108 protein-coding genes and 1 tRNA gene (2 of these 109 only partly in view) are annotated in these 115,343 nt (G+C 64.9%); 56 read left to right on the top strand and 53 right to left on the bottom strand.

The features are described 5' to 3' along the window. On the top strand, positions 1-245 hold the 3' end of the coding sequence (locus LG299_RS12835; RefSeq protein WP_404430827.1) for a LysR family transcriptional regulator. Its footprint begins 685 nt before the window's first position; only the last 245 of its 930 coding nucleotides appear in the window; its start codon lies off the left edge, out of view; it ends in the stop codon at positions 243-245. 23 nt (positions 246-268) lie between these two features. On the opposite strand, the gene LG299_RS12830 is transcribed toward LG299_RS12835, so the two are convergent. Then, on the bottom strand, positions 269-2,218 hold the full coding sequence (locus LG299_RS12830) for a primary-amine oxidase (RefSeq protein WP_404430825.1): 1,950 nt from the start codon (positions 2,216-2,218) through the stop codon (positions 269-271). A 301-nt stretch (positions 2,219-2,519) separates the two neighbouring features. Here LG299_RS12830 and LG299_RS12825 point away from each other — a divergent pair, with 301 nt between their 5' ends. Next, positions 2,520-3,935: a purine-cytosine permease family protein gene (locus LG299_RS12825; RefSeq protein WP_404430823.1), complete on the top strand. Its 1,416-nt coding sequence runs from the start codon at positions 2,520-2,522 to the stop codon at positions 3,933-3,935. Between the two features lie 366 nt (positions 3,936-4,301). Here LG299_RS12825 and LG299_RS12820 read toward each other — a convergent pair whose 3' ends face one another. Next, entirely contained in the window at positions 4,302-4,874 is a 573-nt protein-coding gene (locus LG299_RS12820; RefSeq protein WP_404430821.1) for a TetR/AcrR family transcriptional regulator, read from the bottom strand. Positions 4,875-5,040: 166 nt separating this feature from the next. On the opposite strand from LG299_RS12820, the gene LG299_RS12815 reads away from it, so the two are divergent. The 8 genes from LG299_RS12815 (at position 5,041) to LG299_RS12780 (ending at position 14,584) form a co-directional block, all read left to right on the top strand. After that, positions 5,041-6,708 (top strand): CocE/NonD family hydrolase, encoded by a 1,668-nt coding sequence (locus LG299_RS12815; RefSeq protein ID WP_404430819.1) that lies wholly within the window; start codon positions 5,041-5,043, stop codon positions 6,706-6,708. Continuing rightward, the gene (locus tag LG299_RS12810; RefSeq protein WP_404434883.1) at positions 6,708-7,166 is read left to right on the top strand and encodes a DUF3237 domain-containing protein; all 459 of its coding nucleotides are present in this window, start codon (positions 6,708-6,710) and stop codon (positions 7,164-7,166) included. The genes LG299_RS12815 and LG299_RS12810 overlap by 1 nt, the downstream gene beginning before the upstream one ends. Positions 7,167-7,222: 56 nt before the next feature. Then, positions 7,223-8,878, top strand: coding sequence for an ABC transporter substrate-binding protein (locus tag LG299_RS12805; protein WP_404430817.1), 1,656 nt, complete (start codon positions 7,223-7,225; stop codon positions 8,876-8,878). A gap of 100 nt (positions 8,879-8,978) precedes the next feature. Beyond that, positions 8,979-9,923: an ABC transporter permease gene (locus LG299_RS12800; protein WP_404434882.1), complete on the top strand. Its 945-nt coding sequence runs from the start codon at positions 8,979-8,981 to the stop codon at positions 9,921-9,923. Further along, entirely contained in the window at positions 9,920-10,783 is an 864-nt protein-coding gene (locus tag LG299_RS12795; protein WP_404430815.1) for an ABC transporter permease, read from the top strand. The genes LG299_RS12800 and LG299_RS12795 overlap by 4 nt, the downstream gene beginning before the upstream one ends. Continuing rightward, the gene (gene nikE, locus LG299_RS12790) at positions 10,780-12,444 is read left to right on the top strand and encodes a nickel ABC transporter ATP-binding protein NikE (RefSeq protein WP_404430813.1); all 1,665 of its coding nucleotides are present in this window, start codon (positions 10,780-10,782) and stop codon (positions 12,442-12,444) included. Before LG299_RS12795 ends, nikE begins: the two co-directional genes overlap by 4 nt. A 9-nt stretch (positions 12,445-12,453) precedes the next feature. Further along, on the top strand, positions 12,454-12,918 hold the full coding sequence (locus LG299_RS12785) for a DUF3237 domain-containing protein (RefSeq protein ID WP_404430811.1): 465 nt from the start codon (positions 12,454-12,456) through the stop codon (positions 12,916-12,918). Between the two features lie 25 nt (positions 12,919-12,943). Then, entirely contained in the window at positions 12,944-14,584 is a 1,641-nt protein-coding gene (locus LG299_RS12780; RefSeq protein ID WP_404430809.1) for an amidohydrolase, read from the top strand. Positions 14,585-14,621: 37 nt separating this feature from the next. Here LG299_RS12780 and LG299_RS12775 read toward each other — a convergent pair whose 3' ends face one another. Continuing rightward, positions 14,622-16,253: an amidohydrolase gene (locus LG299_RS12775; protein WP_404430807.1), complete on the bottom strand. Its 1,632-nt coding sequence runs from the start codon at positions 16,251-16,253 to the stop codon at positions 14,622-14,624. Then, positions 16,250-17,722 (bottom strand): APC family permease, encoded by a 1,473-nt coding sequence (locus tag LG299_RS12770; protein ID WP_404430805.1) that lies wholly within the window; start codon positions 17,720-17,722, stop codon positions 16,250-16,252. Before LG299_RS12770 ends, LG299_RS12775 begins: the two co-directional genes overlap by 4 nt. Positions 17,723-17,870: 148 nt before the next feature. Between LG299_RS12770 and LG299_RS12765 the strand changes: the two genes are divergently transcribed. Both LG299_RS12765 and LG299_RS12760 read left to right on the top strand, forming a co-directional pair. Continuing rightward, positions 17,871-18,890: a LacI family DNA-binding transcriptional regulator gene (locus LG299_RS12765; protein WP_404430803.1), complete on the top strand. Its 1,020-nt coding sequence runs from the start codon at positions 17,871-17,873 to the stop codon at positions 18,888-18,890. 8 nt (positions 18,891-18,898) lie between these two features. Beyond that, complete coding sequence (locus tag LG299_RS12760; RefSeq protein ID WP_404430801.1) at positions 18,899-19,360, top strand: DUF3237 domain-containing protein; 462 nt, start codon at positions 18,899-18,901, stop codon at positions 19,358-19,360. Positions 19,361-19,395: 35 nt separating this feature from the next. Here LG299_RS12760 and LG299_RS12755 read toward each other — a convergent pair whose 3' ends face one another. Further along, positions 19,396-19,770, bottom strand: coding sequence for a MarR family winged helix-turn-helix transcriptional regulator (locus LG299_RS12755; RefSeq protein ID WP_404430799.1), 375 nt, complete (start codon positions 19,768-19,770; stop codon positions 19,396-19,398). A 268-nt stretch (positions 19,771-20,038) separates the two neighbouring features. Here LG299_RS12755 and LG299_RS12750 point away from each other — a divergent pair, with 268 nt between their 5' ends. Continuing rightward, positions 20,039-20,209 carry a helix-turn-helix domain-containing protein gene (locus LG299_RS12750; protein WP_404430797.1) on the top strand — a complete coding sequence of 57 codons (171 nt, stop codon included), beginning with the start codon at positions 20,039-20,041 and terminating at the stop codon, positions 20,207-20,209. Positions 20,210-20,267: 58 nt separating this feature from the next. On the opposite strand, the gene LG299_RS12745 is transcribed toward LG299_RS12750, so the two are convergent. After that, entirely contained in the window at positions 20,268-22,049 is a 1,782-nt protein-coding gene (locus LG299_RS12745) for a sigma-70 family RNA polymerase sigma factor (protein WP_404430795.1), read from the bottom strand. 497 nt (positions 22,050-22,546) lie between these two features. Here LG299_RS12745 and LG299_RS12740 point away from each other — a divergent pair, with 497 nt between their 5' ends. Both LG299_RS12740 and LG299_RS12735 read left to right on the top strand, forming a co-directional pair. Further along, positions 22,547-23,149, top strand: a complete 603-nt coding sequence (locus LG299_RS12740; protein WP_404430793.1) for a hypothetical protein — start codon at positions 22,547-22,549, stop codon at positions 23,147-23,149. Then, the gene (locus tag LG299_RS12735; protein ID WP_404430791.1) at positions 23,146-23,688 is read left to right on the top strand and encodes an OmpA family protein; all 543 of its coding nucleotides are present in this window, start codon (positions 23,146-23,148) and stop codon (positions 23,686-23,688) included. Before LG299_RS12740 ends, LG299_RS12735 begins: the two co-directional genes overlap by 4 nt. Positions 23,689-24,585: 897 nt before the next feature. Here LG299_RS12735 and LG299_RS12730 read toward each other — a convergent pair. Further along, positions 24,586-24,867 (bottom strand): hypothetical protein, encoded by a 282-nt coding sequence (locus tag LG299_RS12730; protein WP_404430789.1) that lies wholly within the window; start codon positions 24,865-24,867, stop codon positions 24,586-24,588. Positions 24,868-25,426: 559 nt separating this feature from the next. Between LG299_RS12730 and LG299_RS12725 the strand changes: the two genes are divergently transcribed. Together LG299_RS12725 and LG299_RS12720 are read left to right on the top strand one after the other, a co-directional pair. Next, positions 25,427-26,125 (top strand): hypothetical protein, encoded by a 699-nt coding sequence (locus LG299_RS12725; RefSeq protein WP_404430787.1) that lies wholly within the window; start codon positions 25,427-25,429, stop codon positions 26,123-26,125. Between the two features lie 104 nt (positions 26,126-26,229). Beyond that, on the top strand, positions 26,230-26,679 hold the full coding sequence (locus tag LG299_RS12720; protein WP_404430785.1) for a GNAT family N-acetyltransferase: 450 nt from the start codon (positions 26,230-26,232) through the stop codon (positions 26,677-26,679). A 64-nt stretch (positions 26,680-26,743) separates the two neighbouring features. Here LG299_RS12720 and LG299_RS12715 read toward each other — a convergent pair whose 3' ends face one another. Next, a complete protein-coding gene (locus LG299_RS12715; RefSeq protein ID WP_404430783.1) occupies positions 26,744-28,858 on the bottom strand; it encodes a hypothetical protein in 2,115 nt (704 codons plus the stop codon). A 302-nt stretch (positions 28,859-29,160) separates the two neighbouring features. Between LG299_RS12715 and LG299_RS12710 the strand changes: the two genes are divergently transcribed. Then, entirely contained in the window at positions 29,161-29,580 is a 420-nt protein-coding gene (locus LG299_RS12710) for a hypothetical protein (protein ID WP_404430781.1), read from the top strand. A 66-nt stretch (positions 29,581-29,646) separates the two neighbouring features. Here the strand turns inward: LG299_RS12710 and LG299_RS12705 are convergent, their stop codons facing one another. From LG299_RS12705 to LG299_RS12675, 7 genes are all read right to left on the bottom strand, one after another. Continuing rightward, on the bottom strand, positions 29,647-29,778 hold the full coding sequence (locus LG299_RS12705) for a hypothetical protein (protein ID WP_404430779.1): 132 nt from the start codon (positions 29,776-29,778) through the stop codon (positions 29,647-29,649). Continuing rightward, on the bottom strand, positions 29,775-31,676 hold the full coding sequence (locus LG299_RS12700) for a sigma-70 family RNA polymerase sigma factor (RefSeq protein ID WP_404430777.1): 1,902 nt from the start codon (positions 31,674-31,676) through the stop codon (positions 29,775-29,777). Before LG299_RS12700 ends, LG299_RS12705 begins: the two co-directional genes overlap by 4 nt. A gap of 520 nt (positions 31,677-32,196) precedes the next feature. After that, positions 32,197-32,688 (bottom strand): hypothetical protein, encoded by a 492-nt coding sequence (locus tag LG299_RS12695; RefSeq protein ID WP_404430775.1) that lies wholly within the window; start codon positions 32,686-32,688, stop codon positions 32,197-32,199. A 99-nt stretch (positions 32,689-32,787) separates the two neighbouring features. After that, positions 32,788-33,768, bottom strand: coding sequence for a class C sortase (locus tag LG299_RS12690; protein WP_404430773.1), 981 nt, complete (start codon positions 33,766-33,768; stop codon positions 32,788-32,790). A 122-nt stretch (positions 33,769-33,890) separates the two neighbouring features. After that, a complete protein-coding gene (locus tag LG299_RS12685; RefSeq protein ID WP_404430771.1) occupies positions 33,891-35,405 on the bottom strand; it encodes a SpaH/EbpB family LPXTG-anchored major pilin in 1,515 nt (504 codons plus the stop codon). Positions 35,406-35,491: 86 nt separating this feature from the next. Then, a complete protein-coding gene (locus tag LG299_RS12680; RefSeq protein WP_404430769.1) occupies positions 35,492-38,143 on the bottom strand; it encodes a SpaA isopeptide-forming pilin-related protein in 2,652 nt (883 codons plus the stop codon). Positions 38,144-38,442: 299 nt separating this feature from the next. Further along, a complete protein-coding gene (locus LG299_RS12675) occupies positions 38,443-38,727 on the bottom strand; it encodes a hypothetical protein (protein ID WP_404430767.1) in 285 nt (94 codons plus the stop codon). A gap of 307 nt (positions 38,728-39,034) precedes the next feature. On the opposite strand from LG299_RS12675, the gene LG299_RS12670 reads away from it, so the two are divergent. The 4 genes from LG299_RS12670 (at position 39,035) to LG299_RS12655 (ending at position 41,805) form a co-directional block, all read left to right on the top strand. After that, a complete protein-coding gene (locus LG299_RS12670) occupies positions 39,035-40,138 on the top strand; it encodes a helix-turn-helix domain-containing protein (RefSeq protein ID WP_404430765.1) in 1,104 nt (367 codons plus the stop codon). Positions 40,139-40,602: 464 nt separating this feature from the next. Then, a complete protein-coding gene (locus LG299_RS12665) occupies positions 40,603-40,860 on the top strand; it encodes a hypothetical protein (RefSeq protein ID WP_404430763.1) in 258 nt (85 codons plus the stop codon). A gap of 320 nt (positions 40,861-41,180) precedes the next feature. Continuing rightward, positions 41,181-41,363 (top strand): hypothetical protein, encoded by a 183-nt coding sequence (locus tag LG299_RS12660; RefSeq protein ID WP_404430761.1) that lies wholly within the window; start codon positions 41,181-41,183, stop codon positions 41,361-41,363. Positions 41,364-41,664: 301 nt separating this feature from the next. Then, complete coding sequence (locus tag LG299_RS12655) at positions 41,665-41,805, top strand: hypothetical protein (protein ID WP_404430759.1); 141 nt, start codon at positions 41,665-41,667, stop codon at positions 41,803-41,805. Between the two features lie 500 nt (positions 41,806-42,305). Here LG299_RS12655 and LG299_RS12650 read toward each other — a convergent pair whose 3' ends face one another. Together LG299_RS12650 and LG299_RS12645 are read right to left on the bottom strand one after the other, a co-directional pair. Then, entirely contained in the window at positions 42,306-42,527 is a 222-nt protein-coding gene (locus tag LG299_RS12650) for an amphi-Trp domain-containing protein (RefSeq protein WP_404430757.1), read from the bottom strand. 690 nt (positions 42,528-43,217) lie between these two features. Beyond that, positions 43,218-44,624: a tyrosine-type recombinase/integrase gene (locus LG299_RS12645; RefSeq protein WP_404430755.1), complete on the bottom strand. Its 1,407-nt coding sequence runs from the start codon at positions 44,622-44,624 to the stop codon at positions 43,218-43,220. 90 nt (positions 44,625-44,714) lie between these two features. On the opposite strand from LG299_RS12645, the gene LG299_RS12640 reads away from it, so the two are divergent. Next, on the top strand, positions 44,715-45,464 hold the full coding sequence (locus tag LG299_RS12640; protein ID WP_404430753.1) for a restriction endonuclease: 750 nt from the start codon (positions 44,715-44,717) through the stop codon (positions 45,462-45,464). 19 nt (positions 45,465-45,483) lie between these two features. Here LG299_RS12640 and LG299_RS12635 read toward each other — a convergent pair whose 3' ends face one another. Further along, positions 45,484-45,750 carry a hypothetical protein gene (locus LG299_RS12635; RefSeq protein WP_404430751.1) on the bottom strand — a complete coding sequence of 89 codons (267 nt, stop codon included), beginning with the start codon at positions 45,748-45,750 and terminating at the stop codon, positions 45,484-45,486. 135 nt (positions 45,751-45,885) lie between these two features. Here LG299_RS12635 and LG299_RS12630 point away from each other — a divergent pair, with 135 nt between their 5' ends. Further along, positions 45,886-46,227 (top strand): hypothetical protein, encoded by a 342-nt coding sequence (locus LG299_RS12630; RefSeq protein WP_404430749.1) that lies wholly within the window; start codon positions 45,886-45,888, stop codon positions 46,225-46,227. 107 nt (positions 46,228-46,334) lie between these two features. On the opposite strand, the gene LG299_RS12625 is transcribed toward LG299_RS12630, so the two are convergent. The 4 genes from LG299_RS12625 to LG299_RS12610 all read right to left on the bottom strand — a co-directional run bounded on the left by LG299_RS12625 (position 46,335) and on the right by LG299_RS12610 (position 51,393). After that, complete coding sequence (locus LG299_RS12625; RefSeq protein WP_404430747.1) at positions 46,335-48,668, bottom strand: hypothetical protein; 2,334 nt, start codon at positions 48,666-48,668, stop codon at positions 46,335-46,337. A gap of 261 nt (positions 48,669-48,929) precedes the next feature. After that, entirely contained in the window at positions 48,930-49,565 is a 636-nt protein-coding gene (locus LG299_RS12620) for a hypothetical protein (protein WP_404430745.1), read from the bottom strand. Between the two features lie 56 nt (positions 49,566-49,621). Continuing rightward, positions 49,622-50,311 carry a hypothetical protein gene (locus tag LG299_RS12615; protein ID WP_404430743.1) on the bottom strand — a complete coding sequence of 230 codons (690 nt, stop codon included), beginning with the start codon at positions 50,309-50,311 and terminating at the stop codon, positions 49,622-49,624. A gap of 2 nt (positions 50,312-50,313) precedes the next feature. After that, positions 50,314-51,393 (bottom strand): hypothetical protein, encoded by a 1,080-nt coding sequence (locus tag LG299_RS12610; protein ID WP_404430741.1) that lies wholly within the window; start codon positions 51,391-51,393, stop codon positions 50,314-50,316. Positions 51,394-51,638: 245 nt separating this feature from the next. Between LG299_RS12610 and LG299_RS12605 the strand changes: the two genes are divergently transcribed. After that, on the top strand, positions 51,639-51,872 hold the full coding sequence (locus tag LG299_RS12605; protein WP_404430739.1) for a hypothetical protein: 234 nt from the start codon (positions 51,639-51,641) through the stop codon (positions 51,870-51,872). A gap of 732 nt (positions 51,873-52,604) precedes the next feature. Here LG299_RS12605 and LG299_RS12600 read toward each other — a convergent pair. From LG299_RS12600 to LG299_RS12560, 9 genes are all read right to left on the bottom strand, one after another. Beyond that, positions 52,605-52,922, bottom strand: a complete 318-nt coding sequence (locus tag LG299_RS12600) for a hypothetical protein (RefSeq protein ID WP_404430737.1) — start codon at positions 52,920-52,922, stop codon at positions 52,605-52,607. A 35-nt stretch (positions 52,923-52,957) separates the two neighbouring features. Next, entirely contained in the window at positions 52,958-53,818 is an 861-nt protein-coding gene (locus LG299_RS12595) for a hypothetical protein (RefSeq protein WP_404430735.1), read from the bottom strand. A 23-nt stretch (positions 53,819-53,841) separates the two neighbouring features. Next, positions 53,842-54,360: a hypothetical protein gene (locus tag LG299_RS12590; RefSeq protein ID WP_404430733.1), complete on the bottom strand. Its 519-nt coding sequence runs from the start codon at positions 54,358-54,360 to the stop codon at positions 53,842-53,844. Continuing rightward, positions 54,357-54,785 carry a hypothetical protein gene (locus LG299_RS12585; RefSeq protein WP_404430731.1) on the bottom strand — a complete coding sequence of 143 codons (429 nt, stop codon included), beginning with the start codon at positions 54,783-54,785 and terminating at the stop codon, positions 54,357-54,359. Before LG299_RS12585 ends, LG299_RS12590 begins: the two co-directional genes overlap by 4 nt. Next, positions 54,782-55,519, bottom strand: a complete 738-nt coding sequence (locus LG299_RS12580) for a hypothetical protein (protein WP_404430729.1) — start codon at positions 55,517-55,519, stop codon at positions 54,782-54,784. Before LG299_RS12580 ends, LG299_RS12585 begins: the two co-directional genes overlap by 4 nt. 23 nt (positions 55,520-55,542) lie before the next feature. Continuing rightward, the gene (locus LG299_RS12575; protein ID WP_404430727.1) at positions 55,543-56,757 is read right to left on the bottom strand and encodes a hypothetical protein; all 1,215 of its coding nucleotides are present in this window, start codon (positions 56,755-56,757) and stop codon (positions 55,543-55,545) included. Between the two features lie 216 nt (positions 56,758-56,973). Next, complete coding sequence (locus tag LG299_RS12570) at positions 56,974-57,306, bottom strand: hypothetical protein (protein ID WP_404430725.1); 333 nt, start codon at positions 57,304-57,306, stop codon at positions 56,974-56,976. Next, positions 57,303-57,605: a hypothetical protein gene (locus LG299_RS12565; RefSeq protein WP_404430723.1), complete on the bottom strand. Its 303-nt coding sequence runs from the start codon at positions 57,603-57,605 to the stop codon at positions 57,303-57,305. The genes LG299_RS12570 and LG299_RS12565 overlap by 4 nt, the downstream gene beginning before the upstream one ends. 208 nt (positions 57,606-57,813) lie before the next feature. Continuing rightward, positions 57,814-58,329: a hypothetical protein gene (locus LG299_RS12560; protein WP_404430721.1), complete on the bottom strand. Its 516-nt coding sequence runs from the start codon at positions 58,327-58,329 to the stop codon at positions 57,814-57,816. Between the two features lie 1,179 nt (positions 58,330-59,508). Here LG299_RS12560 and LG299_RS12555 point away from each other — a divergent pair. From LG299_RS12555 to LG299_RS12510, 10 genes are all read left to right on the top strand, one after another. Further along, the gene (locus tag LG299_RS12555; RefSeq protein WP_404430719.1) at positions 59,509-62,892 is read left to right on the top strand and encodes a DUF3854 domain-containing protein; all 3,384 of its coding nucleotides are present in this window, start codon (positions 59,509-59,511) and stop codon (positions 62,890-62,892) included. Between the two features lie 112 nt (positions 62,893-63,004). After that, positions 63,005-63,760, top strand: coding sequence for a hypothetical protein (locus LG299_RS12550; protein ID WP_404430717.1), 756 nt, complete (start codon positions 63,005-63,007; stop codon positions 63,758-63,760). Positions 63,761-64,797: 1,037 nt separating this feature from the next. Continuing rightward, positions 64,798-65,559 carry an SH3 domain-containing protein gene (locus LG299_RS12545; protein ID WP_404430715.1) on the top strand — a complete coding sequence of 254 codons (762 nt, stop codon included), beginning with the start codon at positions 64,798-64,800 and terminating at the stop codon, positions 65,557-65,559. Between the two features lie 198 nt (positions 65,560-65,757). Next, a complete protein-coding gene (locus LG299_RS12540; RefSeq protein WP_404430713.1) occupies positions 65,758-66,261 on the top strand; it encodes a hypothetical protein in 504 nt (167 codons plus the stop codon). Positions 66,262-66,287: 26 nt separating this feature from the next. Beyond that, positions 66,288-67,082 carry a hypothetical protein gene (locus tag LG299_RS12535; protein WP_404430711.1) on the top strand — a complete coding sequence of 265 codons (795 nt, stop codon included), beginning with the start codon at positions 66,288-66,290 and terminating at the stop codon, positions 67,080-67,082. Continuing rightward, positions 67,079-67,552 carry a hypothetical protein gene (locus tag LG299_RS12530; protein WP_404430709.1) on the top strand — a complete coding sequence of 158 codons (474 nt, stop codon included), beginning with the start codon at positions 67,079-67,081 and terminating at the stop codon, positions 67,550-67,552. The genes LG299_RS12535 and LG299_RS12530 overlap by 4 nt, the downstream gene beginning before the upstream one ends. Then, positions 67,549-68,022 (top strand): hypothetical protein, encoded by a 474-nt coding sequence (locus LG299_RS12525; protein ID WP_404430707.1) that lies wholly within the window; start codon positions 67,549-67,551, stop codon positions 68,020-68,022. Before LG299_RS12530 ends, LG299_RS12525 begins: the two co-directional genes overlap by 4 nt. Then, complete coding sequence (locus LG299_RS12520) at positions 68,019-70,328, top strand: type IV secretory system conjugative DNA transfer family protein (RefSeq protein WP_404430705.1); 2,310 nt, start codon at positions 68,019-68,021, stop codon at positions 70,326-70,328. Before LG299_RS12525 ends, LG299_RS12520 begins: the two co-directional genes overlap by 4 nt. 100 nt (positions 70,329-70,428) lie before the next feature. Next, a complete protein-coding gene (locus LG299_RS12515) occupies positions 70,429-71,448 on the top strand; it encodes a type IV secretory system conjugative DNA transfer family protein (RefSeq protein WP_404430703.1) in 1,020 nt (339 codons plus the stop codon). A gap of 210 nt (positions 71,449-71,658) precedes the next feature. After that, positions 71,659-73,029 (top strand): hypothetical protein, encoded by a 1,371-nt coding sequence (locus LG299_RS12510; protein ID WP_404430701.1) that lies wholly within the window; start codon positions 71,659-71,661, stop codon positions 73,027-73,029. Positions 73,030-73,151: 122 nt separating this feature from the next. On the opposite strand, the gene LG299_RS12505 is transcribed toward LG299_RS12510, so the two are convergent. Further along, the gene (locus tag LG299_RS12505) at positions 73,152-73,571 is read right to left on the bottom strand and encodes a hypothetical protein (protein WP_404430699.1); all 420 of its coding nucleotides are present in this window, start codon (positions 73,569-73,571) and stop codon (positions 73,152-73,154) included. Positions 73,572-73,744: 173 nt separating this feature from the next. Then, complete coding sequence (locus LG299_RS12500) at positions 73,745-75,325, bottom strand: RNA-directed DNA polymerase (RefSeq protein ID WP_404430697.1); 1,581 nt, start codon at positions 75,323-75,325, stop codon at positions 73,745-73,747. Positions 75,326-75,420: 95 nt separating this feature from the next. Between LG299_RS12500 and LG299_RS12495 the strand changes: the two genes are divergently transcribed. The 3 genes from LG299_RS12495 to LG299_RS12485 all read left to right on the top strand — a co-directional run bounded on the left by LG299_RS12495 (position 75,421) and on the right by LG299_RS12485 (position 77,426). Next, the gene (locus LG299_RS12495; protein ID WP_404430695.1) at positions 75,421-75,597 is read left to right on the top strand and encodes a hypothetical protein; all 177 of its coding nucleotides are present in this window, start codon (positions 75,421-75,423) and stop codon (positions 75,595-75,597) included. 58 nt (positions 75,598-75,655) lie between these two features. Then, a complete protein-coding gene (locus tag LG299_RS12490; RefSeq protein ID WP_404430693.1) occupies positions 75,656-75,964 on the top strand; it encodes a hypothetical protein in 309 nt (102 codons plus the stop codon). A gap of 388 nt (positions 75,965-76,352) precedes the next feature. Beyond that, the gene (locus LG299_RS12485; RefSeq protein WP_404430691.1) at positions 76,353-77,426 is read left to right on the top strand and encodes a hypothetical protein; all 1,074 of its coding nucleotides are present in this window, start codon (positions 76,353-76,355) and stop codon (positions 77,424-77,426) included. Positions 77,427-77,660: 234 nt separating this feature from the next. On the opposite strand, the gene LG299_RS12480 is transcribed toward LG299_RS12485, so the two are convergent. Both LG299_RS12480 and LG299_RS12475 read right to left on the bottom strand, forming a co-directional pair. After that, entirely contained in the window at positions 77,661-77,981 is a 321-nt protein-coding gene (locus LG299_RS12480) for a hypothetical protein (RefSeq protein WP_404430689.1), read from the bottom strand. Positions 77,982-78,423: 442 nt separating this feature from the next. Further along, positions 78,424-78,930 carry a hypothetical protein gene (locus LG299_RS12475; RefSeq protein ID WP_404430687.1) on the bottom strand — a complete coding sequence of 169 codons (507 nt, stop codon included), beginning with the start codon at positions 78,928-78,930 and terminating at the stop codon, positions 78,424-78,426. 145 nt (positions 78,931-79,075) lie between these two features. Here LG299_RS12475 and LG299_RS12470 point away from each other — a divergent pair, with 145 nt between their 5' ends. Further along, positions 79,076-80,488, top strand: coding sequence for a hypothetical protein (locus tag LG299_RS12470; protein WP_404430685.1), 1,413 nt, complete (start codon positions 79,076-79,078; stop codon positions 80,486-80,488). A 75-nt stretch (positions 80,489-80,563) separates the two neighbouring features. After that, entirely contained in the window at positions 80,564-81,277 is a 714-nt protein-coding gene (locus LG299_RS12465; protein WP_404430683.1) for a hypothetical protein, read from the top strand. 462 nt (positions 81,278-81,739) lie between these two features. Here the strand turns inward: LG299_RS12465 and LG299_RS12460 are convergent, their stop codons facing one another. The 7 genes from LG299_RS12460 to LG299_RS12430 form a co-directional block, all read right to left on the bottom strand. Continuing rightward, on the bottom strand, positions 81,740-82,306 hold the full coding sequence (locus LG299_RS12460) for a recombinase family protein (RefSeq protein ID WP_404430681.1): 567 nt from the start codon (positions 82,304-82,306) through the stop codon (positions 81,740-81,742). 273 nt (positions 82,307-82,579) lie between these two features. Beyond that, the gene (locus LG299_RS12455) at positions 82,580-83,728 is read right to left on the bottom strand and encodes a pentapeptide repeat-containing protein (protein ID WP_404430679.1); all 1,149 of its coding nucleotides are present in this window, start codon (positions 83,726-83,728) and stop codon (positions 82,580-82,582) included. 277 nt (positions 83,729-84,005) lie between these two features. Next, on the bottom strand, positions 84,006-84,566 hold the full coding sequence (locus LG299_RS12450; RefSeq protein ID WP_404430677.1) for an HAD domain-containing protein: 561 nt from the start codon (positions 84,564-84,566) through the stop codon (positions 84,006-84,008). A 49-nt stretch (positions 84,567-84,615) separates the two neighbouring features. After that, complete coding sequence (locus LG299_RS12445; protein WP_404430675.1) at positions 84,616-87,177, bottom strand: DEAD/DEAH box helicase; 2,562 nt, start codon at positions 87,175-87,177, stop codon at positions 84,616-84,618. Between the two features lies 1 nt (position 87,178). Beyond that, positions 87,179-89,242, bottom strand: coding sequence for a site-specific DNA-methyltransferase (locus tag LG299_RS12440; protein ID WP_404430673.1), 2,064 nt, complete (start codon positions 89,240-89,242; stop codon positions 87,179-87,181). Positions 89,243-89,369: 127 nt separating this feature from the next. Next, entirely contained in the window at positions 89,370-89,978 is a 609-nt protein-coding gene (locus LG299_RS12435) for a hypothetical protein (protein ID WP_404430671.1), read from the bottom strand. A 120-nt stretch (positions 89,979-90,098) separates the two neighbouring features. Beyond that, positions 90,099-90,185: transfer RNA gene (locus LG299_RS12430), tRNA-Ser, on the bottom strand. 181 nt (positions 90,186-90,366) lie between these two features. On the opposite strand from LG299_RS12430, the gene LG299_RS12425 reads away from it, so the two are divergent. The 5 genes from LG299_RS12425 to LG299_RS12405 all read left to right on the top strand — a co-directional run bounded on the left by LG299_RS12425 (position 90,367) and on the right by LG299_RS12405 (position 94,881). After that, positions 90,367-91,731 (top strand): MFS transporter, encoded by a 1,365-nt coding sequence (locus LG299_RS12425; RefSeq protein WP_404430669.1) that lies wholly within the window; start codon positions 90,367-90,369, stop codon positions 91,729-91,731. Positions 91,732-91,792: 61 nt separating this feature from the next. Then, positions 91,793-92,743, top strand: a complete 951-nt coding sequence (locus LG299_RS12420) for an L-lactate dehydrogenase (RefSeq protein ID WP_404430667.1) — start codon at positions 91,793-91,795, stop codon at positions 92,741-92,743. Positions 92,744-92,807: 64 nt separating this feature from the next. Continuing rightward, positions 92,808-94,175 (top strand): DNA repair protein RadA, encoded by a 1,368-nt coding sequence (radA, locus tag LG299_RS12415; protein WP_404430665.1) that lies wholly within the window; start codon positions 92,808-92,810, stop codon positions 94,173-94,175. 44 nt (positions 94,176-94,219) lie between these two features. After that, positions 94,220-94,486 carry a type II toxin-antitoxin system VapB family antitoxin gene (locus LG299_RS12410; protein ID WP_404430663.1) on the top strand — a complete coding sequence of 89 codons (267 nt, stop codon included), beginning with the start codon at positions 94,220-94,222 and terminating at the stop codon, positions 94,484-94,486. Next, positions 94,483-94,881 (top strand): type II toxin-antitoxin system VapC family toxin, encoded by a 399-nt coding sequence (locus tag LG299_RS12405; protein ID WP_404430661.1) that lies wholly within the window; start codon positions 94,483-94,485, stop codon positions 94,879-94,881. Before LG299_RS12410 ends, LG299_RS12405 begins: the two co-directional genes overlap by 4 nt. Positions 94,882-95,074: 193 nt before the next feature. On the opposite strand, the gene LG299_RS12400 is transcribed toward LG299_RS12405, so the two are convergent. The 6 genes from LG299_RS12400 to LG299_RS12375 are packed head-to-tail and all read right to left on the bottom strand — an operon-like array spanning position 95,075 to position 100,516. After that, the gene (locus LG299_RS12400) at positions 95,075-95,479 is read right to left on the bottom strand and encodes a dehydrogenase (RefSeq protein ID WP_404430659.1); all 405 of its coding nucleotides are present in this window, start codon (positions 95,477-95,479) and stop codon (positions 95,075-95,077) included. A 20-nt stretch (positions 95,480-95,499) separates the two neighbouring features. Further along, a complete protein-coding gene (locus LG299_RS12395; RefSeq protein WP_404430657.1) occupies positions 95,500-96,213 on the bottom strand; it encodes a FadR/GntR family transcriptional regulator in 714 nt (237 codons plus the stop codon). Positions 96,214-96,229: 16 nt separating this feature from the next. Continuing rightward, positions 96,230-97,003: a 3-oxoacyl-ACP reductase gene (locus LG299_RS12390; RefSeq protein ID WP_404430655.1), complete on the bottom strand. Its 774-nt coding sequence runs from the start codon at positions 97,001-97,003 to the stop codon at positions 96,230-96,232. Between the two features lie 33 nt (positions 97,004-97,036). Further along, on the bottom strand, positions 97,037-98,413 hold the full coding sequence (locus LG299_RS12385; protein WP_404430653.1) for an aldehyde dehydrogenase family protein: 1,377 nt from the start codon (positions 98,411-98,413) through the stop codon (positions 97,037-97,039). Beyond that, on the bottom strand, positions 98,410-99,180 hold the full coding sequence (locus tag LG299_RS12380; protein WP_404430651.1) for a gamma-glutamyl-gamma-aminobutyrate hydrolase family protein: 771 nt from the start codon (positions 99,178-99,180) through the stop codon (positions 98,410-98,412). The genes LG299_RS12385 and LG299_RS12380 overlap by 4 nt, the downstream gene beginning before the upstream one ends. After that, entirely contained in the window at positions 99,161-100,516 is a 1,356-nt protein-coding gene (locus LG299_RS12375) for a glutamine synthetase family protein (protein ID WP_404430649.1), read from the bottom strand. The genes LG299_RS12380 and LG299_RS12375 overlap by 20 nt, the downstream gene beginning before the upstream one ends. A 161-nt stretch (positions 100,517-100,677) precedes the next feature. On the opposite strand from LG299_RS12375, the gene LG299_RS12370 reads away from it, so the two are divergent. Next, the gene (locus tag LG299_RS12370; protein WP_404430647.1) at positions 100,678-102,222 is read left to right on the top strand and encodes an amino acid permease; all 1,545 of its coding nucleotides are present in this window, start codon (positions 100,678-100,680) and stop codon (positions 102,220-102,222) included. Between the two features lie 91 nt (positions 102,223-102,313). Here LG299_RS12370 and LG299_RS12365 read toward each other — a convergent pair whose 3' ends face one another. Beyond that, complete coding sequence (locus LG299_RS12365; RefSeq protein WP_404430645.1) at positions 102,314-103,021, bottom strand: hypothetical protein; 708 nt, start codon at positions 103,019-103,021, stop codon at positions 102,314-102,316. Between the two features lie 55 nt (positions 103,022-103,076). Then, positions 103,077-103,706 carry a TetR/AcrR family transcriptional regulator gene (locus tag LG299_RS12360; RefSeq protein ID WP_404430643.1) on the bottom strand — a complete coding sequence of 210 codons (630 nt, stop codon included), beginning with the start codon at positions 103,704-103,706 and terminating at the stop codon, positions 103,077-103,079. 66 nt (positions 103,707-103,772) lie between these two features. Here LG299_RS12360 and LG299_RS12355 point away from each other — a divergent pair, with 66 nt between their 5' ends. Further along, entirely contained in the window at positions 103,773-104,504 is a 732-nt protein-coding gene (locus LG299_RS12355; RefSeq protein WP_404430641.1) for an enoyl-CoA hydratase/isomerase family protein, read from the top strand. After that, positions 104,501-106,567, top strand: a complete 2,067-nt coding sequence (gene paaZ / locus LG299_RS12350; RefSeq protein ID WP_404430639.1) for a phenylacetic acid degradation bifunctional protein PaaZ — start codon at positions 104,501-104,503, stop codon at positions 106,565-106,567. The genes LG299_RS12355 and paaZ overlap by 4 nt, the downstream gene beginning before the upstream one ends. Here paaZ and paaI read toward each other — a convergent pair. Beyond that, the gene (gene paaI, locus LG299_RS12345) at positions 106,559-106,966 is read right to left on the bottom strand and encodes a hydroxyphenylacetyl-CoA thioesterase PaaI (protein ID WP_404430637.1); all 408 of its coding nucleotides are present in this window, start codon (positions 106,964-106,966) and stop codon (positions 106,559-106,561) included. The two genes, paaZ and paaI, sit on opposite strands and share 9 nt — an antisense overlap. Positions 106,967-107,023: 57 nt before the next feature. Here paaI and paaA point away from each other — a divergent pair, with 57 nt between their 5' ends. The 7 genes from paaA (at position 107,024) to LG299_RS12310 (ending at position 112,151) form a co-directional block, all read left to right on the top strand. After that, positions 107,024-108,007 (top strand): 1,2-phenylacetyl-CoA epoxidase subunit PaaA, encoded by a 984-nt coding sequence (paaA, locus tag LG299_RS12340; protein WP_404430635.1) that lies wholly within the window; start codon positions 107,024-107,026, stop codon positions 108,005-108,007. Further along, a complete protein-coding gene (gene paaB / locus LG299_RS12335; protein ID WP_404430633.1) occupies positions 108,007-108,312 on the top strand; it encodes a 1,2-phenylacetyl-CoA epoxidase subunit PaaB in 306 nt (101 codons plus the stop codon). The genes paaA and paaB overlap by 1 nt, the downstream gene beginning before the upstream one ends. Further along, positions 108,309-109,127: a 1,2-phenylacetyl-CoA epoxidase subunit PaaC gene (paaC, locus tag LG299_RS12330; RefSeq protein ID WP_404430631.1), complete on the top strand. Its 819-nt coding sequence runs from the start codon at positions 108,309-108,311 to the stop codon at positions 109,125-109,127. Before paaB ends, paaC begins: the two co-directional genes overlap by 4 nt. Then, positions 109,121-109,621, top strand: a complete 501-nt coding sequence (gene paaD, locus LG299_RS12325; protein WP_404430629.1) for a 1,2-phenylacetyl-CoA epoxidase subunit PaaD — start codon at positions 109,121-109,123, stop codon at positions 109,619-109,621. Before paaC ends, paaD begins: the two co-directional genes overlap by 7 nt. Then, positions 109,618-110,730, top strand: coding sequence for a 1,2-phenylacetyl-CoA epoxidase subunit PaaE (gene paaE / locus LG299_RS12320; RefSeq protein WP_404430627.1), 1,113 nt, complete (start codon positions 109,618-109,620; stop codon positions 110,728-110,730). The genes paaD and paaE overlap by 4 nt, the downstream gene beginning before the upstream one ends. Positions 110,731-111,160: 430 nt before the next feature. After that, entirely contained in the window at positions 111,161-111,349 is a 189-nt protein-coding gene (locus LG299_RS12315) for a hypothetical protein (protein WP_404430625.1), read from the top strand. A gap of 19 nt (positions 111,350-111,368) precedes the next feature. Further along, entirely contained in the window at positions 111,369-112,151 is a 783-nt protein-coding gene (locus LG299_RS12310) for an enoyl-CoA hydratase/isomerase family protein (protein WP_404430623.1), read from the top strand. A gap of 6 nt (positions 112,152-112,157) precedes the next feature. On the opposite strand, the gene LG299_RS12305 is transcribed toward LG299_RS12310, so the two are convergent. Continuing rightward, positions 112,158-113,132: a phosphotransferase enzyme family protein gene (locus LG299_RS12305; protein ID WP_404430621.1), complete on the bottom strand. Its 975-nt coding sequence runs from the start codon at positions 113,130-113,132 to the stop codon at positions 112,158-112,160. 54 nt (positions 113,133-113,186) lie between these two features. Continuing rightward, complete coding sequence (locus LG299_RS12300) at positions 113,187-113,633, bottom strand: amino-acid N-acetyltransferase (RefSeq protein ID WP_404434880.1); 447 nt, start codon at positions 113,631-113,633, stop codon at positions 113,187-113,189. A 139-nt stretch (positions 113,634-113,772) separates the two neighbouring features. Here LG299_RS12300 and LG299_RS12295 point away from each other — a divergent pair, with 139 nt between their 5' ends. Continuing rightward, positions 113,773-115,343, top strand: the start of a protein-coding gene (locus tag LG299_RS12295; protein ID WP_404430619.1) for a DUF2126 domain-containing protein. Its footprint extends 1,765 nt past the window's final position; 1,571 of the gene's 3,336 nt are visible here — the first part of the coding sequence; its start codon is at positions 113,773-113,775; its stop codon lies off the right edge, out of view.

The raw sequence follows: 115,343 nt of genomic DNA, 5'->3' as shown, positions 1-115,343 counted from the left end.
CGCGCAGCTACGAAACGGTGCGCTCGCTTGTTGCGCGCGGGCAGGGGTATTCGATCCTGAACCAGGTGCCTCAGTCGCCGCTGACCTACGACGGCGGCGAGCTCCACGCGATTCCGATCGCGGGTGACGTGCCCTCTCTCGACGTGTGCTTCATGCGCGTTTCGGACGTTCGCCCCACAGCGCGGGCGAGAGTGATCGGCACCCTCGCCCGTGAACTGTTCGGTACGGACCCCTCGACACTCTGACGGACGCCGCACCTTTCAGGTGCTCAGCAGTGGCACCCTGGGCCGTCCCCGTGCCCTACCGCATGCGCGGACGCCGGCGGTGGTACGTCCAGCGCCGGGTTCTGGTCAAAGAATCCGGTCGGCTTGAGCGTGAAGCCGGTGTAGTCGACCGGCATGATCGGCCAGTCCTCAACCCGAGGGAAGTGGGTGAGTCCGAAGCTGTGCCACAAGACGACGTTCTCGCCATCGATGTTGCGGTCGGCCTTGATGTACTCAGGAAGCCCCGGCGTCCCAACGCTCTGGTTCACGTAGTCACCGGCCGGGAAACGCTCGTCCTCAGCGAACCGGGTAACCCACAGGTGCTCTGTAGCGAATGCCGCCCGCTTGCTGATCGACGATCCGTCGGCGGCAGCGAGAGTGGGCAGCCCCTCCGGGATCAGCGTGTAGGCCACCGGCTCACCGACACGATTCGTCTTCTCAGTGTTGACGATCTCCCACACACGCCCAAGCGAGCTGTCCGCCTTGCGACGCGCCTCGGTCTCGGTGGAAAGCACGTGCCGCGATCGCGAGAACGCGTTTCCGTGCGGGTTGCCCACGCCCTGCGGCACTCGCTTTAGGTCGAGCTCATGGACCGCGTTGCGTTCGCCGTCGACCGCCATGTCGAGCCGGGCGCAGAAGATGTGCTGGTGGTACGGCGCTGCGAGCCCGGGCGCGATCTGTGATGCGTAGGGATAGCCCTCACCCGGGTACCGGGCGGTGAAGACAATGCCGGTCGCCTTCGCCTCAAACTGAATCGTGCCGTCGAGGTAGAAGTACCAGTAGAAGCCGTAGTCGTAATTGCCGACGGTGGTGAAGAAGCTCACCACCAATCGGCGCTGACGTCTGGTCGAGCGGTGGCCGGCCCATTCGTCGGTGTGCTTCCACAACAGCCCGAAGTCCTCTTCGTGAATGCAGATAGCCTGCGAGATTTCGCGCGGGTTGCCGAAGTCATCCGCGACGACTGGCGAAAGGTAGGTGATCTCGCCGAGGCAGTCACACCCGAGTTCGAGAGAGTTCGCGTCGCGCCCGACCAGGTACTCGCCGGTGTCGAAGTAGTTCTGCCACGACCGGTACGGTGCCGGATCACCGTAGGGCACGACCATCTCGGCGATCGACGCGCGGTCGATGATCGAGCGTCGCACGCCCTGGTCCTGGATTCCGATCTGGCTGAGAACGAGCCCCTCGCGAGCGTCGAACCCCACGTGCAGGTCCCACTTCTGCCAGCGCAGCACGTTGCCGTCCAGGCTGAAACTCGGCCCCTCCGGCTGGGTGATGTGCAGCGGCTTGAGATCTGTGCGCAGCTCGCCGGTGAGCTCAGGCGATTCGAAGTTGCCGTTCGCGAGCGGGTCATCCGACGGCCCGTCGTCGATGATCCGCACAACGCGACGCTCGATCATGTCGACGAACGCAACGAGTTGATCGATGGGGTGGCCCCAGGCATAGTCGCCGGGCTCACGCTGCACGAACGCGAGTCCACGCAACAAGCGCCGCCCCTCCTCGCCCTCATAGTCGAAGATACCGGCCGACAAGGGCGCGACACGAACCTGCTGCGGCTCAAGGCCGCGAGAGGCGAGCGCGGCGCGCCAACCATCGTCTGCGGCCAGAATCTGCTCGATCGCCTCAAACTCTTCGATCAACACGGGAGCGTGCCCGTCGACCGCAGGATCGATCTCGACCTCCGAGACGATCGCGTCGGCCTCGAGGTCGACAACGAGGTCGGTCGTGGCGCCCGTCGCCGTGTCGAGCAAGATAGCCCGTGCGAGTCGAGGCGGGTGCGTCTCTCCGCCTCGCAGAAACTCCTTGGCCGGCTCTTTGAGCGAGAGGTAGGCGACACGCACGGTGTTTCCCAGCTTGCCCGCCGCAACAAGGTGGTCGCGCGCCGCCGTGATCTCATCCGCGCCCAGCGGGTCGAGGGGGTGGATGCGTCGTTCTGTGCCAACGGTCGTCGTGTTCACGATGCCCTTCCTAACTGCAGTGTCAGATCACGGCCATGATCGCGCCGATCTACCGGATCTCACGAGTACACCCCACATACCGACCACACCGCCAATACCCGATCGCGTTGCATTGAATCACTTCTCTTGATCCAAATGCACGAACGGCATCACCGGATCGGATCCGATCAGTCGGCATCAGCTGAATAGATGCAGTGCGTCGGGATTGTGAAGTTTACAGATGAAGCGCCGGGGCGGACGATGGGGGTCATCCATTCCAGGATTTCATCCCGCCCGGCAACGGTGCCGAGAAAGGCCCGCCATGACCAGTCAAGCAACGACTACTCAGACTCTCGTTCAGTTCGAGAAGCGGCACATCATGCCGATTCCCGAGAATGAACGCACCGGATCCGTCCGATCGCTCTTCGCGATCTGGGTGGGCATCAACATGCTGCCGCTCACGGTGGTCACCGGCGCGATCGCGACGGGCAGCTTCGGCCTCTCCATCGGTTGGAGCATCGTGGCCATCCTCACCGGAAATGTCATCGGTGCGTTTGGTGCTGCACTCCACGCCTCGCAAGGCCCTCACCTCGGCATCCCTCAGATGCTGCAAGCGCGCGCCCAGTTCGGCTTCTACGGTGGCAGCCTTCTCGCCGTCATTGCCTTGCTCATGTTCCTGGGCTTCTTCGCCAGCATCCTGATCGTGGCCAAAGACAGCCTGCTCGCCGTGTTCCCCGACCTGAACCCGGTCGCGGTCATCGTCGTCTTCGCTGCGATCGGCATCACGATCGCCGTCTACGGATACGATCTGCTGCGCAAAGCGATGGTCGTCCTGTCGATCGTCATCGCCGCCGTCGTCGTCGTCGCGATGATCATGCTGTGGTTCCAACCTGCCGTCACCACCGCCAATCCCGAGGCGGGCTTCACCGTCGCCGGCTTCTTCGGGATGCTCGCAATCGGTGTCGTCTGGCAGCTGGCCTACGCCCCCTACGTCTCGGACTACTCGCGCTACCTCCCGAAGGACACCGGCCCGAAGCAGGCCTTCTGGGCGACCTACCTCGGTCTCGTGCTCAGCTCGGTATTCGTCATGGTCTTGGGTGTAATGCTCGGGGCGGCCGACCCGAACAACCCGCTCGGTGCGATGGGTTCGCTTCTCGGACCGTTTGGAATCGTGGGACTGCTCGTCTTCGCATTCAGCGCAGCCATGATCAACGCCGCCGAGCTCTACTCAGGCGTGATGTGCGCTCTCACGGCGGTCAACTCGACCTTCCGCCGCGTCATCACCTCGCGCACTCGCGTCATCACGACTCTTGTCTGCGGCGTCATCGCCACGGCAGCAGCTCTCGCTGGCGAGAGCGACTTCGTCACCACCTTCCAGAACTTCGTGACAATCCTGCTGTACGTCCTCATCCCCTGGTCAGCCATCAACCTGGTGGACTACTTCGTCATTCGCAAAGGCGAGTACGCCGTCGACGAGCTGTTCCAACGGGATGGCGGACGCTATGGCCGCTGGAACGCGATTGGCCTCTCGACCTATGCCATCGGAATCGTGGTACAGATCCCGTTCATGGTCACACCGATGTTCACGGGCCCGCTCGCTGAACCCCTCGGATTCATCGATGTCGCATGGATCCTCGGCTTCGTCGTCAGCGGTCTCGTGTACCTGATCCTTACCCGACTGTTCGGCAAGCCCGAAGTTGCGGTAGTAGCCCAATCAGCGGTCACAGCTCAGCGCTGAACCGCGTCACGCGGGGGTCGGCCGCTTCGGCGGCTGACCCCCGCACGTGTTGCGCGAGTCCTTGCGATGGCGGCCGGGTGGGCACCGACGTTCCCTCCGGTGCGCCGTGCCGCCTCCGTAACCACTATGGCGGCGACGGTGGGATTTGAACTCACATCCAGTGTCATTTCGCGGCTTTCCTCGCCCGGAATTTTGCGGAGATTGACCTTTGGTCGATGTGCCGGCCGGTGCTGGATGCGACACGTTCTTTCTCACGCGTTTACTCACTGACGCCCGCGTAAAAGGGCATCGTCAGGTCGGCGAAATACGTCGTCGATCGCCTCGTGCGTTAGGTGAACGCGATGCGGTGCTGGGGCCTTGTCGTGGTCACAGCGTGCCGAGCAACGCCTCTACGGCAGCACGCGAGTGCTCCATCCGTGAGGGATCGGCGTCGAAGTCGCCGAGGAAGACCGAGCCGAGCGCACTCGTGAGGATGCCGTAGGCGACGGTCGCGCACGCGTTGGTGGAAGCATCCGGATGCTTCATCGACACCAGTTGCGCCAACTGCAAGCGCGTCGCGGTGTAGGCCGTTTTGAGGACCTCGGCGATCGCGGGGCTGCTGCGCGAGAGCTCGACGAGCCCCAGAACCACGGCGTTCTCGCGGTCCGGCGAGTTGAACTCGGGCCCGAACAGATAGTCCAGTGCCCCCGCGAGGTCGGCGACATCGCCCGGAATTATCGACCCGACCTCGCCGCTGTCGTCAGCGAAGACGCTTACCGCGGTGTCGAGCAAAAGCCGATCTCGGTTGCCGACGAAGTGCCTCACATGCCCGCGTGACATGCCGACGGCGTCTGCGATGCGATCGAGGGTAGCTCCGCGGATTCCGTGCTCGGCGATCGTCGTCATTGTCGCTTCGATGATCTGCTCGCGTCGCTCTAGGGCGACCGACGGTCGTGCCACGGGATCTCCTGATGTCGTGTGAGCACCGGGCTGCAGACCCGGACTCAGGTCGAGTGTAACGGTGCGATAAATTCTAGTCTAGTCAGACTTGACTAACTTCACGGTCCGCCGTAACGTGATCGTCACCCAGCCGAAAATCGGTGTCTCGATGCCGAGAAGGAGTGACATGTTCGAGGTTTCGCGCATACCGCCAGCACCCGAGAGCCCGCTCTCGTTCGCGGCGCGGATCCGCATGAGAGACGGCATCCTTCTCGCCGGCGATGTGTACCTCCCCGGCGCTCCGGAAGCCTCCGACGAAGCCCCGGGCGACACGATCCTCATCCGACTGCCGTACGACAAGTCGGGCGTCTACACCTTCATCCCGCAGGTCGCCGAGTACTTCATGCAACGCGGCTACCGCGTGGTCGCTCAGGATGTGCGCGGCAAGTTCCGCTCCGAGGGCGATGCCCTCCTCTTCGTCAACGAGGTGGATGACGGCTACGACACGATCGAGTGGATCACTCAGCAGTCGTGGTCGAACGGTCGCGTCGCGATGTGGGGGGATAGCTACTACGGCTACACCCAGTGGGCGGCCGCGGCAAGCGGTCACCCCGCTCTCAAGGCGATCTCGCCGCGCCTAACCGGCACCGCGCTGGGCGAACCGGTACGCCGTGACCCCGATTCCCGCACCGCTGGAGTCGAGTGGGGTGTCACCTACCTGTATCCGCTCACGCAGTTTTTCGATCGCGATATGGTCCTCTGGGAGCCGGATTGGGCACGGCGCGATTTCGCGGCGCAGGCCGAAGAATTCATGGCGCAGGTCGGATGCCGCAGCCTGTCGTATGACCAGTGGTATCCGCATCCCGTGTCCCTTCCCCGCTTCCCCTCCGGTGATCCCTTTGCCGGGCGTTCCGTGCCGACGCTCCACACGATCGGCTGGTGGGACAACTGCTCGCCCCTCTCGTGGGCCGATGTCGAGCGCATCGAGAGCCACCCGCACTGGGACGCCCACCATCACCTGCGCATCGAGTCGATCGACCACGAGAGCTTCCAACTCCTCGACTCCGACGAAGATCGGGTCATGGACCGCAGCGTCGAGCAGATCGCCGACCTCCTCCCCCGCACTCTCGATCCCGCCCTGGATTTCTTCGAAATCTTTGTGCGCGGCAACGGTTCAGCGGCTGATGTGCCGCGGGTGACCTGGGATCTCGCGCACGGGGACGGTATGCGGGATGCTGCGACCTGGCCCCCGACCGGCGTGCGCACTGTGACCCGCTACGCGACTGACGGCGGCGAACTCACCGCCGAGCGGCCTGCGGTCCCGACGACGCGTAGCTGGACGCACGACCCAGACGACCTCGTACCGTCCACCGTGCCGGACGCGTTCGCCTACCTCTTGACGATGCCCGATGAGGCTCCGCTCGGCGAGCGCGGCGATGTGCTGACGTTCACCACCGCCGCCGCAATGGCCGACGTGAATCTTGCCGGTCCTGTCAGCGCGCGGGTGACCATCTCTTCGGACGGACCGATCATGGACTGCTTTGTGCGCGTGCTCGACGTGGCGCCAGATGGCACCGCGCTGCGGATCGCGCGGGGCCAACGACAGCTGCGGGATGCAACCGAACCCGGCACGCTGGAAATCGACCTCGGGCACATCGGCTACCGCCTACGTGCCGGTCACCGTCTGCGGGTTCACGTCGCCAGCAGCGACTACCCGGAGTTCCTCCCCCAGACAGGCACGGGCGCCGACCCGTGGGCGTGGGGCCCGACCCGGCTGAACATTCAATCCCTCGTCGTCGGTGGACCCGACGCGTTCGCCCTGGAATTCACCGTCCTCGAAGGAGACCTGCCGTGATGGAACCCACCCTGGAGTACGTCTTCGAGATCCGTGCGCGGATCGACCCCGACTTCCACATCGGCCGCGGACCCGATGAGACGCTCTCGTTCACCCCCATTTCGGGCGGCAGTGTCTCGGGCCCGCGCCTGAACGGCGAAGTGCTCCCGGGCGGCGGGGACTGGGCGGTAGAGCGGTCCGGCACCGCGCAGCTCGAGGCCCGGTACCTCCTGCGTGCCGAGGACGGCGCGGTGATCGACATCCTCAACCGCGGGTACTTCCGCGCGACACCCGAAGTGATCGCACGGATGGAAACGGGCGAGGACGTGCCCGAGGACGAACCGGGCTTGTACTTTCGCACCGCACCTGTCTTTCAAACCGACGCACCCCCACACCGCTGGCTCGCCGAGAACCAATTCGTCGGCCTGGCGCGCGACGAAGACGGCCACGTCTGCATCCGCGTCTTCCTTCTCACCTGATCACGCGCACCTCACTGCTCCACCGATTTGTCCCACCCGATTCGAACGGAAAGCTCATGAAAAGAACTGGAATGGCCATCGGAGCGCTCGCCTGTGTGGCCGCGCTCACGCTCACCGCGTGCGCACCGCGTGATGGCGGTGGCACCACCGACTCCGGCGAAGAAGCCGAGATCACCATCGTCGACTCGCTACCCGCAGGTACGACACCGGTCGATGAGGTCACCTGGGCGATCGTCGAGGGAGAGCCGGCGACGCTCAACCCCGCAGCATCCGCCAACCTCATCATTCCCAACCTCTGCGACAACCTGCTGACGCTGCAACCGGACTTCTCGATCGAGCCCGGCATCGCCACGAGCGCCGAGTTCGTCGACCCCGTGACCTTCGTGATCACGCTGCGCGACGATGTGACGTTCTGGAACGGCAACCCCGTGACCGCGGAAGATGTGGTGTACAGCCTGCAGCTGGGCGCCAACCCGGCATCGCAGTGGTTCGGCGCCTTCGCCCTCGTCGTTCCCGACCCGGCCGTCGGCATCGTCGCGACGGGACCTAACGAGGTCACCGTTCGCTTCGTCGCACCCGACTCGACCTTCCGCGACGCACTCGCAGGTCAGGGCGGGGCCGTCATGGAGAAGGCCTTCGGCGAGACGGTGGGCGAGGCTCTCGGCACGCCCGACGGTGGGCTGATGTGCACGGGTCCGTACGAGCTGGCCGAGGGAGGCTGGACGCCCGGCAGTGACATCGTCACGACCGCGAACGAGAACTACTGGAATGGCACTCCCCTCGTCGAGACGATGACCTACACGTTCGTCTCAGACGGGTCGACACTCGCCACCGCTCTCACGCAGGGCGACATCGACGGTGCGATCAACGTTCCGCCCAGCTCGCGCGCAGCGTTTGAAGGCGATGGTGCGGGCACTCTCACGGTCGGGCCCTCAACTGCGTCATATAGCTTCGGTCCGGCCACATCGACGGGGGCTGCGGCGAACCCGATGATCCGCCAGGCGCTGAGCCTCGCGATCGACCGCGAGCAGTACCTCGACACCGTCGTGGCGGGGCTCGGCTACACGCAGAAGACGATCGTGCCGGAGTTCTCGTTCCAGTCGATGGAAGCAGCCGCCATCTACCAGGCTGGCTACGACGCGCTCGCGCCCCTGGAGGTCGACCTTGATGCCGCAAAGAAGCTCGTCGAGGAAAGCGGCGAGGACGTCACCGAACCGCTGGTGCTCGCGGTACCGGCCGGCGCGAAAGAGCTGCAGCAAACGGCGGCGATCATCCAGAGCGCCGGAGAGTCGATCGGTCTCGAGATCACGATCGACGCGATGCAAGCATCAGACTTCGGTGCGTTGTTCTACGACCCGACCCAGCGCGAAGGTATCGACTTCGTCGCGACGCAGGGATACCTTGAGACGCCCGGCGTGCTGGGCTACCCGTCTCTGTTCCTGTTGCCCGCCGAGGTCGGAGGCATCTTCAACTGGAGCGGCTACGACAACCCCGAGGTGACGTCGCGCATGATGGCCGCCCGCAGCGCAACCGACCCCGAGACCGCGGCGAACGAGTTCGTTGCCGCTCAAGAGATCTTCGCGCCCGACATGCTGCAGATCACCCTCGCCGGCACGTACCACCTGACGTACCTCAGCAATGAACTGACCGGCGTCACGACGTCGATCGCGGCGTACGGCAGCCCCTGGGCGTTGCACCTCGGCGGCAAATGATGTGTGACGGAGTCGCGGTGAGTTCGGTCATCGCGACTCCGTCACGCTCTTTACACAACGCAGACACGACACCGGAAGGGGGGTCGAACCCGTGAACACGATGACCGGCACGCTGCTGAGCCGGCTCGGCGGGCTCTTTCTCACCCTGGTCCTTGCCAGCATTGCGATCTTCTCGGCGGTGCTGCTGACCGGTGACCCGATTGCGGCTCTTGCGGGGGGCGCAAAGCCGACGCCCGAGCTCATCGCCCAGATACGCGAGGAGTACCACCTCGATGAGCCGGTGTGGACGCGCTATTGGCTGTGGCTCACAAGCGCTCTTCAGGGTGACTTCGGGCAGTCGTTCGTCTACAAGACGGATGTCATGAACCTCATCGCTCCGCGCTTCGGTATCACTCTGCAGCTCGTCCTCTACACGCTTGCGATCATCCTCGTCTTCGGCGTCGGCTCCGGAATCCTCGCTGCCACGCGAGGCCCAGCTGTCGACCGCACCGTAGCGATCCTTACCTCGCTCGGGATGGCCCTGCCGACCTTTGTCGTGGCGATCCTGCTGATTTGGATCTTCGCAAAGACTCTCGGGTGGTTCCCCGTCTACGGCGAGGGAGAGGGATTTTTGGATCGCCTGTGGCACCTGACCCTCCCCGCGATTTCGCTCGCGGTGCTCTTCATCGCCTACATCAGCCGCGTGACGCGGAGTTCGCTCATTGCCCAGCTTCACTCTGAGCACGTCGATACGGCACGGGTGCGAGGCATCCCGTCGCATCGCATCTTCAGCGTGCACGTCTTCCGCAACGCGTCACCGCAACTGCTCGCGATCACCGGCACGACCATCGCGGGACTGTTCGCCGCCTCGGCAATCGCCGAAGTTGCCTTCGGGCTCGGGGGCATCGGATCGCTGCTCGTGCAAGCGGCGGCCCGCGCAGATCTGCCGGTCGTGCAGATCGTTTCGCTGCTGCTCGTGACGATCTTCGTCGTCGTCAACGCGGTGGCCGACCTGATCAGCGCACTCATCGATCCATCGAGCATTTCCGGAGGGAGGGCAGCATGAGCGTCGCACAACTCGCTGGCGGGACCGTGCCGAAGGCCGCCAAGACCGCCGCTCAGAAAGACTGGCTGTTCTTCGTCGCCCTCGCCGCCCTGGGGATCATCGTCGTCGCGGCGCTGATCGGACCTTGGGTTGCGCCCTACGACGCGAACGAGCTTTACGTCGGGCCTATCAACGGCGCACCGAGCGTGGATCACCCCTTCGGCACCGACGACCTTGGTCGCGACATCCTCTCGCGCGTCCTGGTCGGCGCGATGGCCAGCGTCTTCGCCCCCATCATCGTGGTCCTGCTCTCGACCGTCATGGGCGTGACTCTCGCCGTGGTCGCCGCCTGGTTCGGCGGATGGGTTCGCGGAGGCATCGGACGCGTCATCGATGTGATCTTCGCGATCCCGGGACTCGTCATCGCTGTACTTGCAGTCGCCATCTTCGGCAAAGGCCTCGCGGCGCCCATCATCGCACTCTCGATCGCCTACATCCCGGTCGTCGCACGGCTGACACAGACCGCCGCATCGCGCGAACTCGGTCAGCCGTACATCGCAGCATTGCGTGTGCAGGGGCTGCCGAGCCTAGCTATCTGCTTCCGCCATCTGATTCCCGCACTCGTCCCGCTCGTCGCCGCGCAGATGGCGGTCGGCTTCGGGTACGCGATGCTCGACCTCGCCGCGATCTCGTTTCTCGGTCTCGGCCAGCAACCGCCGACGCCCGACTGGGGCTCGATGATCGCCAACGGCCAGGCGGGCATCCTCGCCGGAGCACCCGAGCAGTCCGTCTTTCCCGCGGCCCTCGTCGTGATCACGGTGCTTGCGGTCGGGATCATCGGCGGCCGCGTCACCCTCTGGGCTGAGGAGAAGGACAAGTGAACGTTCTCGACATCGCAGGACTCGACATCTTCACCCCGAGCGGCAACCAACTCGTCTTCGGCACGAACCTCACGGTCGCCAAGGGCGAGGCGGTGGGCCTGGTCGGCGAGTCCGGTTCGGGCAAGACGCTCACCGTGCGGGCGGTCGCCGGCCTGCTGCCCGTGGGCTTCACGACCTCAGGCTCGGTCGCGGTGAACGGCACCGACCTCAGCACTCTGAGCCCGCGCGCGCTCCGCGAACTGCGCGCCCGCCGCCTCGGGATGATCTTTCAGACGCCGCGAGCGCACCTGAATCCCCTGCTGACGATCGGCGGTTTCTTGACCGAGGCGCTCGTCCACGTGGCGGGGGTCACGCCCGCGATCGCCGAGCAGCGCGCGAAAGATCTGCTCGATGAGGTCGGCATCACTGATCCGGCGCGGCGGATGCGGCAGCATCCTGCCGAACTGTCCGGAGGGCTTCTGCAGCGCGTGATGATCGCGGCGACCCTTGCGATGGACCCCGAGATTCTCCTCGCCGACGAGATCACGACCGCGCTCGATGTCACGACGCAGGAGGAAGTGATGGCGGTCATCGCCGACCTGCGCGCACACCGCGACCTGTCCTTGCTGTTCATCACGCACGACCTCGCCCTCGCGGGCGCCGTGTGCGACCGGGTCAACGTTATGCAGCACGGCCGCATCGTCGAGACACTGCGGGCGGCGACCATGCGGCAGACGGCGCAGCACGAGTACACCCGCATCCTGATGTCGGCCGCGCTCGACGAGGCCCCACCGATCTCTGCGGAACCTCTCGAGGCGACGCCGATTCTCGAGATCCGCGATCTCCGCAAGACCTATCGCGTGCGTGGCGGGTCGGGTGGCAAAGAGACGCTTGTCGCCGTCGACGGTGTGTCGATGGCGATCGAGGCCGGGGGCTCGCTCGGCATCGTCGGCGAGTCTGGGTCGGGCAAGTCGACGACGGCGAGGATTCTGATGGGTCTCGAGCGGGCGGATGCTGGCACCATCGCCGTCGACGGACAGGACTGGAGTGCGCCCGCGCGCCGCAGCGCCGATCGCCGACAGCGCGCGAAGATCGCGCAGATGGTGTTCCAAGACCCGTACCAATCGCTCGACCGTCGGCAGACCGTGCAGCAGTGTCTCAGCGAGGCCGTGCGCGTGCACCGGCCGACCGACTCGAAAGAGGCTGTGCAGAGTCGCGTACGAGAGCTGATGTCTGAGGTGCGGCTCGGCGCGGAGTTTCTCGGGGTTCGGCCCCGGGCGTTGTCGGGCGGCCAGCGCCAGCGCGTCGCGATCGCGCGGGCACTGGCGGCTGATCCGGTCCTCCTTGTGCTCGACGAGGCCGTCTCGGCGCTCGACGTCACCACGCAGGTCGAGATCCTCACCCTGCTCGACGGCATTCGCCGCGACACCGGAGTCGCTCTCCTGATGATCACGCACGACCTCACGGTGGTCAGGCGGCTGTGCGATCACGTCGTCGTCATGCGGCACGGCCGTATCGAAGAGCGCGGCACGGCCACAGACATCCTCGATAGCCCGCAGGCCGAGTACACCCGGATGTTGCTCGATTCGATCCCGCGCGAGGGGTGGCAGCCACGCCGGCGCCGCCTGGGGCGCACGCAGTCACTCCCGACCATCACGCGCAGCACGGCCATTCCCGAGTAGAGGACCCTCATGAAACCCGACTTCGAGTATTGCTTCGAACTGCGCTGCCAGGTCGATGAAGCGCTGCCCCTCGGCGGGCAGACTCCGGGTGAGGGGTTGCACTTCGCCCGGGTCTCGGGGGGCACCTTCGACGGTCCGCGACTCAGCGGCACGGTGCTGAACAGCGGCGGCGACTGGTGGCGCGGGAAGGGGCTGATGGTCCAGCTCGATGCTCGCTACGTCATTGAAGCCGCGGTCTCCGACGGAACCGCGGGCATCGAGGTTGTCAACCGCGGTATCTGGCGCACCGACCCTACGACCTTCGAACGAATGCTGGCCGGCGAAGAAGTCAGCGAACAAGACCTCTACTACCGCACGGCCTTTCAGTTCCGCACCGAGCACCCGGAGCTGCAGTGGCTCACCGAATCCCAGTTCATCGGATATGCGCGTTCCGATCCTGGCCACGTGATCATCCGCGTCTTCCGAATTGTCTGACTCGCTTCGCCCGAAAGGCACACCCATGACCGCAGACCTCGTGATCGTGAACGGCCGCGTCTTCGATGGCACGATCCGCACCGAGAGCACCGCCGTCGCGGTCATCGGCGACCGCATCGTGCGGGTCGGATCCGATGCGCGCGTGCTCGAGTTGGCGGGCGATACGACAAGGGTGGTGGATGCCTCGGGCGGCATCATCCACCCCGGTTTCGTCGACGCCCACGCTCACGCCGTGTTCGCCGGCGTCGAGCGCCTGAGTATCGACCTCACTTCCGCGCAGAGCGTCGAAGAGACGCTCGCGCTGATCCGCGTCGGGGTCGAAAGCACGGCGACCGAATGGATCACCGGCGGAGGGTGGAGTCACGAGCTCTTCCCGATGCCCACGCGTCACCAGCTGGACGAGATCGTTCCCGACCGACCGGTCGCCCTCAGCGACGCCGGCCACCACACACTCTGGGTCAACTCCAAGGCCCTCCAGCTAGCCGGCATCACCCGCGATACTCCGCAACCGCACAACGGCCACATTTTTCTCGATGACGCGGGCGATCCCCTCGGCTACCTCAACGAGAGCGCCGCCGAACTGGTGGGCAGGCTCATCCCACCCGCGACCGACGACGAGATCTACGCGGGCCTCCTCAATGCACAGGAGTACCTGTGGACGCTCGGCGTCACGGGCTGGCACGAGGCGATCCTCGGCGAGTACAACGGCAAGGCCGATTGCACTCCCGGCTACCTTCGCGCCCTCGCCGAGGGAACTCTCAAGAGCGAAGCATCCGGCGCCCTTTGGATCGCACCGGGGCTCCACCGTGACGACGTCTCTGCACTCGTGGATCGCTTCGTCGAGCTCCGCGCACGCAACGCGGATGCCGGGTTCAGCACCTCGACCGTCAAGGCGATGATCGACGGCGTGCCGCACGGCGAAACGGCGGCGCTGCTCGAGCCGTACTGCAACCACGACGGGTTCACGGGCGAGATGCACTTCGACGAAGAGACGATCTTCGCGTTCGTGTCTGAGATGGATGCCGCGGGCTTCGCTCTGCATCTCCACATCATGGGCGACCGTGGCATTCGCGTCGCGCTCGACGCGATCGAAGCCGCACGCGCCGCCAACGGCGCCGGACCCCGACACCACATCGCGCACCTGTCGATGGTGCAACCTGACGATGCGAAGCGGTTCGGCCCGCTCGGCATCACGGCGAACATCCAAGGCCTGTGGGCCGCGCCCGATCCGTTTCTCGAGACGATGATCGGGCCTGAACGAGTGCTCGAGGGCTACCCGTTCCGCACGATGCTCGAGGGCGGGGCCGAGCTCGCGATGGGTTCGGATTGGCCGGTCTCACCCGCTGACCCATGGCTCGCGATACACGTCACCGTGAACCGGTGGGCACCGCCGCCTCCTGGCCTCGCGCTGCCGCCGATCCCCGAGGGTAGCGTTCCTCAGACACTGGACGCCGAGCACCAGTCCCTCACCCTCGCTCAGGCGCTCGGCGCCTACACGAGTGGGTCGAGCGCACTCGTGCTCGGCCGGCCCGGTCGTGTGCGCATCGGCGAGCGCGCCGACCTCGCCGTCGCGACAGCCGATCCATTTGAGTTCGCACCCGAGCAGATCATGTCGGTCCGGACCGCCGTGACCGTCGTCGCCGGCGAGGTCGTCTTCCAGGCATGAGCTCGTTCAGGTCCTATGGCCGACCGCGGACGCGGTGTCACGAAACAGGCTCGCCAGAGTCAACGACGATGCGTCCCCCAACGATCGTCAGCAGGACGACAGCATCACCGAGGATTTCGGGCGTCACCGTCCGAGGATCGCGATCGAGCACTGTGATGTCGGCCGTGGCACCGACGGTGAGCACACCGCCCGTTTTGCCGATCGAACGATAGGGCTCGACGGTCAGCCCGCGCAACGCCTCCACCGCGTCGAGGGCCTGACTCGGATTGATCGGTACCGCGTCGGGCTCGTCGTGCCGACGGCGCAGTTGGGCATCCGCCAGGATCCCTACGGCATCGCTCGGAGCGACCGGCCAATCCGAGCCCAGGGCGAGGGGAACCCCCGCGCGCACGAGGTCTCGATTGCGGAAGCCCCTGCTCGCACGTTCCTCGCCCAGTCGTCGCGACCAGTTGTCGCTGCCGTCTGCCCGGGTGAAGAGCGTGCAGTGGGTGGGCTGCACGCTGGCGGTGGCGCCTGAAGAAATGAACACCTCAAGCGCAGCATCCGTCATCGTCTCGATGTGTTCTATCCGGTGCGTGGCCCCACGCTCGATCAGCCCGTCGATTGCGCGCACGACGAAGTCGATTCCTGCGTCTCCGATCGCGTGGGTGGTGGTGGGGATCCCGCGGCGGTCAAGTTCGGTGAGCGCGGCGCGGTACTTCTCGGGTTCGAGCCACAGCGAGCTCGTGGACTCGCCGAGGCAGTCGGGTTCGTGCAACCAGGCCGTTCCGTTGTCGACCGTGCCGTCGATCATGAGCTTGACGCCCTCGACGACCCAGCGGCGTCCATGCACACCCTGCAGGTGAGCGAGTCGCTCGACCTCTTCGCTCGGAGCTCCGGGCACGTACCAGGGGGACATCCGGAGTCGAATCGGAAGGTCGCGTGTCGCCTCGATCGCCTGCAGCAACTCGATTGCGTCGGGGGCGAGGTCTTGCACCTGCCCCGACGTGAACCCCGCACGCGCCATGTGCATCAGCACCTCGTAGAGCGCCTCGACGCGCAGATCGAAGCTGAGCGGAGGCAGTACCGACTCGACGAGATGAATGGCTTGAAGCTCCAGCAGGTAGCCCGTTGGACGACCGGACGGGTCGGTTACGACCCGTGATCCGTCAGTGAACTCTTCATCGCCCGTGACACCGGCGAGCGCCAGCGCTTCAGAGGAAGCCAGTGCGGCATGCGCGTCGAAGAACCGAAGGAATGCCGGATGCTTCCCCGCGACGGTGTTCAGGACCTCGTTTGAGACGGCGTCTTCGCCGAACACGTTCGGGTCAAGACCCCAGCCGAGAAGCCAGTCGTCGTCGGCCAGCCCGGCCGCCTCGGCCGACAGCGCTGCCCCGACGTCGGCGAGGGTACGGCACCGGCTGAGATCGGCTCCTTGAGTGAGTTCGATGCCGAACACCGGGTGGATGTGACTGTCGACGAACCCGGGCAGGATGGCCGCGCCGGGGAGCTCGATCACTCGGGTGCCGTCGCCGATGTGCGGCTGCAGAGCGCTGCGACTACCGAGCGCCACCACCTCGCCGTCGCGGATCGCGAGGCCCTCAGCATCCGACGTCGTGTCTGCGTCAGACGCCATCGTCACCACCACACCACCGAACATCACCAGGTCTGCAGGACGTTCCGCGCTCATCGGGCGTCAACCATTTCGCCGCGCACCGACTCGGGGTCTGCGCCGCCGATTCGGGCGAAGACTTCGGGCTTCCGCGCACGAAGGAACAGCGCGTATACCGCTCCGAGGATCAGCACTACGGGAACAACGGCGAGGATGACCGCGTTGATGGCGGGGCCGGCGGCGGTCAGGTAGTCGATCGTAATCACCAGGACGGTGAGCAGCACGGCCATCGCCACGAGCGAGAAGATCGCCGCGGGCAGCACGTACCAGCGCCGCGCGAGCTGGGGGTTGCGAACGATGAAGATGACGACAGAGATCGACGCGAGCAGTTGCAGGGTGATGATGCCGTAGACGCCTGGCGAGTTGACCAGAATCACAAGCTGCGTGAGCGGGTCGAGCGCGGCGACTCCGAAGGCGATGACGACGGCGATCGCGACGATGCTCTGAATCAGGCCGGCGACCCACGGCGCACCCATCCGGTTGGTCCTGTTGAAGAATGCGGGGAGGATGCCGTCACGCGAGAGCGCGAAGCTGTAGCGGTTGATCGCGTTGTGGAAGGCGAGCTGTCCGGCGAAGATGCTCGAGACGATCAGGACGAACATCACCGATACGCCCCATTCGCCGACGTAGGCACCCATCGCCGTGAAGAAGAAGGCAGCCGGGTCTTCGGCGATGACACCCTGCACTTCGCTGTCGCCGAAAGCCTGAATGACGAGCCAGAGCGTGCCGGTGTAGAAGATCGCGAGGAACGCCACGGCGATGTACGTCGCCCGCGGAATCGACCGGTCGGCGTCGCGCGTCTCACTGCGATACAGCACCGTCGATTCGAAGCCCATGAATGCGGCGAAGCCGAAGCCGAGGATCGCGAACATGCTGGGCGTGAAGATGTTCTCGGGCGCGAAGGTTCCGAACTCGAGCTCACCGGCACGCTGGGTGAGGATGGATGCTGCGAGCACCACGAGCAGCGCCGTTTCGAGCACCAGCAGCACGCCGAGCACCTTGGCGCCGACGTCGACACCGACGGCCGCGAGGCCGAAGACGAGGATCGCGCCGATCACCGCGAGGATCCACCACTGCACGTCCATGCCGAACACGACGGCGAACATTCCCTGCGCCATGACGCCGAACAGGCCCCACAGCCCGATCTGCAGCAGGTTGTACGACACCCACGCCAGGAATCCCGCTGCGAGGCCGATGACCCGGCCGAGCCCGACCGAGATGTACGTGTAGAAGCCGCCCATGGGCTTCAAGTTGCGCGCCATGAAGAGAAACCCGACGGCGAAGACGGCAAGCACGATGCCGGCGACGGCGTAGACGATCGGCGCCGAGACCCCACCGATGAGGACGGCAAGGGGGCCGATGCCCGCGAGCACGCTGAGCGGTGCGGCCGCCGAGACCACGAGGAAGACGACTCCCCAGGTGCCGAGCGCGGCCTTCTTGAGCTTTCCGGATGGCTCCTCGGCGAGGAGTGACGAGTCGAGGGTCATGGCGAATCCTTCAGTCGGGTTGCTAGTCCCACGGCGACACTGCTGCGGGTCTTGGAGGACAGTGTGCCCGAGGAATCACAGATGCGCAATCGATTGTGCAATATTGGTTCCTGATCGCACATAGGATCACCTGCAGGGGGTTAGCCACATGCCATCGACACCGCCGTCGACGCTGCAGGACGTCGCCGATCTCTCTGGGGTCTCGCGCGGAACCGCTTCGCGCGCACTGACCGGCAGCGGGCGAGTCTCGGCCGAGACGAGAGCCCGCGTGTTCGAGGCGGCGAGAAGCCTCCGGTACTCGACCAACAGTGGCGCACGTAATCTTCGCCGCGCTCGCGCCGGTTCGATCGGTCTCTGGCTGCCCGGCGGCATGAACTTCATGGAGTACTACATGAACTTCGCGGTCGGCGTGGTCGAGAGTACGAAAGACCGAGAGCTGACCGTCTCGCTCATTCCGGCTGACTTCCCCGCGAGCAAGGCCCAGAGCCTGCACGTCGACGGGTTCGTCATGACCGACGTGGTCAGCGGCGACGAGCTCGCACGCGCGATCCTCGAATCCGGTCGGCCCGTCGTCACCTCCGAGCTGGTGCCGCTCGACATGCCTGACCCCACCGCGGTCGTGGCCGGCGATCACCGGGGCGCGATGAGCATTCTGCTCAAGCGGTTGCGCAGCGGAGGCGCGACATCGATCGCGGTCATCAGACCTCCGGTCAACCAGATGTGGGTGCGGATGGCGGCGCAGGCGGCCGCGGACTGGGCCGCTGCGAGCGGCATTCCAGTGTCATTCGTCGATCTCGCGGGCGTGCCGTCCGCCGAGGAGCTTCATCAGATAATCCAGCAGCTCGGAGCGCAGCATCCGGACGTCGATGCGATCGTGTGCATGCCCGAAGGCCTCGGCGTCGGCATCCTCTCTACGCTGCGCGAGCTCGGGCACACCGTCCCCGATGACATCCAGCTCGTGTCGTACACCGACAGCCTGACGTTGCCGATCGTGCAGCCTCCGATCTCGGCCATGGATCTGCGGGCGAAGGATGCGGGGGTGCGAGCCGGTGAGATGCTGATCGCTTTGATCGAGGGCGGGGATGCTTACGCCCTCGCCGCGGAGACCGTCGAGTTTTTCGATCTGATCTACCGCGAGCGCTCCTCTACACGTCCTCTTCGGAAGTAGGTACGTCAATGGCACTCGATCCACCGGTTCCTTCGCTCGACTTCGCCTTCGAGGTCACGGCTGAGCTCGGCGGCCTCGAAGATCACGGGATCACGCGCGTCGGTCATCGCCGCATCATCCCGGTGACCGGCGGCACCATCACCGGGATCTTCTCGGGGACGATCCTCGCAGGTGGTGCCGATTGGCAGACAGTGCGCCCCGACGGATCGATCGAGATCGACGGGCGCTATAGCGCACGCGCAGCCGATGGCGAGCTCCTTTACATCCACGCAAGAGGAGTTCGAAGCGGCGACCCCGCCGTACTCGAGGCGCTCCTCCGTGGCGACGACGTCAACCCCGACAGCTACTACTTCCGTGCGGCACTCACACTCGAGTCAGCGACCCGACCCGAGTTCGAGCGGTCCGTCTACATTGCGTCGTACGTTCGGGAAAAATGCCGCGTGCGCTACGTCGCGTACCGCGTTACCTGAGGACAGAGCCACGCACTTTGAGCACTGCGCCGGCATCACGACGGAAACGCCATCCGCCGCAACAGGTCGGTCAGCACACTTCGGTCGGTCTCGGAGAGTTCGTCGTGGAGTTCTCGCTCCGCCGCCCGCGCTGAGGTAGACGCCTGAGCGTGCAACGCGCGACCCTTCTCGGTCGCGACGACGACATTGGCGCGACGATCTCGCGGATCCGGTTCGCGGGTTACAAGTCCACGCGACTGGAGTTCATCGACGAGCGTAACGACCTGACTCGGATCAAGACGCAGGTACTCCGCCAGCTCTCGTTGCGACACGCGTGCGGCGCCCGAGACAAGGGCGAGGACGGAGTAGGAACGCACGCGCAGACCGTGCGCTGACAGGGCGGCGTTACCCGCGGTCGGCCGGCTAACCACCCCGTGAGTCAGAAGTGGGGCAAATGAGCTTCCTCGAGCTTTGCTCTGGAGCGAGTGCCCACAATCCGCGGAATCACGCGGCAAACGGACAATAGCGCGACCCCCGCCGGAGATGGCTCTACTCACTTCCGTTCAACGGAACCGAAAAGACACTCTAATCAGGGCTTCATGGCGGTGACGGTGGATTCGAACTCACATCCAGTGTCAGTTCGGGGATGTCGGGCCCTGTCAAGCTGCCTGGAGTTCCTATCTGGACTGTAACGGGAGCGTGCGCGAGTCGGCAACCCGCCTGCACGTTCATCAGAACACAGTGAGATATCGGCTCGACGTCGTCGCAACGAACTTGGCGTGGCGCTCGATCAGCCTGCTACCCGCCTCTGGCTGTGGCTGCGGCTATCCACGGACCCTCCGCCATCGAGGTGACTCGTCGGGTCGGTGAACTGCAACTCCGAACGCCGTGACCGCAGCTTCTCTAGAGCCCCTCAGCCGCAGGTTCTCTAGAGCCCCTCAGCCGCAGCGACGACGATGCGTTCCTCGGTCGCAATGCCTTGGCGGCCGTCAGCATCGACGTATCGGAGCAGCGCCGTGTGGGAACCGAGCTTCGCATCGATGATGTAGCCGACGATCGGGTCTTCACTCGGCGCGAGCACCAGGGGCTCACCGCCGTCGATAGACACAGAGACCCCGGTCCGTGCACTTGCCGAGGCGTTGGCGAACCTCAACTCGGCGTCATCGAGAACCCCATCGCCATCGGCGTCGACCATCGGCACCGGTTTCGCCTGACGGACCTGAACGAGTTCAGGAGCGGCGAACGAAAGCGGCGGCGTGGGATCGCTCTGTGTTGTGACACCCGCACCAGCTACCTGCACGAGAGACACCGACATCCCCTGGCGGAGCAGATCGCCGGAGATGTCCACGAGAAACGTGCCGCCTGCGTCGACGAGTGTGCTCGCCAACGTTGTGCCTAGTTCATCGACGACGCTGACCGTGGCGCCCGGATCGCCTGTGCCACTCAGGAGCGGCGGCACCAGCGTCTCAGGGCTCACGGCCCACGAGAAGCTAAAGGTCTGCGTTCGAGGCAGCACAGGTGGTGGAGTGCTTGGCGGGGGAACCGGCGGGGCAGCCGGAACTGCCAAGGGAGTATCTGCTTCCGGGTTGACGATAACTGTCTCTTGTGGCGTCAGGGGAAACTCAAGCGGCGGAGTCGGCCCAGGAATGGGCACAGGTGCTAGCGTCTCAACGTGCTCAGGCACCCCGGCCACCACAGTCTCCGGCGCAGAAACAGGCTGCGCGGGGTCGATAATCTTTACGGACTCTGCGGCCACAGGAGGGGACTGCTCCAGCTCGCCGGTTCCGGCGCTGAATGCCGCTGCCGCAATCAGTGCGGTGCCCAGGCCTGCACCGATCGCCCAGGGCGCCCAGCGGGTGGGTGACGTGACAGCCAGTGCCACCGCGGCGGGCGCGGGAGCCGCAGCAGAGTACACAGCCGCGGCTGGTCCGCCGAGGTACAACGGAAGCAGCACGGCGCGAAGTTTTGCGGAGGCGACTGCGATATCTCCCGCCGCGAGCTGGCAGCGTGAGCAGTCGTCAAGATGCTGGTCGTACCGCGGCTTGTCTGTTCTCGTGATTGGTTTCTTGGCGTTCGTGAGCAGCCGCTCGCACACCCACTTGCACTCGGCAGGGCGGTTGGGATCGGCGATGTGTGCGCCTAGCCATGCGTGACGGAAAGCTTCCCGCGCCCGCATCGCAGCAGCGGACACCGCGTTCGGCTTGAGCCCCATCAGCGGTGCGATCTCGCGGGGCTTCATGCCTTCGACCTCGAGGTACCACAGCAGGGTCCGGGTGCGTTCGGGGAGCTGCTTGAACGCTGCGATCAGTAGAGATCGCTCATCCAGGGTTGCTACCGCGTCTTCAGCGCCAGCATCCGGCATCTCTTCGATGTGGTCGAGAGTGACGTCCTGACTCGCAGCGTTACTGCCCCAGGTTGTGCTCGCGTTGCGCATCGCCGTGAACAGATAGGCCCTGAAGCCCTCACGCGGACCGTTGCCGTTCCGGATAGCCACGAGCACCTTGGTGAAGGCCTCGCTAACGAGGTCGTCCGGGTCGATCTTGTGCGTGATCGATCTCGCAGCGCGTCTGGCCGCCCCAGCGTGCCGCTGCCACAGCACCGCGTACGCGCTGTTGTCGCCAGAACGCGCCGCATCGACGAGCTCCTCGTCAGAGAGGTCCGTGAGCGGCGTCTCATGGAGACGAGTTCTTGTCAAGACAGAAGCGCTCATCAGCGGGCTCCTCAGGGTCGCAGGCACAGCACGGCACCCGCCAGTGACCAGAGACGAGCCGCGTGGCACGCGGCGCAACCAGAGATCCCCCAGGCGGGGTTCGGGAGACGCTGGTGTCGTCTGGGAGCCCCCACCCAGGTACATACACCAACGACGCCAAAATACCGGGATCATCTGGGAGATCCCTGCGCACAATGTGACGAAATCTACAAAACTCAGCCACCGAAACGCGCTCGTTCGTGTGACAGTTCTCCCGCCCCGACACCCGAGGCTCTCAGTCTTCGCCACCCAGAGAAGACGCGAGCCCGTCGGTTCGCTGGAACGAGCTGGCTGGAATGTACCGACGCTCAACGAACTACTCGGCACATCTAAGGCGGCACCGCATGCGTGAATTGTGCCATCGGGCGAGCGACGTGTGTCATCCCGGGGTTACCCGCCTGTGCACTCTCTAGCCACGAGCTAGGGTGAAAAACTCGCGAAGGAATCGGGGGATCCCCATGAAGTCACCAGTCAAGATGCAGGTCGCGGCGGTAGCTCTTGTTCTGGCTGTCGGGCTCGTGGGATGCGCAGCATCCAGCGACAGCGATGAGCCGACACCCGACTCGACTGCCACGTCGACCGCAGACTCCGAGACCAGCAACGATGTGATCGAAGTGGACCCGGATGCTTCGGGAGCGACCGATGCCGGCATCGACCTGGACAACCCGCCGGAAGCGATCGCCGCGGTAGAAGTGCCGATCCAGGCGGACCTCTATGACCGCAACGTGGAGTCAAGCCTGCTCGAGGTTGTGAAAATGCGACACGTCGAGGATGCCCTTGTCATCACTTTCCGAGTCACGATCACTGGAGAAGGTGCGGGTGTCGAACCTCTAAGACTCTGGGACGCTCTCGGTGGACAGTTCAGCCCGGCTTTGATCGACTACAAGAATCTGGTTCGGTACGACGACGTGCATGATCTGAGCACGAGCACCGAGATTCGAGCACTTGCCGGGCAGCCCCTGTACGCGGTGGCAACGTTCGCGTACCCCGAGGACGCGGACGAGGTCGATGTCATTGTCAACCCGGATCTGCCCGCTATCGCCGCCGTGCCCGTCCCATGATCAAGACCGCCTTAGGGATGCTGGCGGCCGTGGTGTTCGCAGCGTCCGGCATGGTGTTCGCATCGCCGGAAGATGCGCCTGACGTGACTAGTGCGGAACTCGCATCGACGATGTCAGACATTGTTCTGCCGCGGCAAGACATCGTGTTTCCGCAGTCGGTTGATGTGATCACCGAGACCGTCGATGAGGGTCAGCGTGTGATCGGCCTCAACACCGACATCCTCTTCGGCTTCGCGGAGTCCGTCGTCGCCGAGGCCGGCGCGGCCCGAATCGCCGAGGTGTTGGTCGACGTCTCCCAGGGATCGCCGATCCTGATCGGCGGACACACTGACTCGATCGGCGACGACACATCGAACCAGGTGTTGTCGCATCAGCGAGCAGAAGCGATCGCTGCGATCGTCCGCAGTGCGCGCCCGGACCTCGTGCTCACCGTCACCGGTTACGGCGAATCGCAGCCGATCGCCTCGAACACCAAAGCCGGCGAGGACGATCCTGAGGGTCGCGCACTTAATCGTCGCGTCGAACTGCGGGTCGGATAGCATCAGCGGCTCAATCTTCAGATCTTCGCGGAAGCACTGGGTTAGAAAGCTACTCGGCGTCGCACACCGAGTCGGTGTCCCCGACGCCGCGTCATATCAAGCTCCACTTTGCGTCTCTTGAGTGAGGGCCTCGGCGAACCGGCGGGGGCTTGCACACCCAGGAGTAGTGAATGAAGGTCCCCTGCCCCGGCTGCGCCGCGCGCCGTACACGTGTGACCCACCGCCATAGCGATGACTGCGGCAAGAACCGACGCACGGGACTTCGCACCTGGGGCGTAATCCAGCGACGGGTCGCCGCCGAGTGAGCGCCCGATCTGAAGAACGCCGCCTCGAGGACTGTTTCTGGGAGGTACGGGGCCGTGGTGGGACTGCCCACTGGTTTGCTGGCGCCAACCGCATGAGTGGATGCGGGAACCACTTCGCCGTCAGGAGCAACGCAGTTGGCCTGACGAGCCCGCAATCTCGGGTGTGCATCGTCTGCGAGAGACGCGCACGAGAAGCGACGTTGCTGGGCTACTCGCCTCGAAAAGGTCGCATTCGGCTCTAGTCGCTGCGAGCCACAGAGCGGCGGCGCCCTCACATGGGGGAGAGTCACGCGAGCTGGAGCCTCGATCGAACACACCGGCATTGGCCACCATGCCGTGCTCTGTGTGCTCCGACGCATTGCGGTTTCGAGGGGACGGGCTGTGAACCCGCCCCCTCGCGCGCTGATTGAACAGAGCGCGTTGCATCCCGCAGTTGCGTCGACCCTGAGATATCCGACGCCGGTCGCAAGCGACCTCACTACTTAAGACGCAGTTCGCAGCGTTTCATGACGGCGGCGCGACGTGAGGCGGTGTGCGACGCCGGGGGTCGACTCAACGCACCGCGGCTCACATGAACACCCACACTCGCCAGCTAGCTGCCGGCTCGGTGCGCTCGCTCGATTGCAAGAGCGAGAGACGTTCCGATAGCGCATTGCAACAGGCCTGCGGCCAACACGATGATCGCCTGCGTGGGATCGACGTCATCGCCCGGAAACGCGACATCGCCGAATGAACCGAAGATGAGAGCGAAGACGAGGCCCGGGACGACCAGGCCGAACCCGAAGGCAGTGAACGCGGTGGTCGCGGCGGCAAGGACGCGCGATATGACGGGAGCCGGCGGGGCGGTTGTCCGCCTACCTTGCAGTTCCGTCACCGGGCATCACCTGTTTCGTTCCGCGCTATCGACGCACATCGACTTCGTCGCAGCGCCAGGGTGGGGCGGGACACTGGGGATATCCCGCCCCTTGAGGCGAACCAGATGACGTCACACTGAAATCTTGTCCGAAGACATGGACGCCTCATTAACTGGGAGCATCGATTCTGACTTTCATGACGCGGGGCGGAGATTTTCGTCGGGGCGTGGGTGGATTCGCGGTTCTGCAGCTGCAGCTCACCGGGGTAGACCATCCGATCGTGGTTGACGTCTGGCATGGGTGCCGATGGAGGCTGTTCCGTCGAGATGCCGTCATAGTTTGACCTCCTACGCGTCTCATCTAGGGGGCACCGTGCACCCGGATCAGGGACATCGTGGCGAAAATACCGAAACATGAGCAGCCGCCCGTCGTTGCTTACAAAAGTGGCTCGCCCGCTCTTCGGCGGGAACTGACCATCGCCCGCAGAAAAGACAGGATCCGCTTGCTCGCCGTCGCGCTTAGTGCGGCCGTGGTCGTCGCGCTCGTTGCGGTCTCGCTCATCATGTTTGTCGTAGAACTGTGAACGAAACGCTGCGCTTGGATACAGACGCACTGCACCTCATCTTCACCTTCGACGCGGCACGGTCCGACGCCGCGCCCCGAAGGTCGAGTACGCGCGCGCGACTCAGGCACATTTTCACACCGAAGCGAGAAAGGCTCGCCGGGGTCGCGGCGGTGCTCATCGCAGTCAGCCTGTTCAACACAGCGGGTGGAGAGGTGCAAGCCAACAGCGATCAGCCGGAGGTGCCCGCGCAGACAGCGCCGCTTGCTGAGCCGCTCGCGAGCGCGCCTCTTGAGGTCGGCGCCGAGGTGGCGTCGGAAGGTTGGCATGTTCAACTGGGCGCCGTGGAATGGGGCGCGCAGGACCGTGTTGCAGCGGCGACCTACATGCCGACACCTCCCCCTGATGACTGGCAATGGGCTCTCGTGGACATAAGCGTGACGAATACTAGCGATGAGGTCGCAAGCGCAGGGCTCATCGAAGTGGCTCTGGTGTCCGGAGAAATTGTCTTTGCGGACTGGTTGATGTCCCATCACTATCCTGCGCAGACGATCCCTAACCCGCTCCCCCGCGAGGGGATCCCGGCAGGTGGCCTCTCGGCCGGCTATGTCGGATTCATGGTGCCGAATGCCGCGATTGACGACTGTACGCTCAGGCTGACCATCCACGCCAGTCCCGGCGATGCAGTGCACCAAACTTGGCTTGCGTGCAACTGATCACGCGAATATCGTGCCGGGAGCGCGGAAGGAACCGATGACGAGCTCACACGAATCGGCCGCGCGCGCGAACAGGGTAGGTACGCGGAGAAAGCGAGCGGTTCGTGACGGAACACATTGATGTCGTAGTGCGGCAATGGGCGAGCGATGACGAGGACTCAGTGCTGGACGGCTTCGTCGCCACCTATAACAGCGAGCCATGGAATGACGCGTGGAGCCGAGAGTCAGCCGAGCGGTACCTGGCTGAGTTCCGCGCCATGCCTCGCTCCACTGTCCTCGTTGCCCTCGTGGACGGGCGGGTCGTCGGCGCCGCCTACTTTCATGCGCGCACGTGGCAGGACGCCTCGGAGATCTACATCGACGAGTTCTTCGTCTTTCCGTCCGCCCAGCGTAGAGGAGTCGGGCGTGCCCTGCTCGCAGCGATCCGCGAAGAGGCGGCTGAGACCGGCGCCGAGGCCCTCACGCTCCTGACCGACCGAGACGTACCGGCGTTCGATTTCTACGCGCGTCTCGGGTTTCGTGAAGGTAAGACGCAGGTCTTCATGATCGGCTGAGCAACACCCTAACCTGCGCACGAAGACGGCCCGGCTCCGCGAGTCGCGGAGCCGGGCACGCTGGTCAGCGACGTGCGTGGCGTCGACGTACCGAGACCGCGGTGAGCGCGATGCCCGTGACGACCAACAGTAGGCCTGCAGTCAAGCCACTAGGTGCCGTTCCGCCGGTCGCTGCGAGCGGAGTGGGGGGCACCGGGGTAGGCGGGTTTGTCACCGGCACTTCGGGCGTCGGCGGCGCGGTCGGTGCGCTACATGCTTGTGCCTCTTGGGTCTCGCCCGCTACCTCTAGCAGAGCAGTGTTGAGGAACCCGCCTGCGTCAGGGCTGTCGCCTGTCGGGCACGTTGTGTCAGCGAACAGGAACATTGCGTCTGGCACGGATGCCACGATGCTCACGGTGTAGTTGTGCACCGTGCCTGCGGGAAGGCTGAGGTCATCGGCGAGGACCGTCACTCCCGACTCGGGGTTCCAGCTCGCGGCGAGTGAGCCGTCGGGTCCGGTTGCAGTGGCGCCCTCGATGTCGATACCAGCCCCGAAAGCGGGAGTGTCCGTCAGGTCGTAGATGGCACCGACGACGGCGGAGAGGTTGGTGACGGTGACCAGGTAGTCGACCTGCCATACACCCTCCCCGAGGGAGATGGTGGAGGTCACCGTCTTCTCGATGACCGTGCCTTCGGGCGTAGCCGTGTTCACGAGGGTGCAATCGAGAGCGGCTGCGGTCGTCGGTGTGAACTGCAGGCCCGCAACCTGAAGGTCTTCGTCCGCTACGCCCACGCACACGATGTCACCGGCAGCCCATTCGGGCGCAGCCGCCTCCGTGAGTGTGTAGGTCGTTCCGAGGCTGAGGTGCGCCCAACTGATTGTGGGCGCGGCGGCAGTCACAGCCTGAGTGGCTGCAGCGTCCGCTGGTGCCGGGTCGATAGTCACATCGAAGGACCATGGGTAGTCCGCAGGTGCTCCCTCGACCTGTTTGGTGAGCGTCAGCGAAGCTTCCTGGAGCGTGTTGGTGATGACACATGCCGTGGTCGCGCCCGCGTAAACGGCGAACGTCTCGTCGGTGACCTCGACGTCCCCGGTAGCTGGGTTGGTGACGGTGCATACCGTCGAGGTGTGCGCCCACGGAAGCTCGGGTGCGATGGTCTCTGCGAGCACGTAGTCGTCGCCAGCGAAGAGCGGCGACCATGCGTGCTCGTCGCCGACGCCAATGTTCGCACCGATACCAGCACCGCCGTCGTAGGTGTCGGTGACCGTTCCGCTCAGGGTCTCGTCGTGGAGCAGCTGACCGTCGCTCTGGGTGACGGTGTACGCGAAGATATCCTCACTCGTCACCCCCGCGGGCGCGCCGACCTTCTCGACCGTCAGACTTCCGCAGTTGCTGATGACGAGGTCACCACCGTAGCTGAGGATGTCTTCCGTGGAGGCGTTCTGGCTGTTTCCTGTGCGGGTGATGAATCCGCCCGGCGAGTACGTTGCGCACTCGCCCGAGGGAAAGAGCCCGGCTGCGGTGAGGTCGATCGCGAGCTCACCGAACGTCGCGTCGTTGCCCGTTGAGGGCGTGTCGGTGTTGGCACCAACGGCGGCTTCGTAGACGAGCGTGTCAGCGCTCGGTTCCCACGCAGAGCCGTTCCAGCGGAGGACACTCACATCGGTCTGTGCGCCGGCGGACTGGTAGTCGAACTGGATGAGCACATCGTCGTACCGGCTCGAGTCGTCCGCGCCGGAGAGGACCTGGTAGGTCGTCATGTCACCGAGACCCTGGTAGCGGGTCCAGTACTGGTAGAGGATGACGTGGTCGGCGCCGTCCACGTCAACGATTTCGTATGCGGATGCTCCGGTGCAGGCATCACCCTTCCCACTAGGTTCCGGACTCGCGCTCACCACCCAAGGTTCGTCGTCAATCTTCGCGCCGCCAGCGAAGACCGTGTCATCGATTCCGGTGGAACAGCCGGCCGCGTCAGCGCCGCTGTCGTAACCGAACACGACATTCGAACCTGAGGCGAGGACGTCATCCCAATCGGTGCCGCCGTCGCTGGTCTTATTGCCATCGATTTCGAACGTCGTGGTCACGCTACCGAGAGTCACCGCACTCGCGGGTGCGGTAAGCGCGACCCCGGCGCCTGCGGTCAAGGTCACCGCGGCCAGCGCGGCCGTGAGTCGTCGGACTAGGTCTTTTCGATGCATGTGTCACTCCGATTGAGGTGGGGCCCCAGATAGCTCCCATATATGGGTGGACGCACGGATACCGCCGATTATGACGCGCCGGCACCAATCACCTTCGTTCCGAGTGTCTTACCGGGGTTCTGGGCTGGGCGGAGCGGCGCTCAGGGCGGCTTACGCATCCGGCATTGACCCCATAGGCTGGATCGTGCGATGCGTCGCTGGGAGGTGCCTTGGGGTGGTTCAGGAAGCACGGGAGCCGACGTCCGCCGAACGCCCCTGACATCAGTCAGCGCGAAGAGCTTGACCACGGAATCGGCTGGCGCGTGGCCCATCCCGCGGTCGGTTACGCTCCCGTGCTCGCGGAGTTCCTCCCGCTGCTGTCCCCGACCATGGGGGACGCTGCGTACTGGATTGAGCGCGGCGACACCGCGGTCGTTCATCTGTCCCTACCGACACCCGTAGTGGCGCGCCGCACGAGTCGTTCGATTGAGCTCACCCGATGGACACAGGAGCAGCGCTCTGCTGAAGCCGCCGAGAGCAAAGGCGAAGCCCGCGTGCATATTGCCGGTGGAGACAACGACTCACCGACCTGGGCATTCTTAAGGATTGACGACGGCCCCTGGATCCCGGCTGACGAGGTGGGTGGATTTGACGCATCGGCGTGGGAATGGGACGTCTACCGAGACATGCTGCGCATTCACATGTCGACGCTCGTGTCGAAGGATGCCCAAGGGCGGGCGTAGAACCTCACGCGCGACTGAGCCTTACAGACAGCGACTCGTCGTGTCGGGTTCGACGCAACTGCGGAACTAAAGTAGCCCGCTGTAGAACCACACCCCCACCGCGACCGCAACTACGGCGATGGCGACGAAGAGCAGCGCGAACAAAATTCCCCGAACGGCAGATCCATCAATGGGGTCGTTGGAGTCATCGCCGGTCACGGAGCCATCCCACTTGCCAGGTCGCCCCACCCGGGAGTCGCCACGGTGACAGACTGCTCAGGCGTCGCTAACCCCAGCCGCCCCGTTATCGCGTCCGCATAGCGAAGCACGACAGTGTGACTCCCGAGCGGAATGTCGGTCACCTGGAAGTGCTCCGGCTCGTTCGGGATTGGCGTGTCGTCGTCCGGTTGCGCCGGGAGATGCAGGAAGTGGATGTTCGTGCCAGAGTCCCAAGAGACCACGACCTGCGTCCCTGCGATTGCATCGATCAGGATGGAAACGTCATCGGTTTCGCCGTCTCCGTCAGCGTCGACAGCGGTGAGAATACCAGCGGGTCCGGAGCCAGCGATGGAAGGCACGGGGAATACGAAAGGCCCGACAGGCTCCGTGAACTGAGGCTCGATCGTGTTGGAGACGGTCTGTCGGGCCCGGACCGTCATGCCTTGGTGGAGCAAGTCTCCGGAGACATCTGCGATAAAGCTGCCCTCGGGTGAGACCGCGGTCGTAAGGAGCACGACGTCGTTCTCATCAAGAATCGAAACGCTTGCACCTGGCGTGCCCGTCCCTTCCAGCAACGGCGGAACTGGCGCGGAGAAGTCCATGACTGTCGTCAGTCGAAAGGTGGTATCAGTCAGTGGCGCGCTTTCGGTTAGCGGGGGCAGAGGCATGGAGATCGGCGGAGCAGGGATGACGCTCGCTTCGGGTGCCGGCGTCACCTCCAGCATCGGGAGCTCAGTTCCTTCGTGCGGTGTCGCGGTCGGCGGGAGTCCAGTCGGCTCAGGCGATGGCGCCGAGGCGGGAGCGTAAGGCTCCGTCGAGACGACGACGGGCGTCTCTGCCGTGATCGTTCCCGGTGGGCTCCAGGATCCAGACGCCGCGAGGACGGCGATGGCAGTAGCAGCCGCGGCGGTCGTGAGAGCAGCGCCGATACCGATACCCGCTCCGATGTGTTTCGTCGGCTCGACAGCGACGATTCCCGCGCTGCTGAAGATGTTGATGCCCTCACCCACGCTCGACGTGAGAACCGGGATCCCGCTGTCCACGGCCGCTTCCGTGGTAGCCCACGCGCCCAACGCCGCAGCCGCAGCGGGTGCGGTGTCGCTGAGGTACGCGGTGGCAGCGGTTCCTCCAAGCAGCAGCGGAAGGAGCACGACGCGGAGCCGCTGAGACACGATCTCGATGTCTGCCGCGACAATCTGGCAGGCCTGACACCCATCGAGGTGCTCGTTGAAACGGCCCAGGTCTGCGCGGTTGAGCGGCTTGTCGCCTTGGATGAGGACACGTTCGCAGACCCAGCGGCAATCCTCTGGACGGCTCGGGTCAGCGATATGGAGGTCCAGCCATGCTTGTCGAAAACCGTCGCGCGCGCGATACGACAATGCGGAAACCGCGTTCGGGGTGAGTCCCATGAGTGGTGCTATCTCACGAGGCTTCATGCCTTCTACCTCGAGATACCACAGCAACGTTCGGTGGCGCGCGGGGAGGCGGCGGAATGCTTTCGCGATGCTGGTCCGTGTGGAGAGTAGCTCGAGCGGGTCTGAGTCCGAGTCGACGAGTGCGACCTCCGTCAACTCGTCTAACGCGACGTCCTTGCCCTTTCGCGCCCAGGTCGCAGCGATGTTCCGCACCGTCGCAAACAGGTAGGGCCTGAAGGGTCCGGTGGGGCCAGCGCCGCGCTGAATCGCTCCGAGGATCGACATGAACGCTTCGCTGACGAGGTCGTCCGGCTCGAACGCAGATGTGATTGCTCGCGCAGCACGGCGCGCGGGCGCAGAGTGGCGGGCCCAGAGGATCGCGTACCCGCTCATTTCACCGTCGCGCATCGCAGTAACGAGGTCTTCATCAGACCGCTCGACGGTCTCCTCGTCAACGCGTGACTCGCGACGTGGTGCCGCCATGGTCTCTCCTAGACTTGTTAGTCGTCCTCGCTTACCAAGACGCGCGTGCGCGCAAAACGTGACGGTCCGGCTTCCGAACGTGAGTGGGGCGCAGAGGGCGAGTCTGGGATTCTCGCCCCCTGCGGATTTGGCGTGGTGGGAGCCACACCTGCACCCTTGCTCTCGAGACAGCAGGACCCGACCTGGGGAGTCGGGCGTAGGTGCCGGGACGAAGTCCCTCATCTATCAAGAGGTGCACGCGAAGATTTCATGACGCAGCAGGGGAGAAATGCGCGTCAAGACCTACCAGAACGAGGAGGGGGCGGGTTCGTGTGGGAGTCGCCCGTCCCCGAGAACGGAGCCTCGCTCCATCCGCACACCTCGCCTGCTGATGGAGCCCGCCAGCTTGCGGGGTGAGCTGTTGTCGTGTGTCTGCGCGCCAACCGACTGGAGCCTCGCACGCACGTGTGCCGCGAAGCCGTAATCCGCTGACACGCTCAGGATGCCGTGGCCAGGGGTTCGCTCAGGTTTCGGCCTACGGCTACGGGTCGGCGGGCGCCAGGGCGAGGAACCGCATCTTGTTCTCGCCGTAGAAACACGTCTGAACCATGAACTCCCCGGTCATGCCTTCGAGCACGTCCACGTTCGACCACTTTGGGGTGTGGCGCTCTTCGATGACTTCGTAAACGACGTCGGAACCGGCGATGCGCACCTGCTGGCCGATCTCCCAGGCGAGGATCACGTCGCCGCCGCAGTTGTTGTGCGCCGCGTACAGCGGCAGCACACCGTCGAGACGGTAGCTCGTCATCTCGGTGAAGGTTCCGTCGCACCGGTCGAGCTCGCGCATGCCGCCCTCGACGCCGAGCGTGATCTGGGAGAGCGCCCCGGGTGCGATGATCTCCTGCACTCGTTCCTGCACCGCGACCTTCAGGTTGCCGGTGACGCGATCGGTTGCTTCGGGAGCGAACACGGTTGTGCCGACGAGGCTGAGCCCGATCGTCATCGACACGATGGCAAGGGTGAGCAGCGTCACCCTTGCTCGGCTGGCGCGCCGACGCCGACGCCCACGGGCGGGTTGAGTCTGGGGCACGCTCGGTGCCGCATCGAGGCGATCGTCGATGGCGAGCACGGCCTACGGGTTTCCGACGCGTCTGCGCGGCTGACGACGGCGGCGCGGCTTGATGATTAGGAAGGCGACTAGCGGCACGCCCACGAGCGCGACGGCCCACCAGGGGAAGCCTGCGGGGTCGATGTTGTTGGGGATGACGGTCGTGCCGGCGTCCTCACCGACGGGCGCGTCGACGCGCTCGGCACGTACCAGCAGGCGGTGCGTGTTCACACCGGTGGGGGTGCACGTGACGAGCGTGATCAGGTCTTGGCCGGGCATTTGACGAAGTTGGTCTGTTTCGTTGGGGAGCACGGTGTCGATCTGGTCGACCTCGTAGTAGAGATCTTCGCCGAGGACCGAGACGATGATCGTGTCACCGAGCTCGACGTCTTTGAGGTTGTCAAAGAGGGTGGACTGCACGTATCCGGAGTGGCCGGTGAGTACGGCGTGCGTGTTCGGTCCGCCGACGGGCAGCGAGCTGCCAAAGAGGTGACCGACGCCCCGGGCGAGGGTTTCGTCGTCGGTGCCGTGAAAGACAGGGAGGTCGCTGTCGATGGCGCGGATGCGCACGCGCGCCATCGTTTCGGAGCCGTCGATCGACAGCGTGTCGAAGTAGACGTCGGTGCCGCCGCCGACCGCGGTCTGCTGCCCGTCGGCGCCGAGCGCGTACGGGTCTCGCAGCGGTCCTGCGGGAAGATTCTTGTTGTATTCGCGGGCGGCGTCGAGCAGTTCAGAGACTTCAGCGTCAGGAAGATTCTCGATCGACTGTACGTAACCGCTCACGTCGGTATCGTGCTTCATCGCCGACAGCCATGAGGCTGCGGACGGATATACCAGGATGCCGACGCCCAGCGCCGCGATGATTATGACGAGCGTCTGCGACCAGCCCCATCGCTGCTGCGCCACTGCCTGCTTATGACTGGCAGCGGCGCGACGGTCGCGGCGCAACGGCGCCGCGTGCGCGAATTGCGCTTCAGCGTCGTCCGGTGCTTCCAGCAGAGTCATGGCGGGGTCCTGGTCGAGGTGAGTGAGTGGGTGTGAGTTGCGGTGTGTTCAGTTGTGAAGACGGAGATGGGCCGTGCGGGGGGAGGTTGGAACCCTCTCCCCCCGCACGGCCAGCTCAGTGCTTACGCCGAAGCGTTGCTCTTGCGGCGGCTGTAGATCGCGAGAAACACAGCACCGGCGAGGAGCATCGCGCCACCGGCCCAGAACAGCGTGGTTCCGGTGCCACCCGTGAGGGGCAGAACGAATCCACCGTTGTTCGGAACGTTGACGACCTCGACCGTGGTGGTCGCGGCCGGCGTGGTGACCGTGAACGGCACCGGTGCGGCGAGCAGTTCGTGGTCTTCGGGGGCCTCGATCTCCACCAGCCAGTAGTAGAGGTAGCCGGCGGCTCCGGGCGCAACGGCTGCACCGTCAGCCCAGTTCGAGTAGCGCAGACCCTCGATGACGACCTGACCGTTGGTTCCGGTGGTCCAGGTGTCGCTCGGCGCGGGAAGGTCGGTACCGATTCCGGTCACCTGCGTCGCCGTGGTGAAGTCGTTGGTCTGGCTCGACCACACTTGGAACTTCGCACCCTCGAGCAGTTCAGCGTCCTCGCTGCTGACCTTCAGCAGCGTGATCCCACCCCACTTGGTGATGACCTCGTTCGTCGGCGTTCCGGTGTTGTTGGTGATCGCGGCCTGGTTCGGGAACACGGTCGCCTCGTTGACGATCTCGCCGACCTCGTTGACCTCGGTGGTGATGACTGCTTCGACCTGGAAGAGGATGTTGGCCTCGAGGAGGTCGAGTCCTGCCGGGGTGAACGCGATGGTGACGATCGGGCCATCAATGGTCGCTGCGGCGGGCACAACGGTGTAGTGCGTGCCCTCAACGAGAACGATGTCAGCAAGGACGCCGTCCGGGTCGACGAGCGAAACACTCGTCGAAAGGTAGTCGAGCTTCTCATCGAGAACGTCGACGATCTGGTAGGCGTCGATGATCTCGGCGTTCGGGATGTCAGCCGTGATCGTGAACTCGATGTCGTCGCCGATCTTGACGTCCTCAGAATCCTCGACGGTCTTCTCGGCCGTCGTGATGGCGTTCTTCGGGTATGCGTGGACGTTGTAAATCCACTCGTTGTCGTTCGTCGGGTTCGTCAGGGGAACCGTGATGATGAACGGCGCCGAAGGGGTGACTCCGATCGGGTAGTTCGTCTCCTCGATGAGGTACGCACCGACCGGCAGGTTGCCGAAGGTGACGACACCGTCGATACCCGCAGCGCCTGTGACTCCAGACCCGGATGCGCCATCGACCAACTCGGGTGCCTCGGCCGGATCGCCGGTGTACGCCGCGAGAGCCGTCCACCCGGAGTTCTCGGTGAGGTCATAGTCGAGCTGCGTGTACGAGAACGTCACGCCGTTGAGCTCGACCAGATCTTGCAGGATGGGGTTCGCCGGGTCGATCGGCATGCCGTTGTTCGGCAGTCCGGTGGCAGCATCCGGCGCTTCGTACTTGTGAAGGGTGATCGAGCCGAGCGTATCGGGGTCGATCAGGTTCGGCGTGGCGGCGCTGGCAGGCATCGCCAGCGTCAGTGCGGCGAGCGCGCCCGCGAGGACGGCTGCCGCGGCGCGGGTACCGCGCCACTTCTTTGATGCGTTCACTGATTTTCCTTTTCGGGTGAACCGGGCTTCCCCGGGGTCTTGCGTTGATATGCGGGTAGGAATTGACTGCGGATGAGAGAAGGCGCTCACGTCTCTTTGTGTTGCACCTCCGCGCGTCCGGTACGGCGTCGGACGAGGAACATCAGGCCGACGCTGAGGGCGATGAGCCCTGCGCCGCCGATGAGATAGGGAAGAACACCCGAGCCGCCAGTAGCCGGCATGACCAGCGCAGGCACATCGCGCACGGTGATCAGCTGACCGGCGGCCGTGACCGCTCCACCGCCGTTCTGGGTGATGGACACTGTGCGGTCGGGGTTGATCGTGAACTGGACCGGCTGTGCGAGCAGGCTGAACCCGTCAGGCGCCGTCAGCTCTTCGAGCCAATAGACCCCGGCCGGGATCGCGGCGATTGTGAAGAAGCCGTTGCCGTCGTCAACGATCGCCGGGTCAGGCACTATTGGAGCGCCCGGCTCGCCATCGACGTCGTCGAGAATCGCCCAAGACGAGCCATCCATGCGCACCCAGTCGCCGTTGACGTCCTCGCCGAGCTTCTCAATCTGCAGCGGAATGCGGAACAGGGAGATCGGGGTCGACGTGTTGTCGGGGTTCGAAGGAACCACACCGCCTTCGGGGTCAGTACCACTCGCAGTAGCGACGTTGTCGACCTTGGTGGCGTCGACGTCGGCCTGAGTGACGATGTATGCCGTGTCTGAGTAGCAGGTCGCCACGTTGCCGGGGGCAAGCGGGGAGATCGTCGTCACATCGCAGGTGATCGTGATGCCCAGGCCCGCGAGCATGGGGTCGCTGACCACCAGGTTGCTCACCGTGACGTTGCCCGTGTTCGTGATCACGAAGCTGTACCAGATCTCGTCGCCCAGTCCGGTGACGCCGTCGGCATCGACATCGACGATCTCGTGGATGTCCTTGTCGAGAACGATCTCCGGCGTCTGAACCGACTCGATGTCCGCCGGGTCGTCGTCGGTCACGGGAATGTTGAGCGCCGTCGTTCCGGTGGCACGCGCCGTGTTCGTCAGTTCACCGGCGTCGAGATCGGCTTGCTGCACGACGTAGTCCGCGTAGCACGTCATCGTCGCGCCGCTCACGAGCGTGGCGGGCTGCGTCGGGGTGCAGGTGAACGCGCCCATGTCGCCGAAGCCGGAGAACGCGTCTTCGGTGAGCGTCACGTTGGTGAGGGTCGTGGCGGCAACCGTGTTCGTCGGGCCCATGGGCGTCGTGTTCGTCAGCACGAACTTGTACGTCACGATGTCGCCCACCTCGCTGAAGGTGGTGGGGTTTGGGTTCTCCGGATCGACCGTCTTGGGAGTGACGGCATCCACGGTCTTCACGATGTCGATCGAGGGGTTGATTACCTCGAGCTGTGCGTTCGACGGAGGGTTGAGGTTGGTCGTGATGTTCGCCGGGCCGTTGATGTAGGTGCCGTCGACCGCGCTCGTCACGTCGACCGTGATCGTGCAGGATGCCTGGCCGAGGGCGAGGTCGCCGCCCGTGACGCTGACAGTGGTACCGCCGGCGGGAGCCGTCACGATGTAGGGGTCGTTGCCGCCGCCCGGCTTGGTGCCGGGCGCCTGAGCACACGTGCCGCCGATGTTGGGAGTCGGCGCGATCACGAGGTTCGCCGGCAGCGCGTCAGTGATGAACCAGTCGTACTTCGCCATCAGGTCGTTGGTGTTGGTAACGGTCAACGTCATGGTCGAGTACGAGTTGTTCGCGACACTGCCATCGGTGTTGTTCGCCAACGTGCTGGTGTTGTTCAGGATCAGCGTCGGGTTGAACGCCTTGTCGAGCTGCGGCGTGACATCGACGATCTGCGGAAGGTCGAAGGCGACGTCGTTACCGTTGCCGCGAAACTGCGCGTTTTCGAGCGCAAGGCCGAGGTTCGCCGTCGTTCCCATCGGAATCATGTACGCCGCCGACTGCAGCTTGGAGATCTGTGCCTTCCAGGGCCAGTCACCGTCGACGGGGTCAGGGTTCGGATGGGTCGGGTTCACACAGGGGTTGAGACCGGTGCTCAGGGTGACATCGGTGCCGTTGACGATGAGCTTGAACGTCTCACTCGGCTGGCTGTTTCCGCTATTCGCCGGGCAGTTGATTGCGGCGAAGTACGCCGAGACCGCGTAATAGTGGCCGGCGATCGCCGGGATGGTGTTCACGGTCCGGAACTGCGTTCCGGGATTGACGGTCGCATCCGACGAGTTCGTGTAGGCGGTGAGCACCTGGTTCGTCAGCGACTGCGTCGTCGTCTGCCCCTGTGCGATACCCAGGGCAGCGGCCATGTCGCGAAGAAGTCTCCACTCCTTGCCCTCGTCTGGATCTCGGGAGCAGCCACTATCGGCGGCGTCCGAGGGCACTACAAGAGTGTTGTATCCCATGATCCAGCCGTTGCACTGGTCGGCGTCTGGCGTCCAGTCGGGATCGGCGGTGTAGGTCGAGTTTGCGGCAGCCGGTCCACCCGTGTAGGTGCGGATGTCGATCGCACCCACGGTCGCGCTCTGATTCGAGAACGTCTCGGTGTATACCGGTGTTCCGGGCTGCGGAGTCCCAGGCATCCCGGGAACAGTCGCTGAAGCCACGAATGCCGCGGGAGCAAGCATCGCGCAGGCCAGCAATGCGATCGCTGCCGCACTTCCCGTAATCGCGCGCCGAAGGCGCGTGCGGCGGATCCGCTCGGAGAAGCTGACGCGCTTCCACGTCGACCGACGGCCTGAACGCTGGCTCATGCGGTGTTCCCATCCTGTTTGACACGGACGTCAGATGGTTCTGACGGAACCGGGTGTGCAGCCTTCGGGGGCTTCCACTCGGTGTCCGACTGTCGGGTTCGGGGTCCAGACAGCCGGAAAAGTTGCTTGCACTAGAAGAGATTGGATCTTTGGCCAAAACGTGACGCGGCCCCAAAAAAAACTTTGAGACTCGTCGCGCTACGGGGTCGAGGCGCTCGCTTTCACCTCAGTTGTTGCTGTTTGGGCAGACGAGGATCGGGAGAGGCGGGTCCCTCCCGGACTCTGCCGAGGGGCGTCCGTCACCAACGCAGCGCGTCAGTGCCCGCGCTTGTGAGGACGAGGTAGTTGAACGGCAAGACCTTCAGCTCAATCCGAATAAGTCCCGCGCTTCGCAGTTGCTCGTACACACGATGCTCGTCTGTGGTCGCCGGAACGTCATCAATGAAATAGCCGGACCGCAGGTTGAAGGGAACGCTCAACCAGAACCTCACACGACGCTCGGCGACCATGGCGAGGGCGATGCGCTGCTCCACTGTCACTGAGAGTGCGCCGTCGATGCGCGTGCCTGTTTCCACGAAGGTCACTTCCTGAATTGTCAAAGTGGCGCGCGTTTCCCGGCCCATTTCGGCGCGGCTGGCAAACGGAGCGCGAAAGATCCGGGGCAGCTGATGCATGCACCCGATGAGCTAGACGCGAAAACACGCCGTTCATGACGCACATGGGGCAAAGAGGACGGCTGTTTATTTGCGGCAGCGTCATGAAACCGCTCTACGAAGGTCATGAGAGTAGCGGCCGAGCCCTCCGCAAAGCAGGGGAAGTAGCATCCCGCGCTGCTACGCATGCATTCGACAGGACAACGCGCGGCGGCGGCTGGGCGACGAAGGGACTGGGGTGAGCACTGACGACGCATCGGGACGACAGGCTGACCTACTCACGCGCAAGTACAACGCCGAGCTCGGGTCCTGGCAGGGGCGGTTGGAGTGCGCCAGCATCGGCGGTTCGGGCGGCAGCGAACCTTCGGAGTGGTTTGCCGATGCCGTGGTACGCCTGACGGGAACGGAGGGTATGCATCAACTCTCCAACCTCGGCGTCATGGACTGCGCAGACCCGCAGCGCTTTCGTGCGAACTTGATTCGCCAGCAGGTGGGTGAGCTCATGCTGTTCAGCACGCTGGAAACGGCCCACACGGTAACCCTCGATCCGGGCAGTGCGAGCAGCCAGCGCGACATCGTCATCATTGGAACGGTGGGGCTGGGCGGGCAGCGACTGTGTCGTCGTGGCGCAGTGCAACGGATGAGCGTCGGGCGAACAGGATTCATGTCAACCCTCGCGCCGTCGGTCGTGGAACACGTAGGTCTCACAGAGACAACGGGTGTCGTTGTGCCGGTCGATCTCCTGTCCGCGCACACGGACCGCCTCGCAGTCGGCGTTGACCTGTTTCCCGACACGCCCCTGATCCGCACAATAAGTAGTACCTTCCCCCGGCTACTCATGGAGTTGCTCCGTAGCCCCCGCTTGCCGAACAGGGAGGAAACCGAAGCGGAGCGGATGCTTCTCGGACTCGTCAAAGCTGCGCTTCAGCAACTGGAGACCTGTGACGACGCGATCAGCCGCGCTGGCGAAATGCGGATTCAGGTAGCTCAACTCATCGAGGTACGCCACGCGGACCCGACCTTCGGAATCGACGACATCGCAGCTGAGCTTCACATCAGCCGCCGACAGCTTTATCGATACTTCAGCGACGAGAAGCCGTCCCTGCGAGAGACGTTGCTGCGACGTCGCCTCGAAACGGCGCGGGCTCTGATCCTCGACACACAGGAGCGAGATGGAGACACTCTCGCGCGCGCCGCGGGCTTCGTGGACGCGGCTTCGCTCCGAGCCCATTTCCGCCGCCACTTCGGATTGAGTCCGACCGAGTTCCGTCGTGTCCACTTTCTTCGAAGAGCACCCGCGGAGGCGATGCTTCTGACCGGCGAGCAGAAGAAACCAGACTGACCACGAGGGCACCCTCGATCCGGACCTCGTGCGGTGCGTATGGAGTGCCATTCGACCGCGCGTGGAGTGTCATCGCTGACATCACGTGTCGTGTTCATCCTCGAACGCGCCGCTGTGGTCGGGCGTGCCCCAAGGCGCGTATCCAGCGGACTAAGTTCCTGCTTGCCTGTCGCCCTGGCGCAGGCTGGTCGATCTACAGGTCGCCCGTGGCTTCGGGGCCACGGTCGATCTCGACCGCCGACCCCGGGTTGATGTCACACGTCCCCGGGGTCGGTACGGCGGTCGGGGCGAGTGTCACGGCGACGCTGGCCACCGATTATCCGACTCGGGGTGCCGTCACGATTTGCCGTCCGGGACAGTCCTCATATTGAGCGCACTTGCACCACGCGGATCGGTGCGCGCATCGAGACAATGGGCGGTCATGAGCAGAGCGGTCGTGACCCTCCGAGGCGGGGAGGACGCAAGTGGCGAGCGATCTGTGGCAGAGCAACGGCCCAAATCTCACCGAGATCGTGGTTCGCGGCAGTTTGGGTCCGGCGCTCAAGTCTGCATTGGGCGCGTACGAAGTGATCTCTAAAGACGCGGGCTTTACGAGTATCACCGCGAAGATTGTCGACCAGTCTCAGCTGTTGGGGCTGATCGCCTTCTGCGCAGACCTGAACATCCCGATTGTCTCCATCAACCCGGTCGATCCCGCTCGGGCTGGTGCGTTGACTTCATAAGCGCGGGCACCGCGACAGCTCTCGATCGTTGTGACGCACCGCAGAGACCCGCGCGTCCAGCCCAAGAGTCGCCGTCCCGTGGCCAACGGAACCAGCCACGGAACGGCGCAGATCCCGTCCCTCCCCCGAGGTGGGATCCGGAGAGCGCTCTGTCCACCCTCACTTGGGGAGAGCCCTGAGCGCGCGGATTATGACGCCCCACCACAAACTCGTGCTTACGGTTCTCCTCACCATCTGAGAACCCCCGTCATTTTCCGCTGGCGCGGACGTCCCTTAATGCGCGGGCACACTGCCCGCATGTAGATGCAATGGAGCAACACATGGGTATTGAAGACTTGATTGGGCAGGGAAAGAACTTCCTGAACAGCGACCAGGGCGAAGACATCAGCGACAATGTGCTCGACGCTGGCGCAAACTTGGCGAAGCAGCTCGCGCCGGACGAGTTGGACGCGAAGATCGACGACGTCCGGGAGAGGATCGACGGAGCAATCGGCAAGGAATAAGAAGACGACGCCTGCTCATCGCTCGAGCGGCGGCGTCACGTCGCCGCCGCTCGACGATCGTCAGACCGAGAACCGGTGTCTCTGTTCGGGGCGAGTTAGTGCATGAGCTCAGTTCAGCGATCCAATGGATTGCGAGTGGAACCGCGTGTTGGACGGACCGCGCTGACGATCTTATCCGATTGGACCGCGCGTGCCCCGGGAACGCGCGCAACCCGGTCGCGTCACTATTCGTTCGTGACGACGTCTCTCTAGTTGCGTCGGCGATGTCATCGGCGCAGATCCACCGGTCAAGGAGCAAGACTTGAGCAAAGATCTGGTGCTGGACCGTTCGTCCGTCAGCGCTGCGGAGCAGACGGCCGACCCGACCTCGACGCTGGCCGATCACCCATCGCCCTGGGGCGGAACCATCGAGATTGAAGTGCTCGAGATCCTCGAAATGTGAAGGCTGTGACTGAGCAGCACTTGTGGGCACATGCACCGCCGACGATCGCTCGACGAGCACCTGCCGACGAACCCGGGCTTCCCCGGTCACCCCACACAGCCTCCGTCGAGTAGGCCCACGGTCCGAAGCCGGCGACAATTTGACCACGGCGGGCTCGGTTCGTTTGGCTCAGCGGATCATGCTGCGGTGATGGTGGGGCCGAGACCCACAAGTAAATACGCACCCGTGGTACGACGCGCCCAACGCACAGGATCCGCGGCATTCCGCGGGTCCCGTGCGTCATCGGCAACCCGATAAGGGTCGAACCCTCTTTGCCAGGCTGGGTTGTGAGTCAGTTCACGGCAACCCGACATACATGGCAACCGGTGCCGACTACGCCGGCCGCAACGTTGCCGCGCCAATCGCCCGAGAAGGTCCGGTGAAGCGAACGTGAGCTCAGCGGCCGGCCAGACCGGGACGTTGATGAGGTTGACCGTGGCCACGACACAGTCCGCCGGATGTCACCAGGTGAGCTCGACCTCCAGTTCGTTATCGCCCTCGTCTCCGAGCTCCACTTCTACCTTGAAGTTGACCTCGTTGGGGATTCGCACGGTGATGCGCCGTCCCTCGCGCTCGAACTCGACCGAGTTGTTCTTGGCCAAGGCGTCGGCGAGCGAGTGGAGCTTCGCGGCTGCCTCCTCGCGGCTCATGCGCTGCGAGTCGGCGATGGCGAACAAGTCCATAGTGTCCTCCTGGTGTCGTTTTCTCGACCGTAGCGGCAATTCCAACTGGCGCACGGTCGGATTGATTCGGACGTGCCTTCAGGCAACCGGTGATGTCGGTGCGACGCCGGTTTCGGTTGATAGGGCGCGCCTCGGGCCCGGCGCAGAGGAAGCAACACACCTCGTCCGGCTCACCAGCGCCACAACACCACCGAACTCCTGACCGGCCACCGCCGAAGGCGGCTTCACGCGCTCGATGGCAGGGCTGTTCGCACGGATGTCCCACCAAAACCACGCCCCGACGCGCCGGGCGTTCGGACCTGCGGTGGGGCCGATTCACACGGCAGATTTCGCGGCGAATGCCCGTGATGCCGGGGTTTCGTAGAGCGAAGCGCCCAGCCGCCAACCGCCCCGTGAGCAAGGATCGGGAAAGATGCCCCTACTCAGCGCTTGCTCACGCGCCAGTTCCCCAAACCCGCGGAAAGACGCCGTGTTCTGCCCCTCGCCGGGATACACGTCGTGAGCGTTCTTTCCTATTTCCATTCAATGGAACTCAGAAATGCGCCCTGATCAGGGATTTATGGCGGTGACGGTGGGATTTGAACCCACGGTAGGGGTGAACGTCCCAACCAGCAAAACCCTTGATTTTCCGGGGTTTCTTCGACCTGTGAACCGGTCTATGGGCCGCAAGTGAGTGACCTTTTGAGTGACCTAGAACGGTACGCGTCCGTCGTCCGGGTGGAGGGCTTCCACGGTGCCGGCGAACCTCTCACCGATGGCCAGGATTGCCGCTGCAATCCCAACCTCATCACCGACAGTTTCTGGGCGGATCACGAACACACGCGCGTCAGCACCGCCCAACGCTTCCGCCCGGCAACCGTGCTTCGCGGCGGTCTCCCCCACTGCTGCGGCCAGTCGTGCGTCCACAGTTCTCTGAGGATTGAGCTCACTGAGCACCTGAGAATTATCCACCGGGAAATCCGTGCGGTCGAGGTATGAGCGCAGAGGCTGAATGGAGGAGTGACCCAGCTGGAGCCTTGCTCTCTCAAGGCCCTCAAAATAGCCGTGCTGCTTCACACTCGCTCGGACAGTATGGGTCGCCACCGTGTGTCTAAGCAGGTGCGGGTTTGTGCCCAGTAGGTCAGGATCGTGCAATTCAAGGGCCCGCCGCCAACGCCTGTGCAGCGACGCCGTTCGCAGGAACCCACCACCGCGAGCGGGGAACAGCGGGGCTTCCATCCCACCGGCCGTGAGCGCAACGTCACGCCGCTCAGCAAGGATCGTGCGCGCGTAGAGGCCGTCGTCGTTGCTGGCGAGCGGGAGCGTGAGTGTACGAAAGGCCGCGTCCGTCTTACCTGACGGCTGCCGCCACGAAGTCTGCCGACCGGCCTCGGTTACTTGCTCGGTGATCGTGCCCGCAACGGTCACCCTGCCGGTGCTGGGGTCGTAGTCGCAGGCGCGCAACGCGAGCGCTTCACCAAGCCGTAGGCCGGTGTCCCGCATGAGTACGAAAACATCGAGTGTTGTGCGTGGGTGGCGGTCAAGCCTCGCGAGCCGGTCGGCCTCAGCAACCATCGCAGCCTGCATTCGCTCGATGATTTCCGGTGATAGTGCTGTGGGGCGAAGCGTTTTGGTTTTGTGGACGAACGCTCCGCGCGCCGGGTTGCTTTCGATGATCCCGCGCATGACGGCCTCATCGAGGACCACGCGGAGACAGGTGTCAACGTGCCGCGCCATTCCCGTCACCTGCGTCAGCAACGCGTTCACACGTGCACGCGTCAGCGACCGTGGATCCATCTGACCAAGCGCTGGCCGCACATGCCGGTTATAGGTTTCGCGGTACACGAGGATCGTCTTCGGTTTGGGGCGCCCGCGGGCGGTGGCGGCTTCCGCGTACACGTCGAAAAGCTCATCCATTGTGGTGATGCCCGTGCCGTCCGCGGCGCGCATCTTCGCTTCGAGCGCAGCCCGCGCTTCCGCACGCGTGCGACCAGTCGCGGTTACCTGCGACCGTTGCCCATCGACATGTTTGTAGACCCTGGCAACGTAGCGCCCGTGCCGGTTTCGTGCGCGCAAATCGTGCACGTCACCCCACGCCGCGTCGCTCTCGATCTCCATGCTCTCGCTCTCCCCGCCGCGAGCCTATCTTCCACATGCGCGTACGTCGGAAGCCGTCGACGTGTCGACCTGGCTCACTATGCTCGCCCCATGACTCCCCTCGAAGAACCCGCAGCGATCGACACTTGGCAGGCGGCCGAGCTACTCGCGGCCGAACACATGCGCGAGATCGGATTCATCGACGCCACGACCACTGCGCGAGGCGCCGATGGAGGGATCGATGTCCTTGCACGCAATGGGATCGCCCAGGTGAAGTTTCATACGGCCCCGGTCGGCGCGCCCAGCGTGCAACAACTTGCAGGTATCGCCAGCCCCCGCAGAGTGACGGCCGTCTTCTACAGCCTCTCCGGATACACGCGCGCTGCTGTTGCTGTGGCCGAGGAAGCAGAAGTCGCGCTGTTCTCGTACACACCAGATGGCTCTATCGGGCAATGGTCGTCAGAGGCGCGCAAGCTACAAGAAACCGGCTACTTCGATCTTCCACAGGGCGACGGCACCTTGGCGTACGACGAGTTCGTGGACTCACTGAATGTCTACGGACAACGAGTCGCGGACATGATCCCGCGAGCTGAAGCGCGGCTTGCAGAGAAAGTGGCGACATGGCGCGCCGACCCACGCCTCGTAGCGGGCACTGACCTCAATGAGCTGTCGCGCACGGTCGAGGAAATGCACAATCGTGCTGTTGAGCTCAACGGTGAAACAGTCGGGCAACTCACCGAGCTGTTTCAGAAAGTCGGGCGAGTTGAGCGCCTGATCGTTCGACTGGTCGAACTGCTCGGCGACAACTATCGAGCGTTCGAACTGCAGGCGCGTACGTCGCAGGCAAAGTCGACGACGTAGCTCGTCCGATTTAGATCGTTCACTCACCGGCTCCCGCCGCGCTGTCCTGTTTGGCTGGTGGGCGGCCACGACGGGGATTGCGCTCAACGGTTTCTCGCATGCGTTCCACCTGTGTGGCGGTCCACTGTGGTCCGCCAATCCAGATAACGGCCGCCTCAATTGTTGGGTCGCCGCGTTGAACTCGTTTTCGCAGCGTCTCGTACTTGATTCCGAGGGCGGCGGCCAGCTCCGGCAGCCCTTGCAGGTCAGCGGCAGCGAGCGCGTCTCGCAACCCGTTCTCATCCATGCCGACGATTCTAGCATCAATTGTCCCCATTCGGGACAATTGATGCTACGCTTCTAATGTCCCAGTCAGGGACTAAATAATCAGAGGCTGGCCGGGTCTCGCTAGAACGGGCAATGACCCGGACAGGAAGTCACCATGAAGAAGCAGGTCGCGAAGAAGGTGGCCCGGAAGCTGGCCGCGAAGGTTGACCACTTCGGTCTCGCCGTCGACCTCGTTAGCGGTGGGGATGAGCCTTGGGAAGGGATGAAGCGCGAACTTCCAGAGCTGAACCGCACGCAGCGTCTCGCGGTCCTGTGGGGCCTCGACGGGAGCGTCGACAGGAAGCGGATCAGCGAGTTTCGTGAGAACCCTGAAAGCCTCCCCGTGCGGGCTGACGCGGACCTTTCGAAGCTGAGGGAGGAGTCGATCGCCCGTCGCGAGTCGGTCATTGCTTCCGACCTTGAGCATCAGATCTTCATGGTCTTGCGCTACAACTGAGGATCGCGTCAGGGGCCTGGCGGCCGAGCCGCCAGGCCCTCCTTCAGGTCCGAACGCCAAAGGAGCCCGGCGCCGCAATGGGCTACCGGGCTCCCAGGTCTAGCGGGTCACTCGCTTGTGACGGCTACCTCCTCACGCACAGCGGCGCGGCGGCGTGCGAGCAACATGACGGCAAGAGCGATCACACTGAGCCCCGCGATACCGCCCGCCGCGATCACGATCGGGGCCATGTTGAACCCACCAGTGGCGACAACCGCGACCACAGCTGCAGTACGAGCCACCAGCACCGTCTCAGACGGCTCACCGCACGCACCCTTGCTGATGATCCGGCCGTCCGCGTCACGGGTCGTTTCGACCCATGTGACGACTGTGCCACTATCGAGCGGTGCGGCCTGGAACGTCGACGAGGCGACCTCCAGCGGCGCGACGCTGTCGTAGAACCCAGCGGTGAGGACCACAGGCTCTGAGGTGAAGATCGGCGTCGTGGCGCACGCTGCCTCCACACTCTCACCGCGGAACGCCTCGAACACGACGGTTGCACCCTCAGGGACTGCTCCGGTGATCCGCGCGGTGTCCCACAGCGTCGGGGTCGCCGACGTCAGGTCTCTGGACTGCGCCACCGTCGTCACATCGAGCACGAATGTGGTTTCGTTCGGGATGCCACAGATACCCTCAGCGAGCACGTGACCATCAAGCGTCACGAGACGCTCCACCCACAGGTGAGTCCCCGCCTCCACCGGGGTCGACGGGCCCGAGCTGTACTCGCCCGCTGTCGTGATCAACTGCGACTCCGAGGACCAGACACGGTTCGCGTCCGTGCACACCCAGGACAGGTCGCCAGGTTCCGTGCCCTCTGGTGTGGCGGTCACCCACGCACCGATAGCGGCATCCTGCACAACGGGGACACGGTATGCGTCGAAGCTGAGCTCAGCACCGCCGGTTGGCAGGGAGCCCTCGACGATCGCGGTGTCGCTGATCGACGCGCCCGGCTTCGCGCCCGGCTGCGCCTGCGTCGTGACCGTAGGGCCGACAAGCGAAGTCTCCACGACCTGACCGAAGCGATCCTGATACGCGTAGCCGTCAGGGAGATACAGCTGAGTGATGGGACCCTGATCGGCGGCGTTGATCGTCCACACCCACGTGTAGAAACCGGACGCGGATGCGACCTGATCGCTCGTTGCGGTCACCGCCTCAGCCGGGTTGGTGAGGCTCGAAGTCACTGTCGCCGTTCCCGCGATTGGTGCGTCTGCTGGGACGGCGTCGGACTCTGCCGGGTGTGTGGCGAATGGGCCGTAGACCATGCCCTGCGCAGTGATTTGCCGGTATCCGTTGCTGGACTGAACCCACGCATCAGACCCCTCTGCAACACCGAAGCTGACAGCGTCAACGAACGGCTCACCCGGCCGGACATACGTTGACGCGGACGTCGCTACGACGGGCTCGAAAAACGGCTCACGCTGGAACGGATCCTCGCCCGTCATTGTGAACGCCGAGGTTGCGACACCCGCACCTGCGGCCACGATCTGCTGTCCGTTGGATGCGTAGGCGTAAACGCTCGCCATCCACCCGCCGCCGGCCGTGCTACCAAAGAGCGCCTCCCCCGAGACGTGCATCGGCCCGTCCTCCGGAGCGATCGCTGTGATCGCATACGGGGTATCGAGGGCGGCGCCCGCAAGCGTGCTTGTGCCTGTCGCCGTGAAAATGGCGCCGGTCAGCGTGATCGTTCCCGTCGAGACAGTGTTCGCAACCGCGGTCACGGTGCCTGAGGAGTGGTCCTCGCCGGTGACATCGAAAACGAGCTGACCCGCGGGGACAACCGACGGACCTGCGGACTGTGTCATCGCCCAGGCATAGATTTCCTCTGCACGCTGCCCGACTTCGGCGGCGGCCGCGGGGCCAGCGCCAGGCATAGAGAACAAGCGCCAGTTGGCGAACGCGCTCAAGTCAAAGGCGCCCGAGTAGCCGCGGGCTTCAACATCAGCCTGCAGTCCGCCCGGGTTAGCGATCGCCTGAACCACGAAGTAGAGGGCGGCGTGCTCGACCGCGGTCTGTGTCGGGCCGAATGTCGAAGTGACCGCGTTGATTCGCGCGAGGTCATCAGCGGTCAGCACCCGGTCACCCGCGAGCTCGGACCGACTCACGAACGACGCCACGAGCGTGCCACCATCCGTTGATGCCAGAGGTGCCTCGATGCCGGGCTCCACGCACCAGGCGTACTGCGAGCCAACGTTGTACGATCCCACCCAGCCCAGGGCGTCATCGGCAGGGTTGCCATACCCGAGCCCTGCGGGTGCTGCGTGTGCGGGGGCGGTCGCCACGACCATGGCGGCCACCGCGAAGGCGAGCACGGCCAGTGTTGCGGCAGCCTTCTGCACTGCCGCGCGGAAGCGATGGCGCGTGCCGCCACCTCGCGCTCGAACTTGATTCTCAATCTCTGACATGCCGTTCTCCTGACGGTCAGCGCGGCCCACCGAATGCAGACCGCTCTCACACACCACCCCTGCGGCAAGGCCGTGTCCCGGGCACAGAAAAGGCCCGCCTCCCCCAGAGGGAGACGGGCCAGGTGCCGGAGGAGCGGCCGGCGGGCGAGGGCGGAGATCGAGACAACACCCTCACCAGCACCACCCCTGCGGCAAGGAAGAGGAGTGGCGGTCAGGATTGCCGGCTGACCGCCGCTCGCACTCACATGCGCGGTGGTGCAGTCAGTCCCCGCACGCGTAGTAGGTGTAGGAGAGCGGGCCGCCCGTGTGTGACCACGGGAACCCGAAACCAGGCGACGCGGACCCGCCAGGCGACCCCGTCCACGATCCGTACGGCGTGGCACCCAGCGCGCTGCACGTACTCATCTCCACCCAGGTGCCGTTGGTGACCACCGTTGCGGGTGCGGGCGGTGCTGGTGGCGCAGGGGCAGGCGCGGGTGCGACGGGTGCTGGCGCGGGCGCAGGGGCAACCGGCGCCGGTGCCGGAGCCACGGGTGCCGGAGCGGGGGCGGGAGCGGCCGGCGCGGACTTCGAGCCACCATTCCCTGACGGAGGCGGCGTGGTGTCACCCGCGGCGGGCGTCTCCACGACGGGCGCCTCGGTGACGGGAGTCTCGACGATAGGAGCCTCCCCAACCGGCGCCGCAACGACGGGCACCCGATCGAGCCGGTCAGCGACAACGGGCGCAGGAAGCCCTGGCGTGCGAGCTGGTGTCGGCGCGGCCGACACCTCGGTAGCAACGGTCGCCGTGGGCGCACCCGACGATGCGACCATCGCGGTCGCCACGATCCCGCAGGCTAGTGACGCAAGCACGCCGACCGCGATCATGCCCTGCCGGTTCATCTTGAAAGCCTTCATCTCGTGCTCCTTCTTCTTCACCCCTGTATGCGCGGTGCGCACACGATTCGTGCACGTCACTCCACCACCCCTGCGGCACTGCGCCAGCTGCTCACTAGTGCTTGCTGCGGCGCGGTGAGGACCATCGGCTCGTAGAATGCGCCCAAGCCCGCAGACCACCACGACCACTCGGTCACGCCCGTCAGGTCCGCGAGAGCGACAGCGACGACCACCCGCTCAGTCGGGGTGCACTCGATGTCGCGATACGCCGAAGGGTGCGGCCCGAGGCAACTGACCGCTGCTTCCTCAGCGTTGATCCCGGGGTGTGCCGTCGAACCCGCTAGCCCAGCAAGTTCCGGCGCCGGGTACGGCTTCCCTGCCTGACGAAGGGCCAGATGCGCCGATTCGTGAGCGATGAGCGCCTGCGTCTGGCCCGACCGCGGGTCGGCGAGGAACGGCGCGTAGAGAACGATCGTGTCACCCTCGACGCAGCCCAGGATGTCACCGTCGATGTGGTCCGAGTGCGGGCATGAAGCGTGCATCCCCGCTTGCGACAACTCGATGACGATCGGCGCATCCGGCACGACGCCATGCGACGCGAGGATCAGGCGTGCCACCTGCACGGGTGTCGGCGCGAGCACGATCGGTGCCGGGTCAACGCTCACCGACGCGCCGGTCTGCGCGGCCTCGGTTGACGCGGCCTGTGCGTGGCCTAGCAGGACCGCGCAGGCCGCGAGGGCAACGATGACGCCGAGAGGGCGGCGCACGGTCAGCACCCATACCCAATGTGCGGGCCACCGTACGCGCGCTGACCAAAGCCTTGGTTCGCAGCGAACGAATCCGCCGCCCATTCACGGATGGTGTGGGCGGAAACGCCGTACTGTGCCTTCAGTCCCGCGGCGACGGTCCGGTCCGACCGCTTCAATTCGGTTGCGCCGGGGCGTTCCCGCTGGAGGCAGCCGTCCGTGATGATGTGCCCGGCCTCGTGCGTGGCCGCGTAGCGGCCCCAGGCGTTGTTGGTGAGCGACGGGTCGAGGTGGATGGCACCGTTTACGACGTAGCCGCCGCCGTTGGTTGCGTCCCAGTGGATGGGGGCACCCACCCCGTACGACCGGATCAGCGCTTCTAGTGCTGCATGACCGCCCGCACTTGACGAGCCACCACCCGTGCTGCTCGAACCGCCACCCCCGCCACCGGTGGAGCGCGGCTGGGATGCCGCAGCTTGACGAGCAGCTTCAGCGGCAGCAGCGGCAGTCCGGCGATCTTGCTCCGCTTGCGTGGCGGTAATGAGCTCAGTGGTGCGTGCGGTCAGCGCGTCGACATCAAAGCCCGCGGATTCAGCGACGGTCGGCAGGGCACCCGCGAACGCTGGCATCGCGCCTGTCACCGCACTTGCATCAACGCCGACTTCACCAGCGGCTGCCACAGCGGCGGAAGCCGCCTCGGTGGCCGCCTTGATCGCATCAGCTTGCGACTGCGCGGTGAGCAGGGTGGCACCGATCGTCCCGGCAGCGGATGTCGCGCGGGTGCTCGCAGCAGTCAGGGCACGCAGGTCCGTTGTGAAGAGCGCTTCGACGAGGCCGTCAAGGGTTGTCCGCTCAGCCGTCGCGTCGATGCCGGGGGCAGCAGCGGCGGCCATGGTGATCGCTTCGAGGGCAACGGCACGCTCGGCAGTGACCCGCTCCGCCAGGACAGCCGCGCGCTCCTTGTACGCCGCGACCGCCACGGCATGTGAAGCGGCGGTGCGCTCAGCGTGCGCGGTCAGGCCTTGATGTGCGGCGGCGCCAGCGCCACCGAGGGTGAGGGCGGCAGTGAGTGTGAACGCGAGGACGCGAGTGCGAGTGGACATTTCTCTCCTAGTTCCCGACGAGGGCGTGGATGGCGATGGCGAGGGCGGCCAGCACGCGACGGATCAAAGCCCGACGTTCGTACGTCTGGGCGAGCATGCTGGCCATCTCGCCACCTCCTTTCGATCGATCTGTTCCTCCGTGTCGGGCGGAGTGTCAACTCGGTTGACAATCCAAGTAGACCATGCGCGGGAGCAAGGTGTCAACTCGGTTGACAGACCTGTGTTTAGTGGGTCACAATTGACCCATGCCAGCCGAAACACTCGAACGCCTAGCCGCACAAGCGAAAGCCCTCACACGCGCCACCGCAGCCGCCAACGCCATCGCCGAACACCAAGAACGAATCGTCGAGCTACGCCGCGACCGCGACGCTGCCCTCGTCGACGCGTACGCGCTCGGGGGCATCGGTGTACGTGCGCTCGCCGCCGCCGCCGGCATCAGCGGTCAAGCAGCAGCGAAGATCCTGAACCGCCCGCGATAGCGGGCACCCACGACGGCGATAGCCCGACCCGGCCGCGCATAAAGAAGAGCGCCCCCGCTGGCGCGGACTCGCACGTCATGCGCTCTTCTTGCCTGCGGTCCGCCAACTGTTCGGGATTTCCGAAGAGTTCAGATCGAAGTGGCCGGCCGCTCCCGCCGGACGCAACCAAGGTCGACACCATGCCCCTCCGCGGACACATCCCCACCTGCGGACGCATCTACACCTGCGGACGCATCAACAGAACGCGCAGTGGCACGATCAGCACGCGCAGCGACAACACTCCGTGACACCCTGCGGGACGCACACACACCCACACGGCGCACGACCGAACCGACAAGTGAAAACACCACGCCCGCTGCGCAAACGAAACGCTGAAACGACGATTCAGATGTACAAACGCAGTGCAGGTCAAGAGGTTGGAGAAGCCGAGCCGTCCGCCTCGATCATGGTTTGGGCGTTTTGCAGGGTGCCCGGCAGGCTCGAAGGGCGCGTGCCTGAGGGCGCATTTCGCCCAACCTGTGCACGTCGACCAGCGTTACCCGCCGTGGATCGAAGGGCCGTCGAACTCCGGCGGGAACCCACCGTAGCGGGGCGGTTGGAAGGTGTGACCGCACGCGGGGCACGCATACCCACGCGGAGCGTCGCGCGTGACTACTCCGCACTTCTCGCACCGCGGTTGAGCCATATCGTCGAGCGGGTCCACGCGCCAAGACTACGCCGGGGCCCTGCACATTACCGAGGCTCGATCTCGTCAACCGCGCCAGCCCACACCCAGCATCGATGTGTGCGACCCGCCGCCTCGAACTGGACCCCAACGGCAGCGGGCGTCCAGCGGACAGCGACCGCATCCACCCTGACCGGCGTCGCGCCGAAGCGAACCCAGGCGCGCACACGTCGGTGCGGTTTCGGGTCCACCGTCAGTGGTAGAACGTCCAACTGAAGCTCCGCGGCGGTGAGCGTTTGCAGTTCACCGTCGCTCGCCATGCGGTCGAGGATCCGCGCGTCCATGCGCGCATCGACGCTTGCCGCGTAGCGCCTGTTCGTACCCAAAGCCGAAGATCCTTTCCCCGGCCGAGAGCTACAGGTTAGTCGAGCCCGTCGACTTTGAGCGGCTCAGGATCCAGCAGCAGCGCACGGACGAGCACACCGAGCGAACGCGTCCGGTCGTATAAGCGGACGTGAAACTCTTCGCCGATCTGGGTGAGCACGTACTTCGTTTGCACCCGCACCCGCGCACCGGATTCAAGAAAGTGCAGCTCGCCGTTCGCCTCGTCGAGTGTGAGAGCTTGCCGTTGGCCCTCGACATCTTCGACCACGAGAAGAAGGGATCTGGTGCCATCCGGGCGCATCGGTGCGTACTGGATCTCGCGGGCAGTGTGGGCGCTCGTGATCACGCCTGCCTCCCAGATCCAACGCTTGTCGGTATCCCAGTGCCGGCCTTCGACGATCAGGGTCTCGCCACGATTCAGCGACCACTCGCTCCAACCAGGAAGCCAGCCGTCACCCGAAGCGGGATCACGGTAGCGAACGCCCGCGAGCTCAATCACTTGACCCGTCGTCAGAATGACCGCGGTGAAGTCGCCTTCGCGTGGGGCCACATCGGCGTCACCCAAACGCACAACCCACACGCCATCAGGGACGGCCACGTCAAGTGTGATGCTGTGCCCGCAGTCGGCGGCATGCCTGCGAGCGCGGACCAACTGGCGGAATGCCTTGCGCGAGCCTTTCGGGAAGACTTCGAGCGCCGCGGACTTCGACACACGCCCTTCGTGGACGGAGTGCGAGAGGGCGATAGCCACGTGCCGGCTCATGAGCGACCGCACAGTCCGGGCGGCCAGAATCGGATCTTGCGCGGTTTGGATCGCGCCCAGGAGCTCATTCATCGCCGGACGGAGTTCGTGCCCGACACGTTCAGCGGCAGGAGTCGACTCATCAGGCGCAGTCATGCCTTCTACATGCGCGGCGGCCATCAGCGGTCATCCCGATGGCGGTAGCGCCAATCAATTTCGGCGTCTGTGAGTGGTCGCAGCCGCCACCCCTCCGCAAGCGACCCGTGGGACGCCCAGTCGAACGCGATCGACGCCGCGTCGCCCCGCGCCATCAGCTCGCCCGCGACGACGCCGGTCACGTACTGCGCCGCGAGACCTTGCGACGGGAGCCAGGTCGGCGTGGTCGGTTTGATCGCAGCAACCCGTTCAATGTGCCCGTGGTGCCCCACCTCGACCGTGAAGTGCGCGCCGGCGACACGCAGAATCTGCGCGTACCGAGGGCCACACTCCACCGCACCCCATACCGGACCGATCGCCAGATCGAGAGCGCCCAGCCGGAGGTCAAGATCACCCGCGCTCGGGACGGTCTCGCCCTTGTGCGCGCCGTCCTCCTGCAGGTACCGAACGGGAATGCTCGGCTGCGGCTGGCTCGCCAACCACGCCTCAACCTGCCCACCGATACCGATGTCCATCGCTGGCCGTTCGAGCAGCGCCGTCATCCGAGCGCCTCCGCCACCGTCGTCGGCAGTCCTGGCACACGAGCCACGGTCACCAAGCCATCGGCATCAACCCGTGCGAGAAGCGATCGGCGGAGCCGACGGGTCCCACCGCATCTTGCGCGCACAAGGAGGAGTGTCTCGTCGCCCAGAATTGCTGCGTCGAGCAAGCGTGCGTCGTTGAGTGGTGTGCCCGCATCGGCGAGGTGCGCCGCGACCTTCGGCATCACGGTCGTCATGAACCGTGCGGTCACTGCCATCACTGCGGCCTCCGCTGCCTGCCGGTGAAGGGCCGTGGCGATCTGAAGCTCGACAGCGTGCCCTCGCAACGACGCGGGCAACAGGGCCACGGCAGTCGCGACCGCCGCCTCAGCCGCACGGGCCTCCACCAACGGCGTGTTCGCGGCCGCCCAGTCGCGAGCGCTCATGCCGTCACCGCCGACGCAGTCTCAGCCTGGGCGGCTCGTGCGACCGCAACCGCCGACGCGATCTTGTAACGGGTTGCACCCGTAGCTTTTGACGCATCCCGTTGGCTGAGTCCGCGATGGAGAACTGCGTGTACGGCTTCATCGACCGACATCGTGGCGGGCATCACGGTACGGGCTTGCGCGGGCTTGGGAGTCGTCACCCTCGGCGCAGGGCTTGCGGATGTCGTCATCGTGGGAGCGGGCGCCACAGTCACCGCAGGAGCGCGCTTCGCTGCCTTCCGGCGGGATGGCGGGGCCAGAACCGCCCGAGTCGCTGCGTGCGTGGTGGCCAGCACTGTGAGTGGCATCGCAGCCGCGAGCGTGCACGCCATGACTGTGGCGGGGAGCACCTGGTCGGCTGGCGCGAGCAGCCACGCGTGCAGGGTCTGGCTGGCGGCCGACAGCAACACCAGACCAGCCAGTGTGGCCGATTCCCACGTGGCCGACCGGCCGGTCGAGTGGCGGACGGCTGTGGCCAACGCGGCCACGATCTGGCCGCCATCAACCACGATCGGGACCGCCCATGCCAGGACACCCAGGCCTGCCACTTGGCCGGCCCACAGCAGCCCGGGGATGGCCGCGACGAAGGCTGCCACCGCCACGATCAGCAGCATGATCACGACCGCGAATTGAGCGCGTCGGCCATCCGCCCGCAGGTGCACCGCTGGCCGGTCAACAGCCTCAAAAGTTGTCATCTCGATCTCCTTACTTCTCGTCTTCACATGCGCGGGGTCGGTGCGGAAACGGGTACTTCTGGCACGATCACGCGAGCCACATGCGTGCCGGCGTCGCGGTTCTGGTTGAGCGCGGATGTGAGCACGACCGCCAGCGCGGTCCGCACCGCGCTCGGGTCCAGTCCGGACGTCTTGGCCAGATGTGCCTGCGCGCGATCCACCCACGCTTCGAGGCGCGTCTCCGTTGAAGGCGGGTAGCCGAGTCCTCGCGGCGGCTTCGCGATCAACGTCCGCACCGCCGTCCACGCGTCCCGCATGGCCGTGCGCCGCACGGCCAGTTCCGCGAGGCGCGCCTCACGCTTCACCTCGTACGCAGTCTGCGCAGCCTGCCGACGCTGCAGAGGCGTTGTACCCGATGCATCCGGCGCGGTCGCGAGGTCGGTCAGTGCAGTCCAGAGGCTTTCGAGGTCGGTCGCCCCAATCGCACGAAGCCGTGCCTGAGCGCGGCGCAAGTTGCGGCCGTCCAACCCGATCGTCGCCGGGTCGACGCCGTGCGACTCGATCATCAGAAGCCAGACGTCCGCGGGGAGCAGCGAAGAGCCGTAGCTCACTTCGGGTGCGAGGAAGGCAGCCAGCCAGCTGTGCCGTTCACCCGCGAGAATCTCATCGACCATCGCGGTCACCCGCGGGTCATCGAGCCATGCCTTCGCCGCCTGGCGCTTCGGCAACGCCAGCGCGTACCTCGTCGGCGCACCATCTGCTCGACGAGCCCTCAGCACGTTCGCGTCCGTCAGGAGGTCAAGGTGCCGGCGGGCCGTCTCCGGTGTCACCCCGAGAATCACCGCAGCGGAACCAGCCGACAAAGCGACCTGGCCGCCGACGACACCATCCTGACGAGCCGCAGCAAGAGCGACCAGAGCAAGCGCGGCGGATGCAGGACGCGCGGCGATCAAGCCCTCCGGCGGGGCGAGGAGAACAGCACTCGCTCGGCGAAGCGCAACACCCGGGTCAGTGTTCGTCGCGACGTGTTTGCGTACGCGGCGCACGAGGTCGCTGAACCCCGCGTAGCTCGCGGCGAGAGCTGCGACCTCCGGCCCACCCCGCTCTCGCGCCCAATACCGAATCGACGCAGGCGGGAACCCCGCAGCCAGACCCTTCGTCGTGACCGCCGCGAGGCGGCTCCAAGCGTCACCCTGCGCACGCAGCAAAGCAGGACCCAACGTCGGATCCATCGCACTCAAACCGAGATACTCGGTCATCAATCAGTCCTCTCATTCAATCCCAAAGCCTGCGGAGGGATGGTTGGAAAGGAACACACCCCTTCGTGACACCACCCCTGCGGCAACCCCCGTTCCTGGCGCTCGGTTCGGCAGTCGGGGTCGGTAGCTTGGCGGACCGGGCCAGCTATCGCGCCTGCGCGCGGGCCTAGATTTTCGCTATCCGGACTTTTCGGCCAGCTATTCGGCCATCCGGCGTCACCACCAGCCATCGCCGTCACTGTCACCTTCCCGCCCCCGCCCGAACCAGCCGCCTGCGCCGTTACCTTCAGCACGATCGGTCGCCGCATCAGCGGCGAGGTCTGCGCGCCACGCAGCATCCAGAAGTTCGCGGGCGGCTGTGACCATCGCGTTAGCGAGCTCATCTGCGGTTCGGAACTGATCGGGGTCGATGCGACGCGTCTCGCTGCCGTGCTCCACGACCACGTCGCCGATGCCGGCGAGGTACGCCGTGCATTGCCCCGTCTCGGGGCTCTCGTCGAACCGTCGTTCCGCGGACGCGAAGAGACGCTGCGCGCGGGAGGCGGTCATGAGGTACGCCAGGTGTCGAGGGTGGCCCGGCTGAGAGTCGTCACGGTGGCGGTCCCGGCTGTGCGTCCGTCAGGCAGATCGGCCAGCCAGGGCGTGGCTTCGATCAGGAGGGCACGATCGCCAGGAAGCGATGCGAGTTCGCGCCTGTGAGTGCGCCCAGCGAGTGAGGCGGATGCGGTCAGCGCGGCTGTGGTCGCCCAACGGCGAGGGTTTGCTGTCGCCAGCCAGGTGTTGAGGGCGCCCAGGTCACCGGTGATGCTTAGTGGGCCGAAGGCCGTCTCGACCACGAGCGCGGCCATCAGAGCCACCACCGTTCGATGCGGCGGTCACCCAAGCGTGGATCCGCAGGGACCATCGCACCCTGGGCAAGCGCGACGGCCTCAACGGCATGTACCGCGCAGACATCACCCGCGGGCGTGAGAACTGCGATCGGGGCTGGACACCAAGCGCACGAGGCCGGCGCCGGTTGGAGTGGGAAGGCGGGTGGGGTGTTCGAGCGCGGCGAGGTCATTTCTCGACCTGCGTAGCCTTCGCAGCGAGGCGACGCTCAATCGCGGGGACAAGATCGTAGAAGTGACCGGCAAGCTCGTTCCCTTCCGAGGCGCAGTACGCGACCGCGTCGTTCCAGAGTTCTTCAAGCTCCTCGTCGGTCTCCTGCCCCGTGAGCTCCGCGCCCGGGTCGAGCATGCAGTCCTCGAAAGCGACGAACCGGTCACCTTCCGCGAGCAGCGATCCGATGTCGGCCACGATCGATGCGACCTTCGCCTCCGCGGCATCAGCCCGGTTGAGGTGAACGCTCTCGGTGAGGTTGCTGTTCGCGACCTTCGAGAAGAGGTTGAGCTCGGCCTCCCCGTGCCGGTCGAACGAGAGTCGTACCCCTTCCGCGCCCTCAACCAGGTCACGGGCTTCCTCAAAAACGGCTTCGATAGCCCCTCGGCGCTCCTGCTCTACCTCTCGCGCCCGGTACGCCTCGTCGGCGCAGGCTTCGTCCTCACGGCTCGCGGACCGCTCGGTGTCGAGCATCTCGTCTTCAATGCGCATGTCGTGCTCCTTGCAATTGCGGGGGTGACCGGCATGTCGCCCTCACTTACCCCTACGGGCGGAGTGCCAGCGACTCGAAGTGTCGGCGCCACCGGGTAGCTTTCCCATCGGAAGGGACACGTGAAACGATGTGCAGGTCAGAGGCAGATGGTGGGCGCAGGTGTGCCGGTGCATGCGGGATGGCGCGGCGGGAGAAGGACCGAGCCCGGTACGCGGCGCGCGTCACTAATGCCGGTCGACCAGTCCGCACGTACAAGAAGAAGCCACCGCCTGCGGCACCACCTGGGCCACTCCCTGGGGTCCACATTGACGGCGGCTGGGTCGTCGGCCTCGCAGCTGATGTCACGTCCGCGCTGACACTCGCAGCGATCGAAGCCGACGAGTTCTACTGGGACGAGCGGGGACGGGTCTCACCAGCCCTGATGGAACCGCGGCTACGCGCCGAGTGGATGCGTCTACGGGAAGCCGAGCGCCGGGTTGTCCCCATCCCGCCCGGAATCATCGGCGCGAACGGCGTCGCAGCTCGCGGGGCACGAGCAAAGCTCGGCCCAGAACGGTGGGAGATTCTCCGCAACGTGGTTGCGCGCGCGTATAGGCGATCGCCACAACGCTAACCAATGCCCGCCACGGCTCCCCCGAAGGAGTCAGCGGGACGGCTGGTGCCAGATGGAAAGCTTTTTATCATCTGGCACCAGCTATTTTCTTGCCAACGGATGGACTCGGATGGACTTTTCCATCCGGATCCCCACAGAATCCATCCGGACGACATCCCAGTGCTTGCAAGGGATCGCGGGCCATTTGCGCCATCCTCGGATGGAAAAATGGACGGATGGACTCTGAAACAGGCACCCCCTATAGGGAGGGAGGGTCAATTAGTGGGATTAAGGATCTAAGGGCCACGAAGCCTTAAAGTGCCTAATCGCTTAGCGGCCTACTACTACTACAACTACAACTTCTTAAATACATCTATCCATTCATCCATCCAGGGAAGCGCCTCAGGGCCTCCGATCCCTTGCAAACACTGGGATGTCGTCCGGATGGATTTTGCTCAGGTTCGGATGGAAACTGCCCGTTCTCGGATGGATTCTGAGTCGCTGGCACTCCGCCCGTAGGGGTAAGTGAGGATGCACACCGGCATCCTCCCGTCCCACGGAGGCCTATATGACCGTCCCCACCCACCACCTCGCGAGCACCAAGGTCGGCGCGAAACTAGCGGCGATCACCGCTGAAGACTTCGCCGGTCGCACCATCCTCAACTATCTGATCGACCGCGGCGTCTCAGATGAAGTCGCCGCCGCCCGCGGCTACGGCATCACGGACGGCACAGTCGATCTCCCGGAGGTGGGGCTCCCGGCGGGCGCGCGAAAGTGGTTCGACGAGGGAATGGCGTACGCGCTCACGATCCCGCTGATCAGCCCGGCCGGGGAGACTGCGACAGTTCAGATGCGCTACGACGGCGAGGGGCTCCCCCGCCCGGATGGGTCCCACGCGAAGTTCGCGACCCCTCCGAAGGTTCCGCGTCGAAACAAGCGCGCAGGAATCCCTGCGGACATTCACCCGCTTGCGCGCCCCTACCTTGACGACAAGACAGTGCCGGTGATGATCACGGAGGGGGTCGTGAAGGCTGACGCCGTCCTCTCAGCGGCCCGTGCGGAGGGCACCCCGCTGGTGACAATGGCGATCACCGGTGTGACGATGCTCGCGGATTCTTCCCGGAACGGTGGACGCACTGTCCTGCACCCGGAGAGCTGGGGGGAGCTTGCTCATAGCTTCGAGGGACGCACCGTGATCCTTGCGTGGGATGCGGATGCGAGGTCGAAGAAGCCGGTGACTCGTGCGCTTCAGACTGCTGCGCACGCATTGAGCAATGCTGGGGCGGACGTTCGTGTCTGGATCGCGCCGGTGGAGGCGGGCGCCAAGGCAGGCATCGATGACTGGCTGGTCGGCGAGAAGGCACGCAAGGCCCGGCAGCCGATCGCGAAAGGCCTGATCGGGAAGGCGGCACCTTGGGCAAAGGTTGAGGCTGAGCTCTCGAAAGCGCGGCTCGTTTGGACAGCTCGGACACCCCGCCCGATTGAGAAGATCGACCTTGCCGCACTTCTCGACGCGCCCCGCTTCGATGACGCTTTGGATGAGGCCGGCCTGTGGATCATGGCCGCACCCGCTCTTCCCGATGATGGCTACTTCGACGGTGAGGCCCGGCAGATTGTCGGTTGGACGACCGAGGATCGCGGGGAGTCTCCCGAATCCACGATCGATGCCGTCGTCGCCATTGACGAGAAGGGCGGGCAGTCGTTGCTCGCCCGGACTGACGCTGGTAGAGGGGCTCTCGGCGGTGCCCATGCATGGGGTGTCGTGGAGTGCATCACCCATCTGATCCTCGATGGGGATGCGCAACGTGCTGAGGCGATCGTGGCCAAGGTTGAGCGGGCGGGAACGATCACCACAGACGCTCTGCTTGCTGCGCTTGACCGGGCGGACTCTGAGCCGCAGACGGTCGCGGACGCGCTCGTAGCGTTGCGCAACGGCGAGGACAACGACCTGCCGTTCGAGTCGCAAGATGGCACTCGCTTCGTGGCGAAGTTCTCGACAGATCCGCGCGAACACGGGTGGTGGGAGGCGGTCGAGCGCCCTGTCCCCGGTGGCTTCGGAACAGCTCCGGTGCTGGTGCGCAGAACGGCGTGGCTTGCCGGAGTGGTCGAATCTACAACGACTCGTATTGTCAACGTCGGCGGTGGAACAGAAGGCGCTGACAAAGACCGGCACGTCGTCCGCGTCATCCTTCCGGGTGGCCGCACCGTCTCGACCGGGCAGATGGATCCCCGGAATGCGGGCAACCCCGTCGAGGTGGTCAATGCGGTGATGTCGACCGCTGCGATTGAAGGTCCGGCGTCCCCGGCGGAGGCGACTCCGATGCGGAAGATGCTGTCTCTCTTCGGACGCGAGGAGCGCAAGAACAAGGTCATCGTCTCCCGCTGCGGGTGGGTGCGGTTTGGTGGTGAGTGGGCTTATGTGACACCCACTGGGGCGATCCGGGCTTCGGGGTGGGACCCTGCGATCAGCGCGGCACCGGCTGCTGATCCGACCGCGCTGGTCGGCATGTCGCCCTATGTTCGCGCGCTGGGCTTTGCCGGAGTCGCGGGCAAAGGGTGCACTGCGGACCTCGCGGATTGGGCTTCGGATTTTGCCGCGCTCGCCCCAGCCCGACCGATGGTTACGCGAATCCTGCTTGCGGCGTTCTTCGGTTCGTTCCTGCCGTCGACGGTTCGCCCGGCGATCTCGCTCGCAGGGAAGGAGGGTTCTGGGAAGACGGCACTGTACCGAGCTCTCGCGGCAACCCTCGTGACCGAGGAGTTCGCTGCAGGGCGGGAGCCGCTCGCCGCGGTTAAGGTAGACGCTGATTCTGAGTCCGCGTCGACGATCGCGGCCGGGTTCCTCGGGGAGGCTCCGGTGTTCTCGGATGACTTTCGCCGGGACCAGAATGCACCGGAGCGCACGCGCGCCATGGCCCGGCTGGTCGACAGCCTCATTACGGCCAGTGCTGATCAGGCTGGCGGAGCCCGATTCGAAAGCGCCGGCCGTGCCCGCCGTACCGACGTCCTCGGGGTGCTTTTCTTGAGTGGCGAGATTATGGAGATGAACCGTTCGCGGGCGGATCGCACGATCGCGCTTCGTCTGCATCAGGGCGATCTGGATCAGCGTGCGCTCGATGCTTACCGGTCGAAGTGGCTCGCGACTGGGCGTGCGCGCGGAGCGATCTATGAGTGGTTGCTTGCGGCCGTCATCGCCCGCAACTCGGAGCCGTCAGCCTTCACCGGGTTCGCCGTTGCGGTGTCAGCGCAGCTTGCTGACGAGACGGACTCCAGCCGGGCGACGCAGACCTCCGCTCGCGGTGTGTTGCAGGGTATCGCCGCTCTGCGAATGTTCGCGAAGGATGCGCCGTGGGGATCACTTGATGGGTCGACGTGGGTGGCGACGGTGGGTGGTGCGGCAAAGGTTGCTGACGATGCGGCAGCGGCAGCGATTGTCGCCGAGATTCGCGATTTGGCTGGCGCGGCGAAGAGCGTTTCTGACCCAGGTCGTGACCTTGTCGACGAGCTGCGGGACGGACTTGCGGCGGGTCGTTACTACCTGCGGGCCGCTGACGGCTCAGACATCGCCGACTTCATCGCGACTGAGTGCGGATGGCGGTGGAGCGGTGCTAAAGATCAGAATGGCGTCCCGATTGCGAGCTTTCACACTCTCCCTGGTGCGGTCGAGGTGGGCCGAATCTCGGATCCCAACGATGCCGGCGTACGCCGCATCTACCTGCAGGCTGGATCGCTCGCAGCGATCCGCAGAGCTGCCGGCGTCGAGTTACGGAAAGGCGCGGAGACAGACGACGCACTCGGACCGTTCCTGCTCCCGGGATCGAAGCCCGGGAATGTCGGCTGGCTGCGAACGGCAGCGGGTGCGAAGACGACTGGCTACGGGTATCAGTTCGACGCCGCAGGTATGGGTGTTGGGGTGAGCTTGCTACCGAAGGCAGTTTCGCCAACCTTCTAGACCATCGCAGAACAGCCCAGATCGTCTTTGATCTGGGCTGTTCTCGTCTTGGGGACACGTAAATACACGAACTCACTACTTCTGCCGCTTCTTCGCCGCAGGGGTGGTGTGTGTGAAGAACTTTTCAGACAGCCAGGCCGCACAGGATCGATTCGAGGGACTCTACGAATCGCTCGCCGGGGAGGTTCAGTCGGCGATTCGCCGGGCACGCCGCACGTTGAACCGGTGGGAGGTCGAGGACCTCGCGCAGGACGCATGGGCCGAGGTGCTTCGTCGCCTGCGCCTTCCAGAGAAGCACGGTTCGGCGATCCCGACCGGCCGTGAGCGTGAACGCGCGGCAGTCTGCCGCGTCGCTTTTCAGGTCGCATGTGAGGCGACGGGGATCGCAGTATCCCGTCGCGCCCTCGGCCTGATCGCGAAGGCGGAGCGGGCGCTCGGCGCTCGGACCGGCGAGTGGGGAGCCTGGGTGCCGCCTGCCTCCGCGGTCATTGAGTGGCTGGAAGCTGCGGGCGAAGATTCGATCTCCGAGGAGACCGTTGTTCTTGCGCGTTTGGCCCGGGTCGACATGGAGCACGCGCTCGGGGTTACTGACCGGCCCGGTGACGTTTTTGAGGAGCTTTGCGAGGAAGGCTCGCTGATCTTTGCACGCGTTGAAGCGGGTGACCCGGTCGATCTGGACTTGCCAGCCCTTCTCGCGTACCTGCTGACGGCTCGAACGACCGGCTCACGTGACCGTGACGTCTTCGCCTTCACTACCTACGACGTTGCCCGCATCCTGGGCGACCTCACCCAGGAGCAGTTGGTGGAGCGGAAGGCCGCGCTCGGCGCTCTCGTCCGTGATCTTCAGGCAGGTCTGGTGGACGCATGAAGACCGCAGCTTCCGGAGTCGCTGGCGCTCCGCCCGTAGGGGTTTGTATGAGAACAGATTTCGTGTGGGGTCCACTCTCGGGGCTGACCCGGAACGGGAACTCGGTCGGTGAGCGCGCGACCGTCGCCTGGGAAGATGCATGGCGGGCTGCGCGGAACCTGCCCGCTGGTACGCCAGTTGCGTGGGAGCCCGCCGTTGACCTTGCCAGGTCGTTGGAGCGTTGGCCTCAGGCAGTCGCGCTCCTCGCGCACACTAGTGAGGGTACGGCGTGGCTTGCTGATGATGAGCGCGGGCGTCTCGCGCTCGCCCGGGTTCTCTGTGGGGTTCTCGCAGGGAACGCTCGCGGGGGTTATCGTGGTCGGCTGCGTCGTCTCGCTGCGTGGCAAGACACGCGCGCTGACCGCCAGTTCGTGCGAGCTGTCATTGACGCCCGAAACGGTCTGCCTAGTGTCGACGTTCGCCGCCCTGACGACCGGCATCACCTTGCCGCTTATCTTGCTGCGGACGCGATGCCCGGGTTTTGGGATCAGGCACCACCTTCGTACTGGGCCGGTCTGAAGCGGATCGGGCCGCTGGTCACGACGCCTGAAATTTCTCGCGCTCTTGCGCTGGCTTGGCAGTCCGCGGCTGTGGAGGTTCGCGATGTCTGTTGACGTTGAGGCCTTCGTCGCCCCCGCGCTTTTCACTCTCCCACAGCTGGCAGCTCGTCTCGGGGTTTCCGCTGATGTCGTGCGCAGTGCGGTCGCGGTCGGGTCGATCCCGACGGTTCGACTGCGCCCCGGGGGCCGTCGATACGTGCCAGCTGCGTTCATCGAGCGGCTGACTGTCGGAGTCGCTGGCACTCCGCCCGTAGGGGTAATTGAGGGCGACCCCGCCCTCCTGTCACAGGAAGGAAGGGCTGTTTGATCTGAGTCAAAAACCCCGCTCGCCGGGCACCCAAGGGTGACGGGCGCGAAAGCTAGCTGCGGCCTCCTGTGGCTGGCGAACGGCGGGCGGGGTCTCACTCAGAACTTGAACTGCCCACTAGGAGCCAACGAATGATCCTCACAACCGTCGCACTAACTTTTGCTCTCGCCGCAGGACCTGTCGCCTGCGCCCCCGGCGAGACGGCACTCGTTGTGACTCGATCAGCCACAGTCTCGGAGACCGCGGCTAGCCCGTTCGGAACGAAGGTCGTTGCGGGCGACACCCTCTGCGCGGTCGGTCCGGCGGCTGGCCCGGACGGTGCTTTCAACTGGCCTGTGCCTGGCGGGTTCATCCGCGCATCTGATGTCGCAGCTCTACCTGCGGGGTGGGATGCTGCGGTTGGTTTCACTGAGGGCCGCGTCGCAGTGGCCGGGCTGTTCGGGAGTGTGGCTGTGCGCGCGCTCCCGTCTCCGTACGGAACGGAGCTCGCCTCGCTCGGCAACGGCGACCTGGTCGACGCGAACCCCGCCATCACCGTCACCGACCACGGCGGCGAAACGTGGGTACCTGTCCGCGCCGACGACACCATCGGCTGGGTACTCACGTCTGATCTGACCGCCGACGCGCCGGACCTCCCGACCGCCGAGTCCAACGACACGTCCGCGCCAAACGAAACGGCAATCGCACCCGTACCCGCGGAGACGCCCGCCGAAGGGACCGCACCGCTCGATGTCCCGCGCCCAGTGCTGCTGATCGGCGCCCTGGCGGTCGGGATCATCGTGCTGCTGGTCGGGAACGCGCTTGTGCGTCGTCTCCGTCGCAAGCCTGAACCGGTCGAGCCGACTACTGAAACTGCTGAGCCGGTCGGGTTGCCTCCCGCACCGCTCGACTGAAGCCACCACCACCACCACTACGGAGCAAATGAAATGTCAACACGAATCGAAGTTCGCCAGCCAGGAGGTTCTCCGATGACGGTCACCAGGGGGGCAGCCGCCGCAGTCAGTGGGATGTATTGGCTGATGGTTGGGTGGCCACTTCAGGCAATACGTGGGGGTCGACCACGGAAGGCGACCACCTGGATCGGCTGCGGCGTGCTGCTCGTCGGATGGCCTGTACTCGCGACCATCATCAAGCTGGGCCTGACCGACGCATGGCCCAATCTCGGCGGTCTGTGGGCATGCCTCCCTTTTGCCTGCACGTTCCTCGGCGGCGTCGCAACCCTTCGCCTTCTTGAGGACTACATGTCGAATGCGTGGCGGGCGATTAGTAGCCGCATCGGGATTGTGCGGTCCGTGGGCGGCGCATCGCTGGCGGTGGCTTTAGTCGTACTGGGACTGTGGGCGCTCAGTTGGCTCGAAAGCAACGGCCTACCGTGGCTCGTCGCACCCGCCGGCGGGGCCTGGCTGTTGGGCATAGTTGGCGGCGCGATCGCCGTGGGGAGGTCAGCGTTGCGTGGCTCGCGAAAGTGGGACAGCGCGTGCGCGGGTATTCCCGGAACGGGCCCGGACACGTGGGCCGGCCGCACGCCTGCACCGCCCGAGCCGACTACTGAAATCGATGAGCCGGTCGGGTTGCCGCCCGCACCGCTCGACTGACACCCAACCTGAAGGAGCAACACAGAATGTCCACACGAATCGAAGTCCCACGCCCCGCCGAGATGGTCGGGCGCCTCACCCTCGCGATCCTCGGCACTGGGGCGATCGTTGCCCTCGCAGTCGGCCTGCGAGAACAAGGGTCAGCCCTGGATCTGATGCTGACCGCGGGCAGTGTTGCGCTCACTGTAGCGCTCTCGGGCATCCTCGGATCGATCCGCCCTGTCAGCGAACCGACCACGGCCGTCGCGACGATCCTCGCAGGCCTGCGGGCGCACCCGGTAGCGCGTCTCGTCCTGACCGACAGGGCGGTGCAGGTGGTGCTCGCGCTCGGCGTCGGTGGCGCGGTCGCTCTTGCAGCTACGGAACTGCAGGCCTGGCTTTGGCCGGGCGCTGCGGCTGATGCTTGGCAACAGCTGATCGCTCTCGCGGCGCTGCTGTTGCCGGTCTGGATCCTGGGAGGGTTGTTCCTTCCCCGCGAACGTGCCCCATGGATCGTTCAGGTCGAAGCAGGCATCCGTCAGCTGCTGCGGCTTCCGGAGCGTGTGGAGGAGCCGTCGACGGTTGCTCGTGCGGTCGGGACTGCGGTCCTCCGGACTCTCGCCACGGTTGCTGTGCGGAGCGTGTCGATCGTGCTCTTGGGCTGGGTGCTGTCGTCCTCGTGGCTGATCGCAGCGTTCGCTCTCGCACTCGTGTTCCTACTGGCGGGTGGCGAGGTGCTCGGGCAGCTGGCGACAGCAATCAACGGCCTGCGGGCACCGGGCGCGCATGTGGACGAGGTGACCGCCGCATCGAGCGACGGCGAGAAGGAGACAGACCAATGAACCGTAAGAACATTCTGATCGTGTCGGCAATCGTGGTGGGCCTTGCACTGGCGATGCTCGCGGGCGCGGGTATCGCACGCGTGGCGACCGGGCCGGGTGCTGTACCGCAGTCGGGCCAGCCTGTCGCAACGGTGGCACCGACAGCATCACCGACAACAACGCCCACGCCGACAGCGACGCCGTTCACCCCTGATGAGGATCAGGTGAAACTCCTCGAAATCGCGGACCGCAATATCTTCACGGAGCAGACCTGGACGTCGTCGGACTGCTCGGGCACGATCGAGGTGAGCTACCCGGGCGGGTATGCATTGAAGGACAAGCCGGGCAAGATCGGCATCGAATGGGGGACTATTGCCGAGGGCAGCTACATCCGCGCTGAGTACCGGCTCGAAGGCGGTGCGGCTATCCCCGTCGCCGGTTCCGCGGTCACACCCGACGGCTGCACCCTGCTCCCGGAGACGCTCCGATGACCGGGCTCAAGAAGATTCTGCTCATGACCGCCATCGTCGTGGGCCTTGCCCTTGTCATGCTCGCCGGCGCGGGCATCGCACGCATCGCGACCGGCCCGGGTGCTGCACCGCAACCCGGCCAGCCTGCCGCAACGGCAGTGCCGACCGCATCGCCGACACCCAGGCCCACCCCGACATCTACGCCGTTCACCCCTGACGAGGATCAGGTCGCGCTGCTTGCGATCGCGGAACGGTACGCAGGCGTCACGCAAACCTGGACTGCTTCTGACTGTGAGGGGACGATCGAGGTCAACAGCCCAGGCGCAGTTGCGCTGACGGCCAAGCCAGGGGCGATCGGGATCAACTGGTTCACCGCGAACGGGAACGACATCTTCGCCGAGTACACCCTTGAAGGCGGTGCAGCTGTCCCCGTCGCGGGTTCAGCGGTCACACGCGGTGGGTGCACTCTCATCCCGGAGACACTCCGATGAGCGGGCTGACACGGCTTGCAGCTCGCGCGACGAAGCGCATACTCCTTGGTGCACCCATTGATGCGGTCACGGGTCGACTCTCGGCTCAGCATCTGATGGCGTGGGTGGCCGCGCTGGTGCTCGTCCTCGTGCTCCCTGCGATCGCTAGTCTGATCGCCTCCCTGGTGCCTGGCGTCGCCTGGCTGCAGTTGCTCCCGTTCATGCTGACCGTGGTCGGGGTGCTCGTGCTTGTGCGCTTAATCGGTTCTCGGATAAGTGGAATCTGGCGGAGTATCCGCAACGGTGTCGCCGCCGTCGTATCGATAGGTGGCGCCATCGTGGTGCTGACGCTGCTCGGCCTCGGTGCGGCGCTCGTCTGGTGGGTGGTCGACAACGCTGCATGGGCACTGATTGCACCCGCCCTCGGCATCTGGCTAGCAGTTTCGTTGCTGACCGCAGCGGTTGCCGGGCGCGCGAAGGATCGGGGTGCGCCGGGTCGTGAGGAGACGTTCCAAGCGATCTTTGGCGGCTCGGAGTCCATTTGGGCGGGGCGCACCCGCGCGGCCAAAGGCGGGGTGATGCTCGCCCGCGCACCCGCTCAGGCAGTTATCGCGCTTCAAACGAAACCGGCCGATATGGACGCTCGGGTTGCGGCGTACCATCCAGAGTTGGAAGCCGCCCGCGTCTCACGGCATCAGATCGAGCTGCGCCCCGCGACGGCTGCAACGAAAGAGCGTCGGCGCCTTGCCGCAACGAGCGACGGACGCGTCCTCGGTGTGACCGCCATCGCGGGGGGACGTTGGGCGTTGTCGCTCGCTCAACTGCGGGCAGCAGAGGCGGGCGCGCTCGCGGTGTGGGTTGAGCGCGAACTCGCTGGCGCGACGCTCCTCAGCCTGGACCTGGATGGGCGTGCTGCGGTGGCTGGGCCGCTTGATCCGGTGACGCGTCGCGTGCGTGATGAGCTCGCCCGCGGCTTCGGTGCACGACCTGATGAGGTTGCGGTGGAAGTCGAGTCCGACAGCGATGGCATCCTTCAGGTCGATGTGACCCGCCACCCTGATATGCGCGCACGAGAAGCGGACGCAGTCCGAACGCTCTTCCGCCGTACCGCTGAAGCTGCGATTCCCGGGTTCCACCCCGACTGGGTTGTTGACGTGGACCGGCTAGGGAACAGCGCGCGGCTTGAACGCCGACCGCGTCGGGAACTGCCGGCCAGGGTTGCCCTCGAACCGCTGCTGCCGACTTCCGTTGACCCGGCGGATTGGAACGTCTTGCCGGTCGGCGTGACCCCGGAGGGTGCGCCCGCCGGTCAGGATCTTCTCGCCGCCCCAATGGCGCTCGTGGTAGGCCCGACCGGCTCCGGTAAGACTGTGGCGCTACTCGCGGATGCGGCGCAGCGCCTGGCGCGTGGGCACGACGTATGCGTGCTTGATGCCGCGAAGGGTGGAGCTGATTTCGCTGCGATCGAGCCGTTCTGTCGCGGGTTCGCGCGCGAGTACGACGAGGCGGTCGCCCTGATCAAGGCCGTCTACGCGGAGGGGCGTCGTCGTCGTGCGATCCTGCTGCGGGAGCGGGTGGGGAACACCGTGGACCTCTCTGATGAGGTGCGTGCGGCCGAGGGCATTCGCCCGTTGACGCTGATCGTCGACGAAGCCGCCTCTCTGCTGCTCGTACCGGCAGTCCCGAAGGGTCTCGATAAGGATGACCCGGAGGTATTGGAAGCGCAGGAGCTCGCCGCGCAGAAGGGTCTCCTGAAGTCGTACATCGGCAAGATCGCCCGGGAGCTCCGGTTCGTGCAGGTGCACCTGGTCGTTGCGATGCAGCGCCCGGACGCAGCCATCCTTGACGGTGAGATCCGCAGTAACCTCTCTCACCGGGTGCAGCTCATCGCGCCCGGCAAACCGATCGGTCAGACCGAACTTCAGATGCTCTTCCCCGCGGATGTCGTGACCGTCGTTTACGACCAGATTGAACGTTTCGATGATGGGCGCAGCCGTGGCCTCGCCGTGTTCGCTGCGGAAGGTGGCGATGTGACGGCTGTCCGTGTCGCCTACACACCGCAGTCGGAACTGGAGGCCCTGCTGCGCGCCCGCGGCGTCCCGGAAGTTGATGACGGTGACCGGTTCGACATGACAGGCGCGGCGGACCCGCGCCCACCCGCGCCCGTTCATGGCAGGCGGATCGACGCACCAGCCGACGAGCCGATCGTCGACGTCGCCGCTGACGGCCTCGATCTCAGCGACCTGGATTTCAATGCACTCGCACCGTCCGAGGCGGAACCGGCCCCAACACGTACCCGTCTCGGGCTGTCAGATTTCGGGCTGTGAACGCCGGAATCGGTGAGCCTTGCACCCCTTGCCGCAGGGGTGGTGTGTGAGACCGCAATCTGCGCCTCACTTCAGGAGCTAGAAGAAACGAGAGATCGAGATGAACGCCAAGAGCAAGTTTGGCAGTGAGGTCGCGGAGCTTCCCGACCGTATTGCCCTTGGACCGCTGCTGCCAGAGTCAGTGGACCCCATCGGTTGGAACGTGCTACCGGTTGGCGTGACACCGGAGGGGGCACCTGCCGGTCAGGATCTCCTCGCCGCGCCGATGGCTCTCGTGGTCGGCCCAACGGGTTCAGGCAAGACGGTCGCCCTCCTCGCTGATGCGGCACAGCGCCTCACTCGCGGGCATGACGTGTGCGTGCTTGATTCCGCGAAGGGTGGTGCAGACTTCGCGGCGATCGAACCCTTCTGCCGGGGTTTCGCTCGCGAGTACGACGAATCGGTCGCCCTTGTCAAAGCGGTCTACGCGGAGGGCCGTCGCCGTCGAGCGGTTCTGCTGCGCGAGGGCGTGGGGAACGCCGCTGACCTGTCGGTTGAAGCGCGTGCGGCCGAGAACATCCGCCCGCTGACGCTGATCGTCGACGAAGCCGCGTCTCTGCTGCTCGTCCCGGCAATCCCGAAAGGACTCGACAAGGACGACCCTGAAGTTCGGGCGGCTAAGGAACTCGCGGCGCAGAAGGACCTCCTGAGGTCGTACATCGGCCGCATCGCGAGGGAACTGCGTTTCGTGCAGGTCCACCTGGTCGTGGCGATGCAACGTCCGGACGCGGCCATCCTTGATGGCGAGATCCGCGGCAACCTCACGCACCGGGTGTTGCTTGTCGCGCCAGGAAAACCTATCGGGCAAACCGAGTTGCGGATGCTCTTCCCCACCGATGTGGTCACCGCCGTGTACGACCAGATCGAACGTTTCGATGACGGACTCAGTCGCGGATTGGCGGTGTTCGCCGCGGATAGTGGCGATGTCACGGTGGTTCGTGTTGCGTACACGCCGCAGTCGGAGCTGGAGGCTCTGCTGCGTGAGCGCGGTGTGCAGCCGGTCGCTGACGCGGACCGCTTCGATCTGAGCGGCGCGGCAGACACCTGCCCAGGGGCACCCAGTCCACTGCCCGCGGATTGACGCATCGGTTGACGCGCCGATCGTGGAAATGGCCCGCAGAGGGCCTCGACCTCACCGACGTAGCTTTCGCGCTAATACCGGCAGTCGCGCAGTCGACTCGGGCTCTGAGCGCCGGAATCGGCGCACCGCGCACGGCTTGCCGCAGGGGTGGTGGGGTGAGAGGCATTTCCGCCTCTCACTTCAGGAGCAAGCAGAAAGAAGAGATCGAGAATGAAGAGCACGAAGAGCTTTGGCAGCGGGTTTGCGGCAGCCGGAATCGTCACCGGAATCCTGGGGGCGAGCCTGTTGGCCGCCGCCCCTGCGATGGCAGCCCTTCCATGGCATGGCGGCGACGCCGGAATCCAGACGTGGAAATGCCAGTCGAAGGGCGGCGCGGTCGTCCAGCCGTTCACGGTCCAGATCCGCAAGGCGGACGCAGAAACCGCCGCGCCGCTCGCAGGCGCGTCGTTCCGTGTTACCACGGGTGACATCGAGTCCCGCTCTGGGGGTGAACCGACGTACGCCCCGGTCGGGTGGTCGCCTGCTCGTGATGTACAGACTGCTGCGATGGAGGCTGAGGTCATCGCGACTCAGGCGGCATACGAGGCCGCCTACGCGGTGCTTGCGCAGGCCTTCACGGTGACAGCTGATGCGAACGCCGCGCACACCGCACTCGTCGCCGCTCAGGCGGCCGAGCAGGGCGCGGTCGATGCGGCAACCGTCGGCGTGACCGTCGCGGAGGGCGCCCTCGTCAACCTGGAGGAAGAGCTCGCGTTCCTTGACGAGCAGGGATTCCTCTCGCCGGAGCAGCTCGCGCGCCACGCCGAGCTGACCGACGTGTTGGTCCCAGCGGCTCAGGCCACGGTGGCTGATACTGTCGCGGCTCAGACTGACGCACTGGCCGCGCTCGACGCCGCCGCTGCCGCGGTGGTCGCACACGATGCGGTTGTTGCGGATGCGATTGCCGCACAGGCCGCTGCCCAGGCGGATTCTGATGCAGCGGAAGCGACCGCTCGCACCGCCTGGGAAACCCTCGCAACGCACAATGAGGGCGACCTGTCGATCCGCTCGCAGACCGTGACGACCGACGCCACAGGCTCCGCGTCGACGAGCACCGTCGAGGTCTGCGGGGTCACCGATGGTGTCATCAACCTCACCCTGGAGGAGACGGCCGCGCCGGCGAGCTACATCGGCCTCGATGCGCCGGTGACCGTGAGCATTGCGGTCTCGCAGCCCTACGACGGTGCGCCCGTGAGCGTCGACAGCATCGCCTCATCGGATGATCAGGTCGAGGCGTACTACTCGGGAAGCCAGCGCCCCGGCCCGGTCATCGTGACTCTCGATGTGACCAACGAGCCAGTCGACGTCGTTGCGCCTCCGGTCGACCCGCCCGTTGTGGAACCGCCAATCGTTGTCGAGCCTCCCGCGGTGACGCCTCCTGTAGCGGCCGCACCACCCGTCGCGCCCGTCGCGCCTGCGCCTGTACCTGTCGTTGCGACCGGTGCTGAGGTTGTCCCTTCGATAGGACTCCTGAGCGCTGCCGCTGCTGCTATTGGTGGTCTGACGCTCGGGGGTCTGCGCCTCACCCGCCGCAGCAACTGACACACGCCACGACCAAGCGGTGCTCCACGGCTCCGGCCGTGGGGCGCCGCTTCGTTGTGTCCGCTTTCTGCCCGGCTCTCTTCGATCCGAATGTGACGACACCAGCCGACCGGAGAAGGGGCCTACTCGACGGACCTTGCCTGCACGAGCTCGTCGATCTCAACGACCAACGCGACGCACACGCTCCTGATCTGTGTGATGTCGGCCTCGTCGAGTAGGACTCGGTCCTCGTCGAGGGTGATGCCGGCCAGCGCCAGCTTGTCCCTGACGCCTTGAGGGTTCTTCTTCTGTATTCGTGTCAGATTGCCGAGTCCGTGAGCGATCGCATTGCGAACCTCGACTAGAGGCTCAAGGCTCGGCCAATTCGGTTTGATTTGGAACCAGTCCCTGTACCCACCTCGGATGCCTTCCCACGTCGAGACTGTGGTTGTGGCGGCGCGATCCCATACGGTGCTGCGCACATCGTTCGCGGTCGGGTCGATCTCAGCCTCGGCGAGTGCAAGCAAGCGGTCTGCACAGAATGACTCTGTGATCGAGATCATCCGCATAGCCGTCGCCTGTCGCTGCACTTGCTGGTGGTCGAACGGTGGAGGTGCAAGCCTTGAGCGACGGTGTGAGTCGTGCGAAGTGTTGGTCTGGGACCGGTGATGACTCAATGTCTGGTTGAGCAGCTGACACGCCGCTTCGGCGCGATCGCTAAGCACGACGGGAAGCGTCACGGTGTGAGCTCCTCGACAAGAATCTGCTCGAATCGATCGTTGGCGCTATCGGCGGCCGCAGCAAGATCTTGTCGCGCGAGCCCCCAATAGACCAGCGGTCGCCAAGCGGGCGACACACGGTCGAGCGCCTGCCTCATCACATCAACATCACCACGTTTGAGACGTCCCAGGGCGGCGGCGGCGGTTGCGGCGAGGGGTGGTTCCGCACCGATGACGCACTCGTTGAGCCATTGGTAGTAGCGGTGCGGCGTTTGAGTAGCCCGAATGCTTCCCGCGGCATGTGCGATCCACATCTTCTGCCAAAGGCTGAAACTTGGCTCGTCAACGAGTTGGTCAAGCGCCTTGCGAAGCTTCATGCGAGCGCGCTGCCCGGTCTTGGCAAGCTCGACGACGTAGTCGCTCACTTGAGGGGCAAGAGCAGGATCCTTCCGCAGTAGCGCTGACAGATGCTCTACCGCGCTGTCGTTGCCCGTGCGGCCCAGAATTGGCAGAGCTCGTGCAACCAGCGACTCGGTGATCGCAGACTTGCGCCTGGACGTCATTCCTGGATGTGAAAGTTCTGCGACCCAAAGCTCCAGAGCTCGCTCGGCAGCCGCGGCTCGGGCGGGACCAATTTTGATGGCGGTGTCATCTACTGTCGCATCGAGGGCGTCCTGTTCACTAACCGCGTCGGCCGCAGACAAACCCAGTGTCTGACTGTCAGAGTCCGTGCTCTCATCGGACTCGTCGGGGTAGTCCGTTTCGAGAAGCAGCGTGAACAGATCGTCGTTTCCGTCACTCTTTCTGAAGAGTTCTCGCTCAGCGTCAGCGAACGCCTGGAGTGCGAACACGTAGCTGACTATCGAATAGGTGAAGGTCTTGGATTCGTTGAGCGTCAGTCCGAGAGTGCGCACTTCGCGTGCACAGGTCTCCAACGCATCGCGAGCGTCGGCCAGCGACGATGAGACGATCCGGAAGTCATCCGAGTAGGTCGTTACCTGGTACCCCGCTCGTCGCATTCGGCGGCGCACTGGGTCAATGTAAGTGTCGCCGAGGATGTCGCTGGACTTATGAATCTGTGGCAGACCGATTCGACGACCCATCACTCGGAACAGCAGCTCCATCAGCACCGTGATGACAGGCGCATCGCCCGTTTGGGCTTCCAACTCGTCCGCGAGTCGCTCGTGGTCGATGTACTCGTAGTACGAGGACACGTCGGTCACGCTCACGTACTGAGCATTCGAGATTTGCAGCGGCGCCGCTTTGAATTCTCGATTCCCCTGGCGGGTCACAACGTTTGAGGGCAGTGACTTGGCGAGGTGATCAACTAACGCCCTGTACAAGACTTTGTCTTGGAGGGTCATCTCTGACATCGGACGTCGTCCGCTTCGGTTCTTGTCTGCGAAAACCAAGTCCGCTGGTTGACCGAACTGACCTTTGGCGTATCGATTGCGCAGCAGCTTTCCAATGTCCTCCGCACGACTGGCCAATGCGAGGCGATCTGGTCGGCGAGGCATCCGCCTGTTGGACATCCTGAGCTCGAGATCTGCAGCTCCGGTCAAGTCGAGCCCGTTGAGTAATTGCAGATCAATTTCCATGCGCCACAGTCTGTCCTAAACCATGGTGTGAGGGAGAACCTCCCTCACAATGCTCACGCCGTCACTGACGCCTGCCGCTCCGATACGTTGAACGGATGCTGACACCCAACACCCCCGAGTTCTATCTCATCTACGGCGCGGCGGGGCTGCTCGTGCTGATCGTGAACCTGCTGCTGATCTACATGGTGATCAGACTCGCCATCACCCACGGGATGCTCTCGTACTCGCGGCAACTCGAAGCGAACCGGCGACTTCCAGTGCACCGCGATTGACTGGACGAAAGGCGGCTCGGATCACGGCAGTCGGTGCCTCCCGATACGATCTCGGACAATGAACGCCGCAACCTGTCAGGTCCTTGCGACCGTCTTCCCCATCGTGATGCTCACGGTCGTGCTCGAACGCCGCATGATCAGCATCAAACTCCGCCGGCTTCCCTGGTTTCGTAACGTGATGCTGTGGTCGTTTGGGTCCGCGCTATTGGGCGTCGGGATCACGTTGGTCGGTGTCCAGACGAACGGTCTCCCGCTCATCGCTGGTGTGACTGCGTGGATGCTTGCCGCGTTATCGATCGGGGGCCTGGGCGCGGTGCTGATGGCGTCGATGGCGACTACTGAGGTGGAAGAGGACACCGAAGGCTGACACACGGTCGAGACGCGGCGAATGCTGGCATTGGCGGCTGGAGACTGACCGAGATTGGTGAACGGTCGCGTCGGCGCGCTGCCGACGTCGCTCCACGATAGGGAAGGCTCCCTGCGAGACTGGCACGATGTGGCCGACCTTGCTGATCAATTCACGAACGTCGTCGCACCGCTCGCCGTTCTCGCCCAAAGTTGAATGGCCTGTGCTTCGGGTTGTCGTCGACCCTCAAGCGAACATCCCTGAAGAGGTTGGCGGGCTGTTGAAACTGCTCCGACGGAGTGATGAGAATGTGCGCATTCTGAGACGTGTTGATGGAGCGGATCTGCAAGAGCCTGGCGACTATGCGGTGATCCCGCCTGGCCCGGAGACTGGGGGTGAGTATGCCGGTGTGCGTGAGTATCGGACGGGCGGTGTTGCGCTCGTCGGGGTTCCTTCTGCGCGCAACAACATCACCGCCGCATTCAACTGGGCAATGCACTACGGGTTCGATCCCGACGAGGCAAGCTCGCGACAGCTCGACGCCGAGGCCGCCCGCTCGCTGGATGCCGATGTCTACATGACCGACAATGCTTACCTTCTCCATCGACCAGATTCGTACGCAGCGGCAAGCGTGGCGGAAGCTTTGGCTGTCATCGGACTGCACCAACGGCTACGTGGCCGCGTCATCCTCGGCGAGGGCTTCGAAGGGCATGTTGGTACCTGGCAAGCTGAAATGATCCAGGCGGGCGCTCTTCTCCCCGCGTCAGCGCAAGCATTCCGCGAGGGTGGTTCGGGTCTGCCGCTTGAGGCCACTCGACTTGTACGAGCAGCCCGCCTACGACTCGGCAAAGCCCTCGCCGCGCGTGACAACCTACTCCTCGCCAGCATGCAACGAACGCGATCGTTCGGAGCGGATGAACCCGAAGATTCTGTCGAGCGAGTAGCAGTCGCGCTACAGGGCATGTTCGACGCGCTCGCGCGTGCGCTCAACGCTTGCCTCGCAAACCCGTTGAATGCGAGGCATGTCGCCTGGCATCGCCGTGAGTTTTTGCAGGCCATCCCGTCAGATTCACAATCGGTTGCGAGCACGTCGCATTTCAAGGCGCTTCAAGCCGTCATTGGTGAGCTTCGTAACACCGTCCACCACGAGCCAGTGGGAAGCGCAGCGAGCGATACACGAGGCCGATTCGAGAAGCTCGTCACCCTCCCGCGCACCTCGGCAGAGCGGTTTCTTCGGGAGGTCGACAATCTTGGGCGCCGGGAACGGTGGGTAGCTCACGACATCGGCAAGTACGGTCTCGCACTCCACCCTGTTGTCTTGTGCGACGACCTCATCGGGGACGCCGCAGCCGCCGCCAACCGCCTCCTCGATACGTTCCCGTGGACCGAGAGCGCCGGATCACCACCAAGCCCGGCGACCCAGTCTGACTGGCTCACCTACCCGCCGTACCTAGCAACGAACCGCCTGCTGTACGGGCTCTAGGCAGAGCGCATGTCGAGCGGTCGCTGAGTCTGATATCGAAGGTAGCCAGCTCGCGCAGGAGCGTCACATTTCGGTGGCCTTCGGACCACCTCGTCATCCGCGCAACGCTCGGAGGGTGCACCGCTCGCCCTCGCACCAGTCGATCAAGGCTCCAAACATTCGGAATGCCGCGACGCGAGGTTATCGGCAGGGCGCACCCCGTCAATTGGCGCCGCGACGGCTTCTTCGGCGCTCCTATGCAGTCTGATCAACGTGCCGCTCGACCACATAGCGGATCGTCTTGCTGTGCCGCTTCCGAACCTTCGGCTCCTGGCTCCATTCGAGTTTCACATCAACCGACTCTTTGACGTACGTGCCGAAGTCGATCGAAATCTCGCCCGGAGTGCGCGGCGGGCGGTCTCCGATCTGGAACGTTTTGCTCAGTTCAGTGTTGAAGCCACTCTCCTCGGAGATGTTTGGGATATCCCGTGGCGCGGCGCCATCGATCATGGTCGCGGTGAGCTTGACATCTCGCGCGACTCCACGGCCACGATTCCTTGCGACGGCCTTCAACACTGTGACTCTCTCGTCCTTGTCGAGCTTGTACTCCCAGTCAAGGACCCAATGAGGGCGTGGAATGCGGTTGCGCCAGAAGGTCAGACCGCTGACGACCAAACTTCCCGCAGCCACCAAGAGCGCCCACCACCCGACATCCACATGGTGACCATATCGAGAACCTGCGACTGATCACACGCAGCACCAGCCGCCGGGTTGGGATGGCAGCGTCAGCACCGCCCGCGCTGGGCAGTCGCCGACGGGCGTCGGCTACGAGACGTCCGCACTGAGTTTCGCAACAACCTGCACCCTTCGACGAGGAGCTTCAGTTCCCGGATGCGTAAAGGCTGGTCCTCGCGGGGCCAAGGGCGCGGGCACCGCGCACTTGATCACCACCGCTGAGGAGGATGCCCGAAGACCGGGGCAACAGCCGCCGACGTCATAAATGGCCTGCGGCTAAACCTCAGGCGGGGTGCTGAGCAAGTGTGTTGCCTTCGCGCGCGGCGGCAGTCGTCCCCCGCGCCCGGTTCCACCGCGATGTGGCAAGCAGCACCCCCGCAACGACAACAGCAACCGCGGGGATCACGCCCAACCCTGGCATGCTGTCAGCCGTCGACCACCCTTGCCAGAAGAACCCGGGGTCGACGAGCGGGTTGACGACGATGATGACCGCGAGGGCCACCCAACCAGCCCAACCGGCACCGGCTTTCCGTGCAGCGATCGCTCCGATGGCTGCAAGCACCATCGCTGCACCCCAGACAGGGAGCCCTTCATCGATGCTCGTGAAGCTCATCGCGTCCAGGCACGCGTCGGTCACCGTTGGTACACCGTCGAATCGACCGTTGGTCTCAGGGATCTGAGAACCGCCGCATGGCGCCCACCACATCACCCGGTCAGCGAGGCGGATCAGTCCAAGCCCGATTAGGAGCGCACCGACGACTCGCACGACCCCACCCGTTAGGTTCCCCATGGGGTCAGCATAGGAGCGACAAGTGCAAAGCGGCCAGACAAGTCGACCGCCAGATCGTTCCTCGCACGCCGCCGGCTGTTCAACCGCTCTCATCCGATAGGTTGCTGAAACGACGGGACCAGATCCTAAGCCAGAGGATGCAGCCATGGCCGAACTCGATACCTCACAAGCCCCACGGGGCGTGCTCGCGGCACAGCGGCTAGTAGCTGCAGTGGCGGAGGTTGGCGATCTCGCCGAGCGCCACTACCTGGAGCTGAAGAGCACACTGGACCTGTCATCAAAGCGCGATAAGGAGAAGATCGCGAAGTTCGTGCTGGGTGCGGCGAACCGTATGCCGGACATCGCTGCTGGTGCGTTCGAGGGATACGCCGCCATGGTGATTGGGGTTTCGGAGGGCGTCATCAAAGGCGTTCCGCCCGTCGAGATGATGGAGCTGGCCAAGATCGTCCAGCAGTATGTCGGCGCCGGTGGTCCGCGTTGGGACGTGATCTGGGTGCCGATCGAAGGTTCGACCAAACAGGTGCTTGTCGTGCTCGTCGACCCGCCGCAGGTCGGACAGCCGCCGTTCGCTTGCCGCAGTAGCGGCGACTCCCTGACGAGCGGACGCATCTACGTCCGAGCGGATGGAGAGACACGTGAAGCGAATGCGGATGAGTTCGATCTGCTGCTGAAACGCGGGGCGGCCATGCCAAAGGTCGAAGTCGATTTCGCGATCGAGGTAGTTGGCACCATCTCGCACCTCGCAGAGGATCACGATCGCACGGTTGAGGAGTATGTGAGCCTTCAGCGTGCACGGCTCATCGACGCACTCCGCGCGAGAGAGTCAACGACAACGATCGATGCAGACGACTCGGGACCAGTCGCTTCGGGCTTCGCTGGCCTCGCGCCTGGGATAAAAGGGGCAGCGTCGTTCGCGCGCGCGATGCAGATTCCTGAAGACCGCACCGAACTTGAGTACCTCGATTCGATTGATCAATGGGAGACGCAATTTCGGGAAGCGTGGCAGGCCGCGACCACGGTGATCGCCGCAGGGCTCCTGACCCCAGTGATCGTCAGGGTGACGAACCGAACAACGACGTTCTTCCACGATGTCGAGGTGGAGCTCCACCTCGAAGGAGACGTGTTCGCGCACGACTACCTCGACCACGAGGGGGACGTCGACTTCTCCTACCTTGATCTGCCGTACCCGCCGAGAGCGTGGGGACCGAGCATGATGAGCTTCGGTTCTTCTGGTCACCCCGATCTCAGTTTCATGCTGCCCTCCAATCACACCGCCTACATTCCGCCATCAATCAGTTTCAGGAACGGCGGGTCGGTAGATCTTGATCTCAACGTCGGCGAGCTTCGTCCTCTCGGCGGCTACGAATCCGAGGACGAAGAGTTCGTGCTCATAATCACAGATGACGGTCTTCGTTCGGTCCACGGCACTTGGCAATTGACGGCGCGAGACCACAACGAAGTATTCAGGGGTGAGATCAACATCACTGCGACGGATGTTTGTGACATCACGGCTACCGCGCGCACGATCCTGTCCCTCGACGACGGGGACGCGGGCTGACCACGGAGCCAGCCTCAGGGCAGTGTCGGAAGGCGCAGATATCGTCAAGAGTCCATCGAAGAGAGGCTGGCCGGCATGACCTCAGATGCATACCAGTTCCCGGTTGCAATCTCGCGTCTGACCAAGGGCGAGACTTCTCGCGAACCACAGAACCTCAGGGCTATCCGTTGGCTGCTTGACCAGCCCGGTCGGCCGGTTGTCCTCGTCACCCCTCAGCGTCGTTTCGAGGGTGACAGCCTGAAGCGGCTGGCTGCACAGCCCGGAGTGCTCCACCTCACCTGGAAGGGCCTGTCCACCGGTTCGCTCTCTGAACGGCGGGTCCTTTACGCGTGGCCCACGCGGAAGCACCTGAACGAGTTGTGGGATGTCGACGCCGACGCTCTCGCGGTCATCGAGTGGAACGTGCAGGAGACGGCGGAGTGGATCGAGGATGCCCGCCCGCTCCAACTTTTCGCCGATCGATGCGTGCAATCCGAAGTCAAGGTGGAGGGCATCATGACAGCAGAACCGCTACCCAACGGTGTAGACGGAATCCTTGAGTACATCGCCCAGATGGCCGCCGGCTACTCCACGGGACTGAAGTGGAATGAGGAAGACAAGCTCAAAGCGGACATGATGAACCGCCCGGAGCGTTGGGCCTCAATCACTGTCGATCAGGTGCGCTCCAAGTGTCGTGCGCTTGGGATGCGACCGGATGACATTGACACAATCGCGGGCTACCTACAGCGCCGCAAGGATGGCCGTCGTTTCAACGTCCAGAGTTCGTACCGCACGTTCAACTTCAAGTAGGACCGAGCAGTCGGTGACGTCGGGAACGCACCGGAACGTTGATCACGCCCCGCACGCCGGCCACCCAGTGAACGCATGTCGGGCTTCCGCAGCTGTGCACCCGCGGGCCTCGCCGACTTGCGCCCAGGTCGCGCCGAGGCGTAATGCAAGGGCGATCGCGCCATCCTCGCCTGACCGTGCACCACGCAACGCCACGGTGAGCAGGTCAGCCAAGCTCTAAGCCCCGCTTACAGGTTCGAACTCGGCTTCCGCGCCTGACCCACAAGTAAACCTTGCGGGTTGCGCTCCAACCACCGAGGATTGCTAGGCGGTTCGATCCGCACGGGTCAACTGAGCGGGCACACGCAGGGCCGGAGGCCATCAGTCGGCTCGTCGCATTCGCCAAAACCGTGACTGTGCGGCCACGATGGGTGGTGGAGCCGGTGTCGGCAGCGCGGTGCGGGGACCTTGAAAAAGTCGGGCTCAGGCATCGTAACCTCGCGTGATTCTAATGATCGTGGATTTCGAAGTCCCCAGCTGTCTCGCGACCTGCGCCGCGCTCACACCCTCACGACGCAAACGGTTGGCGAGCATCACCGCATCGCCAGTGAGTGAAGGCTTTCGTCCAAGCGGGCGCCCTTGCGCGCGGACCCTGTCGAGGCCTGCGAGGGTGCGTTCGCGTACGACGGATCTTTCCATTTCGGCGATAGCGGCGATGATAGTGAGCACTAGGCGGCCGGTGGTCCCTCGCGTGCTGAGGCCGTCAGCGATCGTCCGCAATGTGATTCCACGCCCGTCGAGGTCTTCAACGAGCGCGAGTGCCGCGGCGGCATTGCGGGCGATCCTGTCCAAGCGGTACGCCACGATTTCATCGCCCTCGCGAGCGTACGTGAGCAGTTCCGCGAACGCGGGTCGTGATGCTGGTGGGGTCGCCCCACTCACACCTTCATCTGTGAATATTTTCGTTGCGCCAGCTTCGAGCAGCGCGGGTCGCTGGTTCGCCGCGGCCTGATCACCGCGGCTGACTCGCGCATATCCCAGAATCGCCACACTCACTGCCCCTTACTCCTACGCACTCGTACGCACTGGTACGGGTCCGGAACCGATCGGTTCCTGACCGTCACATGCGCGGCCCACGAGGACTGGAGTCGCGGGGTCCATATATCGGGTCCGGAATGCGCAAGATCCTGACCGGCATTTTGACCGGACTCTGCAGCGATGGCGTTAGACAAATGGGAGGTGACAGAGGGCGAGCAAGGGCTCAAGTGCGCGGCGCGGACTCCGAAGCGGGCGGGCCCGTACGCTGACAGGATGAAGACGCGCCTAGCCCGCGCGCCCGCTTTTCTGAGCGGTGCCGTTCGGTTCGAAGCCGATTGGCCAAAGAGTGTCCGCGTTCCATTCAGCCTCGTTCACGTCCGAAGCAGTGAGGTTTGTTGCGCCTAGGAGACTCGCTCCTCTCAAGTTCGCGCCCCGCAGATCGACGCTCTGCAGATTTGTTCCGTCGAGGCGAGCGCGGCATAGGTCTGCGAAGGCAAATGTGGCGCCAACTATGTTTGCGCCAATGAATTTGGTTCCGCTGAGCTTGGCGCCTCGAAAGTTGGCAACATTTGCTTCTACCCGCGTCAAATCACTGCCCTCGAGATTTGACTCGTGCAGGTCAGCAGATGTGAGATCCGCACCGGTCAAATTCGCGCCAGAGAGATCCGCGGAGTCAAGCGCCCCGCCCCGAAAGCTCGCGCCACGTAGATCAGCTCCGGCGAAGTCCGCACTAGTGAGGCGGGCTCCAACAAAAAGGGACCCCGCGAGACGAGCTGATCGTAACTTAACAGCACCGAGGTCCGTCCAAGACAGGTCGATGCGGGAATCCACTCCTTCAAGTGCGCTGATGCGTCCAATCACCTCGGTCGCGGCGAGCAGGTCTGACGGGGGCAATGGGTTTGCATGGTAGTGATCTTCGCCCGTGGGTGGAAACTCTGTGTTGTCGCGCACCCATCCAGTCAGGACGTTCGAGATCGTCTGTCGGTCCCGAGTTGAGTCGACTGCTAACCGCTCCAGCGCGAAGATTCCGCCCAGTCGGATGGCGGCGCTGTCGGCTCCTAGCTGCTCGATTGCTCGCCCGTAGCGATCGGTGCGGTTCGCGTCTCTATCAAGGTCCAACTTCGCACGTTCAGCTTCGTGCTTGGCCTCCAGGTGCGCATCGCGGACGCGTGTGAAGTAGAGGGTGATCACGGCGAGTACACCACCGGCGGCCAGGAGCACCGCGGTGCGTGCTGACGTTACTGCGTCTACATACTCCACGTCGCTGAGCTTGAGGGGAAGCGGAGTCGGATTGAGCTGGAAAGTCGCGTTCACCAAGATCGTGACGAGCAGTTGTGGAACGAACACCAGCGCGACCGCGGATACTACGACGAAGATCGAGAGGCCAGCTGCCCACCACCATTGTGTACTTCCGACACTTTCGCTCTTTGTCACAGCGCGCCCCCCGAACTTGATCGTGAACTACATCGGCCAGAAGGCAGGTAGCCGGTAACCGGGCACTCCTGGGCGCTCGACTTTGGGCTAGGCACAAGGCCGCGGACTTGCCGTAGGAGTGAAACCGTCAGGTTGCCCGGCCTTCATCTATGAAGAGTCCGGCGATCGCGTTTCATTACGCGACCGACGCAAGCGTTGTGGGTTACCGTCGGCACGGTCGAGGCGAGGTTGACGCGAAACCTGCGGTCGCATCGCACCGCGTGGGTGGCGGTCGGTGTCACTCACGACCCTGGTCGCCCAACCAGTTCGCCATCTGCACGAGGTGCGCACGGGTGAGGCCCCGGCGCGGGTCGGGCTGGATGAAGAGTCGCGGCAACTCGTCGTCGACGTACCAGCTAAGCATCTGACGGTAGGTGTGACCAGCGAAGATGTCGTCAGCGAGGATGAATGGCCGCGGCTCAGCTTCGAGCACGGGGCGGATCATGCCTGTGACCTTCCAGTGGTCGGGCAGATAGCCCTCCCAGACGTTGCGAGGCGGGTGGGAGAGCACGCGCGATGCCGCAAGGCGTGGCGCCACTGAAGTTAACCCGGTTTGCTCAATGAGGCCGTGGATGGCTCCCTCATCGCTCCAACTTGTGGCCCACCAAACTTGGACGCCCAGAGCTTCGACGGCCTGAAAGAGCTTGTTACTGACAGTGATCGGGAACGAGCCACCTGTCCGCGGGTAGACATCGCCTTTCAGACGGACTGTGACCGGGCGGGCATCAGGCCACTCGTGACGGAGACCCGGCGCCTGGACAACACCGTCGACATCAAGGAGTAGGACTGGTGCGGGCATCTCCTCCTACATGCGCGGGCCGCGTCTGTGGAAGTGGACCTGCAAATCCCTAGTAGTCGATACCGTGGGCACGAAAAATGGCTTCGACGCTCGTTCCGGCCGCTAGCGCTGCGCTGATCGCTCCGCGCGTCTGGGCGTCATGCATCGCAAGAAACACCCGCTTGCCGTCGATCTGCGTAACCGGCCAGATCGACCTGTATGCGGCAGCGTGTTGGTTAGCGTACGTCACGTAACCACGAAGTTTGTCCGCAGAGTCTCCCAGCTGGATCCCGTGCGGATCAACGATGGCCGGCAGAACCTCCTCACCAACTGCGTGAAAAGTGATGAAATCTGGGAACAAACGAGCCCAGCGACTGGCGCCAGAATCCCAGTACGGGATGCACACGGCACGCTCGCCGCCCGACGGATTCCGATACCACGCCAGAAGGGTCGGATCATTGAGCTCCGTCTGAAGCACTTGACGTTCGAGACCGTCAACCTTCGACGGTCGCTTCCAGTACATTCCGTCAGTCGCGTCCTGGTACACGTGCTTCGGCCATCGGTTCACCACATCATCGAGAATTCGCAGGCGCAAACTCTCGTTCGTTTCATCAGGGAGCATGGTGATTGAGACAGCGTCCTCGATAGTGCCGCCAACTGAAGTGCCGGGTCGGAGACTTGGCTCACGCGCTTCGGCCTGTAGTCGTCCGTAGCGCTCGCGATCGGACTCTGGGAGGAGCGAGATTGACTTTGCGTGTTGCTTGAACCAGTCCTTGATGAGTGACGCGGCCGCGCTCTCGATGTTCTCCACAACGTGCTCGGTGAGCCCGAGCGCGGCGACGGTAATCTTGGCCTCGATAGGGTCGCCATCTTCTCCGACTAGGTGAGCCCAGTAGGCCTCGGCGGTACCGTCCTTCATCGCTCGCGATGCACGCTTGAACACATCGTCGATGTTCTTGGCGTCCAATCGGGTTCCTGTGAGTACCCGCTCGCCATCGATGACCATGCCATCGAGCGACGTCTGCAACTCATAAACGGAGGCGCTAGCGACGGCGTCCCGTTTCGCCTGAAGATCACCTGTCGCCTTAAGCTTCGAGGCCTCGTCGTCAAGCCTGGCGTTGAGGTAGCTTCCTGCCTGCGAAAACGCCTCAGCATGGAGACCGTCATTTTCGAGGTACGTTGCCAACGCGTGCAGTCGCCGAACCTCGGGCGCGGAAGCTTGGGTCGGGACTGTGTACGACGGGAGGTTCGCGAGAACCTCCAACACCCGTTCCATCTCGGCCGGTGCCGTGTATTCGAGCACCATGCGGGCTACCTCGGCGGTTGAACCGCCCTCACCGCCAGCGAACTGGCCAACAACAGCCATGACTGTCTTCCGATCGAACCGCGGAAGGTATGCATGGACTCGGTTGAGGGACTCATCGGATGCAATTCTTCGGGCGAGTGGCTGCCGGACAATTCGACCAATCAATTGGGCAATCGGGGTGTGCTCCGTCGATGCACGCAGGGACACCAGCACCTCGGCCCTTGGACAGTCCCAACCGGTGGTGATTGCGTTCTTGGCGAGCACCACGCGGACATCCGTCGCGTCTTGTATGTCTTGCGGCGACATGTAGCGCACGGTGCGGTGGGAGCCTAAGTCGAGCGGTGCGCGCTCCCCGAATGTGTGCACGATGCTCGACGTGATCAAACCTGGCCACTGCTGGACTATGGCGTCGACAACGCTTCGTACGAGCTCCCGAAAGTCGCTGTCGTCAGACTTTCGATCAGGAAGCTGCACAACGAGCGCTGGTTTGACGGGCGACTCGCCCTGGGCTGCAGCGTATTCGGCCCAACGCTTTTCGAACTCCAGTGTCTTTTGTACAGCCAGTCCCACGAACGTAGTGTCCGCCACGACTTCGCCCAACGACGCTGCAGGGGCGAGAACGATCCGATCTTTGACTAGGCCCGAATCGCGGACCTCCTCGATCGGCACGACCACGTTCTTCTTCAGGCGACTCTGTTGTTCGAGTGCTTTGTTGAGCCGGTCCGCGGTGGCTGAGATGCCGATGAACACCGGGATCGGTCGATCACCGTTGATGATCTTGTTTACAACCGTCGGCGAACCGCCGGGCTTCTCGGTGACTCCGTAGTGAGCTTCATCGACAACCACGAGAAAGCGACTGCCGAATCGCTCGACTGTGTTGGCGATGGTGTCCCAAATCGTGTGTGTCTGCGACTCGGAGCGCTTGGTGATGCGCGCGGTCGACGATGCCGCTTGCGTATTGAGAAAGTAGATGGCACCCGGCTCGAAGTATTCAGCGTCAAACGTGGCCCCTTGGCCTATGAGTCGAATGTCACTTATCTTCTCGCTAGCTTCCTGCATTTTGCGGGCCGTTTGAGCGTTCAGGTTCGGATCATTTGTCACCCACAAGACGATGGTGTTTGCAACCGGTTCGGTGCTGTCGGACCCGAAGATCAGTTGCTCAATCACAGAGGTCGCGATGACAGTCTTCCCGGCACCCGTGGCGGCTTCCAACACCACAGCCCCAAGCACTTCACTGTCGTGGTCATAGCGCGATTGCGCCTTCTGAATCTCTGCAATAAGCGACTGAGAGGCGGTTCGCTGGAACCCGAGCAACTCGAACTTCACGTCAGCCCTCGCCGTTGATCTCGAACGAATGCAGGTAGTCCGAGTACAGCCTCGTCGTATTCAGTCTGAGCTCGGGTGGGAGGTAGCCGACAGCCGCCTGGAAGGCGCTCTCGGATTCCGTGACGACGTAGATGTGTCGGAGCATGGCGGACCGCTCACTGACCGCGTCACCGAATCCACGCGCTTGGCTGGTGTCAAAGAGCACCCCATAACGTGCAGCCTCCGGCAGGGCCCATGGCTGCTCGCCGATGCTCCAGACGATCTCACCTGTGGCACCTGCCTTTAGCCACAGAAGCGGCGCGACCGCCGCAAACTTGCGCCCGAGGGCGACAAGGTTCTCGTCCTCATACGTGAGCTTGAAGAAAGCCACACTTTCACTTGCGGAAGAGCCTGTCAGCCCGCCATTGATGCTCGCAATCGCGTTCTCGATACGAGGCTTCGTCACTTTTCGAAACACCCCCTCGGCCTCCCAAGCGTCGTCTCCTGGGGCGTGTCGCTCGGCTCGTAACCGGTCGGATACCGTCCGGCCCAGCTCGTTATTCGTAATGACGATCGACTGACGGTGGCCCCCGTCAGCGGCATTCATGGCTGCGACTGCGTGAGTAGTTGTGCCGGACCCGCCGAAGTAGTCGAGTACTACTGTGTCGCGGCGGTTATCGGCCCACCGAATGAGTTGCTGGATGAGACGGATCGGCTTCTTCCCATTCGCGAACGCGATGCCGCCTTCTTTGGAGACGTTCCCCATGTCCTGGTAGAAACCTTTCCAAAGGTCTCCACGAATTACAGTTCGCGCGAATCGCGGTGTGTAGTCGTCGGAGGTCCGATAGTTGCGGTCGAGCGAGTACACCTGGTTAACGGTTCCGCTTCGCAGCCTGGTGAGCATGTACGTGCGGTGATCTGCCTCCACCGTCACCCATCCGCGGATAGGCGCATCCATGTCCCTGCACGACGCAGGCAAATTGTCGAGCCTCGCAATGCGAACCAGGTTCGCCAGCACAAACCTGCTTGCAGCGTCGGAGACCGCCAAGAGCTTGTCCATCGCGGGGATGCCAATGAACGTCCCGGCCTTCTTCCCCCGGGAGTGGACGAAACCGAAACGCTCGATGTCCGACCACACCTCTGGGTCGCCCGCCAACTCGTCCACGAAGTCCGTGATCGTTCCATCGTCATTCAGCCACAGCGAATAGTGCGTATCCCAGAGGGGCACACTGTCAAACAGCGGCGTATGACGGACCGAGTCGAATGCCTCGCCCTTTCGATATACGTGAACGTACTCAACGTTTTTCACGATCGTGCCCTGTTGAGCGTTGACCGTCTTTGGGCCCGATGTCGTTGAAAGCTCGACGACGATCGTGTCAAGGAAGTTCTCCTGACCGAAAATGTCGTCGAGAAGAAGTCGCAGGTGCGCCTGTTCGTTGTCGTCGATCGACACGAACAGAACACCGCTGTCCTTCAACAGCCTCCTGGCATGAACGAGGCGGCGCTCCATGAACGCCAGCCACTTCGAGTGCCTGTAAGCCTCCGTTTTGTCGATGTACCTGTCGTTGTACTGCCAGTCGTCAGATCCAGTGTTGTACGGAGGATCGATGTAGATGACATCGATCTTTCGCTCGTGTGTATAAAGCAACGCCTCCAGCGCGTAGTAGTTTTCGCCCTCAATGACGACGTGAGGAGGCTTATCGCCGTTTGGCGTGAACGCGGAAAGCAGTTGGAGCCCCGGGTAGATCGGAAGGCTGAAGTCTTTAACCACGACCAGCTGCTCGATCGGCTCACTGGTGGGTGATTCGCCTTCTATCGTGCGCTTCGCTGCGTCAACTGCGACCACAGCGGCTTGCCCGTCCGCGACCGCGATGACCAGATAGTTTTGTTTACCCGCGTCAGATCGCCGCCGAACCGTATCACCACGCCGCGGGCGAACCCCTGGCACCTCGACGTCCTCAGGGCGGTGCCGCTGAAAAACAAGACCGAAGTCCTTGCGGTCGACGAGCTTCGCGACTTCCTCGGCGAGTTGTGTGCGCAGTTGAGGATCAGCGATTCGTTCGACGAGGTTGTCGATGTGGGCCACAACAGTACGTTACCCGCGTCGGTGAGAGAGGCGGTCTCGGGAGAGCGTGGTCTGGCTCGCCTCAGAACGTGCGCGCGGAGAACATCTCAGCAAGCCCGGCGAACCGATCAAGAAGGCGCGATCGATTTCAAAACTCGCCTCCAGCGGCGGCAAGCCCGATAGCAGCCCGCGCCAGGCCCACGCTCGTCGTCACTTGGCGCAGCAGCTGGTCGATGCCTGCATCGATCGGATCCACTCGATGCGACCAGATGACCGCGTGATCACCTGCCGCGACTTGCTGATCCTGCCACGCTTCGAGGGCGCCCTGATCCGCGGGCTCGGGGGAGAGATGGACGGCGGCGCTCCACGGGGCTAAGCCGTGCTCTGCCCACCATCGACGGTCGAAGGTCGCCCACCCAACGAGTCGGTCAGCGATCGTGGACCCCTGCGATGCGTTGTACGCCAACGGTGTCCATAAGAGCAACAGAGCCCTCCAGCCATGGCGCTCAAAGAGTTCGTCCACCCCACCTTCGGTTGGCTCATGGCTCTCCCGGAGCTGCACGTACCGCACGGTCTCCTGCTCCGCCACGAGCCGGATCGGGATCTCCGGGTGCGCGTTCGTGTGGGCAACGAGCGCGGCGTGAACCTCGCGTGGGTCAACCAGAGGGTGTGCGAGCGGTCCGACCCCGACATCGAGCAGACCCACACCCGTCACGATCTGGCGGCGGTAGAGCGGCTGCGGGCGGTCATCAGGCATGACCGCCACATGCGCGGGTGACGAGAGAAGGTCACCCGGGCAGGAGCCGGGTGACCTTCGCTTCATTGAAGCTGAGTGACCTTTTGGGTGACCCGGCCTCTCAACTTCCTTGATTTTCCGCGGTGACGGTGGGATTTGAACCCACGGTAGGGGTGAACCTACACAACATTTCGAGTGTTGCACCTTCGGCCGCTCGGACACGTCACCGTCGGATAGTTTACGACACGCCAGCGGATGCCGCGAACCGAGGCATCCTGAATCGAAGCGAAGGGAGGAGATCCAAGCGAGCGGAGGGCGAAACCACCGCATCGGATCCTCCCTCGTCACGTACCCTCCACAGGCCGCCGAAACCAACCCACCCCACCCCCGCACGAGTAGCGTGAGCACGGTGAGCGACACGACGAATCAGCGGCGAATCCTCACGATTGCCGTCCTCGCCTCGTTCGTCGCGTTCCTCGACGGCACAGTGGTCACCGTCGCCTTGCCGGCGATTGCCGACGAACTCGGCGGCGGCCTCACCACTCAACAGTGGGTCGTCGACGCGTACCTTCTCACCCTCGGCGCACTCATTCTCGTGGCGGGGTCAGTCAGCGACGCATACGGCCGGGTGCTCGTCATGCGTATCGGCCTGCTCGGGTTCGGCATCGCGTCGGTTGCTATCGCGGCCGCGCCCACGGCGGAATTTCTCATTGCTGCACGCGCGGTTCAAGGAGCCGCAGGGGCTTTTCTCGTTCCGAGCTCTCTCGCCCTCATCACGTCGACTTTTCAGGGGGCGGCGCAGTCTCGTGCGATCGGCACCTGGACGGCCTGGACCACTTCGGCGATGATCGCCGGTCCACTCATCGGTGGTCTGTTCGTCGATTACCTTTCGTGGCGACTCGCCTTCCTGATCAACGTCGTCCCGATCGCGATCACGTTCTGGCTGCTCGCGAGAGCGAAACTGCGCGATTCACGACGGGCGGATGCCTCGATCGATTGGCTCGGCGCGATCCTGTGTACGGCGGGCCTGGGTGCGCTCGTGTTCCGGCTGATCGAGCAACCGCGACTGGGGTGGACTTCCCCCTGGACCTGGGTGTCGCTGGTAGGCGGAGGCATCCTGTTCGCATTCTTCCTTCTGCGTCAGCGTGTCGCCCGCAACCCGGTTCTCCCCCTGGAACTGTTCCGCGTGCGCAACTTCTGGACCGGCAACGTCGCGACCGCGTTGATCTACGGCGCTCTGGCCCTGAACGGCTTTGTCGTCGGGGTGTATCTGCAGCAAGGGGCTGGGCTCTCGGCCACGCTCGCGGGGCTGGCAAGCTTGCCCTCGACCCTGCTGCTCATCCTCCTCAGCTCACGAGTGGGCGCGCTTGCGGGCACCTGGGGTCCGCGCCTGTTCATGACCGTCGGCCCGATACTGATGGGCGCGGGGGCGCTGCTTCTGCTGACCGTGTCGGTCGACTTCTCGTACGGGTGGCAGGTGCTCCCGAGCATGCTGCTGATGGGTCTCGGGCTGGCAGTGACCGTGTCGCCGCTCACCTCGGCGATCCTCGGCTCGATCGACACAGAGCGGTCTGGAATCGCCTCGGCCGTGAACAATGCGGTGGCTCGCATCGCGGGCCTCCTGGCGATCGCGCTGCTGGCGGTGGTCGTGGGCGGAACCCTCGATCTGGATGGCTTCCACCGCGCTGCCATCGTGACGGCAGTGCTGATGATCGCAGGCGGTGTCGTGTCGTTCGCGGGGATCCGAAACGGCGCGCGCCCCGCCAAGGTCTGAGACACGAATGAGCCGCTCCGGACGGTAGCCCGCTGCATCCGTGCCCTGCCAGACTGGCCGCATGGCACAGATCGAGAACTCGAAAGTCACCATCGTCGGCGCTGGCAGCGTCGGGTCCAGCGCGGCGTACGCCGCTCTCATTCGCGGGTCGGCGCGGCACGTCGCCCTCTACGACATCGCGACCGCGAAGGCCGAAGCGGAGGTGCTCGACCTCGCCCACGGCACGCAGTTCACCGGCACCAGCGACATCATCGGCGGCAGCGACATCTCGGTGGTGGAAGGCTCGCACGTTGTGGTCGTCACGGCCGGCGCGAAGCAGAACCCCGGGCAGACGCGCATCGAACTCGCGGGCGTCAACGCCGGGATCATGAAGAAGATGATGCCGCAGTTGCTCGAGGTCGCCCCGAATGCGATCTACGTGCTGGTGACGAACCCGTGCGACGTCCTGACGGTGCTCGCACAGGAAGAGACCGGACTGACTCCCGAGCGCATCTTCGCCTCCGGCACGGTGCTCGACACCTCGCGTCTGCGGTGGAAGCTCGGCGAGCGCGCGGGCGTGTCGACCTCGAGCGTGCACGCCTACATCGTCGGCGAGCACGGCGACACCGAGTTTCCGCTCTGGTCGAAGGCAACGATCGGCGCCGTGCCGATCCTCGACTGGGTGACCCCTGCGGGCGACACGATGACGGTCGAAGAACTCGATCAGATCGCGATCGACGTGCGGGATGCCGCGTACAAAGTGATCCTCGGCAAGGGCGCGACCAACTATGCGATCGGGCTGTCGAGTGCACGGATCATCGAGGCGATCCTCGGTGACGAGCGGGCGGTCATGCCGGTTTCGCCGGTGCTGAACGACTTCCACGGGGTGAGCGGAGTCGCGCTCTCGGTGCCGTCGATCGTCAGCGCGGCGGGCGCGGTGCCGATCCGCGAGACACAGTTCGATGACCACGAGCTCGAACTCTTCCACCGGTCGGCCGACGCCCTGCGTGAGGTCGCCGACTCCCTGCGCTGAGCACGTCGCGCTGAGCACGTCGCGCCACGGACCGGATGTCGCCGCCCGCGGCTACCCTGAAACCATGGCCACCCGACGCCCGACGACTGCCGCGCCCTACAAGTGCACGGAGTGCGGGTGGACGACCCTGAAGTGGGTCGGCCGGTGCGGCGAGTGCCAGCAATGGGGCACGGTGGTGGAGGCATCCGAACCCACCGGCTTCACCCGCACGGTGACCGCGATGGCTCCGGGCGCCAGCAAGCGGGCCTTGCCGATCACACACATCGACACCACCGACGCCCCGCGTCGAACGACCGGCGTGGGCGAGTTCGACCGCGTCCTCGGCGGTGGAATCGTGCCCGGCGCGGCCATTCTGCTGAGCGGCGAACCTGGCGTCGGCAAGTCGACCCTGCTCCTGGAAGTAGCTGCGGCGACGGCACGCGCCGGCCGTCGCGTGCTCTACGCCAGCGCCGAAGAGTCCACAGCGCAGGTGCGACTGCGCGCCGAACGGACGGGCGCACTTCATGACGAGCTCTACCTGGCTGCCGAGACCGATCTCGCGACGATCCTCGGTCACGTCGATGAAGTACAACCCGAACTGCTGATCGTCGACTCGGTGCAGACAGTGTCATCAGGGTTGTCTGAGGGCATGGCCGGGCATCCGTCCCAAGTTCGAGAAGTGGCATCCACCCTCATCCGCCTCGCGAAAGACCGAGGGCTTCCGGTGATCATCGTCGGGCACGTCACGAAAGACGGCACGATCGCCGGCCCCCGCATTCTCGAACACCTCGTCGATGTCGTCTGCCACTTCGAGGGCGATCGGCAGACCTCACTGCGGTTTGTGCGGGCGCTGAAGAATCGCTTCGGACCGACAGATGAGGTCGGATGCTTCGACATGACCGGCGCCGGAATCGCCGAAGTGCCCGACCCCAGCCAACTCTTTCTCGGCCACGGCTCGCCCGAACCCGGAACCTGCGTCGCGATCGCGCTCGAGGGCAAGCGTGCGATGCCTGTCGAGGTGCAGGCCCTGACCATCAAGACGACTGCCCCCAATCCACGCCGGATCGTGAACGGCGTCGACTCCGCGAGGGTAGCGATGGTGCTCGCCGTACTCGAGAAGCGCGCCGACATCAAGACATCCGATCACGACGTGTATGTGTCGACGGTCGGCGGTGTGCGGTTCATCGAGCCGGCGGCTGATCTTGCGATCGCGATCGCGGTGGCGAGTGCGATGACCAATAGGTCGACGCCGCGCACACTGGCGGCGATCGGCGAACTCAGCCTCGCCGGCGAGGTGCGCCCGGTGACACAGTCCGCGCAGCGCCGAACCGAAGCAGCACGCCTCGGCTATGCGGACGTGATCGACAATCGCTCGGCGACTCTGCGCGCGGCGCTGCGGGATGTGCAGATGCGCGTCAAAGCGCGGCCGGGCGACGACGTACCGCAGTTCTAGTGCGTCAATGGTAGAAAGGTAGACGCTCAGGGTAGAATTCGCCCATGAGCCTCAACATCAAGAACGAAGACGTGCACGGCGCCGTGCGCGATCTCGCTCGCATTCTCGGCGTGAGTCAGACCTCCGCGGTGGAGATCGCTGTGCGCGCGAAGCTTGCGGAGCTCGACAGCGAGAACGTGCGCGCGAAACGCGAAGCCGAGATCAGGCGGGTAGTGGCGGCTTTTCAAGGATCCCTCGCGAACGACGACGGACCCGACCTCTGGCAGGTCATGGAGGATCTTCACGACCCGGTCACCGGCCTTCCCCGATGATCGTTGATTCTTCTGCGCTGGTTGCCATCGCACTCGACGAAGCCACGGCCGACCTTCTTCGCGAAGCAATCGTCCGCGCAGGCTCCTGCGTAGTCTCGGCCGCGACGCTGGTCGAGGCATCGATCGTGATCGACTCCCGCGGCAATCCGGTTGCGGTGCGATTGTTCGACGAACTCACCCGATCGCGCGCGCTCACCGTCGTGCCGTTCACTCCCGAGCACGCCCAAATCGCCCGCCAGGCGTACCGCGACTTCGGCCGCGGGTCCGGGCATCCCGCCAATTTGAACTACGGCGACTGCTTCAGTTACGCGCTCGCTGCCGAGCGACGCGAACCCTTGCTTTACGTCGGTGACGACTTCTCGCACACCGACATCCGTTCAGCCCTCGCGAACTGAGCTTTCTCCAACGCGGCTCAGCGTTAACGCCGCATGCGGCGTTGCTCGCTGGGCAGAAAGCCCAGGGCGATCGGCAGAATCAACCCGGCGGCACACACGAGACCCACGATGAGGAACTCCATCCGGCGAGTGTGGCAAACTCTCGACCCGTTGTCGAGGGGTTGGCTCGGCGAGTCGGGGTGAGAGAACGCGTTCAGGCGTCCAGCGCAGCGATGAGATCAGCAGGGGTCGACTGCATGGGGTGAGGCCCCGCGATGTCGAAGAACACCGTCGTGATCTCGTCGCCGTGCGCACTGAGAAATGCACGCAGCGCAGGCGGCGACTGCAGGGCGACCGCCGGCGGCAGCGTCGCTGGTTTGTGCGCGGCATCGCTGAAAAGCAGCAACGCAACCTGGCCGCTGTTCGGGTCTCGGTAGGTCCAGACCTCGCCGACATCGAGCGGATTGTCGCGGTTGCCGGGCTTCATCAAAGGCACGACGGTCGGGCCGTGGCGGAGTGCGAACGCGACGGCGGCGATGTCCTGCGTCTGCAGGGCGTCGCCCAGTGCCGTGTTGCGAAACTCGAGGGGTTCCTGCTTCTTGCGCTTCTTTCCCGCCACGGTTCCAGCCTAAACGCCCCTCAAGCGAGGAACCCGCGCAGCAGTGCTTCGGAGCCGGCGAGGTGGTCGAGGACGGCGGCGGCCGCAGCATCCGCCCGCCCCGCAAGAATCGCGGTCACGATCTGTTCGTGCTGCGCGTTGGAGTGCTCGATGTTGCGTGGCAGGAGCGGGAAGGTGTCGAGCCAGGCGTTCACGCGGGCGCGGTTCTCGGCGGCGAGCGCGACGAGAGACGGGATGCCGGAAAGCTCAGCGATCGTGAGGTGCAGCAGGGTGTCAGCCCGACGGTACTCATCAGGGCCGGCGGAACCCGCGGCCTCGAAGCGGGCCCAGAGTTCTTCACGCACCTCCGGCGGCAGCGTTCGGCCCGCCGCGGCATGCGCGGCTCCCGCCTCGAGCACGCGGCGGAGACCCAAGACATCGTCGAGCTCGATGGCGTCCACCACTATCGGCTCAGCTGGTCGCGGCAGGGGATCGGCAACGAAGGTTCCGCCGTACCGCCCGCGGCGGCGGACGAGATACCCGGTGTCGGCGAGCTCTTTGATCGCCTCACGCACCGTGTCGCGGCTCACGGCATAGAGCGTGGCGAGCTCGCGCTCGGGCGGCAGCGACTCGCCCGGGGCGACAACGCCGAGCCGGATCGTCTGGACGAGGCGCGCGACGGTGTCTTCGAGGGCATTGCCCTCCCGAACCGGTCGGTAAACGGCCTTGTGCACCTCCCGCAGCGGCTCGGTCATCTCTACCTCGGGCTCATCAGAGGGGTGTCACGTAAGCGTTGGTGACGCCACCATCGACGACGAACGCGGTCGCGGTGATGAACGATGCGTCATCCGACGCGAGGAAGGCGACGGCTGCGGCCAGCTCTGAGGGTTCGGCGAATCGTCCCATCGGCACATGGACGAGTCGGCGCTGCGCCCGTTCGGGGTCTTTCGCGAACAGCTCCTGCAGGAGAGGGGTGTTGACCGGCCCCGGGCACAGGGCGTTCACGCGAATCCCCTGCCGCGCGAACTGGACGCCGAGCTCGCGGGTCATGGCGAGCACGCCACCCTTCGATGCGGTGTACGAAACCTGTGACGTCGCCGACCCGATCAGGGCGACGAACGACGCCGTGTTGATGATCGAGCCCTTACCCGCCGGCACCATGTGCCGCAGCGCTGCGCGCGAGCAGAGGTAGACGCTCTTGAGGTTGACGTCCTGCACACGGTCCCACGCGGGCAATTCGGTCGTCTCGATCGAGTCGTCGTCTGCGGGCGAGATTCCGGCGTTGTTGAAGGCGATGTCGAGTCTGCCGAACTCTGCGGCGACGCCGTTGAAGAGCGCGTCGACGGATGCTTCATCCGCAACATTCACGTGCCGGTACGCTCCGCCCACCTCGGCCGCGGCGGCTTCGCCTGTCGCCTTGTCGACGTCTGCAATGACGACGAACGCGCCCTCCGCAGCGAAGCGTCGAGCGGTCGCGAGACCGATGCCCGATGCGCCGCCGGTGATGATGGCGACCCGGTCTTTCAGTCGCTGGGTCAGATCCATGGGATTCCTCTCGGGGTGGGGTTCACGCTGGGCTCAAGCATCCGTCGCGAAGAAGACGTTCTTCGTCTCGGTGAAGTGTTCCGCGGCGTCGGGACCGAGTTCGCGTCCGAGACCGGAGGCCTTCATACCTCCGAACGGCGTCCAATAGCGGACGGAGGAGTGCGAGTTGACCGACAGCACGCCGCTCTTCACGGCGCGCGAGACGCGGACGGCCCTGCCGAGATTCTCTGTCCACAGCGAACCGGCGAGACCATACGCGGTGTCGTTGGCGAGCCGGATGCCGTCGGCTTCGTCATCGAAGGGAAGGACCGCAACGACGGGACCGAAGACCTCTTCGCGCGCGATGCGGTCATCGGGCTGGGCGAGCACGACGGTGGGCGCGAACCAGAACCCGTCTCCCAGCGGCCCTTCAGACGCAGGAGCGCTTCCGCGGAAGGCGACGTCCGCTCCGTCGAGGAACGACCCGACGGTCTCGCGGTGTGCCGACGAGATGAGTGGGCCCATCTGAGTGGATTCCAGCGCGGGGTCACCGACTTGCCAGGCGGCGACGGCGGGTTCGAGCAACTCGAGGAATCGGTCGTAGACCGATCGCTGCACGAGAATCCGGCTGCGGGCACAACAGTCTTGCCCAGCGTTGTCGAAGACCGAGCCGGGGGCTGCCGCGGCGGCCTTCTCAAGGTCGGCATCGTCGAAGACGATGTTGGCGCTCTTACCGCCGAGTTCGAGAGTCACGGGTTTGAGGCCTCGGGCGCAGCCCGCGGCGACCGAGATGCCGACCTCCGTCGACCCGGTGAAGACGACGCTCCGGACGTCAGGGTGAGTCACGAACCGCTCGCCCACAACCGAGCCCGACCCGGTGATGACGGCGAAGAGCCCCTCGGGAAGCCCTGCTTCGACCGCGAGTTCGCCCAGCCGCACCGCCGTGAGTGGGGTGAGTTCGGCGGGCTTGAGTACGACGGCGTTGCCTGCGGCGAGCGCGGGCGCGAAGGCCCACGACGCGATCGTCATCGGAAAGTTCCACGGCACGATCACACCGACGACGCCGTAGGGCTCATGGAAGGTCACATCGAGACCGCCCGACACGGGAATCTGCTGCCCGGAGAGACGCTCCGGCGAGCCGGCGTAGAAGTTGAGCACCTGAGCGACGTGCGACGCTTCCCACCGCGCTGACTCGATCGGGTGGCCGGAGTTGAGCACCTCGAGCTGTGCGAGTTCTTCGACGTGTTCTACGACCACCCGCGCGAAACGGCGCAGCGCATCGGCACGGGCGACTGGCGCGATGGCCGCCCATCCGCGCTGCGCGACGACCGCACGAGCAACGACCTCGTCGACCTCGTGGACGGTCGCGCGCGGGACCTCACGGAAGGCCTGACCCGTCGTCGGGTTGATCAGCGTGAAGGTGTCGCTCATGCGTGTACTCCTGTGGAACGGCGGGATTGCGAGAAGGCGGATGCCTCGCGCACGAGCCCTTCGAACAGCCTCTTGTCTGCGGTGTTCTCTTCGGGGTGCCACTGCACGCCGACGAGATAGGCCTCATCGGGGCCAGACTCGAATGCCTGCACCAGGCCGTCGTCGGTCGCCGCGACGACGACCAGCCCGGCGCCCAGCCGGTCGATGCCCTGGTGGTGATAGCTGTGCACGTCGAACGGTCCGGCTCCCAGCATCCCGGCCAGTCGCGTTCTGTCCTGGACCACGACCTCGTTCTCGGCGAAGACCCCGCCGCCGATGCGGTACCGCTCGGTGCCGAGCGCATCGGGCAAGTGTTGGTGCAGTGTGCCGCCCCGGGCGACGTTCACCAGCTGCAGGCCTCGGCAGATCGCCAGTACCGGAATCCGGCGCTCCTGCGCGCCGCGATACAGCGCGAGTTCCCAGTTGTCACGCTCGGGCCGGGCAGGGTCGGTGAGCGGATGCCTCGGCGCACCGTACAGCTCGGGTTGCACGTCGAGCCCTCCGGTGAGGATGAGCCCGTCGAGCACGTCGAGGACGGCAGCGGCAGCATCCTGGGCATGCGGTTGCGGCGGAAGAAGAACCGCGACGCCACCCGCGCTCGTCACCGAATCGAAGTACTGCTGCGGGAGGAAAGCGGCGCGCACGTCCCACACACCCTGCTTGGCCTGCTCGAGATAAGTCGTGAGGCCGATCACCGGCCGGCGAGAGTCAAAGTCGTTCGAAGCCACGCACCCGCTCCCAGTCGGTCACGGCAGCGTCGTAGGCCTCAACCTCGATGCGCGCCTGGTTGAGGTAGTGCTCGACCATGTCGTCGCCGAAGGCGGCGCGGGCGATGCTCGACTCGGCGAACAGGGTCGCGGCCTCACGCAGCGTCGTCGGCAGATGGTCGACGGCGTCGGTGTAGGCGTTGCCGGCAAGCGGTGCGGGCAACGGCAGCCGGTTCTCGATACCGTAGAGCCCGCCCGCGATGATCGCCGAGATACCGAGGTAGGGATTGACGTCGCCGCCGGGCACGCGGTTCTCGACCCGCAGCGACTGTCCGCGGCCGATGACCCGTAGCGCGCACGTGCGGTTGTCGACACCCCAGGCCACGCCCGTGGGTGCGAACGATCCCTTCGCGAACCGCTTGTACGAGTTGATGTTCGGCGCGTAGAGCAGCGTGAACTCACGCAGGGTCGCGAGGATTCCGGCAATCCAATGCTCCATCAGCGGGCTGAAGCCGTGCTCACCCTCGCCCGCCATCACCGGCGCACCGTCCTCGTCGCGCACCGAGAGATGGATGTGACAGCTGTTGCCCTCGCGCTCGTTGAACTTCGCCATGAAGGTCAGAGCCTTGCCGTGGTTCTCGGCGATCGCCTTCGCGCCGTTTTTGTAGATCGTGTGCTGATCGGCCGTCTCGAGCACCTCGGCGTAGCGGAACGCGATCTCTTGCTGGCCGAGGTTGCACTCGCCCTTGACTCCCTCGCAGTACATGCCCGCAGCATCCATCGACACGCGAATATCGCGCAGAAGCGGTTCGAGGCGTCCCGAAGCGAGGAGGTCGTAGTCGACGTTGTAGTCGGTGGATGGGGTGAGGGCGCGGTAACCCTTCGCCCATGCTTGACGGTAGGTGTCGTCGAAGACGATGAACTCCAACTCGGTGCCCGAGTAGCCCACCAGACCACGGTCTGCCAGCCGCGCGCGCTGATGCTTGAGGATCTCGCGCGGGGACTGCGCGACGGCGTCGCCGCTCTCCCACCCGAGATCGGCGATGACCATGGCGCTGCCCGGCAGCCACGGCACGAGACGGAGGGTGTCAGGGTCGGGCAGCAGCATCATGTCTCCGTAGCCGGTCTCCCAGCTCGACATCGCGTACCCGTCGACGGTGTTCATGTCTACGTCGACCGAAAGCAGGTAATTGCAGGCCTCAGCACCGTGCGCAAGGATCTCCTCTTCGAACAGCCGGGCCGACACCCGCTTGCCGACGAGGCGCCCCTGGGCATCGGCGAACGCCACGATCACGGTGTCGATCTCGCCCGACGCGATGTGGGACTTGAGCTCCTCGGCACTCAGGTTTCCTGGCATGTGCTCATCCTCCGTCTGGTCCGCTCAGGCCGGTCGCCCCTGGCCAGGCCCCCACTGTAACGAGAAACATCGCTCCAAAGGTAGACAGAGCCCACCATTAGGCATCACAATCATCCGCAAGGCGCGCCCCCCGCGCCGATACCCGAGTGCACGGAGGAACGATGTCCCAGACGAGCAACGACTCCGCGAAGGTTGCGGGCGCGACCTATACGCGAGCAGGCAAGGAGTACTTCGAAAAGCGAGGCCTGAAGAGGTCGGCAGGTGTCTGGGGACTCTGGGGTCTCGCCGTCGCCGCGGTCATCTCCGGAGACTTCTCGGGCTGGAACTTCGGCATCGATTTTGCCGGATTCGGCGGGATGCTGATCGCCTTCGCGATCCTCGTCATCATGTACTACGGACTGATCTTCTCCATCGGGGAAATGGCGGCCGCGATGCCGCACACCGGAGGTGCGTACTCGTTCGCCCGCTCGGCGATGGGCCCCTGGGGTGGCCTGATCACCGGCGCCGCCGAGACGATCGAGTATGTCGCGACCACCGCGGTCATCGTCTACTTCTCGGCCTCGTACGCCGATGCCATCACCAGCGAATTGCTCGGGCTCTCGATGCCCGCATGGGTGTGGTGGGTCATCCTCTACGTGGCCTTCATCGCCCTGAACTCTGCGGGCGCCGCGATCTCGTTCAAGTTCGCGATCGTCGTTTCGATCATCTCGATCGGCATCATCCTGGTCTTCTCGCTCATGGCGCTGTTCTCGGGGGCCTTCGACTGGGCGAACCTGTGGAACATCGCACCGGACGCAGGTCAGACCGAGTTCTTGCCGCACGGTGTACTGCCGATCCTGTTCGCACTGCCCTTCGCGATGTGGTTCTTCCTCGGGATCGAAGAGCTCCCGCTCGCCGCCGAAGAGTCGCACAATCCTGTCCGCGACATCCCGCGAGCGGGTCTCTGGGCGCGCGCCACTCTCATCGTCACCGGCCTGCTGGTGCTGTTCCTCAACACGGGTGTGATCGGAGCAGAAGCTGCCGGCACCGCCGGTGAGCCACTGCTCGACGGCTTCCGGGCGATCGTGGGAGACGAAGCTGCCGCTGTCCTGGCGCTGCTTGCGCTGGTCGGTCTGCTCGCCTCGCTGCAGGGCATCATGTTCGCGTACGGACGCAACATGTATTCGCTCTCCCGGGCCGGCTACTACCCGCGGTTCCTCTCCCTCACCGGCAAGCGCAAGACACCATGGGTGGCCCTCGCTATCGGTGCGGTGATCGGCTTCATCGCCCTTGTCGTGCTCGACACGATCGCGGCTGCCGATGAGGGAGCCGGCGCGGTCGCGGGGGCGATCGTCCTCAACATCGCGGTGTGGGGCGCGGTCGTGGCGTACTTCCTGCAGATGGTCTCGTTCGTCATCCTTCGCAAGAAGCTGCCGAACGTCGAGCGTCCGTACCGCAGCCCGTGGGGCATCCCGGGAGCAATCATCGCGGCGGCCATCTCTGCCCTCATCTTCGTCGGGTTCCTGCTCAACGAAGCGTTCCAGCCGGCGATCATCGCCATCGCGATCGTCTACGTCATCATCCTGATCGGCTTCGCGCTGTTCTTCCGTCACCGCCTCGTACTCTCACCCGAAGAGGAGTACGCGCTCTCGGGCGGCACGCACCGTGACCCGCAGTCTGAGGGATACGACGTGATGGAGAAGGAAGTCTTCGGCGACAAGCCGTAGCCCGACCTGGCAGGGGAAGGGGCCGGGGCTGGAGTGGTTCGAGGGGAACACTCCAACCCCGCGCACCTGCGTGTGCGGGTTTGGCGCCAGATCAGTAAAGGAGGATCTGCTTCGGCTCGAGCGAGCGGATGCCACCGATCTCGACATCAAGACGGTAGGTCGCCCCGCCTCCGGGGGCAGCTTGGCGCGAAGCATCCGGCCCGCAGGACTCAACCGATGACCGCGTGCGATCCCACGTGAGCGGAGCCGCGCTCGTCACGGTCTGACCGGCGGCGAGCAGCACCACCATGTCACTCGGCTCGGTCTGGCAGTCCGTCGATCGCCACCACGTGTCGCTGCCGCTGGTGATCGTGAAGACCTGCGTGGTCGTTCCGACGTTCAGGCCGCAGTCCTCGGTGCCGTTGTTGGTCACGCGCATCGACAACTGCGGGTTCTGCCCCGAGCCGTACGTGTCTGAATCGGTCAGGGCCTCGACCTTGACGTCGCGTGCGATGCACGGCTCGGCGGTGGTGACGGCGGATGCCTCGGGAGCAGGCTCGACGATCACCGAAGCGCTCGGGTCGGGGTTTGCCACAGCGCTCGATCCCGCCGCGTTGTCGGGGACGGGAAGTTCGGATGCGGCATCCTGCGTCGCCGAGGGAGGCGTCGTCGTGTCGTTCTCAGAGGCGGACCCGCGCCACGGCTGGGCGATGACCAGCCACACGGCGACCGCAATGACGATCAGCAGAATCAGAAGAACGAGCCTCCGCCGGCGATAGACCGCAGGGGAGTGCTTTCTACGCCCAGTCGCACCGCTCATGCGATCAGGCTAAGCGCGTCTGTGGGACCTGCCGGGAGGGCGCGCCCGCGAGCGCTCAGCGGGTGCGCAAACCGTCCAGTGCGATGGTCAGAACGTCGTCGGCGAGGTCGGCTGCGCTCTCAGGACCCGTTGGTCGGTACCACTCGACCAGCGAGTTCACCATACCGAAGAGCAGGCGGGTGGCGATCGATGCTTCGACGTCGTCGCGCACGCTGCCCTCTTCTTGTGCGGCGCGCACCATCACGGTGACCTGGTGGTCGAACGCGCGTCGACGCTCGAGCGCATCGCGCTCAACGTCACTGTTGCCCCGCACGCGCAACAGCAGCGTGACGAACGGAAGTTTGTCGACCAGAACCGTGACCGCGCCCTGCAGCACGAAACCCAGGCGTTCCCCCGCATCGCCCGCGCGCGCGCCGGGTTGTTGCAGCACTCCCTCGAGCGAACCCAACGCTTCGTCCAGAGCGAGGCTCAGCAACTGTTCCTTCGAGTCGAAGTGGTGATACATCGCCGACTTCGACAGCCCGAGTCGATCAGCGAGCGCAGCAACCGAGGTCGCGTCATATCCCTGTTCGTTGAACACCGCGACCGCGACTTCGAGGATCTGTCGTTGGTCGTAGCCCGGGCGCCCACGGCGCGCGGCCGGTGCAGCGAGAGCAGTTGCTTGCACAGCGGGTGAATCTGGCACGCCCCCAGTCTGGCACCGGCGATGCCATCTAGACGTCATTCCTGAACGATCGGTAAGGTATTACCCGTGCTCATCGTCGAACGCCTCCCCGATCGTGTCGTGGCGACGCTGAGCCGACCCGAAACCCGCAACGCGATCGATCAGAACCTGATCGACGCTCTGCACGGGCTCTGCGCCGAACTTGAGGCTGAACCTCGCACACTCATCTTGACCGGCTCGGGCGGGGTCTTCGCCTCGGGCGCCGACATCGCCGAGTTGCGCGATCGACAAGCGGCTGATGCACGTCGCGGCATCAACGCGGTGGCGTTCATCCGGCTCCACGAACTGCCCATGCCGGTGATCGCGGCGGTCGACGGCTACGCGCTCGGCGGCGGTGCCGAGCTGGCTCTTGCCGCCGATCTTCGCATCGCCAGCCCCGCCCTCCGCTTCGGGAGCCCCGAGACAAGTCTCGGAATCATGCCCGCGGCCGGCGCGACCTGGCGCTTGCGAGAGATCGTCGGCGAAGCCCGAGCCAGCGAACTTTTGCTGACCGGCCGTTTGCTCGGCGCCGAGGAAGCCGTGGCGTGGGGGCTGGTGTCAGCCGTCCATCCCGCAGAAGACCTCCTCGCCGCCGCACATGCCGTGGCCGATCGCATCGCCGCGAACGACCCGCTCGCCACGCAACACACCAAGCGGGCGATCCGCGCGCCGCGCGAGCACCACCCCGAGATCGAGCTCGAGCTTCAGGCCGAGCTGTTCGAAAGCCCCGAGAAGTTCCGCCGCATGGGCGAGTTCCTCGAGAAACGGAGCACCCGATGACCGACATCCTGCCGAGCTACATAGGCGGCTCGTGGTGGACCCCCGCCGCTGCCGATGGCACCGACGTGCGTGATGCATCGACCGGTGAGATCGTCACCCGCGTCAGCACCGACGGGCTCGATCTCGCCGAAGCCCTGGAGTACGGTCGCGCTGTCGGCCAGGCGAGCATCGGTGCGCTCACCTTTCACGAACGGGCAGTGCTGCTCAAGAAGTTTGCGCTCGCTCTGACCGAGCGCAAGGACGAGCTCTACGCTCTGTCGGCGCGCACAGGCGCGACCACCGCCGACTCGTGGGTCGACATAGACGGCGGCATCGGCGTGCTGTTTTCGTACTCGGGCAAAGCGCGACGCGAACTTCCAAATACCCGCGTCTATGTCGACGGGCCCGTCGAACCGCTCTCGAAGGATGGCTCATTCCTCGGTCGGCATATCTACACGCGACTCCCCGGAGTAGCGGTGCAGATCAACGCGTTCAACTTCCCCGTCTGGGGGTCACTTGAGAAGTTCGCCCCGGCCTTCCTCGCCGGCATGCCGACGCTCGTCAAACCGGCGACTCCGACCGGCTACCTCGCTGAGGCGTTCGTGCGCATCCTGGTCGAGTCGGGGCTGCTCCCCGAAGGATCACTGCAACTGGTCAGTGGCAGTGTTCCGACGCTCTTCGACCACCTCCGCCTGGGCGACATCGTCGGCTTCACCGGCAGTGCGTCCACGGCTGAGAAGCTGCGCCAGCACGACTGCGTGCAGACCGGCGGCGTGCGGTTCACGAGCGAAACCGACTCGATCAACGCCTCGATTCTCGGGCCCGATGCCGTCGCGGGAACGCCCGAGTTCGACGCCTACGTGCGCCAACTCGTGACCGAGATGACCTCCAAGGCCGGGCAGAAGTGCACCGCGATCCGTCGTGCGATCGTGCCTGCAGCATCCGTCGACTCCCTCATCGAAGCCGTGCAGGCGCGCATCACCGAGCGCGTCGTGGTCGGTGACCCGCGCGCCGAGGGCGTGACCATGGGCCCCCTCGCCTCGATCGCTCAGCGCGACGACGTCGTGGCGCAGGTCGATCGGTTGAAGGCCGCAGGCGGCCAAGTGGTGGTCGGGTCGACCGATGCGCCGGCGGTGACGCACGCAGACGGGTCGGTCGGCGCAGCTCCGGACGGCGCGTTCCTCATGCCCCTGATGCTGCGATTCGCGGATGCTTCGACCGACGCCGTCCACGAGATCGAGGCCTTCGGCCCCGTCACGTCGCTGCTGTCGTACGACACGGTGGCCGAAGCATCCGCCCTCGTCGCCCGCGGTGGCGGCTCACTCGTCACGAGCATCGCCACTCACGACCCCGCCACAGCCCTTGAGCTCATGAGCGGAATCTCGGCCTACAACGGGCGCGTGCTGCTGCTCGACCGCGACGACGCCCGGTCATCGACAGGCCACGGGTCGGCGCTGCCGAACCTCGTGCACGGCGGGCCGGGTCGCGCCGGCGGCGGCGAAGAGCTCGGCGGAATCCGCGCTGTGCTCCATCACATGCAGCGGACCGCGGTGCAGGGCTCGCCTCAGATGCTCACGGCGCTGACCGGAGTGTGGCACGCCGGAGCCACCGCGAACGGCGGGGGGCAGCATCCGTTCCGCAAATCACTGGCAGAACTGCGCATCGGCGACCAGATCGTCTCGGCGACGCGCGCGGTCACGCTCGACGACATCGAGACGTTCGCGCACTTCACCGGCGACACGTTCTACGCCCACATGGACGAAGACGCGGCCGCCGCGAACCCGTTCTTTCCCGGGCGCGTCGCGCACGGCTACCTGCTCGTGTCGTGGGCTGCCGGACTCTTCGTCGACCCCGAACCCGGGCCGGTACTGGCGAACTACGGACTCGAGAACCTGCGGTTCATCACGCCCGTGTCGCCGGACGATGTGATTCGCGTCACGCTGACGGCGAAACAGATCACCCCGCGTGAGACCGACGAATACGGCGAAGTCCGGTGGGATGCGGTCATCCACAACCAGCACGATGAGATCGTCGCCACCTACGACGTGCTGACGCTCGTCGCCAAGGAGCTCGCCTCAGCGTGACGGGAGCGTGCGATCGGTCGTGAGCGAGCGCCCGCGCAGCTCGGCCACGACCTCGCCCGACTCGTCGGTCACCGTGACGTCATAGAGTCCGGCGCGACCGTTGCGTGCGCGGCGGATCGCGGTCGCGGTGAGCGTCTGCCCGGCTGTGGTCGACTTCAGGAACGTGATGTCAGCGCCCTGCGCCACGGTGATGCGCTCGTCTTCGTTGCACGCGATCGCGAACGCTGTATCGGCAAGGGCGAACACGAACCCACCGTGGGTGATCTGAAAGCCGTTGGTCATGTCGTCGCGAACGACCATGTTCACCACCGAGTGACCGGGTTCGTCGTGTTCGACGACCATCCCCAGACTCGCCGAGGCGAGGTCGCGTTCCATCATCGCTTTCGTCGGTCGCTCCATGTCTGCAATAATAACTAAACGATCGTTCTGTAAAGAAGCGATCGTTTAAAGGAGTCGATGATGACCATCCCCGAGGTGACAGTCGGAGCGAGCGCGGCCGCCGCAGATGACGCCCAGGCGACCTTCGACGCCCTCATCGCCGCCGAGCAGCGCATCGAGCCGCGCGACTGGATGCCCGATGCCTATCGCCGCACGCTGATCCGCCAGATCTCGCAGCACGGGCACTCCGAGATCATCGGCATGCAACCCGAGGGCAACTGGATCACGCGGGCGCCGAGCCTCAAGCGCAAAGCGATCCTGATGGCGAAGGTGCAAGACGAAGCCGGCCACGGTCTGTATCTCTACTCGGCGGCGCAGACCCTCGGCATCACACGCGACGAGATGACGCAACAGCTCATCGAGGGCAAAGCCAAGTACTCGTCGATCTTCAACTACCCCACCCCGACCTGGGCCGACATGGGCGCGATCGGCTGGCTCGTCGACGGCGCCGCGATCTGCAACCAGGTGCCCCTGTGCCGCGCGTCCTACGGACCGTACGGCCGCGCGATGGTGCGCATCTGCAAGGAGGAGTCGTTCCACCAGCGGCAGGGTTTCGAGATTCTGCTGACCCTCATGCAGGGAACACGCGCGCAGCGGGAGATGGCTCAGGATGCTGTGAACCGCTGGTACTGGCCGTCGCTGATGATGTTCGGGCCACCCGATGACCAGTCGCCGAACTCGGCGCAGTCGACGGAGTGGAAGATCAAGCGGTTCTCGAACGATGAACTCCGACAGAGATTCATCGGGATGCTGGTGCCCCAGGCGGGGATCCTGGGCGTGACGTTGCCCGACCCGAACCTCCGGTGGAATGACGAGACCGGGCAGTACGACATGAGCGAGATCGACTGGGCGGAGTTCTTCGAAGTCCTCGCCGGGCGCGGCCCGATGAACGCCGAGCGCCTGCGCGCCCGGCGCGAAGCGCACGAGAACGGTGCGTGGGTGCGCGAGGCTGCGGCGGAGTACGCCCGCAAGACCGCGGCGCGCGAACGGAAGGTGGCGTGATGGCCACGCCGGGAGGTTCCCCCGCCGAGACCTGGCCGCTGTGGGAGGTCTTCGTCCGCGCGAGCCGGGGGTTGTCTCACGTGCACGCCGGGTCGCTGCATGCTCCGGATGCTGAGATGGCTGTGCGCAACGCCCGCGACCTTTACACGCGGCGGGGCGAGGGAACGTCGATCTGGGTCGTGCCGGCCGAGGCGATCACCACGAGCGACCCCGACTCGAAGGGCGCCTTCTTCGAGAGCCCGGCCGGCAAGAACTACCGTCACGCCGTGTACTACACGGCCTCGGAGGGGGTGCCGCACCTGTGAATGACCACGATGTGCACGTCACTGTCGACGAACTCGCGCTCTCGGCCGAACTCTCGGGCGACGAGACCGCGACGGCGACCCCCGATGTGGCCGAGTACGCCCTCTGGCTCGGCGATGATGCCCTGATCCTCTCGCAGCAGCTCGGCTGGTGGATCGCTCGCGCCCCCGAACTCGAAGAAGACGTCGCCCTCGGCAACATCGCCCTCGACCTGCTCGGCCACGCCCGGTCGCTGCTGCGCTACGCCGGAACCGCCGATGGCCGCACAGAGGATGACCTCGCGTACTGGCGCGACGAGCCGGAGTTCCGTTCGGCGTGGATCGTCGAGCAGCCGAACGGCGACTTCGCCCAGACCATCGCTCGGCAGCTCGTCGTATCGACCTACATGTTCGAACTCTACAGCGCTCTGTGCGGCTCGAGCGATCCCACGCTCGCCGCCGTCGCCGAGAAGTCGTTGAAAGAGGTCGACTACCACCGCGACCACGCCGTGCAGTGGACCCTGCGCCTGGCCGGTGGCACAGACGAGTCACGGGAGCGGATGATCCGCGCCGTCGCGGCGGTGTGGCCGTACGTCGACGAACTGTTCTGCGACGACCCCCTGATCGATCGCCTGGAGGGCATCGCCGCGCGCCCGTCCACGCTGCGCGCAGCTTTCGATGCGGTGATCGCCGCAGTCCTCGATGAGGCCGAACTGGACGTGCCGACCGGCTTCGTCTCATCCGGAGGCGGGCGCAGAGGCATCCACTTCTCCACGCTCGGTTTTCTGCTCGCAGAGATGCAGGTGCTCGCCCGCCAGCATCGGGGGGCGACATGGTGACCGCAACCGCATTCTCGCGCGACCACGCCTGGACGATCGCGGCGACCGTCACAGACCCCGAAGTCCCCGTCCTGACGATCGAAGACCTCGGAGTGCTGCGCTCCGTCGATATCGACGGCACCCGCGTCATCGTGACCCTCACCCCGACCTACAGCGGATGCCCCGCCCTCGATGCGATGCGCGACGACGTGGTACTCGCCCTCACCGCGGCAGGCTATGACAGCGTCGAGGTGCGCACGACGCTCTCGCCCGCGTGGACGACGGATTGGATGACGGATGCGGGCAAGCACAAGCTCACTGCCTACGGCATCGCGCCGCCGTCGGGTCGCTCGGCGATCGGGCAGGGTCCGATCCGACTGCGCATCGCCGTGAAGTGCCCCCGCTGCGGGTCGCTTGACACCGCGGAGGTCGCGCGCTTCGGCTCAACCTCGTGCAAGGCGCTGTACGAGTGCCGGGCGTGCCTCGAACCCTTCGATCACTTCAAAGTCATATGAGCGGTTCGCGGGAACACACCACGCGCCGCCGCGCGCGCTTTCACGAGCTCGAGGTGTCTGCCATCAGATCACTGACTGCAGAGAGCATCGAGGTGACCTTCGCGGTGCCGCCCGGGCTGCACGGTGAGTACGACTATCTGCCGGGTCAGTACGTTGCGCTCCGCGCGCATGTCGACGGCCACGAAGTGCGGCGCAGCTATTCGATCTGCCGGCCACCGACCCCGGGCAGCATCAGCGTCGGCATCAAACGTGACCTCGGCGGGCTCTTCTCAGTGTGGGCGCACGAGAATCTTGCCGTCGGCGACCGCATCGAGGTGATGAGCCCGGAAGGGACGTTCACGTCGAACCTGCCCGACCTCGACGGCGCCCACCTCGCGGGCATCGCGGCGGGCTCGGGGGTGACGCCCATGATGGCCGTGGCCGCATCCGTCCTGGCTGCCTCAGAAACCGCTCGGTTCACCCTGATCTACACGAATCGCGCGACGCAGGACGTGATGTTCCTCGAAGACCTCGCCGACCTCAAGGATCGCTACCCCGCGCGGCTCGCCCTGCACCATGTGCTCTCGCGCGAGCAGCGCGCGGCGCCGCTGCTGTCGGGCCGGATCGATGCCGAGAAGCTCGATGCGATCCTCGACCGGCTCGTGCCCCCGGCGACCGTCACGGAGTGGTTTCTGTGCGGCCCGTTCGAGCTCGTGACGCTGTGCCGCGAGCGCCTCGAAGCGCACGGCGTGGCCGCGCGCGACATCCGTTTCGAACTCTTCACGACGGATGCTTCGACCCCCCGAGTCGACCGCGGACGAGCTCTCTCGGTGCGACCGGGCGATGAAACGTACACGGTCGAGTTCACTCTCGATGGGATGTCGTCTCGGGTCGAGTCGCCGGTCGCGGCGAACGAGGCGATTCTGGATGCTGCGCTCCGCGTCCGCGGCGACGTGCCGTTCGCCTGCGCCGGCGGAGTGTGCGGAACGTGTCGCGCGCGGGTCGTCGAGGGTGCCGTGCGAATGACGCAGAACTTCGCGCTCGAGCCCGACGAACTCGAGCGCGGGTACGTCTTGACATGCCAATCCCACCCCACGACCGAGCGGGTCGTCGTCGACTACGACGTCTGATGCCGCGCGCTCTCATCCCGGACACCCCGAAAAACGCATTGAACTTCCTGTTCACATACCGCCGGGGTCGGAGCGGTGTGATGTGGCGTGCGGGACCCCTGCGTCGTGTCATCAGGGATGCGCCCAATTCAGGATGCTTCGGCCCCGGTTCCTCCTGATTTCGCCGCATCACCTGAACTGGCCGCACCTTCTGTGTGAGCGGGTAGTTCAATGACCTCGTGTGAGCGGGTAGTTCAATGACCTCGTGTGAGCGGGTAGTTCAATGACCTCGTGTGAGCGGGTAGTTCAATGACCTCGTGTGAGCGGGTAGTTCAATGACCTCGTGTGAGCGGGTAGTTCAATGACCTCTCACAGACATGCTCCGAGGACAAGCACCGCGCCGCCCCGCCTCAAGTGGCATCGTGTCGTGGTCGACCGATACGTTCGAGCCATGAAAGTCTCCGCCAAGGTCGTCTATCCCGCTGCCGCTGTCGTCGTCGCGGGACTCGTAGCGACGGCTGTTGCGTTCGGCACGGTGGCGGTCACCGAAATGATCCAGAATCCGGCCAATCCCCTCTCGCCTGGACTGCCGGCGACCGGATCCCCCGCCGCGGGGTTCGAAAACTCACAGCGAGGCTGAAACCACCGGAGGATCAACGATGATCGACCTCGAGATTGACGACTCAGGCGTTGGCCGGGTCGCGCACATCACTCTCAACGCGCCGCAGAAGCTCAATGCGCTCGACGAGGCGGCACTCCGAGAGCTCGATGCGGCGTACGCGGAGGCAGAGGCATCCGGCGTCCGTGCGCTCGTCCTGCGCGGCGAGGGTCGAGCATTCTGCGCGGGACGCGATATCTCGGCGGTCGACCCCCGCGACGATGACGTCATCGGCTACCTCGGCGGGCTCGTCACTCCCCTCCTGCGCCGAATCGCGGGGTTCCCCGCTCCGACGTTCGCCGCCGCGCAGGGCGCGTGCCTCGGCGTCGGACTCGGGCTGCTGATCGCGACCGATGTCGTCTACGTCGCCGACACCGCCAAGATCGGCTCGCCGTTCGCCGCGCTCGGCGCGACGCTCGACTCGGGCGGGCACGCACTCTTCTACGCACGGCTCGGCGCCCACAAGACGCTCGATCTGATCTACACGGGCCGCCTCATGACCGGCGCCGAGGCCGTGGGATCGGGCCTGTTCTCGCGCGTGTTTCCCGCAGAGGACGTACTCGCCGAAACAGTCGAGGCGGCGGGGCGCGCAGCATCCGGAGCCACCGCCGCGTTCCGCGCCAGCAAGCAACTCATCGCGAAGATCCGAGACGAGAGGCTCGCGCTGTGGGACTCGGTCGAAATCGAGAACGCCGCGCAGGCGGCGCTGTGCGACACCGATGACTATCGCGAGGGATTCGCTGCATTCCAAGAGAAGCGTCCGCCGCGCTTCACCGGAAGCTGACGACGATCAGAAGCCGACGATGTCGAGCATGTCGGCCGACCACCGGTGCACGTTGTCGAGGTCGTCGGCGAAGGACGGGTTGACCTGGGCAGTGCCGGTGAACCACAGGTCGAACGCGACCTGACGGACGGCGATGTAGTCATCGAGGCGCGTGTCGTCGATCTCTCGGCGTGAGCGGTACCCGGCGAGAAAAGCGTCGCGGCACGCCTCGTAGTGGTCTTCGTCCCGCTGCTCCCACAGGGCCACCGCGACGTCGTACAGCCGTGGGCCTGTTCCGCAATCGTCGAAGTCGATCAGCTTCACCGCTCTCCCGGCGAAGACGGCATTGCCGAGGTGCAGGTCGGCGTGGATCAGTCCGACGTCTTCTTGCGCGGCCATGGCGGGGAGCATCCGCTCTGCGACTCCCTCGAAGCGCGTCCGCAGTTCTGCGGGCAGGAGCGTCCAACACTCCGAAGCTGAGATGTCACCATAGACCATGACATCGCCGAAGAACGCTTCGTGGTCCCAGGTGAGCCGCACGAAGTCCGCAGGCGGCGTCCAGCCATCGGCCTGATGGTGCAGACTCGCCATCGCAGAACCCAGCCGCTCGAAGTACACGGGCCGCGGCGAATCCTCGTGAATGCGCCCCTCCATCCACCGCATGACTGAGACCACTCGCGTCTCGCCTGCTGCCGTCGCCACCACGGTCGGGGAACCATCGACAGAGTCGAGGGCGTCCGGCACCTCGAGATCGGTGTCGTGCCGGATCGCCCGCAACCATGCGATCTCAGAAAGAATCGGCGCCTCGGGGTCGACGTCGCGACCGTGCCGCATCGGACGATGCACCCGCACGAGGTGCCGCCCCGCCGCACTATCGTGTCGGAAGGTCGTGTTCTCGCCGTGCGCCACGAAGGTCAAGCGACCTGCGGGCAACGGATACTGCCGCAACGCCTCGACCGCGACCGCACGAAGGCGCGTCACCTGGGCGCGACGCGTGAGCATGATCACACTGTGGCCGACAGCATCCGTCGAATCAACGCCAGCACCGCGAAAGCGTCAGAGGGTCTTCAGCATCCGGGTGTTGCCGAGAGTGTTGGGCTTCACGTGCGCGAGGTCCAAGAACTCCGCGATGCCCTCGTCGGGGCTGCGCACCAACTGCGAGTAGACATCGGGGTCGACGACCGCTTCGCCGATCTCGGCGAATCCGCGCCGGGTGAAGAACTCGACCTCGAAGGTCAGGCAGAACAGTCGGCTGAGTCCCAGCGCGCGGGCGTTGTTCTCGAGCCCTTCGACGATCGCGCTGCCCACGCCGTGGTGCAACCACTCGTCGGCGACGATCAGCGTGCGAATCTCGCCGAGGTCTTCCCACATGACGTGCAGAGCGCCGCAGCCGATCAACTGGCCAGAAGCATCCTCCGCCACGACGAACTGCTGCACCGCCTCATAGAGGACGACGAGGTCCTTGCCCAGCAGAATGCGGCGCTGTACGTACGGTTCGAGCATCGCCTGGATGCCTCGCACGTCGGCGCTCCGCGCCTGGCGAACCACGAAGGGGGCTGAATCCGTCACGAGACCAGCCTATTGTGGCCGCCACGTGGCTTTCTGTAACCCATCCGCAACAGCCGTGCACCATTCTTAGTAGATGTCGATCAAAGTTGCGCTCGAGCACTACACCGCGTACGAGTTCGCCCGGCCCATCTCGGTGGCGCCGCACGTGGTGAGACTGCGCCCCGCGCCGCACTCCCGCACGCCGATCGAGGCCTACTCGCTCGACATCAGTCCGAAGAACCACTTCCTCAACTGGCAGCAGGACCCCTTCGGCAATTGGCTGGCGCGCATCGTCTTCCCCGAGAAGGTCAGCAAACTCGAGATCACGGTCGGCCTCATCGCCGACATGATGGTGATCAACCCGCTTGACTTCTTCATCGAGGAGTACGCCGAGCGCTTCCCCTTCACGTACGAGCAGAGCCTTGCAGCCGACCTCGCGCCCTACCTGCGCCCGGTCGAAGAGAGTGACCAGGCAGAACTGTGGCGCCAACGGCTCCCTGCCCTCCCACCGGAGGGCGTGCCGACGGTCACGTTCCTCGCGAACCTGAACCGCGCCGTGAGTAGCGACGTCGCCTACAGCGTGCGGATGGAAGCGGGCGTGCAGAGCCCCGACCACACCCTGGCGTCGGGCATCGGTTCGTGCCGCGACAGCGCCTGGCTGCTCGTGAGCCTGCTGCGCAAGTACGGCCTGGCCGCCCGCTTCGTCTCGGGGTACCTCGTCCAACTCACTGCCGACCAGAAGTCGCTCGATGGCCCGAGTGGCCCCGAAGCCGATTTCACCGATCTGCACGCGTGGGCAGAGGTCTTCATCCCCGGCGCGGGATGGGTCGGGCTCGACGCGACCAGCGCCCTGTTCGCCGGTGAAGGACACATCCCGCTGAGCGCAACGCCGCATCCGTCCAGCGCCGCCCCCATTGAGGGCGCGACCGAGCGTGTCGATGTCACGTTCGCCTTCCACAACGAAGTGCGCAGGATCCACGAAGACCCGCGCACGACGAAGCCCTTCACCGACCACCAGTGGCAGCGCATCGACGCTCTCGGCGAGGCGGTCGACGAGCGCCTGCGCGAGGGCGATGTGCGCCTCACGATGGGCGGCGAGCCGACGTTCGTCTCACTGGATGACTCGACCAGCCCACAGTGGAATACCGACGCCGACGGCCCCGAGAAGCGAGAACTCGCGAACGTCCTCGCCGAGCGCCTGCGCGAAACGTACGCGCGGGGCGGTGCCGTGCACCGCGGTCAGGGCAAGTGGTACCCGGGAGAAGATCTGCCCCGGTGGAACATCGCGCTGCAGTGGCGGGTGGATGGCGTCCCGCTCTGGAACGATCCGAAACTGTTCGCCGACCCGTGGGGTGCGTGGCAGGATGCCTGGGCCCCCGCCCGCGCCGAAGCGGTCGCCCGTCGGGCCACAACTCTGCTGGGCATCCCCGCGGGCCAGTTGATTCCGGCCTTCGAGGACCCGTTGGCCGCGATCGCCGCCGAGCTGCGTGAACCCGCGGGCGCCAAGGTCGACAGCGAGCCCACCACCGAGGATGTCGCCGATCTCGACCGCGGGGTCGCGAAGCCGACCGGCTGGGTGCTCCCCCTCACCACGGGCGAGACCTGGACGAGCCCGGCGTGGACATTCCGCCGCGGGCGGCTCGTGCTCATCCCCGGCACCAGCGC

The organism is Microbacterium lacus, assembly GCF_044794305.1.
Classification (GTDB): Bacteria; Actinomycetota; Actinomycetes; order Actinomycetales; family Microbacteriaceae; genus Microbacterium; species Microbacterium lacus_B.
This window is presented reverse-complemented; position numbering and strand designations above follow the sequence as displayed.

Bases quoted from the DNA above. Each gene is read 5' to 3' on its own strand.
- LG299_RS12825 (WP_404430823.1), top strand. From the start codon at position 2,520: ATGACCAGTCAAGCAACGACTACTCAGACTCTCGTTCAGTTCGAGAAG.
- LG299_RS12815 (WP_404430819.1), top strand. From the start codon at position 5,041: ATGTTCGAGGTTTCGCGCATACCGCCAGCACCCGAGAGCCCGCTCTCG.
- LG299_RS12810 (WP_404434883.1), top strand. From the start codon at position 6,708: ATGGAACCCACCCTGGAGTACGTCTTCGAGATCCGTGCGCGGATCGAC.
- LG299_RS12805 (WP_404430817.1), top strand. From the start codon at position 7,223: ATGAAAAGAACTGGAATGGCCATCGGAGCGCTCGCCTGTGTGGCCGCG.
- LG299_RS12800 (WP_404434882.1), top strand. From the start codon at position 8,979: ATGACCGGCACGCTGCTGAGCCGGCTCGGCGGGCTCTTTCTCACCCTG.
- LG299_RS12795 (WP_404430815.1), top strand. From the start codon at position 9,920: ATGAGCGTCGCACAACTCGCTGGCGGGACCGTGCCGAAGGCCGCCAAG.
- LG299_RS12785 (WP_404430811.1), top strand. From the start codon at position 12,454: ATGAAACCCGACTTCGAGTATTGCTTCGAACTGCGCTGCCAGGTCGAT.
- LG299_RS12780 (WP_404430809.1), top strand. From the start codon at position 12,944: ATGACCGCAGACCTCGTGATCGTGAACGGCCGCGTCTTCGATGGCACG.
- LG299_RS12775 (WP_404430807.1), bottom strand. From the start codon at position 16,253: ATGAGCGCGGAACGTCCTGCAGACCTGGTGATGTTCGGTGGTGTGGTG.
- LG299_RS12770 (WP_404430805.1), bottom strand. From the start codon at position 17,722: ATGACCCTCGACTCGTCACTCCTCGCCGAGGAGCCATCCGGAAAGCTC.
- LG299_RS12765 (WP_404430803.1), top strand. From the start codon at position 17,871: ATGCCATCGACACCGCCGTCGACGCTGCAGGACGTCGCCGATCTCTCT.
- LG299_RS12760 (WP_404430801.1), top strand. From the start codon at position 18,899: ATGGCACTCGATCCACCGGTTCCTTCGCTCGACTTCGCCTTCGAGGTC.
- LG299_RS12745 (WP_404430795.1), bottom strand. From the start codon at position 22,049: ATGAGCGCTTCTGTCTTGACAAGAACTCGTCTCCATGAGACGCCGCTC.
- LG299_RS12740 (WP_404430793.1), top strand. From the start codon at position 22,547: ATGAAGTCACCAGTCAAGATGCAGGTCGCGGCGGTAGCTCTTGTTCTG.
- LG299_RS12735 (WP_404430791.1), top strand. From the start codon at position 23,146: ATGATCAAGACCGCCTTAGGGATGCTGGCGGCCGTGGTGTTCGCAGCG.
- LG299_RS12715 (WP_404430783.1), bottom strand. From the start codon at position 28,858: ATGCATCGAAAAGACCTAGTCCGACGACTCACGGCCGCGCTGGCCGCG.
- LG299_RS12700 (WP_404430777.1), bottom strand. From the start codon at position 31,676: ATGGCGGCACCACGTCGCGAGTCACGCGTTGACGAGGAGACCGTCGAG.
- LG299_RS12690 (WP_404430773.1), bottom strand. From the start codon at position 33,768: ATGACTCTGCTGGAAGCACCGGACGACGCTGAAGCGCAATTCGCGCAC.
- LG299_RS12680 (WP_404430769.1), bottom strand. From the start codon at position 38,143: ATGAGCCAGCGTTCAGGCCGTCGGTCGACGTGGAAGCGCGTCAGCTTC.
- LG299_RS12660 (WP_404430761.1), top strand. From the start codon at position 41,181: ATGGGTATTGAAGACTTGATTGGGCAGGGAAAGAACTTCCTGAACAGC.
- LG299_RS12650 (WP_404430757.1), bottom strand. From the start codon at position 42,527: ATGGACTTGTTCGCCATCGCCGACTCGCAGCGCATGAGCCGCGAGGAG.
- LG299_RS12645 (WP_404430755.1), bottom strand. From the start codon at position 44,624: ATGGAGATCGAGAGCGACGCGGCGTGGGGTGACGTGCACGATTTGCGC.
- LG299_RS12640 (WP_404430753.1), top strand. From the start codon at position 44,715: ATGACTCCCCTCGAAGAACCCGCAGCGATCGACACTTGGCAGGCGGCC.
- LG299_RS12635 (WP_404430751.1), bottom strand. From the start codon at position 45,750: ATGGATGAGAACGGGTTGCGAGACGCGCTCGCTGCCGCTGACCTGCAA.
- LG299_RS12630 (WP_404430749.1), top strand. From the start codon at position 45,886: ATGAAGAAGCAGGTCGCGAAGAAGGTGGCCCGGAAGCTGGCCGCGAAG.
- LG299_RS12625 (WP_404430747.1), bottom strand. From the start codon at position 48,668: ATGTCAGAGATTGAGAATCAAGTTCGAGCGCGAGGTGGCGGCACGCGC.
- LG299_RS12620 (WP_404430745.1), bottom strand. From the start codon at position 49,565: ATGAAGGCTTTCAAGATGAACCGGCAGGGCATGATCGCGGTCGGCGTG.
- LG299_RS12610 (WP_404430741.1), bottom strand. From the start codon at position 51,393: ATGTCCACTCGCACTCGCGTCCTCGCGTTCACACTCACTGCCGCCCTC.
- LG299_RS12605 (WP_404430739.1), top strand. From the start codon at position 51,639: ATGCCAGCCGAAACACTCGAACGCCTAGCCGCACAAGCGAAAGCCCTC.
- LG299_RS12595 (WP_404430735.1), bottom strand. From the start codon at position 53,818: ATGACTGCGCCTGATGAGTCGACTCCTGCCGCTGAACGTGTCGGGCAC.
- LG299_RS12590 (WP_404430733.1), bottom strand. From the start codon at position 54,360: ATGACGGCGCTGCTCGAACGGCCAGCGATGGACATCGGTATCGGTGGG.
- LG299_RS12585 (WP_404430731.1), bottom strand. From the start codon at position 54,785: ATGAGCGCTCGCGACTGGGCGGCCGCGAACACGCCGTTGGTGGAGGCC.
- LG299_RS12580 (WP_404430729.1), bottom strand. From the start codon at position 55,519: ATGACAACTTTTGAGGCTGTTGACCGGCCAGCGGTGCACCTGCGGGCG.
- LG299_RS12575 (WP_404430727.1), bottom strand. From the start codon at position 56,757: ATGACCGAGTATCTCGGTTTGAGTGCGATGGATCCGACGTTGGGTCCT.
- LG299_RS12570 (WP_404430725.1), bottom strand. From the start codon at position 57,306: ATGACCGCCTCCCGCGCGCAGCGTCTCTTCGCGTCCGCGGAACGACGG.
- LG299_RS12565 (WP_404430723.1), bottom strand. From the start codon at position 57,605: ATGGCCGCGCTCGTGGTCGAGACGGCCTTCGGCCCACTAAGCATCACC.
- LG299_RS12560 (WP_404430721.1), bottom strand. From the start codon at position 58,329: ATGCTCGACACCGAGCGGTCCGCGAGCCGTGAGGACGAAGCCTGCGCC.
- LG299_RS12555 (WP_404430719.1), top strand. From the start codon at position 59,509: ATGACCGTCCCCACCCACCACCTCGCGAGCACCAAGGTCGGCGCGAAA.
- LG299_RS12545 (WP_404430715.1), top strand. From the start codon at position 64,798: ATGATCCTCACAACCGTCGCACTAACTTTTGCTCTCGCCGCAGGACCT.
- LG299_RS12535 (WP_404430711.1), top strand. From the start codon at position 66,288: ATGTCCACACGAATCGAAGTCCCACGCCCCGCCGAGATGGTCGGGCGC.
- LG299_RS12530 (WP_404430709.1), top strand. From the start codon at position 67,079: ATGAACCGTAAGAACATTCTGATCGTGTCGGCAATCGTGGTGGGCCTT.
- LG299_RS12525 (WP_404430707.1), top strand. From the start codon at position 67,549: ATGACCGGGCTCAAGAAGATTCTGCTCATGACCGCCATCGTCGTGGGC.
- LG299_RS12520 (WP_404430705.1), top strand. From the start codon at position 68,019: ATGAGCGGGCTGACACGGCTTGCAGCTCGCGCGACGAAGCGCATACTC.
- LG299_RS12515 (WP_404430703.1), top strand. From the start codon at position 70,429: ATGAACGCCAAGAGCAAGTTTGGCAGTGAGGTCGCGGAGCTTCCCGAC.
- LG299_RS12510 (WP_404430701.1), top strand. From the start codon at position 71,659: ATGAAGAGCACGAAGAGCTTTGGCAGCGGGTTTGCGGCAGCCGGAATC.
- LG299_RS12505 (WP_404430699.1), bottom strand. From the start codon at position 73,571: ATGATCTCGATCACAGAGTCATTCTGTGCAGACCGCTTGCTTGCACTC.
- LG299_RS12500 (WP_404430697.1), bottom strand. From the start codon at position 75,325: ATGGAAATTGATCTGCAATTACTCAACGGGCTCGACTTGACCGGAGCT.
- LG299_RS12495 (WP_404430695.1), top strand. From the start codon at position 75,421: ATGCTGACACCCAACACCCCCGAGTTCTATCTCATCTACGGCGCGGCG.
- LG299_RS12490 (WP_404430693.1), top strand. From the start codon at position 75,656: ATGAACGCCGCAACCTGTCAGGTCCTTGCGACCGTCTTCCCCATCGTG.
- LG299_RS12475 (WP_404430687.1), bottom strand. From the start codon at position 78,930: ATGGGGAACCTAACGGGTGGGGTCGTGCGAGTCGTCGGTGCGCTCCTA.
- LG299_RS12470 (WP_404430685.1), top strand. From the start codon at position 79,076: ATGGCCGAACTCGATACCTCACAAGCCCCACGGGGCGTGCTCGCGGCA.
- LG299_RS12465 (WP_404430683.1), top strand. From the start codon at position 80,564: ATGACCTCAGATGCATACCAGTTCCCGGTTGCAATCTCGCGTCTGACC.
- LG299_RS12450 (WP_404430677.1), bottom strand. From the start codon at position 84,566: ATGCCCGCACCAGTCCTACTCCTTGATGTCGACGGTGTTGTCCAGGCG.
- LG299_RS12435 (WP_404430671.1), bottom strand. From the start codon at position 89,978: ATGCCTGATGACCGCCCGCAGCCGCTCTACCGCCGCCAGATCGTGACG.
- LG299_RS12420 (WP_404430667.1), top strand. From the start codon at position 91,793: ATGGCACAGATCGAGAACTCGAAAGTCACCATCGTCGGCGCTGGCAGC.
- radA (WP_404430665.1), top strand. From the start codon at position 92,808: ATGGCCACCCGACGCCCGACGACTGCCGCGCCCTACAAGTGCACGGAG.
- LG299_RS12410 (WP_404430663.1), top strand. From the start codon at position 94,220: ATGAGCCTCAACATCAAGAACGAAGACGTGCACGGCGCCGTGCGCGAT.
- LG299_RS12405 (WP_404430661.1), top strand. From the start codon at position 94,483: ATGATCGTTGATTCTTCTGCGCTGGTTGCCATCGCACTCGACGAAGCC.
- LG299_RS12395 (WP_404430657.1), bottom strand. From the start codon at position 96,213: ATGACCGAGCCGCTGCGGGAGGTGCACAAGGCCGTTTACCGACCGGTT.
- LG299_RS12390 (WP_404430655.1), bottom strand. From the start codon at position 97,003: ATGGATCTGACCCAGCGACTGAAAGACCGGGTCGCCATCATCACCGGC.
- LG299_RS12385 (WP_404430653.1), bottom strand. From the start codon at position 98,413: ATGAGCGACACCTTCACGCTGATCAACCCGACGACGGGTCAGGCCTTC.
- LG299_RS12375 (WP_404430649.1), bottom strand. From the start codon at position 100,516: ATGCCAGGAAACCTGAGTGCCGAGGAGCTCAAGTCCCACATCGCGTCG.
- LG299_RS12370 (WP_404430647.1), top strand. From the start codon at position 100,678: ATGTCCCAGACGAGCAACGACTCCGCGAAGGTTGCGGGCGCGACCTAT.
- LG299_RS12365 (WP_404430645.1), bottom strand. From the start codon at position 103,021: ATGAGCGGTGCGACTGGGCGTAGAAAGCACTCCCCTGCGGTCTATCGC.
- paaZ (WP_404430639.1), top strand. From the start codon at position 104,501: ATGACCGACATCCTGCCGAGCTACATAGGCGGCTCGTGGTGGACCCCC.
- paaI (WP_404430637.1), bottom strand. From the start codon at position 106,966: ATGGAGCGACCGACGAAAGCGATGATGGAACGCGACCTCGCCTCGGCG.
- paaA (WP_404430635.1), top strand. From the start codon at position 107,024: ATGATGACCATCCCCGAGGTGACAGTCGGAGCGAGCGCGGCCGCCGCA.
- paaB (WP_404430633.1), top strand. From the start codon at position 108,007: ATGGCCACGCCGGGAGGTTCCCCCGCCGAGACCTGGCCGCTGTGGGAG.
- paaD (WP_404430629.1), top strand. From the start codon at position 109,121: ATGGTGACCGCAACCGCATTCTCGCGCGACCACGCCTGGACGATCGCG.
- paaE (WP_404430627.1), top strand. From the start codon at position 109,618: ATGAGCGGTTCGCGGGAACACACCACGCGCCGCCGCGCGCGCTTTCAC.
- LG299_RS12315 (WP_404430625.1), top strand. From the start codon at position 111,161: ATGAAAGTCTCCGCCAAGGTCGTCTATCCCGCTGCCGCTGTCGTCGTC.
- LG299_RS12310 (WP_404430623.1), top strand. From the start codon at position 111,369: ATGATCGACCTCGAGATTGACGACTCAGGCGTTGGCCGGGTCGCGCAC.
- LG299_RS12305 (WP_404430621.1), bottom strand. From the start codon at position 113,132: ATGCTCACGCGTCGCGCCCAGGTGACGCGCCTTCGTGCGGTCGCGGTC.
- LG299_RS12300 (WP_404434880.1), bottom strand. From the start codon at position 113,633: ATGCTCGAACCGTACGTACAGCGCCGCATTCTGCTGGGCAAGGACCTC.